Genomic DNA, 115,343 nt, shown 5'->3' on the forward strand with positions numbered 1-115,343 from the left:
CTAGACAAAATGACACCAAATGAGTTTTACTATGATCAGCTACCCCAACAAAACAAGGTGGCTTAACTAGAGCGGAATATCACTTATAAATACGCTTTTAGTTGTTCAAACAAGTGGGACCACCTCTTTAGAAGGGTTGGGGGCAACAGTGGTTTCAGCTTATATGGTTGAAAAAGAGCTCGATTTTCAAATGTTAGATATGCTTACCCCGATTGTGCAAGATGGCTCCGCTTATTATTTACTTTCCGCATCTCCTTTTGAGGATGATCCGCATAAAGTCATTTTTAAGGATTGGTTGATTGAAGAAATGAGAGCTAGCCAAACAAAGTTAATGGCACTTTCCGCTCAAAAGCACTAATCACGTGCGCATGTGATCGCTATCTATCGAGCATAAAAAACACCTCAAACGAGGTGCTTTTTTATGGCAACTTTTTAAAACAATAGTCTGCGTACCAACCATAGGCAATATGAAAAATAGCGCCATGAATCGCGACCATACACAGCATAACGACAGCGGTAAGTCCAATGCCGGCATTATCGACTGATTTCATAATGGCTTCAGCATTGGGATTCATCAGCACTAAAAACAGCACAAAGAAACTACCGACGATAATTGCGACAGCACTTGAACTCCAAACCAGTTGTATTTTTTCATGATTATTTGGAACACGGTGTTCTTTTTTTACGAAGTGTCTGACACTAATCAGTGCACAAGCCACTAAGGTCGGAATTAAGGTTAAACCGCCAAGGTTTAAACCAAAGACCAGTACGGTGATTAACAGCACCAAAGCAATGCTATATACCGCCGCAAAATGCAGTAAATAGTGTTTCATGTATTTCCCCAAAATAAATTAGCTGCGTGTTTTACGCAAATGCCTGCGATATAAAAACCAAAGGATAATCACAGCGACAATGGCAATAATGACATAACCGACTTTGCTAAAAATTTGATGCATCAGTGCTTGGTTTTCACCAAAGTAATAACCGACTGTTGCTAAAAATGTTGTCCAAATAATTGTGCCGAGTCCACTATAAAACATGAACTTCCAAAAGGGCATACGGCTCATCCCCGCAGGGATGCTAATCAGTGAACGTACCGCAGGAATCATACGACCAAAAAATACAATACGGTGACCATACTGCTCAAACCAATCTAAGGATTTTTTCACATCGGCGGATTTGATAAATAGATATTTACCATAGCGGTCGACCCATCTGAAAATGTACTCTTGTTTAAATTGATAGCCGATCCAATACAGCACTGCTGCGGCAAAGAGTGAACCAATACATCCTGCAATAATGACCCCAATTAAAACCAACTCGCCTTGTGATGCGGCATAACCTGCCGAAGGCATGATAATTTCAGAAGGAATGGGCGGAAAAACATTATCAAGAAACATGAGTAAGGCTATTCCCCAATAACCCAATTGTTCCATGACGGAGATGATCCATGCAGTGAGGTTCATATAGACCATAAAAATAAATGCGATAAGTTATCTTAAGGACTTATCGCATGTGGGTAAAGAATTGAAATGTATTGTTTTCTATTCATCGAAACGGGTATGGGTTAGCGTGTGAATATAGACTTTACGTAAGCTATAGGCCAGCGCAACTGGGATTAAGCTGAGCAATGTATAATTTAAAAGATTTGAGCTTAGATGGTAACCAATGCCGAGCGCGATACTTGAACCAATCAACATGCCCAAAACCACGATAAATAAATGCGTGCGCTGTTCAAGCTTGGCTTTGATTTGGTTGAAGCTGGTACTGTGATATTGCTCGATACGGTTTGCTGCGGCATTGCGAATCAGTGTGCGATGGCGTGGCATGATTATTTTATGCATGGCAATCATCCTATTTTCGTCGTTTAGGCATGTCATTTTTATTGTTATGTGGAGACCTTCAGGACACCACTTTAGCTTATTATTTATACAGTATGACTCAGATTGAGTTCAATGTTGTGACAAAATTGTTAAATATTTTTAAAAAATGCGAACTGCATAAAAGAATAAGCCCTCAAATGAGGGCTTATTCTTGACTTAAATCATCTGAATGATTTTAAAGGCGTTTACGTTTAGCCGCAGCAATTTGTGACTGGCGCATACGGAAGCCTTCTTTTTGTTTTTCTGTGGTGTTGTCGATACAGTATTTGCATGACACACCATGTTCATAGCTAGCTTCTTCTGCTTCAGCAGGAAGAAGTGGCCAACCACAAGCATGACACTTAATGTTAAGGCCTTCTTCAACACCATGAGTGACTGCAGTACGGCCATCAAAAACGAAACATTCACCTTCCCACATACTTTGTTCAGCAGGGGTTTCTTCTAAGTATTTTAAGATGCCGCCTTTTAAGTGATAAACCTCGTTGAAACCTTCTTGAAGGAGAAGAGAGGTCGATTTTTCACAGCGGATACCACCTGTACAGAACATCGCAATTTTTTTATCTTTGTGCTGTTCAAGGTTTTGTTTAACGTATTCTGGAAATTCGCGGAAGCTTTCTGTTTTCGGGTCAATAGCACCTTTAAATGTTCCAGCTTTGTATTCATAGTCATTACGGGTATCAATCAAAATGACGTCATCACGAGCAATCAGGTCATTCCATTCTTTCGGGTCAAGGTAGTGACCGACTAAATCACGTGGCTTTACTTCAACGCCTAAAGTCACGATCTCTTTTTTAAGTTTAATCTTCATTTTACGAAATGGTTTGTCTGCACTGTCAGACTCTTTGTATTCCATTTCGTTAAAACCTTCATTCAGAAGGAATTGATGAATCATATCGATCGCGGCACGATCGCCTGCAACCGTACCATTAATGCCTTCGCCCGCTACAATCAGAGTACCACATAGGTTGATGGTTTTTACCAAGTCTAAAAGACGTTGTTGAAGATCAGCAGGATCTTGAACTTCTTTGAATTGATAAAGTGCGGCAACAACCCAACCAGTCGTCGCTTGCTGTTCTACAGGTGCAAGCTGTTCTACAGTAGCGTTCATGGAGTACTCCAATGTATTTTGATAGATAATTTTAAGGCGCACATTTTACATGGAATTGAATCAAGATGCGAGATAAGTAAACATTTTAAATGGCTTCTCAAGTGGTAGGTGAGCGTGTATATTCAGTTGCCAAAGACAAAATCCGTTTTGTTTTGGTGCGTTTATTAACAGGAGTATGTTTTGAGTACAGATCGTCGAATTGCCTCTTTGACCCCATGTGCAGGGCGTTGTTCAACGGTATTTGGTGATTCTGTGTGTCGTGGTTGTCGTCGCTTTAATCATGAAGTGATTCAGTGGAATACCTACACGGCTGAGCAGCATAGCTCAGTCTGGCAGCGTTTAGATGCGCAACTCGATCAAATTTTAGTCCCAATGTTGCCTTTTGCAGATGTACAGCAGGTGGAAGCGTTTGTTTTGTCTAAACGAGTGCGTTTACGCTCAGATGCATCAAAAGGACGCAAGCTATACCACGCATTAAAAGTGTGTGAAAAGAATAAAAACTTGAGTGAAGAAAGTGGTTTAGGCATCCTAGCCGAACAAGTCAAACCGATTTGGCAAGAATTTGAGCATCGTGTGCTTGCACTGGCGACCGCCAGTTATGACTTGGCATTTTTACGCGCCGACGTGATTCGACAACATCTTATCCAGACTGTAGAAGATGAGTAAGCTCTCTTTGTTTTTGCGTCAAAAATAATATGCGGTTATTGCAATAGTTGCCCAGTGTAACTGGGGGAAAGGGTTTTTTAGATGGTCAATGTATTTGAGCTGATGCTGTACTGCATGGCCGTGGTGGTCATGATTGCAACACCTGGCCCAGTGATGTTGTTGGTTGCCAGTGCAGGTCTAAAAGGTGGATATAAACAAGCCTTAAAAACCATTTTTGGGACGAATTTAGCCTCTTTGGTTCTCATTGTACTATCTGTGCTCATCTTAAAAGGCTTTTTAAACATTGCAGAGCATTGGTTAAATGCGATTAAGATTTTAGGCTGCGTATATATTGCTTATCTTGGCTTTCAAATTTTAAAAGAAGCCATTGTACAAGAAACAGAAACATCACCTGTGCAACTAAAGGCGGTGCAGGGGGGCTTTAAGCAAGGTTTTTTGGTGGGTATTTCGAATCCGAAGGATATTATTTTCTTTGCTTCATTTTTCCCACAATTCATTGGGGTAACCAGTGATGTTGATGTCAGCCTTGTACTATTGACCATTCTCTGGATTATTCTAGACTTCAGCACGTTGTCTTTGGTTTATTTGGGTTTTAATAAACTATCGCAGTCCGCTTTGTACAATAAGTTATTAAGCGTTTGTGGTGCGATATTGGTCAGTATTGCGCTCTATGGTATTTATACTGTGTTTGTTTGATGCTGATGGTATTGCATAAAAAAAGCCTCCAATATGGAGGCTTTTTTGATCGGGAGCCTGAAAATTAAACTCCGTGTTTAATGCGATATTGCGCCAATTCTTCAATGGTGATCACCGTCAACTGATGCGTTTGCGCATATGCCAACACTTGAATGCCAGAGGCCATAGTCCCATCGGCATTAGTCAGTTCACACAAGACACCTGCCGGCTTCAAGCCTGCTAAACGAGCTAAATCGATGGTCCCTTCGGTATGACCGCGACGGGTGAGCACACCGCCTTGGCGTGCACGAAGAGGGAAGACATGACCAGGGCGATTTAAGTCGCTGGCAACAGCCCCATCTTTAATTGCTGCTTTGACTGTGGTGGTACGATCTTGCGCAGACACACCTGTGGTCACGCCAGTTGCAGCTTCAATGGTCACCGTGAATGCAGTTTTAAACTGACTTGAGTTATCTGACACCATAGGCACAAGCTCTAAGTGATCGGCCAGTTCATCGGTCAGACATAAACATACAATACCAGAACCATCACGAATCATACGTGCCATTGTTTCGACGGTGAGGGTTTCAGCAGCCACAATGAGGTCGGCTTCGTTTTCACGGTCAAAGTCATCCATCACCAAAACGGGTTTGCCTTGGCGGATATCTTCTAAAGCTTGTTGAATACGTTGTTCAGCTGGAGAAAGGGCTGAAAAGAAAATTTCGGGTTGAATCAAACTAGACATTGAAACGCTCGCGTAAAATTGAAGTACGGTTGAACATTTCAGGACTTTGAAAAATTGGCGTAGCAATAAATCCTCATAGGTTTGCACCTGCGATTCTATTGGTCACGTCGTCTTCTTTCATCCGGACTATACCGTCGGCTTTGGAATTGAACCAAATCTGCGAGCCAAATAGATGATTTCTGCTTGGCTGGCTCGTGGGCTGATTCAGTCTGAGTCATTCAAACTGAACTTACCACCGGTGGGGAATTGCACCCCGCCCTGAAGCGATGTAAGCCCATTATAGTGCTAAATATTTAGAAAAACAGGGGGAGTTTTAGAATGATCAGTTTTATACATAGAACAATTTTTGCTATAGCGTTGTTTATGTTATTGGTTTGCTAAAGACCAACACTCTCTATGTATGATTTCACTTAGTATGAGTTTAATGTTCAAAAATGAATATCTGAGAAAAACCATAAACATGAATAAGAAGTTTTTCTATAGTTTGAATGGTTTGAAATGATCAAGATAAAAATAAGAGTGAGGAGTTAGAATTGATCAAAATTCAACAATATGATTACCCTTGGAGTGCTGAATCCTTCATAAAGCATCTGCAAGTTTTTGGTTTTACCCTCATCGCGATCAGTATATTGTATTTGGTTGCCGCCAATTGGTTTATGTTGCCACACAATATTCAGCTGGCTATTCCCCAGTTGTTATTATTCCTCAGTGCGGTTTGCAGTTTGTGGCTGACAAAACATGATTTTCTAGTGCAGTGTTTACATAGTATCTGTGGTTTGATGATTGGTTTAATTCTGGCTGTGATTGGTCAAATTTATCAAACGGGTGCTGACAGCTATTTATTATTTTTACTTTGGTCTGTGCTGCTTTTACCGTGGTTATATCGCCCGAATATCGGGATGTTTTTCCTTTTATGTATTACCAGCCAGTTGGCGTTGTTTCTGTTTTTTATCCAAACCTTTTGGGGGGATCAATATCCAGATCTCTTTTTAATCAGTATTCATGTATTTGCGCTGATTCAATTCTATTTCTGCAATAAATATTATTCGAAACTTCGTTATTTATTCTTGCTGTGGTTTGCCGTTCTCTCGATTTGGCATATGGCGATGTATCTTTATGCGGATAAAAGCATTCTTTATTTCATCGTGTCTTTTATCTTGTTGGGCATTTCACTGGTTTACTATTATCAAAATAAAGATCAGTTGTGTAGTGCACTTTCAGCCGTTGGCTTGGGCATTAGCTTTACCTTGATCATTGTGAAGGCGGTGACGGAGTGGTTTGGTCAGAATGAAATTGTTGAATTATTTTTTATCGCACTGATTATTTTTGCGTGGTTTGCTTTCATCACTTACATGTTGATTAAATTTATTCCACATAGTCGGTTCAACGCTATTCCCCTTGCTGTGGGAGCTTGGATTGCGGGCATCGTCTTTGCTACGTTAATGCTGACCTTTTGGGGAAATTTCTCTTTGCTTATGGGCGTTGTCTTTGTGGCTTTGGCGGCTTACTTATTGAAAGCTAAACAAAGTTTGTTTTTAAGACAATTTGCTTATTGTCTCTGGGTTGCAGGACAAATTGCGGTGATTTTTCACACCGTTGATTTAATGAATCACATTCTTCCTATTCTATTTTTACAATTGGCGATGCTAGCACTCGCTTATTTTATGCGAACACATTGGTTCTTTGTTTTTGTTCAAGTTTTGGGTTTATATGCAGCAGGTGTAGCGTGTATTTGGGATATTAATGCATATCTCAGTTGGCGTAATATTGTTGAAAATTTTGTCTATTTAGCACTTTGGAATTATGTTTTTTATTTGGGAATTCTGGCCATAAAATTCATACAGCCAACTGAATATCAACGCAGTTTATTGCTTGCGGCACTTGGCATTATTCTATTTTCTATGGGTTTTTATACTTTATTTGGGAAATACGAATTAGCGAAAATTGAGCACATTCCGATATTGACTTTTGGCTTACCGATTTTATGGTTTGTACTGTTTGTCTTTTTACATATTCAAAACCAGTTTCATTTATTTGCGCATTTTATTTTGACTGCTTTTGCAACTGGGCTAATTTATTATGGTTATTTCGATATTTTTATTTGTTTGGCCATCATTTCATGGGCATTAAAAACACAAGATAAAGTGATCTATGGATTTGCGCTGGCAACTTTCGCTGTAATTTTAGGGTTTTTATATTATTCCCTCGATGTAACTTTTTTGATTAAAAGTTTAAGCATGTTACTGTCAGGTCTGATGTTGCTCTTGCTGACCTTGAGCTTGATGCTATTTAAGCAAAAAGAGGAGTTCGGCATATGAAGAAAATGACTCCTCTTGCTTTGGCATTACTCAGCATCGCGGTATTTCTAGGCTTAATTTTTAAAAATGAATGGCACTTAAATAATAGTCAAACCATGTATGTGCGTTTGCAACCTGTAGACCCGCGTTCGATTATTCAGGGGGATTATATGGCGCTGAATTATCAACTTTATTTTGCGCCTCAACATTTGAGTCCAGAAAGCACCAGCCAAGCAAACATCAATCAAGAAGATCAGATTTTTTCAGGTCATTATTTTGATGAAGTGATTAAGAACAAATCTTCGGTGCTCACTTATGTTGAACTCGATTCACAGAGGCGCGTGATACATAGCTATTTTGAGTTGCCGAAAAATGTTCGTACAGCCCGACTGATTTTACAAAACCCGAATAATCGATATAGCGAGCTTTATCCTGCGTCGAGAAGTTTTTTGTTTGCAGAAGGTTTAGCGGATTGTTATCAGCAGGCAGAATATGCTGAGTTTAAAGTCGATGAGCAGGGCAGTGCGATACTCACGGCATTGAAAGGTGATCAGCTACAAGATTTAGGCTGTGAGAGCAAACGAGATTGGTTGAGCGGGTTTCGTGCTACTCAGAATTGATACAATTGCATTATTCTGCTCATAAAAAAATCCGCACGCAGCGGATTTTTTTAATCTATTGGGCTTAAGCCACTTGGACTGGAATACAGTTTGCCATGTGACTTACAGTATTGTCTGGATTTGCATAAACTAAACGTGGTTTATGTGCATTTGCTTCAGCTTCTGTAAAATCACCAAATGTCGCAATAATCATTAAATCGCCTACATCGGCCTGATGTGCTGCACCACCATTGACTGAAATGATGCCAGAACCTTCTTCGCCACGAATTGCATAGGTACTGAAACGCTTACCATTAGTCACGTTCCACATGTGAATTTCTTCATATTCGCGGATACCGGCTAAATCCAATAAAAGACCATCGATTGCACATGAACCTTCATAATGAAGTTCAGCTTGGGTAACAACACAACGGTGGATTTTTGCTTTTAATAAACGAGATAGCATGGCTAGCGTCTCCTGAGTGGACCTAAGATCGTTATCTTATGGTTGAATCAATCTGAACTTGCTGGATAAGCAATCAGGCAAGCGCATTTTGCCTTTAAAATGACAGTATGGCAAGCAGCATGGTTCAACATTTTTTTGACTAATCAGTTTGGTTTGTAAGCATTGATTTGATTCATGGCAGGCTGAATCTCACCATTCACCAGCATTTTAGTGCGAGCCAATGCGTGATGGATTGCGTCATCCATTAAATTTTGTTCATTGCTTGGTGCTTTGCTTAAGACATGTCCTGAAACACGTTCTTTTGAACCGGGGTGACCAATACCAATGCGTAAGCGATGGAAGTTTGGACCGATATGAGGGACTATGTCACGTAAACCATTATGACCACCATGACCACCACCTGTTTTTAGGCGAATGACACCAGGGTTCATATCCAGTTCATCGTGAGCAATCAGTATTGCTTCTGGAGCAATATTGTAGAATTTTGCGAAGGGAACAACACTTTTACCAACAAGGTTCATAAAGGTTGTGGGTAATAGCAGACGGACGTCTTGACCTTCGATATTACCACGCCCACTCATTCCATTGAATTTTGGGTCTTTTTTAAGCGTAATGCCATATTGTTCTGCAAGGCGTTCAACAAACCAAAAGCCTGCATTGTGGCGGGTTTGGGCATACTCAGAACCTGGGTTGCCCAAACCAACAATCAGTGAAATATTTGACACTAATTACACCAATAACACTTATGCGCGAACGAAGTCAGCGTGCATAGGCGTGTTTTTAGCTGGGTGACGTTGTAACGCTTTGATTTTAACGCTTTCAACTTTGTCGCCAACTTTGATTTCAACAACTTCTTCGAAGAAAGCGTTGTTTTCTAAAGCTTTAACAAGCTCACGAAGTTCTAAAGTAACAGCTACAGGTTCAGCAGCACCACCGTAGATGATAGCTGGAACTTGAGCAGCGTGACGAAGGCGGCGGCTCGCACCTTTCCCTTGGTTAGCTGCTTCACGCGCTTGAGCGTTTAATACGAAGTTTGCCATGATAGACATCCTTAATTTAAGTTTTAAATAAACTAGATCTGCGACCGACCTAGTGAGACAAAGCCCTGCACTGGGCAGGGCTTTTAAAATTCAGCGCTATATTATAGATAAGAATCAAACATTGCACTAATAGATTCTTCGTTGTTAATACGACGAATTGTTTCAGCAACCATACTCGCAACTGAAACTTGGCGAATCTTACCAAGAGCTTGAGCTTCTTCAGAAAGAGGAATGGTGTCTGTAACAACCAATTCATCAATCACAGAGTTTTTCAAGTTTTCGATAGCTTTACCTGATAAAACAGGGTGAGTTGCATAAGCAACCACTTTGCGCGCACCAAATGTTTTCAATGCATCAGCAGCTTTACATAACGTACCTGCAGTATCCACCATGTCATCTACGATGACGCAGTCACGGCCTTTAACATCACCAATCAAGTGCATGACTTGTGATTCGTTTGCCTTTTGACGACGTTTGTCGATGATAGCAAGGTCAATATCGCCCATTTGTTTAGCAACAGCACGTGCACGAACGACACCGCCAACGTCAGGAGAAACCACCATGAGGTTATCATGTGATTGTTGACGAAGGTCAGCTAAAAGCGCTGGTGTACCGTAGATGTTGTCTACAGGGATATCGAAGAAACCTTGGATTTGGTCAGCGTGAAGGTCGATCATTACCACACGATCAATTCCTACAGTTGTCAGCATATCTGCGACAACTTTTGCAGTAATTGGAACACGTGATGAACGAGGACGACGGTCTTGACGCGCATAACCGAAATAAGGAATCACTGCGGTAATACGACCAGCACTTGCACGACGCAAAGCATCAGCCATAACGAGGATTTCCATCAGGTTATCATTCGTTGGGGCACAAGTAGGTTGTACGATAAATACGTCTTTACCACGAACATTTTCAGTAATTTCGACAGCAATTTCACCGTCAGAAAATTGACCAATAGATGCAGCACCTAAAGGGATGTGCAAGTGGCTTACGACTTTTTGGGCGAATTGTGGATGTGCAGATCCACTAAAAACGACAAGATTGGGCATGAAGCACCCTTGGCGGTTGGCAATTTAGGAATTAGATGGCAGGGGTAGCTGGATTCGAACCAACGGATGCCGATATCAAAAACCGGTGCCTTACCACTTGGCGATACCCCTAATGCGGCAGAACTTTAATATTTTTGCGTCATTCTGTCAAGGTAAATTAACAGTAGAACAGCAAAGTGTTGCTCTGTCTTTTTTGGAAAATGGCAGGGGTAGCTGGATTCGAACCAACGGATGCCGATATCAAAAACCGGTGCCTTACCACTTGGCGATACCCCTAAATTTGATTACTGTAAAATGGCAGGGGTAGCTGGATTCGAACCAACGGATGCCGATATCAAAAACCGGTGCCTTACCACTTGGCGATACCCCTAGTACAGTCATCTACAGGTGAAATAAAATGGCAGGGGTAGCTGGATTCGAACCAACGGATGCCGATATCAAAAACCGGTGCCTTACCACTTGGCGATACCCCTATCAGGTAACGTGGAAATGTCTTATTGGTGATTCATTCAAGCTGTTGACCAAGTAAGCTTTACATGGTGCATTTGCAAGAACATCATCAATGTTCATATCACTCGTTACTTCAGCAAAAACACAAGCACCTGTACCTGTAAGTTTTGCAACACCGAACTGGTCGAGATATTGCATCGCTTCATCTACTTCTGGATATAAACTTCTTGCCAAAGGCTCAAAATTATTTCCAAAATCAGATGGCTTTAACTGATAGGCGCAAAATTTAGAGCTCTTCGTGTTTCTTGTCAATGTTTTTTGTGAAAAAAGCAATTGAGTGCTGATAAAACAATCAGGTTTTAACACAATGTATTGTTTTTGATCTAAGTCTATGAATGTTAAGTGCTCACCTATGCCTTCAGCCCAAGCATTGCGACCATGGACAAAGATGGGAACGTCTGCGCCTAACTGAACACCCAAGTCTGCTAATTGCTCAGTATTTAGCCCGCACTGCCACAGTTGATTGACTACGATTAATGTCGTTGCAGCATCCGATGAACCACCACCTAAGCCTGCACCCATCGGAATATTTTTTTCAAGACGAATGGATAAACCGGTGGCTGTTTGTGCATACGGCTTAAGTATCTGCGTCGCCTTATAAATCAAATTTTGACTCAAATCGACACTGTTTAAGCCTTCAATATGAATTTCTTGATCTGTACGGAGCTCAAACTCTAACCAATCACACAGATCGATCAACTGGAAAATACTTTGCAGTTCGTGGTAGCCGTTTTCACGACGACCCGTAATGTGTAAAAACAAATTCAGTTTTGATGGGGCAGGGACACGGATCATAACGAGATAAACTAGCGGTTTTGAATGACCATTGTAATACGGTTTTCTGCACCATTTTCAAGTGCTTGTTTTAAAATCAACCGATTTGGCATATGGGCTTGTTCGTTATAGCTCAGCTCAACGCTCCAACCATCTTCAATGATCTTTACCGCTCGTTTGGCACTGTCACGTTGGATTTGTGCTTGAACTGTTGCAGGTTTGGCTTGAACCCAATTGACTAAATGGGTGATGGGTGCCTGCCAACCTGTTGCTGTTTTTAAAAGTTCTTCAGGAGTTTCAGCTTGGATGAGGCCAGTTTTAGCACTATTCAGGCTAACTTCACCTGGACGACCAGTAATTTGCGTTTTACCAACGCCTAAAATTCCACTGAGCTCAATATCAAACTCTTGTTGCTGTTGTACCCATGTGAAAAAAGCACTGCCTGTCTGTTCAGGCGTACGCACCCCAATTTTACCCTGTAAGCTAAATTGTTGATCAGATTCGGTTTGTATAGTGTTTGGATCAAGCTGTGGTTTAGTAAATTGTTGACAGCCTGTTAGTGCTAAGCTACTTGCAGCAAGTAAGCTTAAGCTCAGATTTGAGAAAATACGCATAAAAACTATGAGCTCTTTTTCAGTTGTTGGGGTAACAATAAAGTATTGAGTTGATCCAATTGAGGATCATTTGGGTGTTTTTGTTTGAGTTGTTGTAACACAGTGGAGAATTTTTGCAGATCACCGAGCATATAAACTGAACGCGCATAACGCACGCCAATATTGACACTACCACTGATGAGGTAGGCTTTTTCTAAGACTTTGGCTGACGTGCTAAAGTCATTTTGTAAGTAACAAATAAAGCCCAAGGTGTCTAAGATGGAGGCTTGTTCAGGGGCATATTCTAAAGCATGTTCAACAAATCTACGTGCATCATCTAAGCGTCTGTTTTGCAAGGCTAAAGTATATGCATAAGCATTGAGATAGGTTGGGCTATTGGGCTCGATACTTAACAGTTGGTTTAGCAACTTTTCAAGTTTGTCTTTATCCGTATGTGGATCCAACATTAGCACTTCAGAATAGATCAGTTCAGGATCATCCGGTAAGTTCTTAATCGCCTCATCTAACAGTCGCATGGCTGCGGCTTTGTTATTCATGCGCTTTAAAATATCGGCTTGCGCCTGATACAAAAAACTTGCATGTTGTGGATAGTTCACCCGTTCTTGGGTTAAAAAGCGCAAAGCATCATTGGGTTTGTTTTGCTGAGTATAGATACTGATGAGGCTACGACGTGATACGGTATACAGACTACCATCGACTAGACGATAGTAGGCCTTGGCTGTTTCAAAATGCTGTTTTCGTTCAGCATTCACTGCTAGATAGTAATAGGCTTCATTTTGATATTCGGCTGAATTACGTAGTTCAACCAGATATTTTTCCGCTTTTTCGTACTTTTTTAAGTCAATACTGGTTAACCCCGCAATAAACAAGGCTTCTTCTTGGTTAGGCCATTTTTTAATCAGGCTCTCAAGCTTGGTTAAGGCCTCATTCGACGCATTAATTTTAATCAGATATTTGGCTTCGGCTAAACGGACATCGACATTGTCACGGTGTTTACGACTCGATTTTGCATACCAATTACGGGTTTCTTCTTCTTGACCGAGTGCGCTGAGTAAGTTGGCTTTCATCAGGATGTAGCCTGTGACTTTTCCGCGCTTTTTTAGGGCTTTATTGATGGTGGTTAGGGCTTGGTCAAGCTGGCCATTTTGCGCCTCTAAACCTGCAATCAATGCCAAAATAGAGGGATTGTTCCGCTCCTTACTTGAACGTAGTGCTTGGATGAGAATTTCTTGATCTTCAGGTTCTTCAGGGGCAATCCCCGCAAGGATTTGCTCTAAATCAGCATTGGCATCAATGTTGAGAATTTTATCGAGTGTTTCAGCTGCAAGTTCATATTCATGTGCTTTGAGTGCAATGTGAGATAAATAAAATAAGGCTGGAACATCGGTAGGCTCTTGCACCACCCAATGCGTTGCAATGTCGAGTGCGGCATGCAAGTCATTTTGTTCAAGGGCAATATTTAAAGCGCGCTGTTTAATGGTGGTGGAATTACTTTTAATCGCCAACACAGTATAGTTATGCAGGGCAGTCGCGCTGTCTTGATAAGCCAGTGCAAATTCGGCAATCATACTTTGTTGAATTGCATCATAATTAGATAGCGAAAAATCTCCAGCTGCTCTAAGATGAGCACTAGATGCCATGCTACCGACGAGTAAGAATGTGGTAGAATATTGCTTAATTCTCGCGCCGCTCAGTCGGCAATGTGTTTGACGCAATTTTTCTTGATCCAAGTAATGCTTTTTATGACACCGTTATTGCACAATAGCATAAATTTAGCGAAATGATGATCTGATATGTCTTTCTTTGCATTGGGTGTCAACCATCAAACCGCCTCCGTAGAATTGCGTGAGCAAATTGCATTTAACCCTGAAAAGTTAACACAACTGCTTGAGCAACAAGGCCAAAACCAAGACTTAAATGAAATGGTAGTGGTCTCTACGTGTAACAGAACAGAAGTGTATGCCATGTCTGAAAACTCAGATATGGTATTAAACTGGCTCGCCCAAGCAAATGGCATAGATGTTAAACAATTGTTGAATCATGTATACCGTTATGAAAATGCGCAGGCTGTCACTCACTTAATGCGTGTTGCAAGCGGTTTAGATTCACTCATGCTTGGTGAACCGCAAATTTTGGGGCAGGTTAAATCAGCACTATCTCTAGCGAAGACGGCTCATACTGTTTCTCCTCATTTAAACCGAATTTTTGAATATGCTTTCTATGCGGCGAAACGCGTCCGCTCTGAAACGGCTGTGGGTAGTCATGCTGTATCGATGGGTTACGCGGTGGCTCAGCTTGCATTACAAGTGTTTAGTAAGCCTGAAAAGTTGACAGTCATGGTGGTCGCTGCGGGCGAAATGAATAGCTTAGTGGCGAAGCATTTGGCTGAAATGGGCGTCGCAAAAATCCTCATTTGTAACCGTACCCGTGAACGGGCTGAAACTTTGGCTCAAGAAATAGCCCATCGTGTAGATGTGGAAATCATTGAGTTTGATCAGTTGGCTAATAACTTAGCGCGTGCAGATGTCATTTCCAGTTGTACCGGTAGTTTACATCAAGTGATTCATTATCCAGATGTAAAAGCTGCCTTAAAAAAGCGTCGTTATCAACAAATGTTGATGGTCGATTTGGCTGTTCCGCGTGATATCGACCCGAAAGTGGAAAGTTTGGATGGCGTCTATTTATATGGCGTAGATGACTTGCAGTCGGTGATTGATGAAAACCTTGCTCAACGTCGTCAGGCGGCGGTTGAAGCTGAGGTGATGGTCAACCAACTAGCAACGGAGTTGGTGACCCAGCAGAAGGTTAATCTCGCAGGTGAAACCATCCATGCTTACCGTCAGCAAGGTGAACACTTAAGACAAGAAGAACTAGATCTAGCGCTGGCACGGATTGCGAAAGGAGAAAAACCGGAGCGGGTGATGCAAGAGTTTGCACATCGTTTGACGCAGAAGTTGCTACATCCGACCTCGATTATGCTGCGTGAAGCAGCCAAATCAGAAGATCCGAGTCATTTTGAACAAATGCAAACATGTTTAAATGAGACTTTTACTAAACGTCGTAAAACTAAAAAGTAAATCTAAATACAAAAATGCAATAGGTTTAAGTAATCAGTCTTAAGCCTATTTTTTTGGTCAGTTCAAAGAGTTTATGTTTTAAATTTCGTGTCTCAATTAATGAATTTGGGGCTTTAAGTTTAAGTTTTAAATATTTTTCTTCAAGCGAAAGAGCATATTCACTGGCCAGTTTATCCGCCAGTTCTGGTGTTTTAGTTAGTTCTTCAATATTGGTACGCTGCATAATATCGGCAATCGCGTTGGCATAACGGCTACATGCACCCAAAACATAATAGGTTGCCAGTTCTTGGTCGTCGGGTAAATCATCAAAGATGCCATCTAAGACTTGTAGCACATGCGCTAAAAGTTCATCTTCAGGTAAATAGGCGCGTAGAGTTTCAAAGTGAATATACAAAAACGGATGATGGATCAGAACGGCGAGGGCGAAGTCTTCATCTTTGGTGCGAATATTAAAAGACAACGAGGCATCGTTGCTGACTTGAGGTGTCCAGCGACGACCAAAACCAAGCTTTTCTTTGAAGGATTGATTTAGCAAATAACGGAAAGAGCCCGTTTTCGGCAATAAGTCCGTCAGTTGGCGCAACTCACTCATGACCTGACTTTTACCTTCAGGGCTACTAATGTCATGGTTCTGCGTCAGATGTGCAAAAACAAAATCTGACAGTAGTGGGGCCTGTTGGAGCAGTTTATTAAAGTTTTCAATACCTTCGCGACGAATCATTGAGTCAGGGTCATGATCATTTGGCAGCACAAAGAACTTCAGCTCACGACCATCATTGAGTAACGGTAATGCAATTTCTAAAGTACGGCGTGCTGCTTTTTGTCCAGCCACGTCACCATCGAAGGCAATGGTAATCCGGTTGTTTTGTTTAAACAGAATATTTAAGTGTTCGGTGTTACTGGCAGTTCCCAAGGTCGCCACAGCACCTGCAATGCCATACTGCTGTAGTGCAATCACATCCATATAGCCTTCGACCATTAGGCAGTCTTGGGCTTTTTGTTTACGACCTTCATATAAACCATAAAGCAATTGGTTTTTATGAAATACCTCAGAGTCTGGCGAGTTGATGTATTTGGGCTTAATTTCGTCATTTAGAGCACGACCACCGAATCCCACCACACGACCTTTGGCATCACGAATCGGAAATATGACGCGATCCCGTAACAAGTCAAAGTCACGACCGTTGTCGCTGGTACGAATCAATCCGAGTAGCTTTAAGCCTTCGATATCTTGCGGGAAGGCTTTTTCTAAGTGTTGCCAGTCCTCAGGTGCATAACCTAAACGCCAATATGCAATGGTATCTCGGCTGAGTCCACGTTGCTTAAAGTACTGCTGAGCAGAGCGACTATGCGGTAGTTGCTGCTCATAGTATTGCGCAATATTTTCTAACAGGTCGTATAAGTTGCCTTCTTGAACGGGGGCAGTGTTGAAGCCCTCGAAAGTATCAAAATCAGCATAACCCTCTTGGTAGTCCATGGACTGAAATTCAGCAAAAGGATCATGCTCAATTTGAAACTCAGGTTGTACCAGAGCTGGCTCAGTTTTCTTGGCTTCTGCGACATCGACCTGTGGTTTTTGGACAGGTTTAGCTTCTCGCTTATACACCAGTTTTTTCGAGTCACGGTTGTCTTTTGGAAGTTCGATGCCTGTTTGACTCGACAAATCCTTCATCACATCAATAAAGCTACGACTGTCGATGTCCATTAAAAAACGAATGGCATTACCATTGGCCTGACAACCAAAACAGTGGAAATACTGTTTGTCACGATACACGTGAAAAGATGGTGATTTTTCTTGATGGAACGGACAACAGCCTGAATAGGTGCGACCTGACTTTTTAAGTTTCACACGTTGACCAATCAGGTCGACAATGTCGGTCCGATCTAAAATTTGGTCAATGGTGTGTTGAGGAATAGCCATGTCGAATCGTCAGTCGCTGATGTTTTGAACCGTGAAAAGAAGCAGAGATGGAGGTTTTAAAATGCAAAAAACCATCGAATCTAGATTGTTTTGTATACCTTTTAAGCGTTTTGATCAAGCGGAAATCGCACAAAACAAAAGGGCAAGTATGATAACTTGCCCTTTCTAAAATAGCGAATATTTCAGAGGAATTATTCGGTTTCAGTATTGATGTTTTGCTGTGTTTCAGGACGATCGAGTAGACCGAAACTGATACGGTTGGTAAAGCTGCGCTCTGTTGTTTGTTTCGGCTGTTCGATTGTTTCTTCAGAACTGTTTTGTTCTTCGCGACCAAACACACCTAAAGTCGCGCGGTTGACCCAACTTGCTTCTTTACGTGCAGCGCGTAAGTTCACTTCACCATTCGATTTCACTAAATTTGGATAATTTAGTTTCAAGACATCGGTATATTGTTGCGCAGTTTGCTTGTCGCCCAATTGGTCATACGAATAAGCAACAGTTGCTAAAGCTTCAGGCACTTGAGGGCTTTGTGGATAATGTTCAATCACCCATTGCGCACGCTCTAGTGCTGCGACCCATGCTTTACGTTTGATATTAAAACGTGCCGCATTCATTTCGCTTTCAGCCAACTCATTGCTGATAAACTTCATGCGCTGTGCGGCATCAACCGCATAAGTGCTTGAAGGGTAACGACGAATAAAGTCTACGAAGTTTTGATATGCCACTTTAAGATAGCTCACATCGCGATGTGCTTGCTTTAAAGAAGTATAACGAATCAAACCATCATAGTTTTGTTCCATATTGGCTACGCCACGGACATAGTAGGCATAGTCCACGTTTGGATGCTGAGGGTTCAAACGAATGAAACGATCAGCCAGTGCAATCGCACCTTCATAATCTTTCTGCTGAAACTTCACATAGAGCAGCTCTAGTTGAGCTTGTTGCGCATATTCACCTGTAGGGTAATAGGTATCTAATGCTTCTAAGTGTTTTGCAGCGTCGGTATATTGACCACTTTGCAGTGCTTTTTCTGCTTTTTGAATATAAACCTGTTCACTCGATTGTGGACCGGTATCTACCACTTCTTTCTTGGGATTGCTGCTACAGCCTACCATTGCAGATGCAATGCCAATCGTTAGAGCAAGCATTGTCATTTTATAATGTGGTAGCGACATAAAAATTCCTCTGTTAATACGGGCAATGAGCTACAATTGCGCTATTAAATCACTTTTATTTGAATGATCAAATGGCTCAAGCACAATCTTCCGATCCAAATTTCCCTGAAACCGATTTCAATTTACTTGAAGATTCTGAGGATGCAGATAACCATACTTCAAGCTCTACTGCAACACGTTTATCGTTGCAATTTCAATTGGATGAAACTTATCTCGGACAACGTATAGACCAAGTTGCAGCAACGATTTGGAGCGACTTTTCGCGTGAAAAACTCAAACAGTGGCTAAAAGAAGGCCATTTGTTGGTAAATGGTAACAGTGTCAAACCCAAATATAAATGTGAAGGATTTGAACTGTTAACCCTTGAAGTTGAGTTAGAAGCCCAAACTCGTAGTCTGCCTGAAGACATTCCGCTGGATATTGTCTATGAAGATGAGGACATTATTGTCGTTAATAAACCTGTTGGGATGGTGGTTCACCCAGGTGCGGGCAATTCATCGGGTACGTTGGTAAATGCATTATTGCATCACTATCCAAAATCGGCAGAACTGACCCGTGCGGGTTTGGTACATCGTATTGATAAAGATACGTCAGGCTTGTTGGTCGTTGCGAAAAATTTAGAAGCGCAATTTTCACTGAGTAAGCAATTGGCGAAAAAAACGGTTTACCGTGTTTATGACCTGATTGTGTATGGCAATGTGATTGCGGGTGGCACGGTGGATGAACCGATTAAACGTCACCCTGTAGATCGTGTCAAAATGGCGGTATTGCCGGGCGGTAAAGATGCTGTAACACACTACAACGTGAAAGAACGCTTCCAACATTTCACCCGCATCCAAGCTCGTCTTGAAACTGGACGTACGCATCAGATTCGTGTGCATTTTAGTTATATTGGTTTTGGTTTAGTTGGCGATCCTGTGTATATGCCGCGTGTGCGCGTGCCCGCAGGTGCAACAGAACTTTTAGATGAGACTTTACGTGGTTTCAGACGCCAAGCCTTGCATGCAGCAGAGCTCGGTTTGAAACACCCTCGTACAGGTGATGAAATGTTGTTTAAAGCGCCGTGGCCAGCAGACTTGGCGACCTTGGTCGATGTACTCCGTACGGAAAACAAAGCCTACTAAGTTATAGCTGAATCATCATAAGGACAGTATATGCAATTTGTTCAAGGACTTCCGGCAGGTGTTTTTGTGGGGCAAACCCGTGTGCATCATGATCGTGCTTTAGAAACCACTCAAACTGAACTGCAAGGCTTTAATTTGGCTTTGCACGTACAGGATGATGCCGCACGTGTGCAACAGCATCGCATGATCTTGCTCGAAGAGTTTGCGGGCTATGGGGTCGATAAAATCACATGGATGACGCAAACCCACAGCACCATTTGCCGTGTAGTGAATGAGCAAATTGACTTTGATGCTCAAGAAGGGGATGGTTTGGTGACGCAGCGCCCGAAGCATGCCCTGATGATGATGACAGCCGATTGTTTGCCAGTGGTTGTAGGCAATGCAGATGGAACTGAAGTAGCCAATTTGCATGCAGGTTGGCGTGGGTTGGCGCATGGCATTATTGAAAATACCATTGCCAGCATGAACACTCAGCCGACATGGGCTTGGTTGGGTGCGGCCATTAGTCAACCTTGTTTTGAAATTGGGGCGGAAGTAAAAGAAGCTTTTTGTTCAAAGTATGCTGAGCTTGAGTCTGCATTTCAAACTGGTGCGCAAGCTGGAAAATATTATGCTGACTTATATGCGATCGCAAAATTCATTCTAAAACAGCACGGTGTTGAGGTAGTCTCTGGTGGTGATCAGTGTTCATTTAGCCAGTCGGATGAGTACTTCTCTTATCGACGTCATGCCAAAACTGGGCGTATGGGGACATTCGTGTTTATGCAATAGTTAGGCTTTTGATGAAGTGCTTGGCTGTTTTAATCCTTGCACTTACTCCCCACTCAGCGAGTGGAAGTGTTAAACTTAACTCAATTCTTTGGTCTTAAAAATTTCCATGTCTGTACCTGATCTTGTTTCTGCTACACCTGTTCATGTGTGTGTGGTTTATCATAGCGCCTATGGTCATACGGCGAAAGTCGCTCAGTATATTGCACAAGGTGCAGAGCAGGCGGGTGCTGATGTGCATTTAATTTCTGTTGCTGCAGTGCAGTGGGACTTGTTAGATCAGGCCGATATTATTGTGATGGGTTGCCCAACGTATATGGGCAGTCTTACAGCAGCGCTTAAGCAGTTTATGGAAGATTCCTCTAAGCGCTGGTTAGCACGGGCTTGGCAAGGAAAACTGGCTGCAGGCTTTACCAATGGTGGGGGCTTAAGTGGCGATAAACTGGCGGTATTACAGCAGATTAATTTATTTGCTATGCAGCATGGTATGTTGTGGGCTGGTTTACCGTTTATGCCGACGGGACGTAGCCAACACGATATTAATCGGATGTCGAGCTTTTTAGGTTTGATGACTCAGTCAGACAACGCTAGTATTGAAATAACCCCACCTGAAGGTGACTTGGAAACTGCTCGAAAGTTTGGAAAATATTTGGTTGAGCTAAAAGCTGACTATTAACAGTTCTGATAATAAAAAACCTCCACATGGGAGGTTTTTTATTATTTATGCATAATACGGGCTTTATCACGTTGCCAGTCACGGTCTTTTTCCGTGGCACGTTTGTCATGCAGCTGTTTGCCTTTCACTAAAGCGATTTCTAATTTCGCACGTGGTCCTTTCCAATAAGCAACAAGTGGAACACACGAATAACCTTTTTGATTCACTGCGCCGAGTAGCTTATCCAGTTCACGACGGTTCAACAGTAACTTACGGGTACGGGTCGCTTCAGGAACAATGTGCGTAGATGCACTGAGTAAAGGCTGAATTTGAGCACCGAACAGGAAAGCTTCACCATTTTTAAAGGTGATATAACTCTCAGACAGCGTCATACGACCTGCACGTAATGATTTCACTTCCCAGCCTTGCAGTGACAGGCCAGCTTCAAATTTTTCTTCAATAAAATAGTCGTGACGTGCACGTTTATTCTGTGCAATCGTCCCGCTGGTATTTTTTTTAACTACAGTTGCTTTCGCCATAATCAATTACTTCCAACAATGTACCTATTGTGCCTTAAAGCATGGTTAAGGTGAAGTTTTTTCAAATTTATAGAGTTTCTTCACCTATAAAACAAGTTTTTGCTAAAATATGGCTCTACAAAATCAACAGAGTAAAAATGGATGTCTAAAACTCGCGTCATTTACCCGGGGACTTTTGATCCAATTACCAATGGTCATATTGATTTGGTTACACGTGCATCACGTATGTTTGATGAAGTGGTGGTAGCCATTGCCATTGGTCATCATAAAAACCCTCTCTTTAGTTTAGAAGAGCGTGTGAGCTTGGCCAAAGCATCATTAAGCCATCTTGATAATGTTGAGTTTGTAGGTTTTGATGGTTTGTTGGTGAACTTCTTCCGTGAACAAAAAGCAACGGCTGTACTGCGAGGATTGCGTGCAGTGTCTGACTTTGAATACGAGTTCCAGTTAGCCAATATGAACCGTCAACTTGATTCACACTTTGAGGCGGTATTTTTAACGCCGTCAGAACAGTATTCATTTATTTCATCGACATTGATTCGTGAAATAGCACGTTTAAAAGGTGATGTGACGAAGTTTGTACCACAAGCGGTGGTTGCTGCTTTTGAACGTAAACATCAACAAGGTTGGTAATGTGTCTTTATATATAACCGATGAATGCATCAATTGTGATGTTTGTGAACCTGTGTGCCCCAATGAAGCCATTTTCATGGGGGAATTGATTTATGAAATCAATCCAGACTTATGCACAGAGTGTATCGGACATTATGATAAACCCCAGTGCCAATTGTTCTGTCCAGTGGATTGTATTCCGCTAGATCCTAATCATGCGGAAACTGAGGATGAGCTCATGGATAAATATAAAAAACTAATTGCTCAAAAAAGCGCAAGCAATTAAGTCTAAAATTTGATACTATGCGCCTCGAAGTGAGCCAGACGATCGCTGCTGTGGAGATCTCCGTGATTGAAGCAGGGGAGGAAAGTCCGGGCTTCATAGGGCAAGGTGCCAGGTAACGCCTGGGCGGCGTGAGCCGACGGAAAGTGCAGCAGAGAGTAGACCGCCTTCATTATGGTTTCGAGCAATCGAAATCGGAGGTAAGGGTGAAAGGGTGCGGTAAGAGCGCACCGCATGGCTGGTAACAGTTCATGGCATGGTAAACCCCACCGGAAGCAAGACCAAATAGGGATCCTTTAGGCATGGCCCATGCTGGATCCGGGTAGGTCGCTTGAGCGTATGAGTGATTGTACGCCTAGAGGAATGATCGTTCTCGACAGAACCCGGCTTATCGGCTCACTTCAACAAATTTTGATCAATTAAGCGCGCAAGGTACTTGACGTACTGGTGAGAAAACCACATAATGCGCGCACAGTTTACGGCTATGTAGCTCAGTTGGTTAGAGCACCGCACTCATAATGCGGGGGTCACAAGTTCAAGTCTCGTCATAGCCACCATTTTTATAGACCACGTTCCAAAACGTGGTCTTTTTTTGTCCTTATTTTGGGCTTAATACCCACCTCCAATTTGCGTTTGTTGTTGTGAAGAAACTTCCTGAGCAGTAATTTTCTGCTGATCATCTGTTTCAATTAAATAGGTGGAAGAACGTTTTTTTGAAATTAACCCAAATTGATAGCGAGCGGTGAGTTGAACATAATTTTCTAGATATTTTGCACGATGACGTGGTTCTAATTTGAAAATATATTGTGCAAATTCTTCAGCATAACTTGGATTATTGAGTAAATTAGGATCGGTAATCGTGGCTAAATAATAATGTTGAGTTGGATTTATACCTTCCTCATTTTTAGGAAGGATGAGATAACCATAATCAAATTGGCTTAATTCCTTAAATTTTAGATTTTGTAAAGAAATAGGAATATAGTCTTGGTCACTTGTAATACTGTTCCAAACTTGTAACCCTGAAAAAATGAAAACTAAAATAGTTACGATGTAAAAATGTACATTCCATGTTGTAGAAATAGTCTTAGGTTCAACCCCATTTTTTATGACAATTGTGTGTGCTAGATAGTCGTGAATAGAGCGGCGATTTTTCCGATTAAAAATATATAAATAAATTATAGAAATCAGTAAGCTACCTAAAAGTATCGTAAAGATGCTATTCAATACTGGGTGAAAAAGTAGCGTAAAAGACATTAAGCAGAAAGGGGCATATAAAATTGCCGAGCGTAGAAATGAGGCGGATAGGCTGAGATACTGCTGATCTAGTTTGACGACTTTAATGGATTGAAGAATTTTGCCGATTGTTTGTCCATTATTGTTAACGCTGTTGCAATAAGTAAAGTATAGAATAACGAAAAGATAACCAATTAATGTTATGAGTATAGGGTATTCATAAGGAAATTTACCTAATAGGCTAGAGATAATGTTACAGAAAGCACCGATGAGCAAAGCATCAATGATAAATGCGAAGCTCCTACGCCAAAAGCCTGCAATATAAGGTTGTGTATCAGGTGATACATCATTTTCAATTGTATTATCCAAAATAATGACTCATGCTGTTATAAAATTATTGGTTTTGATGTTAAAAGTAATCAGTGATTAAAGTTTTAAGCACTTTATTAAATAGTGAGCTGTTTTACAGAATTGTAGAGATGAAATCAATAATTCGAAGAGATTCTTTTTATTTATATTGAGTTGATACTTCTGTGATTTTAATCCTTGGAAGCTATTTTGGATCTGCATATAGGCAGTACATTATTCTGCAAAAATTTATTTTTTTAGCCTGTAATTTTATTCTTTGTTCAGTTTAGTTGCGCATAGCATTTAGCATTTAGCATTTAGCATTTAGCATTTAGCATTTAGCATTTAGCATTTAGCATTTAGCATTTAGCATTTAGCATTTAGCATTTAGCATTTAGCATTGCAATTTCAAGTTGCTTATATGGTGATCTTTTTGAACATGATATAAGCGTTGTTGGGCTTTGCTGAGCTATGCCATGCATCGTTTTTTGTTACATGTTCTATAAGTGTTGATTGATGATTCATTTGGCAACATTCATGTAAGCGTGATTATAATTGACCAAGGCTGGACTCACGAGCTGGCATGCACTTAGTGCTGTTAAGAGTGTAGTAATAAGCAAGGATTTGATCTGCTTAAGGATAGTTTCCTTTATATATTTAGCTATTGTGCCCGATGTTTTTTACTAAATATGTATTAATTTTAAACATTTAATTATCAGTTGTTTAAATGCTGATCATTGGGATGGGGTAGGGCTTGACGGGTGTTTAATATGTATAGATAATGCCCCCACAGTTTACGGCTATGTAGCTCAGTTGGTTAGAGCACCGCACTCATAATGCGGGGGTCACAAGTTCAAGTCTCGTCATAGCCACCATTTTTAAAGACCAAGCTCTCAGCTTGGTCTCTTTTTTTGTGCGTAAAAAATAGATTTGAATATGTCGATATAAAAAAGCCCAAACATCTGTTTGGGCTTTTTTATTGGAACAGCAGCTTATATGCCAGCTTTCCAGCCATTCATGATTGGGTAACGACGTTCACGGCTAAATGCGCGTGAGCTGATACGCGGACCAATTGCACCTTGGCGACGTTTGTATTCATTGAAATCGACCAAACGAATCACTTTTGCAACCACTTCAGCATCAAAGCCTTTGGCAATGATGTCATCTTGGCTCATATCTTCTTCAATATAAGCATACAAAATGGCATCCAGTACATCATATGGTGGTAAAGAGTCTTGGTCCTTTTGATCTGGACGTAACTCTGCTGAAGGTGGGCGAGTAATCACACGCTCAGGAATCACAGGCTTGTCTGAAATGCTGTTTCGGTATTTCGCAAGTTCAAACACAATGGTTTTATACACATCTTTTAGTACGGAAAAACCACCCACCATGTCACCATAGAGCGTGCAGTAGCCCACAGCCAATTCTGATTTGTTGCCTGTAGACAGGACTAAATTACCAAATTTGTTTGATAAACCCATCAGCAGTGTACCGCGGGCACGCGCTTGTAAGTTTTCTTCAGTTGCATCCGCAGGGCTGTTGCCAAAGAACGGATAAAGCGTTTGCATAAAGCTGTTCACAATCGGGTTGATTTCAGCAATCCCAAAAGTCACCCCCATACTCTTCGCTTGTTCAGCAGCATCTTCTACACTGATTTGGGCGGTATAGGTATATGGCATCATTACGGCTTGGACTTTGTCGGCGCCAATCGCGTCGGCTGCAATGGCAAGGGTTAAAGCAGAGTCGATCCCGCCTGATAAACCCAAAATCACCCCAGGGAAACCTGAGCGCTGTACATAGTCGCGAGTCGCCATCACTAAGCTTTGATAAATCTCTGCCATAGTGTCTAAAGCAGGCGGCAGCGCATTGGCCTTAAAGGCTTGTTGTTCTGCTTCGTATTCAGCGAAATACAGGGATTCTTTAAAGCTTTCAGCTTGAAGTACAACTGAACCATTTTTGGCAATCACGAAGCTTGTACCATCAAAGATCAGGTCGTCTTGACCGCCGACTTGGTTGGCATAAACCAAGTTGAGGTTCATTTGTTTTGCCAGTGCAGACATGGTTTCAACGCGGTGCTGTGGCTTACCGACTTCATATGGTGAAGCATTTAAGACTAAAGCTGTTTCTACATTGAGCTGTGCTAGTTGTTGTACCGTTGAAAGTGACCAAACATCTTCACAAATCAACACACCAAACTTATGCCCCAGATATTCAAAAACAAGGTGTTGATGCCCTTCGGTGAAGTAGCGCTTTTCATCAAACACGCTATAGTTTGGCAAGTTTTGTTTGTTATACACACCCAAAACTTGCCCATCTTTCATGACCGCAGCGGCGTTGTAGCGTTGACCGTCTTCAGTTTGATTGACAAAACCAAAGACCATCACAATGTCTTTTACTGTTTTAAGTTGTTCAAAAACTTGTTGCGTGCGTTTGGTTAGGCTAGGACGTAGAAGTAAATCTTCTGCTGGGTAACCAATGCTCGAAAGTTCTGGAAAAATAATTAAATCAGCATTTTGTTTTTTTGCTTCATTGGCCTGCTCCAACATTTTTTGGGCATTTGCTTCAAGGTTGCCAATGTGCGGAGAGAACTGTGCAAGTGCAATTTTAAAACTTTTCATTTCCAACTAAATCCTATACCTATAGGGATATACACGACGATTGAGTTTGTTATAGCTATAAGTTCTACGTGGTGTAAGTGACGATAAACAAATAGAAGTATTAATCAATAATAAGTGCGAATACTATATACGAAATGCGATTTTTTTTAAGGGATATTCTAAAAAAAATCCGTAAATGTCCTTAAAAAGAACAAATTATTCTAATGTCTTTATGGAGTGTGATTGTGTGGTTTCAAGCGCTTTTACAAAAAATACAGCAAAAGTTTGAACTTAAAAATCGGCCCTTGACTGAAGCGGAGAAAAAGCTCGCCAGCAGCATTTTTGGGAACAGTCTGAACACGGATTCAGTTCGAATTATCGCGCATCGGGCAGTGCTGCCTCATTATGCGATTAGCCCCAATGGACATGTCTATTTTAATATCAAAGACTGGTGCGAAAATTTTGCCGACCAACCGATTCATCAACAAGCTTGGTTGATTCATGAGCTAACACATGTTTGGCAAATTCAGCAGGGACTCGCTGTAGTCCGTAAGGCACTTTTTAACCGTCAATATCGTTATGCATTAAAACAAGGAAAACAGTTTTTAAGCTATGGCATTGAACAGCAGGCGCAAATGGTGCAAGACTACTTTCTCAAAAAACACTATGGCGAAGATTGCTCAGCCTATGAGCAGTGTATTCCCTTTGTGGCACACAAAGCCTCGTTCTGACCCCGATAGATAAATCTGTGGAGTGATTGTTAGACAACAGATTTTAAAGTCATAAATTGCAAATCATTTGAAGAAAAATGCCAGTGGCATAGGGGAAACGGCCTCTTATTTTGAATGCAAAGAGATGGTGAAAATCGTGAGATTGAGCCTGAAAAACGAGCTAAAAATAAGAAGGAATGTCCTATGCGTATCGCTCTTCCATTGAAAGGCAAAGCCAGCCAAATTTTTAAGGGACCCGTATTCGATGCTGAAAAACAGTCTGCGATTATTCCGATTCGGCATATGAAATTTGACTTTGAAGCTGAGAAAATTGATCCCAAATTCTACCTAAATGCGGAGTTGGCCAGTGCTTACTTTGCATCACTCTCGATCTTTCTGACCTATGGTGAAGACTTGGTGATTGATACCGCCCGTTATCACCGCGATTTCCTTAGAGACCCTGTATTAAAACAACGCGTGACGTCTTTGATTGGACAGGAGGCACTGCATTCAAAGCTACATGAAGAATTGAACGATACTTTTAAACAGGTTGATTTACCCGTTGGTATTTTTCGTTATTTAGCTGAAATCGTTTTTGACTACGGTTTTAACCGCTTACCGCAGCCGATGAAATTGTCTTTGATGGCAGGCATTGAACATTTTACCGCAGTGCTGTCTGAATACATGATGAACCATGAAGAGATTTTTTTCGATTCTCAAGACGAAAAGCAACGGGCGATTTGGATGTGGCACATGCTAGAGGAATCTGAGCACAAAGACATTGCATATGATGTGTTTCAATCACTTTCCAATAACTATGCCTTACGTATTACAGGCTTTTTTCCAGCCCTTATCACCATTTTGCTATTGATTTCAGTGGCGTCAGTTTTTGTCCCGTTTTATCGCAAACCGTCTAATTTGGTGAGTCTCAGTTATTGGAAGGATGTACCGCGCAGTTTCAGCCTCTTGTTTGGGCTGAAACGAGGTGTTTATGGCAGTAGTTGGAAGCATATTTTTGATTATTTACGCCCGAGTTTTCACCCGAATGATTATGACACTTCTGCATTTTTAGATTATTACAAAGAGCGTTTACTACATCCTGAAACAGGAGTGTTAACCCCCTATTTCACCAAAGAATTTACTCCAATACTTAAATCATAAGAAGGAGGTTATGACATGGGACTGTTGAGTAAAAAAAATAAACCAAGTCAAAAGGCCTACGCAGTTGTAACGGGCGCAGGTAGCGGAATTGGTCGTAGCTTTGCACTGGAACTGGCAAAGCGCGGTGGTGATGTCATCTGTGCAGATATTGATTTAAGCTCGGCACAGGAGACTGTAGATTTGATTCAGTCGATGACATCTACGTCAGCCTACGCCGTGCATTGTGATGTTGGATTAAAAGAATCTGTACACGCTTTGGCCGAGCAAGCGGAACAGCTTTTGGGACATCCTGTTACTTTGCTCATCAATAATGCGGGAGTGGGGCTAGGTAGTAAGTTTGATGAGGTGTCGCTGGAGGATTGGCGGTGGTGTATGCATGTCAACCTGTGGGGGGTGATTCATGGTTGCCACTACTTTGTACCCAAATTTAAACAGCAAGGCTTTGGTGCCATTATCAATGTGGCATCGGCTGCGGGCTATACCGCAGCCCCTGAGATGACAGCGTACAACGTGACCAAGTCTAGTGTTTTGGCTCTATCAGAAACCTTGGCTTCAGAGCTTCATGCTTATAACATTGCAGTCAATGTGCTGTGTCCGACCTTGGTGCCCACTAATATTATGAAGAATGGTCGCTTGCCAAGTCGCTATTCTGGACTGGCTGACAAACTGCTAATGAACCATGCGTTTACCACCAGTGATGCTGTTGTAAAAAAAACATTAAATCGCTTAGATGCAGGCAAGCTTTATACCATTCCGCAACCCGATGCCAAATTGTTTTGGTGGATGAAGCGGGCATCACCAAGCTTATACGTCAAGCTTTTAGGTTTGGGTTATCCACTGTTTAATCAAATCACAAAATAAGAATAGAGAAAAATGAATATGGAAACGCAATTAGAGACAGAGCAAGCAGATGTGCAAGCACCGTCTGATCAAATGCGAGATCAAACTACGACGCCAAAAAGTACGGAAGCTCAACCTAAGCAAACCCGTAAAAAGGCTGTGCTTCGTCCTAAAGCCGCACATACTTACGATACCATTGTTGTAGGTGCTGGGATTTCGGGCATTGCTGCGGCTTATAAAATGAAACAAGTCGGCTATCAGGACTATCTGGTTTTAGAAAAGGCAGAGAGAGTTGGTGGTACGTGGCGTGATAATAATTACCCCGGCTGTGGCTGTGATGTACCTTCGGCATTGTATTCATTTTCCTTTGCACCTAGTCATCAATGGAGCCATTTATTTGCGAAACAACCTGAAATTTTAAGTTACTTGGAACAGGTGGTTGAGCAGTTTGAATTACAAGACAAAATCCGCTTTCAGCATGAGTTGCTCAGTGCAAAGTGGAATGAAGAGGCGAATATTTGGCAACTTGAAACTTCTCAAGGGGCATATCAAGCACGAACCGTGATCTTTGGCACAGGGCCGATTACAGAACCATCTGTACCTAAGATTAAAGGGATAGAAGGATTTAAAGGAGAAATGTTCCATTCAGCCCGTTGGAAACATGATTATGACTTAACGGGAAAGCGGGTTGCAGTGATTGGAACAGGTGCGTCTGCCATTCAGTTTATTCCACAAATTCAGCCATTGGCGAAAGAGTTGATCGTATTTCAGCGGACTGCGCCGTGGGTTTTGCCCAAAGCGGATATGCAGCTCAATGCTACAGTAAAGTCGCTGGTGGCCAAATTTCCGATGATTCAGCAAGGCTGGAGGAACAGTGTTTCCAGTATTTTAAATGGGATCAACTTTGGGCTGCGTCACCCGTCACTGCTTGAACCAGTCAATATTTTAAGCCGTCAATTATTAAAATTACAAATACAGGATGACTCCTTACGTAAAGCCGTAACGCCTAACTTTTCGATCGGCTGTAAGCGACTTTTATTTGCCAACAATTATTATCCAGCACTGCAACAAGACAATGTCACGCTGTTACCCCAAGGTTTGGTCGAGATTGATGGGCAGAGTGTCATTGCGGCAAATGGGGAACGATTTGAGGTTGATGTCATTATCTGGGGAACTGGTTTTGAAGTGGCACATCCTCCAATTGGCCAACGCGTATGGAATGCCCAAGGTGAGCGACTGGCCGACCTTTGGAAGAGCGGTTCTCCAGAAGCGTACTTGGGTACAAGTTTGGAAAATGTGCCGAATGCATTTTTGGTACTGGGGCCAAATATCTTGGTCTATGACTCGTTTATTGGCATTGCTGAAGCGCAGATTCAGTACATTGTAGATGGTCTACTAAAAATGAAGCAGCAAGGCTTTAAACGTATGATGGTGAAACGAGATGTTCTACGTTATCACAATGCCAAGGTACAAACTCATTTAAAAACCACCGTATTTAACCGAGGCGGCTGCTCAAGCTATTATTTAGATCAAAATGGGCGTAACTTCGCGGCTTGGCCGTGGTCCTTGGCCGAGTTAAAGCAACGTTTATCTACGCTTGAGCTAAAACACTACGATGTTGTTGAAGCTTAAAGTAGTCACATTAAGTATTAAAAAAGCCTGAGTCTGTTCAGGCCTTTTAATACTTTAAGTGTGTCATTCATAAATGGTAGATTTAAAGTTCAACATATAAAAAACCACCCATGCGGGTGGTTTTTTTTGTCTATCAACGCAGACCGAATTAACGGTTGATGTCGCGTTGAACTTCGCCAGTGTAAAGCTGACGAGGACGACCGATCTTGTACGGACCGCTGTGCATTTCTAACCAGTGGCTGATCCAACCAACAGTACGTGCAAGCGCGAAGATCACTGTAAACATTTCTGTCGGGATACCAATCGCTTTAAGGATGATACCTGAGTAGAAGTCTACGTTCGGGTATAAGTTACGTTTGATGAAGTATTCATCAGAAAGCGCGATACGTTCAAGTTCCATAGCAAGAGCAAGCTGTGGATCGTTGATGCCAAGCGCACCAAGAACTTCGTCGCAAGTTTCTTTCATTACTTTCGCACGTGGATCGAAGTTTTTGTACACACGGTGACCGAAGCCCATGAGTTTAACTTCTTTAGTTTTCACTTTTTCCATGAAGTCAGCAACGTTCTCTACAGTGCCGATTTCATCAAGCATCTTAAGAACAGCTTCATTCGCGCCGCCGTGAGCAGGGCCCCAAAGTGCAGAGATACCCGCAGCGATACATGCATATGGGTTCGCGCCAGTAGAACCAGCTAAACGTACTGTAGACGTAGAAGCATTTTGTTCGTGGTCTGCGTGAAGCGTGAAGATACGGTCCATTGCTTTAGCAAGGATAGGATCTACTTTGTAATCACGGTCTGCTGGAGTAGCAAACATCATGTATAAGAAGTTTTCAGCGTAGCTTAAGTCATTACGTGGGTAAACGAATGGTTGACCTACAGTGTACTTGTAGCTCCACGCAGCCAAAGTAGGTACTTTAGCAATTAAGCGGATAGCTGTAATTTCACGGTGATCAACATTTTCGATGTCTAAGTTGTTGTGATAGAACGCAGAAAGCGCACCAACTACACCAACCATGATCGCCATAGGGTGAGCATCGCGACGGAAACCATTGAAGAAGCGGCTAACTTGATCGTGAACCATAGTGTGGTTACGAACTTTAGCATCAAATACTTCTTTTTGTTCAGCTGTTGGAAGCTCGCCATTGAGAAGTAAGTAGCAAGTTTCTAAGTAGTCAGCTTTAGTTGCTAACTGGTCGATTGGGTAGCCACGGTGTAAAAGCACACCTTTGTTACCGTCGATGAAAGTGATTTTAGACTCGCATGCAGCAGTAGCCATAAAACCAGGATCAAAAGTGAAGTGACCTGCGGCCAATACATCCTTAACGTCGATTACATCTGGGCCCAATGTGCCGCTGTAAATTGGTAATTCAATTTCTTTGCCATCAAGCTGTAAAACGGCTTTTTTGCCAGTTGCTTCAGACATTCAATAGATCTCCTGTCCTGGTGAATGATTTATCTGACTCGAAATACTCATCTTTTAATGCACGAATCAGACGGATTAAAAATTTGCTCTAAGAGTAGAGAGTGCTGAAATTTTGTCAATTATACTTATGGATAAAATGATGACTTCCGAAGTTATAGTTAAGATTTAATCCATTAAAATTTGCATAAAATCACAGCACTGACACACTATAATAAGTTAATTCAAGGAGCAAGTGCATAAATAAAAAATGTTGCTGGCGCAATTGTAAGCAGTTTTATATTGAAAAAAGCGCTTGAAAAGAAACAGAATTCAAGTCGTCATATATTTACATTTATTATGATTCTCGTAACTTACGCATCATTTTAAAAAGAAAATGCTGCTTTCGTAGTCATTGTTAAAAACAATAAGTGACTCAAATAAAATGATTTAATTGTATAAAAAATAGCTTATTTGGTATTTCGAAAACGATATATAAGTCACTTTTTTTATTTATACGGATGTGAAAAAATTGTTTTAATTAAAATTTATTACGAGATATTTCAATCTTGTAGGGGATTAATCTGTTGCACCAACATCATGCATATTTATGTCACTATATTAAAATAAAATAATGAACATTTTATATATAAATAAAAAATGATTAAAATAAAGCAGTGAAATTAGCTAGTTTTAAAAACAAGACTTTTTTGTGCATCTTTAGTCTAAAGTCGAATTTTACCGTTTTTGTATAAATTTTAGCGCTTGAATTTGGTGTTTATTTTATAAAAACCAACCATATAGCTGAGATTTGAAGCTAAAGTATTGTAGCGCAAGGCATTTATCTATGTGTTAATGATTCTTATTTAAAGAATTTTTATGCAAAAAGGCCAAGGGCATTGTTTGTATTTTGATAGTTCACGTCTTATAATTCAGTGTCGTTTTAAGTTCAAACGCTATTTAATTTAGAGTTTTAAAGTAGCTGCTGAACAATGCCAGCTTTCCTTCGAATTAATTCCAACAAACTCCGGATGGAGTTTTTACTTACAGGATGCCCGCTGTGAAAAGCAACAGACCTGTCAATTTGTCCATGGGTCAAGTTTTAGAAGTAAACTTAAAATCCCCTGTGGCTATTGCATCAATCTTACACCGTCTATCAGGTGTCATCGTATTTTTACTCGTACCGGTACTTCTATGGATTTTAGACAAGTCATTGTCTTCGCCTGAAGGATTTGCTCAAGTTCAGGCTATTTTTAATAGCTTCATTGTGCGTTTTGTCGTATGGGTATTTGTAGCCGGCTTAATTTTCCACTTTATTGCGGGCGTTAAGCACTTACTTGCAGATATCGGTATTGCTGAAGAACTGCAAAGTGGTCGTATCGCAGCTACTATTTCATTGATCTTGTCTGCAATCGGTATCGTTGCGGCATTTGTATGGATTGTTATCTAATGAAAAGTGCTACTGGTTTAACGGGTTCAGGTTCTCGCGATTGGTTTATCCAACGTGTAAGTGCTGTCGTATTAGCGGTTTATACAGTTGTTGTTTTAGGTTGGATCCTATGCAATGGCGGTTTTAGCTATGAACAGTGGTACGGCTTTATGATGACAGCTCCAATGAAGATTTTATCTTTATTGGCCGTCTTATCTCTTGTTGCACATGCTTGGATTGGTATGTGGCAGGTATTCACGGATTATGTGACTACTCGTCAAATGGGTCCTTCAGCTTCAGGTTTACGCCTTGTACTGACTTCAGCAGTAATTATTGCTGTATTTGCATATGCGATCTGGGCAATCCAGATTTTTTGGGCGAATTGATAGGAATAGATCATGGGCGCTATAACCCCTAAAGAAGATTACACAAATATTCCACACGAAACTTTCGATGCTGTCATCGTTGGTGGTGGTGGTTCTGGTATGCGCGCGTCTTACCAACTTGCTCAAGCTGGTTTGAAAGTTGCTGTTTTAACTAAAGTATTCCCAACTCGTTCGCACACAGTTGCAGCGCAGGGTGGTATTGGTGCATCTCTTGGTAACATGCAAGAAGATAACTGGCACTACCACTTCTATGACACTGTTAAAGGTTCTGACTGGTTAGGCGACCAAGACGCGATCGAGTTTATGACGCGTGAAGCGCCACAAGTGGTTTATGAGTTAGAACACTTGGGTATGCCATTTGACCGTAACGCAGACGGTACGATTTACCAACGTCCATTCGGTGGTCACTCTGCAAACTACGGTGAAAAAGCAGTTCCACGTGCATGTGCTGCTGCTGACCGTACAGGTCACGCACTTCTTCACACGCTTTATCAAAGCAACGTGAAAATGGGTACGCAATTTTTTGTTGAATGGATCGCACTTGACCTGATTCGTAACGAAGCAGGTGATGTACTAGGTGTAACAGCAATTGACCAAGAAACGGGTAAAATTGCAGTATTCCAAGCCAAAGCGACATTGTTTGCTACAGGTGGTGCGGGTCGTGTTTACCGTGCATCAACCAATGCTTATATCAACACTGGTGACGGCCTTGGTATGGCGGCTCGTGCAGGTATTCCATTGCAAGATATGGAATTCTGGCAGTTCCACCCAACGGGTGTTGCTGGTGCAGGCGTATTGTTAACTGAAGGTTGTCGTGGTGAAGGTGCAATCCTTCGTAATGATGCTGGTGAGCCATTCATGGAGCGCTATGCACCAACTTTAAAAGACTTGGCGCCACGTGACTTCGTATCACGTTCTATGGACCAAGAAATTAAAGAAGGTCGTGGTTGTGGTCCGAAGAAAGACTACATCTTGCTTGATATGACGCACTTGGGTGCTGAAACGATCATGAAACGTCTTCCATCTGTTTTTGAGATTGGTAAGAAATTCGCGAACGTTGACATCACCAAAGAACCAATTCCAGTTGTACCAACAATTCACTACCAAATGGGTGGTATTCCAACGAATATCCACGGTCAAGTGGTTGTGCCTGAAGGTTCTGAAACTGAAGCATTTGCAGCACATTATGACAAAGATAGCGATATCTATTCGACTAATGCGGGCGATCGTAACTTTACGAAACCTGTTAAAGGCTTCTATGCAATTGGTGAATGTTCTTGCGTGTCTGTACATGGTGCAAACCGTTTAGGTACGAACTCATTACTTGACTTGGTTGTATTTGGTAAAGCTGCGGGTGAGCACATCATTGACTACGTGACTAAACATCACGGTGATGAATACCAACCGCTTCCTACGACTGTACTTGAGCAAACTGTTGCACGTATCCGTAAATTGGATGACTCAACAACTGGTGAAAATGCTCAAGAGGTTGCAGATGCAATTCGTGACATCGTTCAAGACCATGCTGGTGTATTCCGTACAACTGCACTTCTTGAAGAAGGTGTGAAGCAGATTCTTGCGATTGAACCACGTGTACGTAACATTCACTTGAAAGACAAATCTAAAGTATTTAACACTGCGCGTGTAGAAGCTTTAGAAGTTGAAAACTTGTATGAAGTGGCTAAAGCGACATTGATCTCAGCAGCAGCTCGTAAAGAGTGCCGTGGTGCGCATACGGTTGTAGATTTTGAAGAGTCGCCTGATCACCCAGCTTACCCATATGGCCGTCGTGATGATGAGTGGATGAAGCACACATTATGGTTCTCTAGCGATAACCGTCTTGAGTACAAGCCAGTACGTTACAAGCCATTGTCTGTTGCTGCAATTCCACCTAAACCACGTACATTCTAATTGGGAGAAGTAAGATGAGTAGAGGTACTCGTACATTTAATATCTACCGCTACGATCCTGATAAGGATGCAGCGCCGTACATGCAAACTTTCAAGTTAGAATTGACTGATAAGCACCGTATGTTGCTTGATGCACTTCTTGCATTGAAAGTACAGGATGAATCATTAACATTCCGTCGTTCATGCCGTGAAGGTATTTGTGGTTCGGATGGTGTGAACATCAATGGTAAAAATGGTTTAGCATGTCTTTGGAACCTAAACGACTTACCAGAAGTGATTACAGTTCGTCCTTTACCTGGTTTGCCTGTGGTTAAAGATTTAGTTGTGGATATGAACCAGTTCTACGATCAGTACAACAAAATTCATCCATTCTTGATCAACAACCAACCTGCGCCACCAAAAGAGCGTTTACAGTCTCCTGAAGAGCGTGAACACTTAGATGGTTTATATGAATGTATTCTTTGTGCATGTTGTTCAACTTCATGCCCATCATTCTGGTGGAACCCAGACAAGTTCTTGGGTCCTTCAGCGTTGTTAAATGCATACCGTTTTATCATCGACTCTCGTGATACAGCAACTCAAGAGCGTTTGGCTCGTCTAGACGACCCATTCTCGCTATTCCGTTGTAAAGGTATTATGAACTGTGTATCAGTGTGTCCTAAAGGTTTGAATCCAACTAAAGCAATCGGTCACATCCGTAACATGCTTTTAGATGCTGCGGGTTAATCTGTAGGCTGATCTTCAGTTAGAAAAAGCACACCTTTAGGGTGTGCTTTTTTATTTTATAGCTAGATTTTTGCTGTAGAAATAAAGTTGAGTGAGAGTGTGAGGTTGGCACTATTTTTGTTTGTGATAGGTGGCTTTTTTGGAAATTGCACCAGATTGGTGAAAAGCGCGGCGATTTAAAACAAATGTCATAAATAAGTGCAAGTATGAGTCTGCAAAAAAAGTTATGAAGATGTTAATATGGATGTTGTTGATGGGGAGGGCATATTGAAAGATGATGCTCTCTTTTCGTATGTGTTTTTTGGAGTAGACTTTGGTCTACGTTGAAACTCGGTTTTATTTAAAGCACCATATATTAGATGAAATTTTGATATGTGTATTTCGCCAATTTATGAAAGGTATGTGTCAAAAAAATCAATTGAAATATGGGGAGTATGTTAAAATTTTTGCACGTTTATATTTAAAAAATGCGCGCTAAATATGTACATTAATTCAACATTTAAGCAGCATTAGAGCGAGTATAAATGAAGGGTTAGTCGCTTTAGAAAAAATAATGCATCGCCTTATTTTTTCTAAGTCGATTTGCAAAAAATTGCTCGGTTTTGGCCGGGTATGAATGAGTGATGATGCCGCTGAGGGCGTTATGATTCATTGTCACATTGGGTAATTCTAATGTAGTGATAACGCCTCATGGCATCCGCCTTATGGGGACTAATGTCATGTTACCAATTTGACATTACTAATCATGGGTTCGCTTAAAAAGCATCCTGAAATGTTTTTGCAATAGGAAATGGGTCCACAAATGCAAGAAGTTGCTGACGCATTGCGTCTTGACACTGAACTTTCCGCTGATAGTGCAGCGTATATTGAAGAACTTTATGAGCAGTACTTGGCTGCACCAGACTCAGTAGAAGCTGACTGGCGTGCATACTTCGATAAATACCCGAAAGGTGATCAACCACACAGCAATGTACGTGAGCAATTCTTATTACTAGGTCGTAATTCAAGTCGTGTTCAAGCAGTGGTACAGAGTTCTGTTAGTACAGAACATGAGCGTCGTCAAATTGGCGTACTACAACTGATCGCAGCGTACCGTAACCGCGGTCACCAAAAAGCGAAGCTTGATCCTTTAGGTTTGGCAAAACGTGAAATCGTGCCAGATCTTGACCTTGCTGCACATGGCTTAACCCAATCTGATTTAGACACTGTATTCAATACAGGTAATCTTTTGATTGGTAAAGACGAAGCAACTCTAGGTGAAATGGTTCAAGCCATGGAAGCAACGTACTGTGCTTCAATTGGTGCAGAATACATGCACATTGTTGATACCAAAGAAAAACGTTGGATTCAACAACGCCTTGAAGGTGCACGTGGTCAATTCAACTTCACTGCAGAACAGAAAAAACACGTATTAGAGCGTTTAACTGCGGCTGAAGGCCTAGAAAAATTCCTAGGTAATAAATACGTTGGTGCAAAACGTTTCGGCGTGGAAGGTGGTGAATCTTTCATTCCAATGGTTGATGCTTTAATTCAGCGTGCAGGTTCTGTAGGTTGTAAAGAAGTGGTCATTGGTATGCCACACCGTGGTCGTTTGAACCTTCTTGTAAACATCATGGGTAAAAACCCAGCAGACCTATTTGGTGAGTTCGAAGGTAAGAGCTTACATAAAAAAGGTTCTGGTGACGTTAAGTACCACCAAGGTTTCTCTTCAAACGTAATGACTCCAGGTGGCGAAGTTCACTTGGCATTGGCGTTTAACCCGTCTCACTTAGAAATCGTCGGCCCTGTGGTTGAAGGTTCAGTGCGTGCACGTCAAGTTCGTCGTAAAGACATTGGTGGCGATGACGTATTGCCAGTAATTGTTCACGGTGATGCTGCATTTGCAGGTCAAGGTGTTAACCAAGAAACCTTCCAAATGTCACAAACACGTGGCTATACAGTGGGTGGTACGGTTCATATTGTGGTGAATAACCAAGTCGGTTTCACAACGTCTGATCCACGTGATGCGCGTTCTACAGAATACTGTACGGACATCGCGAAAATGATCCAAGCACCGATCTTCCATGTGAACGGTGATGATCCTGAATCAGTATTGTTTGTTGCGCAATTGGCACATGACTTCCGTCATACTTTCCGTAAAGACGTTGTCATTGATATGTTCTGTTACCGCCGTCGTGGTCACAACGAAGCGGACGAGCCAGCTGCAACTCAGCCAATGATGTATCAAGTCATCAACAAGAAAACGACAACGCGTGCGCTGTATGCAGACCAATTGGTTCAAGAAAGCGTATTAGACCGTGCTAAAGCAGATCAAATGGTTGAAGACTACCGTGCTGATTTAGAAGCAGGTAAGCACGTTGCAAATGCATTGGTACTTGAACCAAATACAAAAATGTTTGTAGATTGGGCACCGTACTTAGGACATGACTATACAGACGTATGGGATACAACATGTTCTGAGGATCGCTTAAAAGAGCTTGGTCGCAAAATGCGCGAGCTTCCTGAAGGCTTCGTGATGCAGCGTCAAGTTGCAAAAGTGATTGATGATCGCTTAAAAATGCAAACTGGCGAAATGCCATTGAACTGGGGTGCTGCAGAAACTTTGGCTTATGCATCTATTTTAGATGATGGCTATTTGGTTCGTTTGACTGGTGAAGACGTTGGTCGTGGTACCTTCTCACACCGTCATGCAAAACTGCATAACCAAGTGGATGGTTCAACGTACATTCCACTTTGCCATATCAAAGAAAATCAACCACGTACTGCTATTTATGACTCATTGTTGTCTGAAATGGCGGTGTTAGGTTTTGAGTATGGTTATGCAACGACTCTGCCTAAGAGTTTGATCATTTGGGAAGCACAATTTGGTGACTTCGCAAACTGTGCACAGGTGGTAATCGATCAGTTCATCGCATCAGGTGAAACCAAGTGGGAGCGTGTGTGTGGTTTAACCTTACTTCTTCCTCACGGTTTTGAAGGTCAAGGTCCAGAGCACTCATCTGCACGTTTAGAGCGTTTCTTGCAGCTATGTGCTGAAGACAACATGCAAGTGATGACACCGACTACGCCTGCACAGATTTTCCATGCTTTACGTCGTCAAGCGATTCGCCCAATTCGTAAGCCAATGATCATCATGTCACCGAAGTCTTTACTTCGTCACAAGCTTGCAACGTCTACTTTAAGTGAACTTGCAAATGGTACATTCCAAACTGTGATTGATGAAATCGACAACATCAACAAAGCAGACGTAACACGTTTAGTGCTTTGTGGTGGTAAGGTTTACTATGACTTGCTTGAGAAACGTCGTGAGCAAGAGTTGAATAACACTGCAATCGTTCGTATTGAACAATTGTATCCATACCCTGAACAACGTATTGCTGAAGTTCTTGCTCAATATCCAAATGTGAAAGACATTGTTTGGACGCAAGAAGAGCCGAAGAACCAAGGTGCTTGGTTATTTATTGCCCCTCGTTTATATGATGATGTAATGAAGTCGGCTAAACCAGTACGTATCAGTTATGCAGGTCGTGAAGCTTCTGCTGCACCGGCTTGTGGTTCACCATATTTGCATGCAAAACAACAAGCTCAGCTCGTAAATGACGCTTTAGCGATCGTAGCTGAATAACAGGAGATTCTTAGTAATGGCAACCGAAATTAAAGCACCGGTATTCCCTGAGTCAGTTGCGGACGGAACAATCGCAACTTGGCACAAACAACCAGGTGAAGCAGTATCACGTGATGAAGTGATCTGTGATATTGAAACAGATAAAGTTGTTTTAGAAGTTGTTGCTCCTGCTGACGGTACAATTGCATCGATCATTAAAGGTGAAGGTGACACTGTTCTTTCAAATGAAGTGATTGCACAGTTTGAAGAAGGTGCTGTATCTGGCGCTGCGCAAACTGAAGCAGTTCAGTCTGAAGCGAAAGTAGAACAAGCGGTTGTTCAAACTGAAGCGGGTGCTGCACCAGTCGTTGAACGTGCTCAAGTTGCTGATCAAGCGCCTGCTGTGCGTAAAGCATTGACTGAGTCTGGTATTCCAGCTGCTGATGTTGCAGGTACAGGCCGTGGTGGTCGTATCACAAAAGAAGATGTGGCAAATCACCAAACTAAACCAGCAGCTCCAGCTGCAGCACCATTAAGTGTTGCTGTGGGTGAGCGTGTTGAGAAGCGTGTTCCTATGACACGTCTTCGTAAGCGTGTTGCTGAGCGTCTGCTTGCTGCAACGCAAGAAACTGCAATGTTGACGACGTTTAACGAAGTGAACATGAAGCCAATCATGGAAATGCGTGCTCAATACAAAGACGCATTTGAGAAGCGTCACGGTGCGCGTCTTGGCTTTATGTCTTTCTTTGTTAAAGCTGCAACTGAAGCGCTTAAACGCTACCCAGCAGTTAACGCTTCAATTGATGGTGATGACATTGTTTACCACGGTTATTATGACATCGGTGTAGCGGTATCTTCTGAGCGTGGTCTAGTTGTACCTGTGCTTCGTGATACAGACCGAATGAACTATGCTGAAGTTGAAAATGGTATCCGTGACTTTGCTTACAAAGCACGTGATGGCAAATTGGGCATCGAAGACATGACTGGCGGTACGTTCACAATCACCAACGGTGGTACTTTCGGTTCATTATTGTCGACTCCGATCTTGAATACACCACAAACTGCGATTTTGGGTATGCATAAAATCCAAGAGCGTCCAATGGCTGTAAACGGTCAAGTAGAAATCTTACCGATGATGTATTTAGCGCTTTCTTATGACCACCGTCTAATCGATGGTAAAGAAGCAGTTGGTTTCCTTGTAACAATCAAAGAATTGTTAGAAGAACCAGCTAAATTGATCCTTGACCTTTAATTCTAAAGAATAAAACATGGGCTTAGAGCGATCCTCTAAGCCCATTTTTGGAGATAAAAATGTCTCAACAATTTGATCTTGTTGTAATTGGCGGTGGCCCAGGTGGCTATGAAGCAGCGATTCGTGCAGCGCAGCTTGGTTTTAAAGTTGCGTGTATTGAAAAACGTATTCACAAAGGCAAACCATCATTAGGTGGGACGTGCTTAAACGTGGGTTGTATTCCGTCTAAAGCATTGCTTGATTCTTCTCACCGCTACGAAGATACAGTGCATCACTTAGCTGATCACGGTATTACAACAGGTGAAGTGAACTTTGATTTGCCTAAACTCCTTGCGCGTAAAGACAAAATCGTTGACCAATTAACTGGCGGTATCGACCAATTACTTAAAGGTAATGGTATCGAGTGGTTAAAAGGTACAGGTAAATTACTTGCAGGCAAAAAAGTCGAGTTTGTATCTCACGAAGGTGAAACTCAAATTTTAGAGCCTAAATATGTGATTCTTGCGACGGGTTCTGTGCCTGTGAACATTCCTGTAGCTCCAGTAGATCAAGACATTATTGTTGACTCTACAGGCGCACTAGAATTCCAAGAAGTACCTAAGCGTTTAGGTGTCATTGGTGCGGGCGTAATCGGTCTAGAGCTTGGTTCAGTATGGCGTCGTCTAGGTGCTGAAGTTGTTGTATTTGAAGCGATGGACGCATTCTTACCAATGGCTGATAAAGCCTTGGCGAAAGACTACCAAAAACTTTTGACGAAACAAGGTCTTGATATCCGTGTTGGTGCTAAAGTTGCTGGCACAGAAGTTAATGGTTCTGAAGTCACTGTTAAATATACTCAAGGCGGCGAAGAAAAAACTCAAGCGTTTGATAAGTTGATCGTTTGTGTAGGCCGTCGTGCATATGCTGAAGGTCTATTGGCTGATGATTGCGGCATCAAACTCACTGAACGCGGTTTAGTTGATGTGAACGATTGGTGTGCGACGTCTGTTGACGGTGTATATGCAATTGGTGACTTGGTCCGTGGCCCAATGCTTGCGCATAAAGCGATGGAAGAAGGTGTAATGGCTGTTGAGCGTATTCACGGTCATGCAGCTCAAGTGAACTATGACACGATCATTTCTGTGATCTACACACATCCAGAAGCAGCATGGGTCGGTTTAACTGAAGAGCAAGCCAAAGAAAAAGGCCATGAAGTTAAAACAGGTCAATTCGGTTTTGCTGTCAATGGTCGTGCTTTAGCAGCTGGTGAAGGTGCTGGTTTCGTGAAGTTTGTTGCTGATGCAAAAACTGATCGTTTACTGGGTATGCACGTGATTGGACCTGCTGCATCTGACATCGTACACCAAGGTATGATTGCACTTGAGTTTGTATCTTCGGTTGAAGATCTACAGTTGATGACTTTCGGTCACCCAACATTCTCAGAAGTGGTTCATGAAGCTGCACTTGCAGTGGATGGTCGAGCGATTCACGCAATCCAGCGTAAACGCAAATAAGACAACGAAAAGAGCGACTACGGTCGCTCTTTTTTGTTTCAGGTGTTGTCTTCTCATGAAGAATCATCTAAAAATAAAGACAAGAAGTTTTAAAAATCCAAAATGGTTACTGTGATAGTAAACAGTTTCGGTGCAACAAAAAGTAAATAAGCAGTAATAAAAAGGTTAGTCGATGAATTTACATGAATATCAAGCTAAAGCGCTATTAAAAAAATATGGTATGCCTGTCCAAGAGGGCGTACTTGCCACCACTCCAGAAGAAGCAGTAAAAGCCTTTGATCAAATAGGCGGAAAATTTGCTGTAATGAAAGCCCAGGTGCATGCGGGTGGTCGTGGTAAGGCGGGTGGCGTAAAAGTTGTAAAGTCAGCAATGGAAGCTGCTGAATATGCAAAAAGCATCATCGGGACCAACCTCGTTACCTATCAAACCGATAGTCATGGCCAACCTGTCAACAGCGTACTTGTCGCGGAAGATGTTTATCCTGTGGAGCGTGAGCTGTATTTAGGTGCAGTGGTTGACCGCTCAAGCCGTCGTGTGACCTTTATGGCTTCGACCGAAGGTGGCGTTGAAATTGAAAAGGTTGCTGAAGAAACCCCTGAAAAAATTATCAAAGTTGAAGTCGATCCTTTGGTTGGCTTATTGCCATTTCAAGCACGCGAAGTTGCATTTAAGTTGAACCTTAAAGATGGTCAAGTGAATCAATTTGTGAAAGTGATGTCTGCTGCGTATCAAGCATTCATCGAGAATGACTTTGCTTTATTTGAGATTAACCCACTATCTGTGCGTGAAAATGGTGACATCCTATGTGTCGATGCCAAAGTGGGGATTGACTCAAACGCGCTGTACCGTTTACCAGAAATTGCTGCGCTGCGCGATAAGTCACAGGAAAATGAACGTGAGTTAAAAGCGTCTGAATTTGACCTCAACTACGTCGCGCTTGAAGGCAACATTGGGTGTATGGTTAATGGTGCAGGCCTTGCGATGGCAACCATGGATATTATTAAACTTTATGGCGGCCAACCTGCGAACTTCCTTGATGTCGGTGGTGGTGCAACTAAAGACCGTGTAATTGAAGCGTTTAAAATTATTCTGGCAGATACCTCTGTACAAGGGGTATTGATTAATATCTTCGGTGGAATTGTACGTTGTGACATGATTGCTGAAGCAATTATTGCAGCGGTTCAAGAAGTAAATGTGACCGTACCTGTAGTTGTTCGTTTAGAAGGGAACAATGCTGAATTGGGTGCCAAATTACTTGACGAATCAGGTTTAAAACTTATTTCTGCAAATGGCTTGTCGGATGCCGCAGAAAAAATTGTTGCTGCAGTAAAAGCGTAAGGAGTATCAATATGAGCGTATTAATTAATAAAGACACCAAAGTATTGGTACAAGGTTTTACAGGTAAAAACGGTACATTCCACTCAGCACAAGCACTAGATTATGGAACTAAAGTCGTTGGCGGGGTAACTCCTGGTAAAGGTGGCACAACCCACCTAGATTTACCTGTATTTAACACCATGAAAGATGCAGTTGCAGGCACAGGCGCAGATGCGACTGTGATTTATGTGCCAGCACCGTTTGTATTAGATTCAATTATTGAAGCAGTGGACTCAGGTGTTGGACTGATTGTGGTCATCACAGAAGGCGTGCCAACTTTAGACATGCTCAAAGCCAAGCGCTATCTTGAAACCAATGGCAATGGTACACGTCTGATTGGTCCAAACTGTCCGGGTATTATTACTCCAGATGAATGTAAGATCGGGATTATGCCGGGTCATATTCACCAACCGGGTAAAATTGGTATTATCTCGCGTTCAGGCACGTTGACTTATGAGGCAGTTGCTCAAACGACGAAACTAGGCTTAGGGCAATCGACCTGTATTGGTATTGGTGGTGATCCAATTCCGGGCATGAACCAAATTGATTGTTTGAAACTGTTCCAAGACGATCCACAAACTGAAGCGATTATCATGATTGGTGAGATTGGTGGTACGGCTGAAGAAGAAGCCGCGGAATATATTCAATCGCATGTGACTAAACCTGTGGTGGGTTATATTGCCGGTGTAACAGCACCGAAAGGCAAGCGTATGGGGCATGCGGGAGCGATTATTTCTGGTGGTAAAGGTACTGCGGAAGAAAAGTTTGCAGCATTTGAAAAGGCTGGGATGGCCTATACGCGTAGCCCAGCAGAACTCGGTTCAACGATGTTCCAACTTTTAAAGGACAAAGGTTTAGTTTAAGCCTTTTATATTTTAAAGGAAAAAGCCGTATGTCTTAATTGCACATACGGCTTTTTTGTGGAGAGCATATTGGTTTGCCCTAATACATTTCTCTGTATAAAAATAATATGGGGGTTAGAGTGTTTAATCTTAGCTGAAAACTATATTTAGCCATATTGGACAAAAAACAAAATGGGTAAATTAGTGCAAGATTTGCTATGTACTTAACAATCTGAGAGTTGATAAATATTTGGTGTACACTGTTTATATAGGAGACTATGCTATATTCATAATTAAAATAATTCTTTTGAAGACATAGTATTGCAGATGTTAAAGCCTATTCATTTATTGTTTTGTCGTTGCTTATTCTTGTTCGGGCTAGCGATGAATAGCGCTTATGCTGAAAATGAAGACGTCTACTTGGCTGAGTCTTTGAGTGATGATATTTTCCACTATTATCAGCAGTTAGCGGCACAACATGATGAAGAAGAAAACGATTATACATTGATCAATAACGATTTTTATGAGAATGAATATATTCGTATATTTAACTACTCGGCCTACAACTCGGATGGTTTGAGCCATAAATTAGGGACAGGGGAATTTCACAGTTCAGACTTGGATGTACTCAGTATTTCATTCGGGTATGGTATTGAAATTAAAGTCAACAAAAGAAATAAAGTGGGATATGAGTACCTTTCAAATTTTCCTTATGATCGTGGGCAATTGATTCGTTTCTTTTGGGTGCGTTTGCACTAAATAGCTTAATTCTATTTATTCATTAAAAAGTTTTTTCCGTTACTGTTTAGAATATTTTCACTCAATTGTAGCGTCTAGGATGTTCATATTACTTTTTGGACTTTTCTGATGGTCGGCGAATCTATTATCAAGCTAAAATAACTTAAATTTTTATAATAGATGATGGGCTTACTGCGCTGGGCAAATTCTTAGGTTTATCGTTTTAACAGCTTAAATGTGTATTTTATTGAAAGTTAAATATTAAAGTAGATAAAAAACGCGACAGATCGTCGCGTTTTTTGCTTGTAAGTATAAGTGCTATTGAGTTTTGCTTTGCGGTTTTAAGCTTTGGGTTAAACCATTGATGTCGCCGCCTTGAATCCCTAGTTCATTCATCAAGCTATCAATTAGTGGTGCTTGAGTACGATAGCGTAGCGCACTATTTACCACTTGATCAGACAAAGCAACTTGTGAAGATTCCGCACCATCAACCCCAGATGCTACTGAACCGACATTGCCTAAACCATTGACCTGTAAAATTTTGATGTCATCAATATTTTCCATCGGTTTAACACTTTCACGAATGATTTCAGGTAAGTATTTTAACAAAGCTAGCCGAATTTGCATTTCGACTTGCTCAGGAGATAAGACGTTGTTGGCCTCATTCACCGCACGTGTACCATCCGCGTCGACTTGGTATTGTTTTTCCATTGCTTGAGCCAATAGTATTTTGGCATCTGCTTCACCTTTGGCTTTTAAGCGAGCTTGTTCGGCTTGAGCTTCCGCTGCAATACGAACGGCTTCGGCATCATCGGCAGCGGCTTGTTTGCCTGCTTCAGCTGCAACCGTAATCGCAATCGCATCTTTTTCTGCAGCTTGCTTCGCAGCAACCAACTCAACTGCTTTTTGACGCTCAGCACGCTGGGTTTCACGTACGGTAATCACTTCTTCTTCGGCTTTAACGGCTTCAGCACGGGCACGGTCAGCAGAAGCTTTGGCTTCAGACTCTTCACGCGACTTTTCAGCAATTGCAATGGCACGTGACTGTTCAGCCAGCTCGATGGTTTTCTTTTGTTCAACCTGCGCTTGTTCAATAATTTGTGATTTTTGAATATTTTGGCTTTCCACATCACGTGCTGCACCAATACGCTTTAACTCTACTTCACGCTCAGCTGCAATACGTGCTTCTTCTGCTTCACGTTTTTTCTCTGCTTCTTGAGAGGCAATTTCAGCCAATTGTTCTGCACGGCGAATTGCAATTTCACGCTCTTGCTGTAGTTTGGCGTATTCTTCTTCACGAATGATTTGTAGGCGCGCTTGTTCTGCTTCTAAGTTTTTGGTCTTAATGGCAAGGTCAGCGTCTTGCTCAATGTGATTACGTTTACGACGACGGTCTTCAATTGTTTCGGTCAGCTTGGTTAAACCTTCGGCATCGAATGCATTTTGAGGGTTAAAGTATTTGAAACCTGTTTGGTCTAAACCTGTTAATGACACAGTTTCTAGCTCTAGACCATTTTTATGTAAGTCTTCGGACACGACTTGTTGTACTTTTTGCACGAAATCCACGCGTTTTTCATGCAACTCTTCCATCGCCATTTCAGCTGCTACAGCACGCAAGGAATCGACAAATTTACCTTCTACAAGGTTCTTCAACTCATTTGGAGACATGGTTTTCTGTCCCAAAGTCTGCGCGGCCACTGCAATTGATTCTGCTAGTGGCTTCACACGGACATAGAACTCAGCCATGACATCGACGCGCATACGGTCCCGGGTAATGAGCGCTTGATCATCAGCACGGCGAACCTCTAAACGTAGCGTGTTCATGTTGACAGGGATAATTTCATGTAATACAGGCAGTACAATTGCACCGCCACCTAAAATGACTTTTTCGCCGCCAAAACCGGTACGTACGAAAGAGATTTCTTTGCTGGAACGACGGTACAGACGGGCAATAATAATGCCGATAATAACCAGAGCTGCAAAGATAATCCCTGCAAGAATAAGAATGTTATAGAAATTGTTGCTGAGCATAAGGGTCCCGATTTTATTTAAAGTTATAAGTACAAAATGAAAGAATTAAAGTGAAATGGCTTTAAAGCCAATCTTGGTTTTTTGAGTCAAAATGACTTCTTGACCTTGAGAAAAATGAAGGTCTGTTTCAGGTTCAACCAGCACATAATGCGTTTGCCCAAACTGATCTTGGACTCGTGCTTGAGCAGGTGAGTTGACTTTAGCTTCACCTAAAATAATCAGTGCTGTTCGTCCAATCAGCTCTTCACTGTAAATTGCTGTGGTTTCATCTTGTGGCAAAATTTTAGCAATCAGCATGGCGCTGTAACGAATCATAGGCATCGAAAGTATGAGGCAAAGTGGTGCCATGATCCATGCACTCCAATAGCTTCCCGTCCAAGTTTGAAGAATGGACTGTAGAATAAAGCCACTTAAGCTATATAGAGTGAGGAAGATAATCAGCCAAACCAAGAGAGGAACACGGCCAATAAACAACCAATCCAGCAGGGCGTTGAGCCAACCTTGATCGGCATCTAGTGCAATGTCGACGTCTTTAGTACTGCCTAAGTCATCAGGTAGGAATTGGTCAAGTAGGCCTTGTGAGCCGCCCCCTAACACCAATAGAATCAATTCGAGCAGTCCCAATAAAAACATCAGACTGAGGCAAATACTAAAAATTAAATTGGATGGGTGAGTAAATAATTCCCACATTCTAAAGGTTCTCTATTTTTATGCTGTTATCAGTTAAGTGTAAATTTTTAAAAAGAATTGTATTGAAATTGGGCTTTAGCATAGCATTCAAAAAACAGAATGTCTAAGTTTGTTGGCACGTAATGAGAAAGCGGATTTAATTGTGATTTGACAAATTTTAGGCAAAAAAATACGCAATGATTGGGGTATTCATTGCGTAGAACTACGAATCTGTTGTTACACAGTTTCGGTAAAAAGGAGAAACGTTATATCTCAGGGTTAATCTAAGCTATGGACTTATCATAAGGGCTGTGCATTCTTATTTCATGAGTATTCACGTTAATTACTGTAAATTTAGGTTAACAAACGACACTAAATGTCAGTTTTTGAGATGCATGTGGCTTATTTTTGTTTGTTTAGTGATCAAAAAAGCCTTTCTCAGTGAGAAAGGCTTAAATATGCGCTTTAGTTTAAGAACGGATTAGAAATGAAACACCCCTAAACCCGATTTAACTTCATCTAGAGTCTGTTGAGTAATATCACGACATTTGTCTGTACCAGTCTTCAAAATATCCATGATGTAATCAGGATCTTTCGCAAGTTCCATACGACGTTCACGAATTGGCGTGATCAGCTCTTTCAATACGCCTTCAAGACGTTTTTTCACCGTACCATCGCCTAAACCGCCACGGCGGTAATGTGCTTTCAGTTCTTCAACTTCTTCTTTGTTTGGATCAAACGCATCTAAATACGTAAATACGATATTACCTTCAACCTGACCTGGGTCTTCAACACGCAGGTGGTTCGGGTCGGTGTACATCGCATTAACAGCTTTTTTAATGTCTTTATCGGTTGCATCCAACACAATGGTATTGCCCAAAGATTTCGACATTTTGGCTTTACCATCAAAGCCAGGTAAACGACTCATATTAGAAAGCAGGGCCTTACATTCAGGCAGTAATTCCTGACCAATCTGACGGTTTAAGCGGCGTACGATTTCATTGGTCTGTTCGATCATTGGAATCTGGTCTTCACCCACAGGTACAACCGTTGCTTTAAATGCGGTGATATCTGCTGCTTGTGCAACTGGGTAGCATAAGAAACCCGCTGGAATATCACGTTCGAAACCACGCATCTGAATTTCAGACTTGATGGTTGGGTTACGTTCTAAACGAGACACGGTCACAAAGTTGAGATACAACATGGTGAGTTCATTTAGCGCGGGTAAGCTCGACTGCACGCAAATGGTGGTTTTGGTTGGGTCGATCCCGACTGCTAAGTAATCTGTGGCAACTTCAAGAATATTGCGGCGAACTTTTTCAAAGTTATCGGCATTGTCAGTAAAGGCTTGCGCATCGGCCAATAATAAATGCTGATGGTGTGAATCCTGCAACCCCACACGTGAACGTAAAGATCCGACAAAGTGCCCTAAATGAAGTTGTCCCGTTGGACGGTCGCCTGTCAAAATAACAGGACGGTTGTCTTGATTACTCATTATCTATTTCCAAAGTCGTCGTAGCGACATGCTATTTTCAAAGAATGCAGACATTGTACGGCATAATCTTTTTCAATGTCAGTCTTAAAAAAACTGCAGTGAAAAAATTATAAAATCAGTTAAATTTCAAAAAACAAATATTCAAAAGCTTAGATCACAGATTAAAATGTCAGAATTCTCAAGATGGATAAAAATAAATGGCGAGTAGCTTATTAATATTACTAGATGATATTGCCACGATATTAGATGACGTTGCGGTCATGAGTAAAATGGCGGCAAAAAAAACGGCGGGTGTTTTGGGCGATGATTTAGCACTCAATGCTCAACAGGTCAGCGGGGTTCGTACTGACCGTGAGCTGCCTGTGGTTTGGGCTGTGGCAAAAGGCTCTTTTGTTAATAAATTAATTTTAGTCCCTGCGGCGCTGTTGATTAGTGTGGTTGCACCGTGGCTGATCACGCCACTGTTAATGATTGGTGGTTTATTTCTATGCTATGAAGGGGTAGAAAAAGTCCTACATAGTTTGCATCACAAAAAAGCCAAAACCGAAGAAGAAGCCAGCCAAGAATTAACTGCGATTGAAACCGATATGGCGACTTTTGAAAAAGATAAAGTTAAAGGGGCGATTCGTACCGACTTTATTTTGTCGGCAGAAATTGTGGTGATTTCACTGGGGACTGTGGCTGCTGCAACTTTTTCAACCAAAGTCATGGTGTTGTCTGTAATTGCCATTTTAATGACCGTCGGTGTGTATGGTTTTGTGGCGATGATTGTTAAAATTGATGATTTAGGGCTGTATCTAGCTCAGCAAGCCTCTTCATTTAAGCAAACTATTGGCCGTGGTTTATTGGCTTTTGCACCAAAACTAATGAAGACCTTAACCATCGTGGGCACTATCGCGATGTTTTTAGTGGGTGGTGGCATTATTTCCCACGGCGTGCCTTTATTGCATCATTTCACTGAAGGTTCAGTGGATTATGCTGAACATATTCCAACTGTGGGAAGCATTGTGGGGGCATTAACCCCAACACTGATTAACTTAGTGATTGGTTTTGTGGCTGGTTTGATTGTATTGGCTATTGTGAGCTTGATTAAAAAAGTTTGGCCGAGCTCAAAAAAGGCATAAACTGGATCGGGTCAGCATGTATTAGAAGAAGGAAGAGTGCTATGCGTTGGAAGGGACGTCGTGTCAGTAGCAATGTCGAGGATCGCCGCGGTGGTGGCGGTGTCAAGGCGGGTGGCATCAGTATTTTAGGGCTGATCGTAGCCTTTGTGGCATGGAAATTTCTAGGAGTCGATCCGCAGCAAGCCTACCAAGCCACTAAACAAGTGACCGCACAAACTGGAGCGGCAGAAACTCAAGGTTTGGATAACCCAACGCCTGATCAGCAGGAAGCGATGGACTTTGTCGGTACTGTACTGGCCGATACTGAAGACACATGGAGTCAAATTTTCCAACAGCAATTGGGACAACAATATGTTCCGCCCAAGTTGGTGATGTTTTCAGGAGTGATCAATTCGGGTTGTGGTACTGCTCAGTCTGCAATGGGGCCGTTTTACTGTCCAGCAGATCAGAAGGTGTATATCGACACCGCTTTCTTTAAAGACATGCGGACTCAAATGGGTATTGGCGGTGAGCAAAACCAAACGGAGTTGGCGCGCCAAGATCAAGCGGGTGACTTTGCTCAGGCTTATGTTGTGGCACATGAGGTTGGACATCATATTCAGACCATTTTAGGGATTTCTGAACAAGTGCAAAAAGCTCGTGCACAGGGCTCAAAAGCGCAAGGCAATGCTTTATCGGTACGCCAAGAGTTACAGGCTGACTGTTTAGCAGGAGTATGGGCGCATCATAACAATCAACGAACTCAGTTCTTAGAGCAAGGCGATGTTGAAGAAGCGATGGATGCTGCACATAAGATTGGTGATGATTACCTACAAAAGCGGGCAACAGGGCAAGTGGTGCCTGATAGCTTTACCCATGGAACCAGTCAGCAGCGTATGACTTGGTTTGGCACGGGCTTTAAGTCGGGGCAAGTTGAAAGTTGTGATACTTTTAATCAAGCCATTTAAGTCATAAAAAAGAGGTGATTAATCACCTCTTTTTATTTTAACCAATTCATTTCTATCGGTTTAAGAACTGCTTAAAGTTTCGAGCAATACGGACGCTCACATATAACGCAATACAGGCAAATAACAACACCCCAAACACCACATACTTTAAGTTGCTCATATCCGCACGGTAAAACTGCTGAATTTGCTCAGGCGTATAACGCAATGTTTTAACATCTTGTGTACGTGTATCGAGATAACTGACTTGCTGAATGTAATTAAATTGCCCTGCTTTGAGTAGTTCAATTGACTGAATTTGGCGGGTATGTTGTTCGTTGTAGTCATCTACACAAATGTCGGTTAAATAATGATTACAGCTGAGTTTGGCGATATAACCATGATTGGCCACATGCAAATAAATATGATCATCGGGTGCTTTATTGTTTGAAAGTAGAACCAGAGTTTGATCGGGACGAGAGTTCATTTTAAAACTTTGTGCTGAGGCAAAAGTTTGCTCGGCTTGTAAAATTTCTTTGGTTTTTGCAAAGCAGGTCAGAAACAACGCAAAGGTGGTTAGGAAAATAATCAGTGCGAAGAACATCCGAAAGATGGTTTTAAAAGTGAATTGCATAGGAGATCAAACTTGGCCAAAGGGAACGTTCACGCATAAAAAACATGCATATGCGCTATGTTAATTCATCATCAGGAGAAATGTTAAAAAAATTATTTTTTTCGGGCGTTGATGTGAAAAATGATTAAAATATTTCGAGCATCAATGTGTATGAAATGAACTTTTATTCCATAGATAAGCACTGAAAGCCACCGTCTCCCCAACCGCCCAATTTGGAAGTTCAATGGGAAATTATTTTTTTCTACAAGTTTTTACCGTTATTTTTGCATTATCTATTGCAACGACTATTTTTAATAAACGTATTTTAGGTTTTCCTCAAGCCATTGGCGTACCCATCGTTTCTGCCATTTTTGTCTTTATTTTACAGTGGGGCGCGAGCCTGCTGAGTGGTAATCAGTTTATTACCATCAATATTCATAACATTGAAGAAGCGGTTCGTCACATTGATTTTTATGACTTTTTAATCAATGGCGTGATTTGCTTCATTTTGACCTCGTCGGCACTGAAGTTCAAAGTCTCAGATTTACGTAGTTATTGGAAGCCGATCAGCATTTTAGCCAGTATTGCGTTGGTACTGTGCGCCGTGTTCTTTGGGGTGGTGCTCTACGGTTATCAGTTCATTATTGGACAACATGTCGATTTATTGGTGCTTTTGCTGTTGGGGGCTGCATTGGGTGCAACGGACCCGATTGGGATCAAAGGCGTACTTAGTTCGGTACGTGCGCCCCATCATTTAATGGTCAAGCTTGAGGGTGAATCACTGTTTAATGATGCTATGTGTATTGCCTTGTTCATGACGCTCTTAAACGTATTACAAGGTGAAAACTTTACCGTCATGGGCGTGTTGCAAACCTTACTCTATGAAATTTTTGTCGCCGTCATTATTGGTTGGGCCTTTGGTTTAGGGATCTTGCGACTGCTGCGTGGTAAGCACGAAATGGAGTCTCTCATTTTGACCACAGCACTCTTGGCCTGCGGTTCGTACTTGGTTGCACTGTTTGCACATGCTTCAGCACCGATTGCTTGTGTCATCGGTGGTTTGATTGTGGGGAATAAATGGAAAGAAATTTTACAAGAACGCGAAATACGGGAAGTGAACCATTTTTGGCATACGGTTGAAGGAATTATTAACTCGTTCTTATTCACCTTAATTGGTTTGGAACTGTTTATTTTAGATCTCAGCTTTAGTCTAATTTTTGGCGGCATCGTCGCTTTTATTATTCTGCATGCTTCACGTTTTGCAGCGAACTATTTATCTTTTGCCTTTTTTCCCTCTTTCCGTAAGAAAAGTTATAACGGAAGTTTGGCGATTTTGTCATGGGGCGGAGTGCGTGGAGGGATCTCCTTAGCACTGATCTTAGCCGTAGCTAACGTACCTGAGCTAAGTGAATACAGCAGTATCTTGATTGGTTATACTTTTATCACCGTGTTGCTTTCAGGTATGGTCTGCGGTCTAGGATTGCCTGCTGTAATGAATGCGTTCTACTACAACCCGAATGAAGAAAAGACAGGTTTTAAAGGTTGGTATCAACGTCTGTGTAATAAAATGAACCGTAAAGGCTTCAAGTATATTATTGGTGAAGATGCACAGGGCTATGAAACCATTATCGTCTATCAACCTGAAGCATTGATTGATGTTAAAGCAGATGATGGCATTGCTGCGGTGCATAACCCTGAGCGAGTTCAGGAAGTGAAACGTCTGGAAAGTCCTGATAACTTTTAGTGATTTACTCAACTAAAAAGCCCCTGTATTGGGGCTTTTTAGAATGAATGAGCTGGTTTATTTGAATCATATAACGATGTCATTATGGAATAATTAGAACAGGATACCTTTGAAATGGCGGAATCGATAGTCAAAGAACTGGCACCGATGATTTTTCAGGTGATCGCCCAGATTCCTTATGGGCGGGTAGCTAGTTATGGACAAATTGCACGCTTAGCAGGTATTCCCAAACATGCACGTTTAGTAGGCTATGTGCTAAAACATATGGATGCAGACAGTAGTTTACCTTGGTATCGTGTAATCAACTCCCAAGGAAAAATTAGCCTAAGTAAACTGAATGATCAGGGACAAAACATTCAAGCACAGTTACTTCTGGCGGAAGGTATTTTAGTGATTGGGGACAAAGTGAAAATGAAAGAGTTTCAGTGGAATATTTAAAATAGCAAGGCTCTACCTCCGTGGAAGTAGAGCACTCGATGTATTACTGACGAACAACTAAAACAGGAATGTGCGCTTCACCTAAAACACTTTGTGCAACACTGCCTAGGAATAAACGTTTTAAACCTGTACGACCATGAGAGCCGATCACAATCAGGTCTGCTTTAGATGTTTCAGCTTCTTTGATAATTTCACGGTGCACCACCTGACCTTCAAGTAGTTTTGCTTCAACTGGAATGCCCAGATCGCTAAATTTAGCCGCTGCTTCCTCAAGTGTTTTCAAAACTGAAGTACGCGCACGTTCAATTAAGTCATTGGTTTGAGTTGCAGAAATGTATTCGGCAGCAATGTAAGGGTCAAGTGCAAGTACTTGAACGACTGTAATTTTTCCGCCAAATGCTTTAGCAAGTTCAGCCGCTTGCGCAACTGCTGCATATGATGTTTCTGAACCGTCTACAGGGACTAAAATGTTTTGGTATGCCATGGTTGTTTCTCCTTATTATCAACTGATTATACGTGCAGATTTCTGTTTTAATGTATCACGGGTTAAATACAGCTTATGCCTTGATATTAGCTGTATTTTTTAAAGAATAAAACCTAGTAAATTCATATGGATATTTGCATATGAAATGCTAATTTCTCACTTCTAAATTAGCACAAAAGCGTGTGAATAATAATCAATTTAACACTAAAGTTGAATGTATATGTAGCGTTTAAGAAACATAGGCTTTGTCTAAAAAATAGCTTATATTTATGAATGGCTTACTACTTTATAAATACGATGACAGATACGAATCAACTGAATTGGCAACGAACAAATTTAGAGAATATAGAAACAGCTTGGGAAGGTGACCTTTGGGATCGTAAGCGTTTGGGTATTCAACTAACGAATTATGTTGATCGTTTGCAGTGTGGAGCTGTACTCGCTTTAGATGCTCGTTGGGGGGAGGGTAAAACTTGGTTTGTTCGACACTGGCAAAAACATTTAGAAGATGAAAATCATAATGTGATTTATTTAGATGCATTTGCAAATGACTATTTAGATGATCCATTTTTAGTTGTGACTTCAGAAATTACAAATACTTTAAGTAAAGACAAAAAGACCAAAAGTAAGGTTAAAAAACTAATAGATCTATCAGCATCTGTAGGAACAGCATTGTTGCCATCTTTACCGAAAATTGCATTAACGCTTGGACTTCATCTTGTTGGAGCTGGATTTTTAGGTGGAATCTTGCAGCAAGGTTATGAAAATGCGCAGGATGAAATAGATAAATTATCAGATGAGACGAGTGATCGAATTAAAGAAAGTATTCAAGAGAAAATTGCAGGTCATGAAGCTGAAAAGAAAACTTTAGAAGAATTCAAAAAACATCTAGCTCAAACAGTTGAAAAGTTAGACAAACCACTAGTTTTTATTATTGATGAACTTGATCGTTGTCGTCCTGATTTTGCAATTCGTTTGATTGAGCGTATTAAACACTTTTTTGATATTCCTAAAATTGTTTTTGTTTTGGTGATGAATAAGACTCAGCTTATACAGTCTGTACACACTTTATATGGCTATACTATTGAAACGAATGGTGATTACTTCGAAAAGTTTATTGATTTCACGATTAAATTTCCTCAGTTGGATGCTATAAATAATTATGAAATGCTCTTAAAAGAGCAGCTTTTTAGAATAGGTGAAATTGAAAATAAAGAGCATTTTAGTACTTTTTATTTTTGGGTATTGATGTGTGCTGAAAAAACAGGAGGTTTTAACTTGGTAAACTAAACACACTCATCAGGAGTTTACCATGAGCAAGAAACACAAGACTTACACCACAGAATTTAAAGCTGAAGCCATCAAATTAATTGAAGCCAATCAAGGCAATGTCTCGGAAACAGCTAGACAACTTAGCATTTCAATGCAAACTCTTTCAAATTGGAATACCAAAGCAAAGGCTGGAACTTTAGCAGGTACAAAACAGTATTCACCTGATCTAAACGCTCTACTCGAAGAAAATAAAAAACTCAAACAACAGCTCAAAATAGCTGAAATGGAACGTGAATTTTTAAAAAAGGCAGCAGCGTACTTTGCCAAAGAAAGTCAGTAAGGTACGCCTATATGAAACAAAAAAGATATTCTTTTCCAATTACCTTAATGGCTCGATTACTTCATGTTTCAGTTTCATGTTTTTATGATTGGCTCAAGAGAGGCGTGAGCAAAAGAACGATTCAACGAAATCAACAGACGATATTGGTGAAAATAGCCCATGAGGAGACAAGGCAGAGCTATGGTTATATTCGATTAACCAAATACTTACAAGCTCAGGGCATAAAAATGAGTATGTACGCTGTACGTCAGATAAAAGCGCTGAACCACCTGTATTGTAAGCGACACAAGCGTTTTAAAAGGACTACGAATAGTGACCATAATCGAGCGATCTATGAAAACCTGCTGGAGCAACAATTCTCAATGACTAGACCAAATCAAGCATGGTCAAGTGATATTACGTACATATGGACTGTTGAAGGATGGCTGTACTTAGCAGCGGTAAAAGACCTTTACACGAAGCAAGTGGTTGGCTATAGCTTAAATGAGCGCATGACAGCACAGCTTGTTTGTAATGCGCTAAATATGGCTATTCACAATCAAAAACCAACCAAAGAACTGATTGTGCATTCAGACAGAGGAAGTCAATATTGCAGCCATGAATATCGAAATATACTTGAGCAATATGGTTTTCAAGGTTCAATGAGCAAGCGCGGAGACTGTTACGATAATGCACCGATTGAAAGCTTTTGGGGAATACTGAAAAATGAGTTAGTGCATCATTACAACTATCAAACCAGAGAAGAAGCCAAAGCAGATATTATAAAATACATTGAATTATTTTATAATCATCGAAGAATTCAAAAGGGTTTGGGTTTTAAGACACCAAATCAAATGGCCGAAGACTTTTATAAGTTGGCTGCCTAGAATCTCCCAAGGGAAAGTCTCCTGATAATTCAGCGTATATCATATTGGCATTGCAATTATATAAAAATTACAATTCGCGAGAGCTTATTAGAAAAGTCAATCAATATGCCCTATTAAGAACAAATAATTTAAATAAGGATATGATTGTAATAGCAATAATATTTGATAGGGATTTCCAAGTTACAGTGCAGTATTTTAGAAGAGTTCTAAAGAGATTATTAGAATATATAACTAATCATACTCATCAACGGGATAATGAAAGTTATATAGCAAGAAACTTAATAAATAATTTAAATCAAAAATATAAGTTAACTAGCTTGGGAATTCTGGAATTAGCTGATCAGTTGGAAAATTTTATGAAACACTACACAACTTCTGGACAGATGGATGAGAAGGAAAGAGCTCTTTTAGATTTATATTCAGATTATTCCGTGACGAAATTGCGTAAATCTGATGATCTTGTCACGAGTTGGAAAAATTATATTGAATCTGGTTTTATTTCAGAAACTCAAGCAGAGAGTTAATATCATCTGTCTGTAACTGCTCACGCATTTTTAAAAACTGCTTTTCATCTAAGTCATAGAGCTTCAGTGCAAGCAGTTTTTCTATATCTGCTTCGGGAAAGCGATACTTAATAATCTTGGCAGGTACTCCACCCACAACGGTATAGGGTGGAACATCCTTGGTCACGACAGCGCCCGTTGCCACCACTGCACCTTCACCGAGTGTTACACCCTGCATAATCATGGCACGTGAACCAATCCAGCATCCATCTCCAATGATGGTATCACCCGCGAGCACAAAACTACGTGTATCAAAAGGAAAGGCCGAAATCCAGTCAGTACGATGCAGTTGGTTACCACCCATCATAATGACGCATTCTGCGCCAAAACAGACGAAGTTGCCGATATAGAGTTGATCAATTGGTTTGTCTATGGTCGAGGGCTTATCATGCAAATAACGCACGACACAACGTTCAAAACCTTGATCCCAATACGCTGAATAGTAAGAGTAATTCCCTTTAATGTGAATATTCGGATTCTTCACCGTTTTAGAGATGAACTCAAACTCACACCAGTGTTTGACAGGAGAATTAATCAGTGGCTCAGACATAAAAAGACAGCGTTGAAGAGTGTGAGAAATTATAACAAATAAAAGTCTTGCTTTGATAAAGAGGGGAAATGAATACCCTAAATCTATCTCATTCTTGGGGTGAAATTTCCCACGTGCATAAGAAGAGGGCTAGGAAGAGCTATTTGGTAAAATACAAAAACAAAAAACCCCTCAATCGAGGGGTTTCTACAGCCGTAAATATCAAAGAAACTTAGATATATGCAACTTTTACAATTTCGTATTCAACTTCACCCTGAGGGGTTTGAATTTTTGCTTCGTCCCCTTCACTTTTGCCCAAAAGGCCGCGCGCGATAGGAGAGTTCACTGAAATTTTATTGATTTTAAAATCAGCTTCGTCGTCACCAACGATCATATAGGTCTTTTGTTCTTCGGTGTCTAAGTTTTCGATAGTGACTGTCACCCCAAAAACCACGCGACCGTTCTGTTCAAGTTCTTTTACATCAATCACTTGAGCCGCACCCAATTTACCTTCGATGTCTTGAACACGACCTTCACAGAAACCTTGTTGCTCACGCGCAGCATGGTATTCCGCATTTTCTTTTAAATCCCCGTGCTCACGTGCTTCAGCAATTGCCGCAATAATACGTGGACGTTCAATACTTTTTAATTGATGTAATTCTTTCTCTAAGGCTAATTTGCCTTGGGGAGTCATAGGATAACGTTGCATTGTTGTCCCTCAAGTCTGTGAGTGTAAAAAATATAGGTTTATAAATGAAAAAAGCCCGCCACCGAGAGGTGACGGGACTTCTCGGTAAACGAATTAACCTACAGTTTGTAAATCTTGCAAACGGTATACATCCATTGGCAATTGAATCGCAAAAGCTTGGCATACAGCATCAGCACCGTTCAAGGTCGTAGTGTTATACACTTTCGCTTGAAGCGCTGAACGACGAATCGAGAACGAATCTTGTTGAGCTTGTTTGCCTTCAGTTGTATTGATAATGAGGTGAACTTCGCCATTTTTCAAGCGGTCCACGATATTAGGACGGCCTTCAGTGACTTTATTTACACGTTCACACTCAATACCTGCAGCTTTAATGAACTCATAAGTACCGCCAGTCGCAAGTACTTTGAAGCCAAAGCCTACCAGTTGCTTCGCAATACCAACAGCACGAGGTTTGTCTGAATCACGCACAGAGATAAATGCATGCTTCACTTCGCCTTCTGTAGGAAGACCTGGTACGCGTTCATTCGAGCCTAACACAGCTTTGTAGAATGCTTCACCAAATGTTTTACCTACACCCATTACTTCGCCTGTAGATTTCATCTCAGGGCCAAGAATAGGGTCAACACCCGGGAACTTGTTGAACGGGAACACCGCTTCTTTTACAGAGAAGTGAGTCGGGATGATTTCTTTAGTGAATCCTTGAGATTCTAAAGACTGACCCGCCATACAACGCGCAGCCACTTTCGCTAAAGACTCACCGATACATTTAGAAACGAATGGCACAGTACGAGACGCACGTGGGTTCACTTCTAGGATGTAAACGTCTTCGCCTTTCACAGCAAACTGTACGTTCATCAAACCAACAACGCCAAGCTCTTTCGCCATAGCAACAGTTTGACGACGCATTTCGTCTTGGATTTCAACTGAGAGTGAGTATGGAGGAATCGAACATGCTGAGTCACCTGAGTGAATCCCTGCTTGTTCAATGTGCTGCATAATACCGCCAATCACAACGTCTTTACCGTCAGATACACAGTCTACGTCAACTTCGATCGCATCATCTAAGAAACGGTCAAGAAGAACTGGCGCTTCATTTGATGCTTGTACCGCATCACGTAAGTAGCGTTTAAGCTCTTCGTCGTTGTATACGATTTCCATCGCACGACCACCGAGTACATAAGAAGGACGCACCACCAGTGGGTAGCCTACTTTCGATGCTTCAGCCATACCTTCTTCAGCAGATTTTACAATGCTGTTGTTTGGCTGGCGAAGTTGAAGACGTTGAATCATTTGTTGGAAACGTTCACGGTCTTCTGCTCGGTCAATCGCATCTGGTGATGTACCGATAATTGGCGCACCTGCTTCTTCTAAAGCACGAGCCAATTTAAGCGGAGTCTGACCACCATACTGAACGATAATGCCTTTTGGCTTTTCAGTACGAACGATTTCAAGTACATCTTCCAATGTGATTGGTTCGAAGTACAAACGATCAGAAGTGTCGTAATCCGTTGAAACTGTTTCAGGGTTACAGTTCACCATGATGGTCTCGTAACCATCTTCACGCATTGCAAGCGCAGCGTGTACACAGCAGTAATCGAATTCGATCCCTTGACCAATACGGTTAGGACCACCACCGATCACCATAATCTTATCTTTATCAGATGGGTTTGATTCACACTCATCATCGTAAGTTGAATACATGTATGCAGTGTCAGATTCGAACTCTGCTGCACAGGTATCCACACGTTTGTAAACTGGCGTTACGCCCAAGTTCCAACGGTGCTTACGGAATTGTTTTTGTGAAATACCCATCAAGTTCGCGATGCGAAGGTCAGATAAACCTTTACGTTTGAACGAACGGATGTTGTCTGCGTTTAGATCACCAAAACCTAAAGTTTTGATTTCATTTTCAGTTTTGATGATGTCTTCGATTTGGATCAAGAACCATTTATCGATTTTCGTCGCTTGGAACACGTCTTCTAAGGTGAAACCATGACGGAATGCGTCAGCCACATACCAAATACGCTCTGGACCCGGAACTTTAAGTTCAACCAAGATCTTTTCTTTCGCGCCTTCAGTTCCTACTGCGATTTTTTCATCAAAACCACACGCACCCACTTCAAGACCACGAAGTGCTTTGTTTACAGACTCTTGGAAGTTACGACCAATGGCCATTACTTCACCCACAGATTTCATCTGTGTGGTCAGTGTTGCATCTGCTTGTGGGAATTTTTCGAAGTTGAAACGTGGAATTTTTGTTACCACGTAGTCAATTGCAGGTTCGAACGAAGCAGGAGTCGTTCCGCCCGTGATGTCATTTTTTAATTCATCAAGGGTATAACCGACAGCCAATTTCGCGGCGATTTTTGCAATCGGGAAACCTGTTGCTTTTGATGCAAGGGCAGATGAGCGCGATACACGCGGGTTCATCTCGATGATCACCATACGGCCAGTATCTGGGCAAATACCGAACTGAACGTTAGAACCACCTGTTTCTACACCAATTTCACGAAGAACTGCTAAAGATGCATTACGCATCAATTGATATTCTTTGTCTGTTAATGTTTGCGCAGGCGCAACAGTGATTGAGTCACCTGTGTGCACGCCCATTGGGTCAAAGTTTTCGATCGCACAAACGATAATACAGTTGTCGTTTTTGTCACGAACAACTTCCATCTCGTATTCTTTCCAGCCAATTAAAGATTCATCAATCAATAATTGTTTGGTTGGAGAAAGATCGAAACCGCGTTCACAGATTTCAAGGAATTCTTCTTTGTTATAAGCGATACCGCCACCTGAACCACCCATCGTGAATGACGGACGGATAATCACAGGGAAGCCGAAGCGCGCTTGAATCTCTAAAGCTTCTTCCATGTTTTCAGCAATCGCAGCTTTTGGACATTCAAGACCAATTTTACGCATTGCTTCATCAAACAGTTTACGGTCTTCAGCTTTTTCAATCGCTTCTTTGGTTGCACCAATCAATTCAACATTGTATTTTTCTAAAATACCGTTGGCATCCAGTGCAAGCGCACAGTTCAATGCTGTTTGACCACCCATTGTTGGAAGGACAGCATCTGGACGCTCTTTTTCAATGATTTGAGCAACAGTCTGCCAAGTGATTGGCTCGATATATGTTGCGTCTGCCATCGCAGGGTCGGTCATAATGGTAGCTGGGTTAGAGTTCACCAAAATAACACGGTAGCCTTCTTCACGAAGAGCTTTACACGCTTGCGCACCTGAGTAGTCAAACTCACATGCCTGTCCGATGACAATCGGACCTGCACCAATAATTAAGATACTTTTAATGTCTGTACGTTTAGCCATGATCGCTTCCTTAATTACTTCTTAGATGCTTCGATAAGTTCGATGAAATGATCGAACAATGGTGCGCAGTCATGCGGACCAGGGCTTGCTTCAGGGTGACCTTGGAAGCTGAACGCTGGTTTGTCTGTACGATGAATCCCTTGAAGAGTTTGATCGAACAAAGACTTGTGCGTAGCTTTCAAGTTTGCAGGAAGTGTTTCTGCATCCACTGCGAAGCCGTGGTTTTGAGAAGTAATCATCACTGTGCCTGTTTCCATGTTTTGAACAGGGTGGTTAGCACCGTGGTGACCATGCGGCATTTTCACTGTTTTTGCACCTGAGGCAAGTGCAAGAATTTGGTGACCCAAGCAAATACCAAAGACGGGTAGGTTGCGAGCGTCTTCTACAATTGTTTTTACAGCTTCAATTGCGTAGTCACATGCAGCTGGATCGCCAGGGCCGTTCGATAAGAACACGCCATCCGGATTCAATGCAAGCACGTCAGCAGCAGGAGTTTGTGCAGGCACGACAGTGAGTTTACAACCGCGGTCTGCAAGCATACGTAAGATGTTGGTTTTGACACCGTAGTCGTATGCAACAACATGGAATTTAAGTTCAGGTTGTGTGAAGCCTTTGCCTAATACCCAAGAACCTTCTGTCCATTCGAAACCAGTTGGGTCACAGCATTCTTTAGCTAGGTCTAAACCATTTAAACCACCAAATGCGCGTGCTTTTTCTAAAGCCTGCTCTTCAGTAATATTTTCACCAGCAAGGATGCAACCATTTTGCGCACCTTTGTCACGCAAAATACGGGTTAATTTACGCGTATCAATATCTGCAATTGCGACAACATTATGTTCTTTTAAGTATTCGCCTAAAGATTGCGTTGATCGGAAGTTGCTATGCAATAAAGGTAGGTCACGAATAATTAATCCGTTGGCCCATACTTTGTGAATTCGACCTGACTCAGCGTCTTCATCATTACAACCTGTGTTACCGATATGAGGGTAAGTTAAAGTCACAAGTTGCTGTGCATAACTCGGGTCAGTCAAAATTTCTTGATAGCCAGTCATGGCAGTGTTGAAAACGACTTCACCAGTCGTACTACCCGATGCACCAATAGACGTTCCTTTAAAGATCGTACCATCGGCAAGGGCTAAAATTGCTGGGGTGCTCAAACCAAAGCTCCTGAAATTTAGGCTGTAAAAAAGCGAGTAGACGAAAAAAAAGGAAGGCTATCTAAAAACCTACCCTCCCTATGTCTGCTCGCTTGAACTTAACATGGCACTATACGCAACTTCACTAACAAAGTCCATGCCAATAAGATGGAATTAGCAAGATAAAGTGCTTTTATTTTGTAGCGGAAGCTGTTTCTAAGTTTTGTAAAGAAAAATGTAACAACAAATAATTGTCTAACAAATCAAAATCTAAATTTTATCGAATCACGCTAAGCTGTCGCTGTGTATATAACAACAGGAATAACATCATGACTGAACAAGACAAAGTGACCAAACCAAAGCCAGCGTTGAAAGAAGTCGTTGCAGAAAGCACTGAAAAGCTTGAGCAAGTGGCGAAAGAAGCAACAGAGCAGGTCACGGAAGCGGTAGTTGAAAGCAAAGAAAAGCTTGAAGCTGAAGCGAAGCAGTTGAATGCCAGTGTGCAAGAGCAACTCCGACAATTTAAACAAGATCTTTTACTGCGCTTAGAAACCATTAAAGGGCAGCTATCGAACTCTCAAAAAGACTTAACTGAACTAAAAGAGTTTGTTAAAACTGAGTTTACGGCCGTTTTAGATGACTTGACCAAACTAGGTAAAGAGTTAAAAGGTGATGTCAGCGAAATTTCAGTAAAACATAAAGATCAGTTGACTGAAACGTTTAAACGTTCAAAAGAACACACCTTAGATGCGTGGAATAAGGTTTCAAGCAAGTAATCTCGCTGTACGAGACTCAAGATTAAGTGCATAAAAAAGTGAGGTCATGGCCTCACTTTTTTATTGCTCGGGTTTATTTGTCTGGATTAAAACTGATGCAACCAATCACGTTTATTGTGAAAGTCAGCTTGTTGACCACTATGCTGCATGGCATAGAACTGTTGACCTTGTGAAGTATTCAACACCGCGGATAAACCCAGATATAGGTCAGCCCATTTCAGTTTGTGTTGTAGCATAAACTCAGTCAGATCAATGCTGACATTTAAACCATAGTGGGTACGCTTCAATTGATTGAGTTCAATATCGTAAGCGACCTGTGGCGGCATATCTTCAGGATACCGATATTCCTCAAACTGATAGGCCTGCCAAGCTTGCGAAGGGGAGAGATTGATTTCGCGATAATAATCTTCGCCTTTTACCCCGATAAAGACTTCAAAACAGGTGTTTTCCCATAAAAAGTCTTGACGAGGATTTGCATTCACGACTTCGGGCCAGTGCATGTACAAATTGGGATCGCGTAACCAAAAGCCGATATTGAGAGCATATGGGCTTTGTTGTTCAATCGCACCAACAAGCGAAATAGCTTGAAAGCGACGATCAAATGCACTGAGTTCGTAACTTGCCATAAAAAACTACAATTATTTTGCTGCGTGAGCGAAACGGACTAAATTAGACAATTTGGCATTTTGTTTCGCCGCTTTTTTGTAAAGCAATGCAATTTTACCAATGGTCTGTACAATTTCTGCACCTGTAGTTGAGGCAATTTCTGCAATGATTGCAGCGCGCTCTTCACGGTCTTCACCCGCGATTTTGACTTTAATCAATTCGTGGTCGTTTAAAGCACGTAAAATTTCTTCAACGACATTTTCAGTCAGACCTGAACCGCCAAGCATTACCACAGGGTTTAAAGCATGACCGATTTGACGCAAACGCTTGCGTTCCTGAATGGATAAAGTCGCCATAAAGATAACCTAATTTTAAAAACGGCTTAGTATAACAAACTGCGAAATTAAACGCTGTATATTCTGTGGAAATAATCGATTTAGATAATAGAAAAAAACAACTAAAACCCAAGATTTGGATACAGATGTATACTGCAAGCCTAGAGAATTTAACGTACAATTAAGTTTAAGAAATTTTAATGTTTTAGAGAGATATGGCAACACGCATTACCAACCAAAAGTTATCCAAAAGTAGCCGTGCGTGGATGAGAGAGCACCTTGATGACCATTTTGTGAAAAAAGCGCAAAAAGAAGGTTATCGAGCACGTGCAGCTTATAAGTTACTTGAAATTCAAGAAAAATATAACATCATTCGTCCTGGCATGACCGTGGTTGACTTGGGTGCTGCACCTGGAAGTTGGTCACAAATTGCAGGAAAGCTGGTCGGTGATCGAGGATTGGTGGTTGCATCTGACATTTTGGAAATGGATGCACTTCCAGATGTGACCTTCTTGCAAGGTGACTTCCGTGAGCAAGAAGTATTCGATAAATTGTTAAATATTTTAGATGGACGTAAAGTAGACGTTGTAATTTCAGATATGGCCCCCAATACTTCAGGTAACAAGGCTGTAGATCAACCTCGCCAGATTTACCTCTGTGAATTGGCCATCGATTTTGCTACGAAAGTGCTCGGTCCAAATGGTCAGTTTGTTGTAAAGGTATTCCAAGGTACAGGCTTTGACGAGTTCCGTAAGCAAGTAGTCGACAACTTTGATGTGTTAAAGACAGTAAAACCTGCTGCATCACGTGCCCGATCTAAGGAAGTATTCTTAGTTGGGCAAGGCCGTAAGAAGGCTTTCAAATAAAGTTTACTTGCCAAGTCGTTAAAAATTGTGCATTTTGTACCTTTTTATTATTTTGCGAAGCTGATCTTCAGCAGAAACTTTAAGGTCACCCGATAGGGCATGATCAAATTAGATTGATATGGGAATAAAGCTTTGAGCGATCTCTTCAAGAATGCCATATTGTGGCTAGTGATACTGGGCGTACTGATCCTTATTTTCAGTAATGTCAGTAGCAATGAAAAGCCGACAGCGATGAATTATTCAGAGTTTGTTGCTGCGGTGAATGCTGGTCAAATTAAGCAAGTGACAATTGATGGCGAACGAATTCATGGCCAAAAATCAAACGGTTCAGAGTTTGAAAGTATTCGTCCTGCGGTTCAAGACCCAGAGCTTATGCCTAATCTGATTAAAAATAACGTTGTCGTTGAAGGTACTGCACCTGCACGTCAAGGTTTATTGATGCAACTTTTGATCGCAAGCTTCCCTGTACTTTTAATCATTTTGTTATTCATGTTCTTTATGCGCAACATGGGTGGCGGAGCAGGTGGTAAGAACGGTCCAATGAGTTTTGGTAAGTCAAAAGCAAAAATGTTGGCAGAAGACCAAATTAAAGTGACTTTTACCGATGTCGCTGGCTGTGATGAAGCAAAGCAAGAAGTTGTAGAAATTGTTGATTTCTTAAAAGACCCTTCAAAATTTAAACGCTTAGGTGCAACAATTCCTAAAGGCGTGCTAATGGTGGGTCCACCGGGTACAGGTAAAACTTTACTTGCAAAAGCAATTGCAGGCGAAGCGAAAGTACCATTTTTTAGTATTTCTGGTTCTGACTTTGTTGAAATGTTCGTGGGTGTGGGTGCGTCTCGTGTCCGTGACATGTTTGAACAAGCGAAACGTCATGCACCATGTATTATCTTTATTGATGAGATTGATGCTGTGGGGCGTCATCGTGGTTCAGGTACAGGTGGTGGTCACGATGAGCGTGAGCAAACCTTGAACCAAATGTTGGTGGAAATGGATGGCTTTGAAGGCAATGAAGGTATTATCGTCATTGCTGCGACAAACCGTGCCGATGTACTGGATAAAGCTTTACTCCGTCCAGGTCGTTTTGACCGCCAAGTAATGGTTGGCTTACCAGACATTAAAGGTCGTGAGCAAATCTTAAATGTTCACATGAAGAAATTGCCTTCAGTGACTGGTGTCGATGTACAAGTGCTTGCACGTGGTACGCCGGGCTTCTCGGGTGCACAATTGGCGAACCTTGTGAACGAAGCTGCATTATTTGCTGCACGTCGTAACAAGAACACTGTCGATATGCATGATTTTGAAGATGCAAAAGACAAGTTGTACATGGGCCCTGAACGTAAGTCGATGGTGATTCGTGAAGAAGAACGTCGTGCAACCGCGTACCATGAAGCTGGTCATGCGATTGTGGCTGAAATTCTACCGGGTACAGACCCTGTACATAAAGTGACCATTATGCCGCGTGGTTGGGCGCTGGGTGTAACTTGGCAGTTACCTGAACATGACCAAACCAGCCACTATAAAGACAAAATGTTGAATGAACTTTCAATTTTGTTTGGTGGTCGTATTGCTGAAGAAATCTTTATCAACCAAATGTCGACAGGTGCTTCAAACGACTTTGAACGTGCAACTAAAATGGCACGTGCGATGGTGACCAAGTACGGTATGTCTGACAAACTGGGTGTAATGGTGTATGAAGATGATTCTCAGCAATCATTCATGGGTAGCATTGGTAGTCGTACGATTTCTGAAGCAACACAGCAACAAGTAGATGCTGAAGTTCGTCGTATCATCGATGAGCAATACCATGTAGCACGCAATATCTTAGAAAACAATAAAGATATTGCTCATGCGATGGTGAAAGCTTTGATGGAATGGGAAACGATTGATCGCGAGCAAATTCGTGACATTATGGAAGGTCGTGAGCCACAACCACCAAAAGTATATGTTGCAGAAAATCCTGTGATGGATGTAACTCCAACGGATGGTCCAAGCACACCACCACCATTACCATCTGCAACTTAATTTTAAAAAGTTAAATAAAAAGCCACCTTCGGGTGGTTTTTTATTGCGCGATTTTACACTTCCGATGAAGAAAAATAAGCGCGTAAAAGTGGGGAACGCGTTAAGATAACGCGAGTTGGACTGGAGAATATCACATGCAATTGATGGCTTTGCCAAAGAAAATCCTACGTTGTGGAGAGCTATCACTGGATCTGTCTGTACCGCATGTGATGGGTATTTTAAATGTGACGCCAGACTCGTTCAGTGATGGCGGCAAACATAATGGCAAAGCACAAGCGCTTGCGCATGCTCAGCAAATGATTGCGGATGGGGCGACAGTCATCGATGTTGGGGGTGAATCTACACGTCCAGGTGCATCTGTAGTTGAGGTTGAAGAAGAGATTCGTCGTGTCGTCCCAGTGGTGGAAGCTTTGGCTGAACTTGATGTAGTCATTTCGATTGATACCTCTCAACCTGAAGTGATTCAAGCTGCAGTCGCAGCAGGCGCACATATCTGGAATGATGTGAGAGCATTAACACGCCCGAATGCTTTAGAGACGGCAGCTAAACTGAATATTCCAGTGATTATCATGCATATGCGTGGTGAACCGACTACCATGAATGGTTTAGATCAATATGATAATGTCACTCTAGATGTCATGACTGAGCTTTCCCAGCGCGTGTCGGATGCACTCAAGGCTGGTGTCAAAGCTGAAAATATCATGATTGATCCGGGTTTTGGCTTTGCTAAAAATGCAAAGCAGAACCTTAAGCTTTTAAAAGAATTCCATCAGCTAAATCAGCTCGGGTATCCTATCTTGTCCGCATTGTCACGAAAGCGCTTTATCGGAGAAGCTTTAGGCGGGGCAGAGGCAGGGCAGCGGGCCGTGGGTTCTGTAGCGGGACATTTGCTGAGTATTCAACAAGGCGCGTGTATGGTGCGCGCCCATGATGTTAAAGCCATGAGTGATGCGATCAAGGTTTGGCAAGCGATGAATATGGCTTAATGGGGCGGCGGAATGCCGAGGTAATGATTTAATTTGAAAATTTGATCTATATCAGATTGTTAGACTGGCAGCATCTTCAGATGCTGCTTTTTTATTTGGTGATTTGTTTGGTTTATGTTATACAGACTCGTTTTTTAAGTTTCTCATTTTGAGTGCCTGTATGTTTGCAGATTTACTTCTCCCTATGTTTGATGATGAATATTATCCCGATATTCTTGTTGCTGAAGTGAAGCAGCATGTCGAGACTTTTGCTAAAAAAATTGTAAAAGCAAAATCTGAGGGTGATATTTATCAATATGCCAATGCCGCAGTGGCTGAAATTAATGAAATGAAGCCGCATTTTGAAGATCTAGATTCATCATTAGATGACTCTGCTGCTGATTTTATTGCTGAAGCGATGATGATGGTGGTACAAGATGCTGGGTTTATGGATATTGAAATGGAAGAATTGGTGGTGAACAGAGAGTGGTGAGCCACTCTCTCATTTCAAGTTCTGTTGGTTTTGCTTTAGAAGCTGAGATTGCTGTTATAACTCATCTAAAAGATCGGTGAGATGACAATTTTGGTTCAAATGTTCATCTTGAATCGTATCGACTGTCATCACATATTCACCTTCGACCATTTCAGCATTTGCACTGAGATTCAGCCAAAATTTTGGATGCTTTTTCATGACCTCACGAATATGTTGCTCATCTTTAGTGTGATTAAAGCTTAATTTAAAATGAGCATCTACTGATTTACACGCATGTAAATAGAGTTGACGGTCTTTTTCAATAATTGTGCCTGCAAACAAGTCATAAAAAGTATCGCTATCTGTTTGCTGTGAGGTGGGGTTTGCATGGCTGATGTTTGAAAAAATTAGGCATAAGATGATAATGAGAGTGTTCTTTTTCATATTGTGATTGTTATGTGCTTCGATGCATAAATTATAGACATAAAAAAACCAGCATATTGCTGGATTTTTTATTGCACCATCTTAATTAGCTTAATAATGGTGCCCGAGGCCAGACTCGAACTGGCACGCTTTGTGGGCGGGGGATTTTAAATCCCCTGTGTCTACCGATTTCACCACTCGGGCATGAGCGCAATAATAGAGGACGAAATAAAAGTTGGCAAGTCTATTTGTGATTATTTGCTTTCTTTTCAAACAATTCAGCGGTTTATGTTTAAAAAATAGCAAAATTATCTGTCTGCACTTGTTCAGGCGTCATAAAAATGTCATCGACTTGAGATATGCATGTCATATTTTTCGCATAAATTTCAAGTCCATATCGTCTTTAGGCAATCCACATGACAAAAAAAATGAACCGCCGAGAACTTATTCAAAAAACTTTGGCAGGATTTGGTGCTTTATCTTTACCTATTTCACTGACCGCTTGTGGTGATGACGCCGATTCAAACACACAGCCCACTACGCAAGTGCAGTTTTTGCATGGGGTTGCCAGTGGTGATCCTTTACAAACTCAAGTTATCATTTGGACACGCGTAACACCATCGGATAGCAGTGCGCGTTTAGAGGTGCTCTGGGAAGTGGCAAAAGATGCAGACTTTAAACACATTACAGCAACAGGAAAGGTGCTGACTACAGCTGCACAAGATTTTACTGTGAAAGTGGATGTGACGGGACTTGCTGCGGGGCAAGTTTATTTCTACCGTTTTAAATCGGCGTCGACATATTCAACCACAGGGCAAACCAAAACTTTGGCAACGCAAGTACAGTCGGTACAGTTTGCCGTATGCTCATGTTCAAATTATCCAGCGGGTTATTTCCATGTTTATAAAGAAATTGCAAAACAGGATGTGGATGTTGTGATTCATTTGGGGGATTACATTTACGAATATGGTATGGGCGGATATGCAACGGAAGAGGCTGTAGAGATGGGGCGTGCACTGGCGGATGATAATAGCTTAGAAATTATTCGCTTAGATGACTATCGCAAACGTTATGCTTTATACCGACTAGATGCAGATTTGCAGGCCGCGCATCAACGTCATCCTTTTATTGTGATTTGGGATGACCATGAACTCGCAAATGATACATGGGAAAAGGGTGCTGAAAATCATCAGTCAGATACTGAAGGCGATTTCCTTGAACGTAAACTTGCGGCACTGGCGGCCTATTTTGAGTGGATGCCAATCCGTCCGCTTTCTGAAAAAGATCATTTGAATATTTATCGCCAGTTTAACTTTGGTAATTTAGTGCAGTTAAATATGTTGGATACGCGTATTCTAGCGCGGAGTAAACAGTTAGATTATGCAGATTATTTAACCGCATCGGGTTTGGATGCTGTGCGCTTTACTACAGATATGCAAGACCCAAATCGAACGTTACTGGGGTTGAATCAACGCGCATGGTTAACACAGCAACTTGCGAGCTCTAAAGCCACATGGCAAGTTTTGGGTCAGCAGGTGTTGATGAGCAAAATGCTTGTTCCAGCCGAGATGTTACAAGTGCTCAGTGCAATCAGTAGCGGCGCGGTGACTCCAGATGTTTTGGCGCAGGTGAATCAACTCATTAAAGAATTGGTGGAAATAAAACTTCGTTACTTAAATCATGATCCATCTTTAACAGTAGAGCAGTTGTCTCGTATTAAAACTGTGGTTCCTTACAATTTAGATGCATGGGATGGTTATGCGGTTGAAAGGGAGACGCTGTACGGCACACTGCAGTATTTAAATAAAAAAGTCGTGGTCTTGGCTGGTGATACACATAATGCATGGGCATCGGACTTACACGATTTAACAGGGCAATTTGTGGGTGTGGAGTTAGCGACAAGTTCAGTTTCCTCGCCAGGTATGGAAAAGTATTTGTCTATTCCAATGCAACAACTCCAAGAGTTTGAGTTTGCTTTTACAACCTTGATTGATGAGCTGAGTTATTGCAATTTAAATCAGCGCGGTTATTTGAAAGTCCGTTTTACCGCAGAGCAGGTGCAAGCGGATTGGATTTTCGTAGATAGTATTAAGCACAAAGAATACATCGTTGACGAAACTCGCTCGCATCAAGTGATATTAGACTCGACATTATTGCCAGTCAGTGCATTAAAACAAACGGCATAAAATGACCTTAGAAAAACCGAGCATCATTGCTCGGTTTTTTATAATTTTTCATCGATATAACTGTCGAGATCGATGTGCTTAATCTGCTTACAGTAAGCATGCTCATACTTCAGCAGTTGCACGTATAAATCTGCTTCACGCCCCAGCTGAAGTTTTCGTGCCTGATAATCTTCAGATTGATGGGAGCTAAAGCGTAATTGGAGTCGTGATTTGAGCGTTTGTTTATAGGCCCAAAAGCAGACACGTCTGAGTTGTTGTAACTGGTGATGTTCAACCGACTGGCTGTGGTCTCGAAATAAATTTTCTTTATAGAAGCGCACAAAACCAAAGTTCACACCAAAATAAAACAAGATCCACATCAGCAAACTGCTTTCAAGGAACATTAGATTTAGTCCACTTAAAAGAATCACCGCCGCGAGTTTGATGGGTGTATGGCGTTGCAGTTGATACAAGGAGTTTGATGAATGTTTAATTTGCTTAATGACAAAAGGTAAGACCCACATCAGCACCAATAAAATAGTGATAATGGCGTAACTATGACTTTGGAGAGGATCGATATTCTCCAAGTGAGTTAAGTAAAAATTTTTTAGAATTAAGCTGATTGGAATAAAAATCATCACCGCCAAAACCCACGGAATAACTTCACGCTGGTCATCTAAAATACCGCGTGTTTTGATTTGACTATAAAGCAAGTAATTACGTTTAAATGCGGCAGGGTAGCGGGTCTCTAATTGTTGCAGTAACAGTTGAACTTGTTTGGATTGCATCGTCAAAAAAGAGCGTATGAGAAAAATAGCCTTTACTATAGTAGATTTGGAAGGGGATGGCTCAAAAAAATACGTGAAACAGAATATTCACAGAGAAAAGCACAACAATTTCGCTTTTTCACTCTGAATTATGCGAAAATGTCGGATTCAATTTTTTTGTCTAAGGGCAGTTCATGACTGATCATTCTCCTGAATCTTTAAGTGATATCGAAATTTTAGACATTTTGCAGTCTATGAAAGACGATGAGCTTGATACAGAGGCAAAAGAAGAGATTCTTAAGGGTGGTAAAGCGGGTCGTCAAGAAGCACATAAACTTGCGATTGTGGCTTTGAACCAATCTTTTGAAAGTAAGTTTGTTGAAGCTGTAGCTTTGGCGTTGGGCCTGAATGAAGGTCAAGCCAAAAAAATTCGCTATAAGAAAGACCGCATCCGTATTTTAAAAGTACGTGGGATTGATTACATGGCGATTGATGGTGCGGAAACAGCACAAGTCTTGTCACAAGTTGCGCAAGCAATTGTACGTGAAGATGCGACCGTGACCCATGATTTGCACAACATCTTCCCATTTTGGAAAGAAGGCTGGCCAATGGTTCAGTTTGACAGCGCATATAAAATTTTATCTGAAGATATTACCATTCACTATCAAGCGACTTTAGATACATTACTTGAATTGTATGGTCGTTAAGATCGCAGTATCAAAGGCACCTTCGGGTGCTTTTTTATGGCTTCTATTTAACTATGAAAAATCCAAGCCAGTAATAAGCTGATGGGCCAAATGAACAGTCGCCACCATGTAATCAGTGGATCCCAAGAATACTGTCCAAAAGACAGAGTATCATTAAAGCTTCGTTGCCCACGTTCATAAGCATAAGGTGTAATCCGCCATGCTAAAATCAGCAAAACAATCGCACTTACGATCAGAAGTGTGTGGTTGTATTGGGCAAAATAATAGTAAATCAGATACAGCGCAGAATAAAAGAAAGTACATGCCAACACAGCGGGCAATGAAAAAGACATAATCTTGACTCTATTGTATTGTTATATCAAGGCATTATAAATGAAAATACCCGATGTATCACATCGGGTATTTATCGGTTGTTGAGCTTAAGGTTCGTTATAACTCAGTGTAGGTATTTAATTAGCCCAGCGTTGAGTAAAGTGGGAAAATACCAAAGACCATTGCTGTAACCAGCATCACTAAACAGGTAATCACTGCCCATTTGATGGTAAATTCTTGGTGTTCACCGAAGTTAATTCCTGCCAATCCACAGAGTAAGTAAGTCGATGGAACCAATGGAGACAGCAAGTGTACAGGTTGACCGACAATCGATGCACGAGCCATTTCCACAGGAGTGATACCATAGTGTCCAGCAGCTTCAGAGAGTACAGGCAGTACACCAAAGTAGAAGGCATCATTCGACATAAAGAAGGTCAGTGGCATACTAATTACAGCCGTGATAGGTGCTAAATATGGCCCCATACTTTCTGGAATAATGGCAACCAATTCTTGAGACATAGCTTCAACCATACCTGTGCCCGACAAAATACCAGTAAAAATACCTGCCGCGAAAATAATCCCGACTACAGCTAAGGCACTAGCAGAGTGGTTACCAACCAAACGCTTTTGCATGTCTAAATCAGGATAGTTCACCACCAATGCAATGCACAGCGCCACCATGAACAGAATGGCCGCAGGTAAAACACCCATCACTAAGCAGACCATCAAGACCAAAGTCAGTAGTGCGTTAAACCATCTTAAGTGGGCACGGTTAGCTTCTGGTTCTTGCGAAATTTGAATACTGTCACCATGACTAATATCTAATTCCACAATACCAATGCGCTTACGCTCCATACGGCCATACATAAAGCCGAGGAAGTATAACCAACCAATTGCAACCAGCATTGGTAAAATCATCGGAACAAAGACATCGTTTGGATCGACATGCAATGCCGTTGCAGCACGTGCTGTTGGTCCACCCCATGGGGTTAAGTTCATGATTCCGCTCGCAAGCATCATCAGACAAGCCATAATTAAAGGACTCATACCAATACGTTTATACAACGGTAGCATTGCGGCAACACAGATCATATAAGTGGTTGAACCGTCACCATCCAAGGAAACAATTAAAGTCAGCGTAATGGTGCCGAGGGTCACTTTTAAAGGATCGCCTTTAACCTGCTTTAAAATCCACTTCACTGAAGGGTCGAATAAACCCGTGTCGATCATAATTGCAAAATAAAGGATTGCGAAAAGAAGCATTACGCCCGTAGGAGCGAGCTTTTTAATGCCTTCCATCATCATATTGCCAAGTTCAGCAATATCAAATCCAGCAAGGTTGTCAACAAAGAGACTTAAAACATAAGTAAGTAATGCAAAAATGATAGGGATTAAAGTTAAAGCAACGAGAGCGCTCAGTCGTTTGGACATGATTAAGTACATGAAGCACATAATCATGCCTAAACCTAAAATGGTCAGCATGGATCAATCCTTTGAACGTGTTAAGTCTGTTTATTCATCAAGTGACAGCGATAGTATGCAATTCAGCATGATTTTTAAATGCTCTTAAACATATGTGATTTTTCATTCTATTTTTCTAATAAATAATATATATCTGTAAAGTATGGTTAAGATACTTATTTTGTATAACTTCATATGGTTAAATCTGAAGCAAAAAAAACCTTGCAGTTGCAAGGTTTTAATTTAAGGAGATGTTTCTATTCCTCGACTGTTTGGGTTGCAGGCTGTAGTGTTTCTTCAAGTAAGCGCGTCACTAAAAGTTGGTCAATCTTAAAATGATCGACATCGACCACTTCAAATTTAAAGCCTGCGTATTCTACGGTATCGGCAGGGCGTGGAATTTTGCGCAGACGGTACATCATAAAACCAGCCAAAGTTTCATAATTTTCTTCATCTGGCATTTCATCAATGGCCAGTGCATGCTTCATGTCTTCAATCGGTGTGCTGCCATCAATTAGCCATGAATTATTATCACGTTTAATAATCTGTTGTTCGGCTTCAATCGGAGTCACCCAATCGCCCATCACCGTAATCATAATGTCCGACAGGGTGATGACACCCACGACCAAAGCATATTCGTTAATCACAACGGCAAATTTTTCTTTGGTGGAGCGGAAACGGTCTAATAACTCAGACAAGGTTAATGTGTCTGGAATGGTGAGAACATTACGAATAGTGCTTTCATTGAGTTGTAGTAAAGATTGATTATTCAGAATACGGACCAGAATGTCTTTGGCATCGACATAGCCAATTACATCGTCAATATTTTCACTACACACCAAGAACTTAGAATAAGGATATTCAGCCAATTTTTGACGAATACTGGCTTCGGATTCATTTAAAGTAAAATACACCACATTTTCACGCGTAGTCATACTTGAAGGAACGTTCCGCTCTTCAAGCTCAAATACGTTTTCAATGAAATGATGTTCTTGCTTTTGTAGCACCCCAGCTTGCGCACCCGCATCCATCACTGCAGAAATGTCATCAAAGGTAATGTTGTCATCACGTGTGGTATTCACTTTAAACAGGCGGAATAACAAGTTGGCAAGGGCATTAATAATCCAAGCCAAAGGTTTGCAGACCTTAATAAACACCTGAATGGGGTTAATCACCGCAATAGAGATTTTCTCTGGGGCAATCATGGCCAAACGTTTTGGCATGAGGTCGGCAAACAAAATAAATAGCGAGGTGACTAAAGTGAAAGATAGCGCAAAGCTAATAGTTTCAGACCAGGGGCCAGTATAAAAACGAGAAACAAAGCTCATGAAGTAAGGACGAAAAGCCCCTTCACCTAAAATACCGCCCAAGATCGCCACTGCGTTTAAGCCAATTTGTGAAGCGGCAAAGAAGTCAGCAGAATTTTCTTGTAAATTCAAAACTTTCTGTGCGCGATCATCGCCCGACTCAGCCAAGATTTTCAGCTTGACCTTACGTGCTCCTGCCAGTGCAATTTCTGTCAGAGACAAGAAACCCGCCCCAGCAATCAGGACTAGAATGATAACTATGTTTTGAAAAAGGCTCACGGAATCCACCTGTGATTCATCGTTATTATGAATATTTTTAACACAAAAAAATAAAGACAGTAATCACTTACTGTCTTCTATCATACCTGAGTTATTGGTATGAAAATGAATTATTTAGAGCTTGAGTGCTTAATAATGTGAGAATTGCGAGTTATTGCCTAAAAACTCACGATTTTCTTCCTCAATCATTTGACGTGCCACATACAAAATCAGCTGTCTGAGCCAGCGATGTGCAGGATGGTGATGCAACAGTGGACACCATGCCATTTTCAACTCAAATTCTGGAATATAAAAAGGTGGGTCTTTAATCAAGAGATTTTGACTTTTGGCTTGTAAGCGTGCAATACGGGTCGGTAAAGTCGCGATCAAATCTACATTTGAAGCCAATAGTGCAGGCATTTGATAATGTCGAGTGAAGACCGAAATTTTACGTTTTTGGCCAATACGCTCTAAAGCTTGATCAATCCAACCTAGACCTGCTTGTTTTTCAGGGTTAACGCCGAAACCAACGCCCATACCTGTTTTAGAGACCCAAATATGCTGTGCATCGAGGTAACTTTTTAGGTTTAAGTTGCTGGCAGCAGGGTGTTTACCATTGAGCAAACATGAAAAACTGTCACGCCAGACCAAAACTTGGTGGAAGCTTTGTGGAATTTCATTGAATCGGTTAATGGCTAGATCAACTTTACCTTGTTCCATATCACGATATGACACATCACTTGGGGTTAAGAAGTCTAAAACCACATTGGGTGCTTCTGAACGCAGTGCTTTAACGAGGCGGGGAACTAAGGTGGCTTCGGCATAGTCCGAAGTCATAATACGAAAAACACGATTTGAGGTATAAGGACGGAACTCGGTACGAGGTTCCAAAATCATGGAGAGATCAGAAAGAGCGTCACGTATGCGGGGTTGTAATTCTAAAGCCCGTTCGGTTGGTGTCATACCTTCAGAAGAGCGAATTAGCAGGGGATCATTAAATAAGTTACGAAGACGACGTAGAATATTACTCATTGCTGGTTGGGTGACACCCAATTGTTCAGCTGCTCGGGTTACATTTTTTTCGCGTAAAAGTACGTCCAAGTAAATTAAGAGGTTTAGATCAACCCGCTCCAGATTCATAAAATAAATACCGAGAATAAAATCATGAAATTATTTGCATTATGCCATAAGCCATCGGGCTTGTGTAATAAACTGACGAAAAAAAAAGCATCGGGTTGTATAAAGAATACCCCCTTCATTTTCACAGAAAATGGGTTTTTATGCTTAAAAACGGAGGGCATATTAGTCCTAAGCAATGTTTTAATATGTGTGAATTGAGGCTTAGAGTATCGCCTAGAAAATGGCTTGAGCTGGCCTGTTGTTGGTGGAATAAAAGCGTGATAAATACTCTTTTTGCTGAATATTGAACTTTTGTCATTTGGGTCAAATTAAGTATTGATTTTCGGTTTGAACTCTTTTTTCCAACGGCCGAGACTTAAGTCTAATGAAGAAATATTCGACAAAGGATGTATTTTTCACGGTTTTCTTATTTTATTTAAGTTTAAAAATAACAATTACTTAATTATGTTTTATCGAAATATAATTAGACTTTTATCTATATATTTTTTAAATAAATACTGAAAATTAATGCAGAATATTGGATTAATTTATTCTGTCAATCTAATCTGTATTCATCGCAACGAAGCGCTCTAAATCTAAGCAAAAGCTTGAGGGTCTGATTTTAGCTTTTCGTTGAAGAAAATCCTAATATTATTACAGGAAATATCATGACTACATATCAAACAGCGATTGATGCAATCCGCGAATTAAAAGCAAAATTCGGTAGCACTTGGGCAGACATCAGTCCTGAAGATGCTGCGCGTATGCAAATCCAAAACCGTTTCAAAACTGGTTTAGATATCGCTAAATACACAGCTGCAATTATGCGTCGTGATATGGCTGCTTATGATGCTGACTCTAGCAAATACACTCAGTCTTTGGGTTGCTGGCACGGTTTCATCGCACAACAAAAAATGATTGCGAACAAAAAATACTTCGGTACGACTGAACGTCGTTACATCTACCTTTCTGGTTGGATGGTTGCTGCACTTCGTTCAGAATTCGGTCCACTTCCTGACCAATCTATGCATGAAAAAACTTCAGTACCTGCATTGATCGAAGAAATCTACACTTTCTTACGCCAAGCTGATGCTAAAGAATTAAACGACCTATTCCGTGCGCTTAAAAAAGCTCAAGAAGCTGGTGATACTGCAAAAGCTGCTGAAATCACTGCGCAAATCGACGGTTTCCAAACTCACGTTGTGCCAATTATTGCGGATATCGATGCTGGTTTCGGTAACGAAGAAGCGACTTACTTACTTGCTAAGAAAATGATCGAAGCTGGTGCTTGTGCACTACAAATCGAAAACCAAGTATCTGACGCGAAACAATGTGGTCACCAAGCTGGTAAAGTAACTGTTCCACACGAAGATTTCATCTCTAAAATCCATGCATTACGTTATGCATTCTTAGAAATGGGTCTTGATGACGGTATCATCGTTGCGCGTACTGACTCTGAAGGCGCTGACTTGACTCAAAAAATCCCAGTGGTTAAAGAGCCAGGCGACATCGCTTCTCAATACATCGGTTTCCTAGACACTGTTGAAATTGACATCGCTGATGCTCAAGAAGACGAAATCCTAATCAAGCGTGATGGTAAATTACACCGTCCTAAGCGTTTGGCTTCTGGTTTATACCAATTCCGTCCAGACACTCAAATTGACCGTGTTGTTCTTGACTGTGTATCTAGCCTTCAAAATGGTGCTGACCTTCTTTGGATCGAAACTGCGACTCCAAACGTTGACGAAATCGCGCACATGGTTAACCGTGTTAAAGAAACAGTTCCAAATGCGAAACTTGTTTACAACAACTCTCCATCATTTAACTGGACGTTGAACTTCCGTCAACAAGCTTACGACCGTTGGGTTGCTGAAGGTAAAGACGTTTCTGCTTACGACCGTGCTAAATTAATGAGCGCTGAGTACGATGCAACTGAATTAGCTGCTGATGCTGATGAGAAAGTACGTACGTTCCAAGCAGATGCTTCTCGTGAAGCGGGTGTGTTCCATCACTTGATCACACTTCCGACTTACCACACTGCTGCGCTTTCTACTCATGAGCTTGCACAAGGTTACTTCGGTTCTGAAGGTATGTTGGCTTATGTTGCTGGCGTACAACGTAAAGAAATCCGTGGTGGTATCGCTTGTGTTAAACACCAAGCAATGGCGGGTTCTGACATCGGTGATGATCACAAAGAAATCTTCTCTGGTGACAACGCTCTTAAAGCGCACGATGATGCTAAAAACACAATGAACCAATTCGCTGCTCACTAAGCACTGAACTGATTCAAAAAAAACCCTGCGAAAGCAGGGTTTTTTTTTATGACTTAATTTTGAGCTTGTTGAACAACTTGCGCGTGAAATATTGAACAAAAACATTAAGGCATCAGAATCAGTAGCCAAACAATAAAGATAATACTTAAAGAAACAAACTGTGCAGCACTGCCCATGTCTTTGGCATTTTTTGAAAGCTCATGCCGCTCCAGAGAAATACGGTCTACAATCGCCTCAATCGCTGAATTGAACAATTCAACGATAATTGCAAGTAAACAAACGGCTACCATGAGGGCTTGTTCTGAGCGACTGACATCACAGAAAAAGCTTGTTGGAATCAGAATCAGGTTAATCAACAGGACTTGTCGAAAAGCTGCTTCGTGCGCAAATGCGGCCTTAAAACCTGAAATAGAATAATGAGTTGCATTAAAAATACGTTTAAAACCTGACTTGCCTTTGAGTGGGGAATATTGGTTCATACCATCAACCATTTTAAAATTTCAGCCACAATACATGATCTATATTAAAAGTTACTTAATTATAGTATTCAAAAGGTGCTTAATCTATGTACACCTAAAATAAGAGAAAAGAGATTAAAAAGCCTGCTTTTTAATCTCTATGGTTAAAGGATGGATATGGGTTTGACGTCAACAAGATGCTTTAATGTCTTGTTTACTTTGTGTGACTTATTCTATTTTTTCAAAAAAGCATCGGCGGCTTGACGTCCCAAAGCAGGATCATCGGTAAAAACACCATCCACTCCCGCTTTAAAGAAAATTTCAAACTCTGCCAGCGTGCCTTTTTCGCACTTTTCAGAGGCAATCGCGCTACAGTCTAAATAGTCTGGTAAGAAATTGTTTTCAGGGCGTAGGGTATAAGGATGTACTTTTAAGCCCACTGCGTGTGCATCGTTCACAAAACTGGTCGGGGTCGCTGGCTGAGTATTCGGCACGATATAGGTTTTACTTGGTCCGACACCATGCGCATAGCTTGCGACGTCTTTCAGTCCTTGAGGTGTTGCCATATCACTATAGCGGAGTGTTGATTTGGCAAGCACAGCATCGGCAGGTTGTTCGGACTTGCCACCATAGAGTTGAATAATTTTGGCATGTCGAATCGATTTTAATTGATCTAACTGCTGACGCATTTGTTTTAAGTTGCTGACTTCAAACGACTGAATATAGACCGGTGCAATGTCACGACTATAGGTGTGTTTGGCCAGCGTGGATAATAGGCGTTGCTCCATGGCCAAATTGAGACCTTGGAAATAGCTGGGATGTTTGGTTTCGATATACAGGCCCACAATTTTTCCTGTCTTTTTATAGTGCGCATCTACGAGTTCAATAATTTCATCTAAAGTTGGAAGATCAAATTGATCATTATATTGGGCATTTGCTGGACGAATCTCTGGAATACGTTCTCGTGCCTTCAGTTGCTTCAGCTCGTTTAAAGTAAAGTCTTCAGTAAACCAACCTGTGTAAGTCACACCATCAACGACTTTACTGGTCTTCCGTTCTGCAAACTGCGGTAAGCTGCTGACATTGGTGGTTCCTCCGATTTCATTTTCATGGCGAGCGACTAAATAACCGTCTAGAGTTGGCACCAAATCAGGCTCAATAAAATCCGCACCATCATCAATCGCTTTTTGATAAGCGGCTAAGGTGTGTTCAGGGCGTAGTGCGCTGGCGCCGCGATGTCCAATAATAAGCAATTTAGGCTCAATGTATTCGGCGTTGTTTGATGGTGGCTGGGATGTTGCATTGTCTTTCTCATCATGATGACAGCCCAATAAGCCTAAAAAAATAAAACTCAATAATGTTCTTTTTAACATGTGTTCCTCAACATTTTATTGTGGTGTTGCGGACTCAGTGTTCAATTTTAATATCTCAGATCAATGACAAATTGCGAAAAATTACAGGATGTCATCAATTGGTCAAAAAGCTTTCTTCATAGTTTCTTCATATTTAGCTCTAATGTTCTATTTCATGTTGTTAAGTCTTGTTTTTTAATGATTCGTCATAGAAGATCAAGCATAAAGTGATGCCCAGTTTCTAGATCTAGCCTCAGACCCAAGAGTACCGCAGACCCATGCTGTCTAAATTTTTTATTCATCGTCCAATTTTTGCTGGTGTGCTGGCGATTATCGTGATGGCATTTGGTTTATTTGCCACCTTTCAGTTGCCTGTAGAGCGCTACCCAGATATTGCACCTCCGCGAATTACGGTGAGTGCAACATATACAGGCGCGTCGGCAGAGACGGCGGAGGAGAGCGTTACTCAGGTTTTGGAACAGCAAATTAAAGGGATTGATCATTTACTGTATTTTAGTTCGAGCAGTGACTCGAATGGCCGTAGTCGAATCAGCATTAGTTTTGAGAATGGAACTGACCCAGATACCGCTCAGGTGCAAGTTCAAAATGCCATCAATGGGGTGATTAACCGTTTACCAGAAGATGTACAGCGTCAAGGGGTCAATGTCTATAAATCGCTTGGTGATACGCATATGGTGATAGGCCTATATGACCAAACAGGCAAAAGCAGCAATATTGCACTCTCTGATTATATGATGACGCATTTGGAGCAAGATTTAGCCCGTATTGATGGAGTTGGTGAGGTTGATGTCTTTGGCGCGCAGTATGCCATGCGCTTATGGCTGAATCCGCACAAATTGCGTCAATATGGACTGATGCCAAGCGATATACGTGCATCGGTTGAAGCGCAAAATACGCAAGTGGCCGCAGGGGCAATTGGCGAGTTACCCAGCCTGTCAGACCAATATTTAAATGCCAAAGTCACCTCCGGTACACGTCTAAAAACCGTTGAAGAATTCGAAAACATCATTGTTAAATCGACCCGCGATGGCAGTTTTATTTATTTAAAAGACGTCGCACGGGTGGAACTAGGCGCGGAAAATTATCAGTCATTTAATACCATCAATGGCTTTCCTTCAGCGGGGATGGGTATTTCATTGTCTTCAGGAGCTAATGCATTAGCAACTTCGGCATTGATCAAACAAGAAGTCAGCCGTTTGTCCTCTAAACTTCCTGAAGGCTATCAAATTGTTTATCCACGTGATAACACGCCTTTTGTGCAAGAGTCGATTAAGGAAGTGGTCAAAACACTGTTTGAAGCAGTGCTTTTGGTGATTGTGGTCATGTTTGTCTTTTTGCAAAATTGGCGTGCAACGCTGATTCCGACCATCACAGTACCTGTTGTAATTTTAGGCACGCTGGCCATTCTGTATGTGCTCGGGATGAGTATCAACACCTTAACCTTATTTGCATTGGTCTTAGCCATTGGGCTTTTGGTGGATGATGCGATTGTGGTGGTGGAAAACGTTGAACGGCTGATGCATGAACAGCAGATGAGTGCTCAACAAGCTTCGATTGCATCAATGCAGGAAATCAGTGGGGCATTGATTGGGATTACGTTGGTGTTAACCGCAGTGTTTATTCCCATGGCATTTTTCGGTGGTTCGACAGGAGTGATCTACCGTCAGTTTTCAATGACCTTAGTTGCTGCCATGGCGCTATCGCTGCTGGTTGCACTGATTCTGACACCTGCACTATGTGCCTTAATTTTAAAACCCAATGATAAATCGGCACGATGGGCAACTTGGTTTAATCTGAAGTTAGATCAGCTAAAGCAGCGTTATTTAAAACTGAGTACGCAGACCATTCAGCACAGTAAAATCATGCTGGTGGTTTTTGTAGCGTTAATTGCCGTCTTTGCATTGTTTTATCGGGCATTACCGACCAGTTTTATTCCCAGTGAAGATCAGGGTATTTTAAGTGTTCAGTTTAAACTGGCCGATGGTGCACCAATGAGTCAAAGCCGTGTGGTGGGAGAAGAAATTCGCCAATACTTTTTAGATAAAGAGCAGGCCAATATCGATTTAGTGATGATCCGCTATGGGCGTAATTTTTCAGGAACAGGACAAAATTTAGGTCAAGGTTTTATTGCGCTGAAACATTGGGATGAACGTAAGGGGAAAGAGAACTCTGCACAGGTGATTCGAGAACGGGCAATTGCTCATTTTAGGTCACATCGAAATGCGCAAATTAATGTAAATATGCCGTCCTCAGTCAGTGGCTTAGGACAAACCGACGGCATGGAGTTTTGGATACGTGATATCAATGGCGAAGGTCGTGCCTATTTAGAAGCACAGTTTAAAACTTTGCAGGAAGCATCCAAGCAGTACTCTAGTTTTAGCAATTTAGATAAACGTTCTAACCCAGATAAAGCCGAGCTCAAAGTGGATGTAAACCAAAAACAAGCTTTGGCCAATGGACTGAGTCAGACCGCCATTAATAGCACCTTATCCAGTGCTTGGGGAGGAAGTTATATCAATGACTTTATTGACCGTGGTCGGATTAAACGGGTAATCATGCAAGGGGATGCCGAGTTTCGTTCAAAACCTGATGATCTTCAAGCATGGACCGTACGTAATGATCTGAACCAAATGATTCCTTTTACAAATTTTGCTCAAGTATCTTGGAGTGGAGGCCCTGAGGTAGTGAATCGCTTTATGGGCTATACCGCACTAGAAATGGAGGCGGATACAGTACAAAATGTTAGTTCTGGACAAGCCATGCAAGACGTACAAAACATGGTACGAGGGCATGATGGTATTGATCTAGCATGGAGCGGGTTATCGTTCGAGGAAAACAAGTCCAATAACCAAGCATTGCTGCTGTATTTGGTCTCCATAGGCTTTATCTTTTTATGCCTTGCTGCACTTTATGAAAGTTGGAGTATTCCAACAGCCGTCATGAGTGCGATTCCACTCGGTATCGGTGGCAATATTCTGTTCAGTTATTTGACGGGTTTTCCGAATGATATTTACTTTCAAATTGCCTTGCTGACCACGATTGGTTTGTCCTGTAAAAATGCGATTTTAATTGTGGAATTTGCTTCATTGGCGCAGCAAAAAGGCCAGACCGCAATTGAAGCAGCGTTGGAAGGAGCAAGCTTACGGTTACGCCCGATTTTAATGACGTCTTTGGCTTTTGGCGCGGGTGTCACACCTCTGGTCTTTGCCTTTGGGGCAGGGGCAGCAAGTCGTCAGGAAATTGGGGTGAGTGTACTCGGTGGCGTGATTTTTGGCACAGTATTGGTGTTGCTGTTTATTCCTTTAATGTATGTCTTGGTTCGCCGTGTGTTTCATGGACGAACACCTCAGGACAAAGTCTAAGATCGAATCTGAATCATTCGTGTGCAGTATGAATAAGCAAAGCGAATCTTTAAGCCATGTAGGCCGAAAGGCCTGACATTTAAAGATCCTTTGCTATACTCGGACAGATAAAGAAAAACAATATTTGAGTGGTGTATGCCAAATCCGTCATTTTCACAGCAAGATTTCCAAGAGCAATTAAATCAGCCCGATAACCATGCTTTTATCCAAAGTTTGAAACAGTACAGCACTGCGGATTTGGCTGATATTTTAATGGGCCTGCCTATAAATGATCAAATTCGGCTATTGGAACAATTACCCCAAGCCAGTTATGTCTTTGAGTTTTTAGCATTAACCGAGCAGCAGCAGCTAGCAGCGCAATTGCCTCAGGCTTTGCTGGTGAAGCTACTGGCTCATATGCATTCGGATGACCGTACTGATTTATTTCAAAGCTTGGCACAAGAGGTTCAAGGTCAGATTTTTCCGCAGCTAGATGCGCATGTTCAAGCCCAGCTGAATGATTTAATGCACTATCCAGCTGAGTCTGCGGGTGCAATTATGAGCACTGAAGTCATTACGGTACATGCCGAAATGACCATGCAACAGTCGATTCAACATATACGACAGCATGCAGCGGAAAGTGAAACTTTATATCTCATCTATGTGACCGATGCCTCGCGTTATTTACACGGGGTGATTTCGCTGCGGCAAATTATTCAGTCTCCGCCTGAGCAATTGATTGGACAGGTTATGACCAGTCATGTCATTACGGGTTTAGTCAGTGAGGATCAGGAAAGTATTGCACAGAAACTGGCTCATTATGATTTTATGGCTTTGCCCATTGTCGATGAGCAGCAGCGTCTATTGGGGATTGTGACTTATGACGATGCAATGGATGTGGTGCAACAAGAAACCACAGAAGATATTCTAAAAAGTAGTGCGGTTGCGGCCAGTCCGCAGATGAGTATTAAAACGGCTCCAATCCTATTACTGTATCAGAAGCGGGTGTTTTGGTTGGTGTTTCTGGTTTTTGGTAGTTTACTCTCGGGACTAGGAATTGCACACTTTGAAGACTTGATTGCGGCACATATCGTTTTGGTATTTTTCCTTCCTTTACTGGTGGGAAGTGGGGGAAATGCGGGGTCACAGTCCGCCACTTTAATGGTACGTGCACTGGCAACTGGCGACGTACATTTTAAAGACTGGTTTTATTTGCTAGGGCGTGAAAGTCTGGTTGCGCTGTGTCTAGGCGGAACTATGGCAACAGCTGTTTCCATTTTGGGCTATTTCCGTGGGGATATTCTGGTCGCTGTAGTATTGGCACTGAGTATGATGGGCATTGTGTTGATGGGTTGTTTGATTGGTATGAGTCTGCCGTTTATCTTAAACCGCATGAAACTCGACCCCGCCAGTGCATCCGCACCTTTGGTCACCTCAATTTGTGATGCGTCAGGCGTGGTGGTATATCTGCTGATTGCATCGCAAATTCTGACCTTGTCTTAAGCTTATAAGCTATTGTTTCAGCACAAAGTTAGCACAGAAAAAAGTCATGAAAAGCAGCATAATTCAGTGGTTTTATGATGTTAATGTGGTTGAAATGATGGAGGTCAGTAACAACATGCCTGAACCCTTAGAACAAAAAAAAATGAGCCAGCAAGATGTCATTCGTTTAGAGCGTGATTTGGCCAAATATGCCAATATGATGGATTCTGTGGTGCGTATCCCGTTCACCAAGCAGGGGGTCGGTGCAGATGCTGCGTTGAGTACTGTTCCGATTGCTGGGGATATCGCAGGTTTTGCCCTAACGTGTTATGCCATTTATAAAGCCAAGCAAATTGGTGTACCGCAAGAGAAATTGAGTCCAGTATTGAAGCTGGCTATGATTGATGCCGTCGTCGGTTTTATCCCTGTTCTAGGGACACTGTTTGATATTTTTATACGTCCGAGTCGTAAAGCACTGGATGTGGTTCATGACCATATTCGGGAAGAATACCAAATCCATTCAGAGCATCATGTGACTCATCCTTTTCTCCATGAAAAATTGGAAAAGAAACAGCAACAGTCCGCATTTTGGCGAAACCCAGTAGTGGCATGGCTTTGGCTACACATCCCCGATTTGTTTGGCCTGATCTTTTTGGTGTGTTTTATGGGCTTATTGTGGTGGGGTGGTAGTGTGATGTGGCATTGGTTACAGGGACTAAACTTAGGATAGCCACTCATGAAATTTGAAGGTCAGATTACGGCAAATTTGCCATCGATTGATTTAGCGCGCACCGCTTCATTTTACCAAGGCTTGGGCTTTAATCTGGTTTATCAGTCCGCAGAGTGGATGATTCTGCGTTTGGGCGAAATGACACTGGAATTTTTCCATCATCCGCATTTAGACCCAAATAGTTCATGGCATAGTGCCTGTATTCGCGTAGCGGAGATTCAACCCTATTATGAATACTGGTCTAAAGTGAATTGGTCGTTGTGGGAAAGAGCTCGTATGACCGATATTCAGGATTTTGACGAGATCCGCCAGTTTTGCATCATTGACCCAAATGGCAGTTTATTACGCTGTATCCAAGTGACGATTGAATAAAAATGTTCTGTTATGCCGAGTCACAAAAAAGCCTCCAAGTGGAGGCTTTTTAAAATCTTGTGAACGAATTATTTATGGACAATCGAGCTGTTGTAAAGCAGCAACACGTTGTTCAATCGTCGGGTGGGTTTGGAACAATGCGGCTAAACTAAAGCCTTGTTCTTGACCTGCCGCGATTGCAAATGCTTTCATTTCTTTAGGCATCGCATCTGGAAGTTGTGACTCCGCTTGTAAGCGTAACAAGGCTGAAATCATTGCTTGTTTGCCTGCAAGACGCGCGCCTGCTTCATCTGCACGATATTCGCGGTAGCGGGAGAACCACATCACGATTGCAGAAGCTAAAATACCAAAGACAATATCAAGTACGATGGTAATGGCAAAATAAGCTAAACCTGGTGCTTCACCGTCTTCACGACCAAAAACATTACGGTCAATAAAATCACCTGCGACACGTGCAAAGAACATCACAAAGGCGTTCACTACACCTTGAACGAGCGCCAAAGTCACCATGTCACCATTGGCGACGTGACCAATTTCGTGAGCCAAAACTGCACGAAGCTCGTCTTTATTCATACGCTCAAGTAAGCCGGTAGAAACTGCAACTAATGCATCGTTCTTGTTCCAACCTGTAGCAAAAGCATTAGATTGGTAAGACGGGAAAATACCGACTTCTGGCATTTTAATACCAGAACGTTGCGCCAATTGAGCGACTTCTTGTAACAACCATGCTTCAGCTTGGTTGCGCGGGGCATTTGGGTCAATTAACTCTGTACCAGTTGTTTTTTTCGCCATCCATTTTGACATGAATAGAGAAATCATTGAGCCAACCATACCAAAGACAAAACAGATAACCAGTAGGTTACCTAGATTTAAGCCACCCGCGCCATGGTAACTACCGACACCGAAGAGTGACAAGATAATGCCAGCTACAACCAGTACCGCGAGGTTGGTTAGCAAGAACAAACCAATCCGCATCATTGAGAAAATCCTCTTATAATAAAAAAATAATCTGATTTATAAATCGAAAATCATTGATCTCAATATGAGGTGAAACTCTTCAAAATTCAAGAAAAAATAATAAAACTGCTATAAAAATTATTCTGAAATTTGAATGCGGGCAGAGGCGGTTGCATTGGCTGTGGCATAGGAACCCGGCGCATCAGTAAAACTGCCATCGGCTGCGAGGATAATTTGACGTGAAGGTGCGCTACGACTCACACTGAGTTGCGTGCTTGGAGAAGAGTCTGCATCGTAATGTGCAGATTGTGCAATGACTTGAGCATTGGCCGGTGTGCTATTTGAGCCTGGAGAAATGTTGATCCCCCCTGCATATAAATTGCTATAACGGCTACTCACCCGGCGAACATAGTCTTGAGTTTCACGGAAGGGTGGAATACCGCCGTACTTTTGTACATTGCCTTCGCCAGCATTGTAGCCTGCAAGCGCAAGACTGGTGTTGCCGTTAAAGCGTTTCATCAGCCAAGCCAAATACTTGGCACCTGCATTTATGTTCTGCTGTGGATCATATGCATTAGAGACATTAAAGCGCCGTGCTGTCGCAGGCATGAGTTGCATAAGCCCCTGAGCCCCAACAGGTGAGCGTGCGTTGACATTAAAGCCTGATTCGGTATGCATAACCGCTTTAATTAAGCCTTCAGAAACGCCATGGGTTTGAGCCGCTTGGCGAATAATGTGGTCAAAAGCATTTTTGTTACGACTATAACTGGGCAACACGGAAGATTCAGAAGCCCCCCAGTTACTATAACTATGGATATTACTGTCTGGATAATAAGTTTTCTTTTCGACTTTTAAGTTGCTATAACGACTTTGTTTATTGGTTAACAAGGTCGTTCCGTTGGAATCTCTCAATTGGTAGATGGTTTGACCCGCGTGACAATCTAGTGCCATGAACGAAATCGTCATACACCCCAAAACGTAAAAACGACTCAAAAGCAGCTTATTTTTCATTATCTATTATTAATCGTAAAAAAATCGATTTCAGTGACTAGAAATGAGTTTAGCAAAAAAAGAACCGTCTGAAACTATTTTAAGTTCAAAAATCCATGTCTTTGTAAAAATCAAGTCAAATTGTTGAGCAAGTAATCAAAAAAAATAATTAATTTATTTTTAATGAGGATTGCTTGACTGGGTTAAGTTATTGAAATTTAATAGTAAATAAATTGATCAAAAAATGATCAATTTAAATAGAAGCCTTAAAGAGTGGGGGGAACACCCTGTCAAGTCGATTAGAATCCACAAAGTTATCCCCAGCTTTTGTGGAAAAATGTGGAAAAGTCCAAAACATAAGCAGTTCAGCTAAAATATGAACGCAATCGTTCAAAGTTAAACCGATTTCAATACATGAATATGACAGCAATGACAATTCATGAGAATTTACATTCTTTAGGTGCGAGATGGCTGTGAATCGGATAAAATTGCGCGGTATTTTTTTTTAGGTTTAACTCGTCTATGTTCTCGCCAGTTGAGTCCAATCAGGGATTTAATTTTAAACCAGAACTACCCACTAGCTCTGCGTATTATCGTTTGTTGAAAAAGTTACGCCGTCAGGTGGGTCATGCTATTCGCGATTTTAAAATGATTGAAGAAGGCGATAAAGTGATGGTCTGCATTTCCGGTGGTAAGGACAGTTATACCTTGCTCGATATTATGTTGCAGTTTAAACGCATTGCACCGATCAATTTTGATGTGGTGGCTGTGAATTTGGACCAGAAGCAACCCGGCTTCCCTGAGGACGTATTACCACGTTATTTAGAAGAGAATAATATTCCCTACTATATCTTAGAAAAAGACACCTACAGCATCACCAAACGTTTAACGCCTGAAGGCAAAACTTACTGTGCAGTTTGTTCACGCTTACGCCGTGGCTCTTTATACGGCTTTGCGCAAGAAATTGGCGCGACCAAAGTGGCGTTGGGCCATCACCGTGATGATATCTTGGCGACTTTCTTCTTGAACTTATTTCATGGCGGCAGCTTAAAGGCGATGCCTCCTAAATTGTTATCGTCAGATAAAAAGAACATCTTGATTCGCCCACTGGCTTATGTGGAAGAAAAAGACATCATTAAATATGCGGAAATGCGTCAGTTCCCGATTATTCCGTGTAACTTGTGTGGTTCTCAGGAAAATCTGCAACGTGCCATGTTAAATGACATGTTGCGTGAGTGGGATAAAGCACATCCAAAGCGTCTACACAGTATTTTTGGTGCCTTGCAAAATGTGTCACCATCGCAGCTGGCGGATCGTGAGCTATTCGACTTTGAAGCGTTAGATAGCGAACGTGAATTCGACTTTAAAGGTGAAAGTTGTTCAACAGAAGATGAACTGGAGAACAAACGTATTAACATGGTTAATCTTGGCTTTGCAGCAGACTAATTTTGTCAGTTAGGCCAATGCAAAACACCAATCAATGATTGGTGTTTTTTTTATGTGGATGATTTTGATAAACTTTGTATAAGAAATATAAAATATGAACGGTACGTACAAAAAACTTTAGGCACATGTAGGATATACATGCTATAACAATCTGCGAGCGTATTTAGCTTCACAATGATGCCGTCTGGATAGGCAGCACACAACGAACAAAGAATTGAGGAAACATCATGCCTGCTTTTTTAACTGATGATTGGTTTTCAACTGTAGAAACATTAACTGCTCAAGCGGGGAATTTGAACCTGCCGCCAGCACTTGCGAATCTTGCAATTAACTTAGTTGTTGCTGACAATGCGGGTAATACCGAATTATCTTTAGATGGTGGCGCAATTAAAAAAGGCTTGTCTTCAAACGCGAAAACAACCTTGAACATGGATGCTGAAACACTACGTAAAGTGTTCCTTGAGTTTGATATGGCTGCAGCAATGCAAGCGTTCATGACGGGTAAAATAAAAGTTCAAGGCGATATGTCACAGTTGATGGCATTGCAAACAGCGAAACCAAGCCAAGAGCAAAAAGATTTATTTAAGAAAGTGCTTGAGCAAACAGCTTAAGTGTTCTGAAATAAAAAAAAGCTTACCTTTATAGGTAAGCTTTTTTTTATGCCGATAGAGATGATCTTTTAGATATTGACCAGCTGCGGCGTGGTTTTAATGTGCTCAAGATAAGCACGGATACGTGTCACATACTGTAGTGCTTGACGGTAACGGCCATTCTTCGCTTGGTTCTGTTGTAAGTAAGCATACAAATTGAGCCAGTTATTTGGGTCTTGACCTTGTGCCTGAATGCGTTTTTGAATCTGATTCACCGCACCCGGTCCCATATTGTACGCAACCAGTGCATACCAGTTCCGGTCAGGAAAGGGGATATCATCATAGCGACTCAGCATTTGGTCGTAGTACTTGGCACCACCTTGAATGCTTTGCGCTGGATCGGTACGGTTACTCACACCCATGGCTTTGGCTGTGCTATTGGTCAACATCATCAAACCACGAACACCCGTGGGAGAAACAGAGTTCGGTTTAAGATAAGACTCTTGATAACCAATCGCTGCCAATAAGTGCCAATCTAAATCGTACTTTTGCGCTGTGCTTTTAAAACTGGCCTTATAGATTGGCATACGCTGACGCAAATCGCGTTGAATCGTATTCCAGTTTTCAGGCTTCACGACATTACGGTTGTAAAAAGAGGCCAATTGACCAATTGAACCAGATTGTTTACCACGGCAGACAAATCCGCTCGCCGTTTGCGTTAATGGATCATTCGCATGTTTAAACACCCAGTTCAGTTCAGTATTGAGGCCATTTTTACGTAAAACGTTTAAATCACCACAAGTTGCAGAAAAGGTTGCGAGACTTTTTTGTTCAATCGTTTGAACACTTGCCGTCGTCATTGCAAAATTTGCTTTGCCCTGTGCTACCCATTTCAGTGCTGTAGCGTTATCGGGGACGGTTTTGAAGTCTAGCTTTACATTTAAGCTGTCTGCATAGTTACGTGCAAGGTCATAACCAAAACCATGCAAATGCTGACCATCTTTAAAAACGGTCGTTGGGTTTTCCACTGAAACGACAGTCAATTTATTATGATTGACGACGTTATCATACTGGTAGGTCTTACTTGCATTAATACTATGAAATGGAATTAACAAAGTACTTAAAGCAAGGGCTTTCAACGGGAGAGAGAAAGTTAATGAATTAAGGCAAAGCCTCGATCCAGAAGTTGAACTACTGTGCATGTTGTCTCCGCTACAAGTAATTTATGCCCTAGAACGCAAAGGCAAAAACATGCCTTAAAACGAGTTCAAGTTGTCTAAATTCAATAAGAGGTTGGGCATTCATGACGTCATTCAAAATGACATGGGATTAAGAAGATTATGTAGAAAAACTACATAGATTAAAAAATAGGCAACTAATTTAAGATGTGCGCATAATATATAGCAATTTTAAAAGTGTCAAATTTTGTGCAGTATTTTTTAGAAAAATGTAACATAACGATTTAATTTAATTCAGGAATTTATTTTATAAACTTCTGTTGTGGAGAAATAAGGGATAAAATAATCCTTTGTTGTAAATCAATAAGCAGATTTAGACGGCATTCATCATGAAATCAAACTTAATTACACGTGCAGGTCACGACAAATTGGTGGCGGAATTAAAGCAGCTTTGGCATGAAGAACGCCCTGAAATTACCAAGAAAGTAAACTGGGCGGCGAGCCTTGGTGATCGTAGTGAAAACGCGGATTATCAGTACAACAAACAGATCTTACGTAAGATTGATCGACGGGTTCGCTACTTGGGAAAACGCCTCGAAGAACTTCGTATTATCGACTTTTCTGAAGAGCAGGCTGGCAAGATTTATTTTGGCGCTTGGGTCGAAATTGAAAATGACGCAGGGGAACAAAAAACCTTACGCATCGTCGGAGTAGATGAAATTTATGATCATCACCCGCAGCACATCTCTATCGACTCGCCGATGGCACGTGCTTTACTGTCCAAACAAGTCGATGATGAAATTGAAGTGTTGACGCCAACTGGAAAAAAACACTGGTATGTTAATTCAATTCGTTATGACAGACCTGAAAGTTCAGAGAACTAAAAGATTTTGTTTTAATTTTAGCCACTTGGTGTGATTTTTGAAGAAAAGTATTTGCCAAGTAGATTGAATGTTTATATGATGTCGCCCATGGAAGCGTGGCAGAGCGGTTTAATGCACCGGTCTTGAAAACCGACGAGGGTGTGAGTCCTCCGTGAGTTCGAATCTCACCGCTTCCGCCAAATTCAAAAAACCCTGACTAAGTCGGGGTTTTTTTATGCCTTTTTTAAATTAATTTCTAAAAGATGCCAGAGTTATCGCTCATTTTTCCGGGATATGCAGGCTGTAAAGTTAATATCTTATTGAGATTGAACATTTTTTAGCTGAATAGTGGCTTTTTGAAGGCCGTGAGATGAAAAATATTTGCCAAAAAATATTTTTATTTATATGATAGCGCCCATGGAAGCGTGGCAGAGCGGTTTAATGCACCGGTCTTGAAAACCGACGAGGGTGTGAGTCCTCCGTGAGTTCGAATCTCACCGCTTCCGCCAAATTATTTTTAAATACAAATTAAAACGAATCATTAATCGATAACCCAAGTTTAAGTTGGGCCATTACGTCAAGTAGTGTGGGGAACACCACATAAATCGGCAGTGATCAAATTCTAAAAAAAGCAGTCAGACCTTTTCTTGCTGCTTTTTTTATTTAAGGTATTGAAGTCTTCTTTTATAGTATTCAGCTATAGCTTGAGTTGTCCAACTCGATCCTTTTTTAGATTCACTATTCGTTTCAGACAAGCAATTATAGAGACTATGCAGTTGTACTGTGTAGCAGTCATTTTTGTAGATCAGTTTTTTAATTTCATCTGAGCGGTTTTGAGCACGCGTTGTTCAGCCTATATAGCAACTCATTGTATATAAGTTGGAACTACATATGCTGTGTAAAAGTATAGAGCGATTGTTCTGTTTCGCTTTTTATCCACCGCCATTGTAATGGGGTGATTGAAGGGTATTCTCCCGTATTTGATTCATCTGATATTTCCTCCATTAAATAAGCAAAGGTGACTTGTATATTTTTACAGATTCTATAGATTAGGTAGATCGGTCTACTTAGTTGAGTGTGATGAATACCAAAACTGCGAAACAGAAAATTTTAGATGCAGCCGCGATTTTGTTTTATAACGATGGCATCACCAGTACAGGGATTAATAGCATTACCGATAAGGCCAAAGTTGCTAAAATGTCCTTATATAATAATTTCGCGACTAAGGCTGACTTGATCACTTCTTATATAGAAGCACGGCATCAAGAGTGGTTAGATTTGTATGCGCTTCGAAACCAACAAGCCCATACCCCTATTGATAAAATTGTCGCGGTTTTTGAAGCCTATCAAGACCATGCCGAGTTTGCCTATGAAAAAGGCTTTCGGGGCTGTGGTTTGTTGAATGCTGCTGCTGAGTTCCCAGCGCACAGCGCCGAGCGCTTGGCTGTGAAAGCGCACAAGGATGAAATTGAAAACATTATCTCTACACAGCTTGCCCTTATCATTTCGGACGCAGACAAGGTCAAACAAATGGCTTTGTTGTTGTCTTTTATTCTAGAGGGATCGATTGCGCGAGCAGGCTTGGAAAGCTCGAGTGAAAAAGTACAAGCTGCAACAGCGATGGTGAAAATACTTTTAACACAGGAAATCAGTACGTGAATCAGTCTGTTTCTGCGGTACCGAATTATGGTTTTATCACGGTGCTGTTCGCTGCTTTTCTATGGGGAACGACGGGCACAGTGGCATCTTTTGCACCTAATTTGAGTCCTTTGGCTATTGGCGCTGCTGCGATGGGTGGTGGTGGACTGTTACAGGCACTTTTGGCGCGAAAAAGTATTATCTACCATCTGGTACATGTCAAAGCCAATGTTGTGATGCTCGGTGTAGGCGTAATTGCGGTTTTTATTTATCCTTTGGCCTTTTATTCATCGATGCACTATGCAGGCATCACCATTGGTACGGTCGTGTCGATTGGTACGGCGCCTTTATTTACCGCACTTTTAGAAAGGGTATTTGATCGAAAAGAACTTTCGATGACATGGCTGATGAGTTTTGTATTGGGGGTGACGGGCGTTGCGCTACTTTCTCTCGGGGAATCACATGCTGTAGCAACCATGGAGCATTTGTCCCAAAATCGACCAATGTTGGGTATTGCTTTAGGGGCGGTTGCGGGATTGACCTATGCTTTATATTCTTGGGCGGCAAAACGAATGATTGACCAAGGAATGGATGCAAAAGCGTCTATGGGGCTCATCTTCGGACTTGGTTCTTTATTATTACTTCCGACTTTATGGATAACGGGTTCAAACTTGTTTGAAGAAAACATCAACCTTTATGTCGTAGGTTATATGATGTTGATCCCCATGTTTTTAGGCTATGTTTTATTTGGATATGGCTTAAAAACCGTGCCTGCCAGTAAAGCTATTACTTTGACCTTGTTTGAGCCTTTGATTGCCGCTGTATTTGCAATCCTGTTGGTGGGAGAACAACTTGCACCAATCGGCTGGATTGGGATGGTTTTAATTTCAATCTGCTTAGCATTGCAGACTAAAGCAAAGTAAATTTTTTGCTTCAGACATTCGTTGGCGCATAAAGCATAATTGCTGGGTGTCGGGAAATCTGATGCCTAGTTGGACTAAGCATCAATCTTGTTTCAGTGAAATTGGCTATACACCTTAAATCCTTAGAGGTATTTAAGAATGCGAATGTGTTTGTTTTTATGTTTAAAGGCTGAGAATTTCAACATCAACGGATAGAAAGCCACAGTTAAAATAATCGAAATGAGCCAGAGGGTGGAGACATGATCGACGCCGAAGTATTCGCCATGGGTCGTGCCAAACAGTGCGACTGCAATGAGATAGAGGGCTTTCAGCACATATAAGTGTACGATATAGAAAAACATCGGCACGGAACCAAAGACAATCAAGGGCTTGATCCAAGGTTTACTTTCAACCTTTTGAAGTAACACTAACAGGATTAAACCTAGTCCGACATTCCACAAAATAAACAGCAGCGATGGCGGATACTTGGTCAGATTTAAAAAACTCATAACGGTTTCAGTGCTGGTCGGCATGACTGACCATGCTTGGTCGCCATAGAGATTGATCATTCTTAAAACGATAAATAAACTGATACTGGCAAGCCCGAAGCCTAACAAGATTTGATTTCTTTTCGCGACATCATGTGTACTGTTAAATACAGTATGACCGATGCAATAGCCGAGGGTAATCACCCCAATCCAAGGCAGTACTGGGTAGGAGGTTCTAAAGCGAATCAGATCTCCAAATTCGATCCAACCACGTTCATGCAAAATAAACCACAGATTTTGCAGGATAGGTATTTGTGAAAATGACACTTGATCCAGTGCATTATGTCCAAAAATAATGCTGAGACTGATCACCCAGAGCCATTTTTGCGATAGCCCAATCAAGCCTGCTAAAACCACCATACTGAGACCAATGGCCCAAATCACTTGTAAATAGATGACATCGGGCGGGAACTGTCCAGTCCAAGCGAAATTGATAATGATCAGTTCGAGAAAAATTAGAAATAGACCGCGCTTGAGTAAAAATTCACGGGTCATTTGAACACTGTTGTTTTTTGCTTGGTAAAGATAAGCCGATAAGCCTGTTAAAACCACAAAAACAGGGGCACATAAGTGAGCCAAGATCCGGCTAAAGAAAAGGGATTCTTCGGTTCCTGGAATCAGCATCGGGTCGGGGACTTGCTGGTGCAGATAAAAAGTTTCTCTGACATGGTCGACCATCATAATCAGAATAACCAATCCTCTGAGGGCGTCAATCGCTTGTAAACGTTGTGAAGGTGTAGACATAAGATGAATTAAAAACTAATGTTATGGTATAATGTAACATCTATTTCAATCATTTATATCTAAAATTTAATCAGTAAAATTTATATGCAATCCAATGGTTCGAGATGAAGTATCGAAAAGATGCATTATTTTATAGACGACTGGTCTATTATTAATTTATAGTGTGGATATGAAACGATCAGATAAAAGTGAAGCAACACGACTACACATTTTAAATAGCAGTTTTCAACTGGTGTTACATAAAGGTTTTGTCGGAGTGGGCTTACAGGAAATTCTAAAGAATTGTGATGTACCAAAAGGTTCATTCTATTATTACTTTGCTTCGAAAGAGGCTTTCGGCTGTGCGCTACTTCAGCAGTATCTAGCCGACTATAAGGTCAAAATCGATCAGCTGATACAGCAAGAACAGCGAAGCGCCTATGCAAGCCTCGTGGCACTTTGGCAAGCATGGATTGATAACCCATCACATATTGAAAGTGATGTTGAACATCATAGCGATGGGGGATGGGCGGAGAATTGTTTGATCGTCAAATTGGCAGCAGAAGTCTCAGATTTGTCTGAAGATATGCGTCAGATTTTGAACTTCGGGGTGCGTAAGTTAACAGAACGTATTTCGGGTCTAATCCAAGCAGGGCAGCAAGACGGTTCAATTCCAGCGCATATTGACGCTGAAAAAATGGCACAGACGATGTATCAACTGTGGTTGGGGGCAGCTTTATTGGCAAGACTGGCCCGAAATAAGCAGCCCCTTTACCTTGCTTTGGAAACCACCCAACAACTATTACAACCGATAAAGGAATAGCAAATGCAAAGTATTATTCATCACCATTTTGGTGAACCTGTTGAAGTCTTGGAAGCTGCGGATATGCCGCAACCTGAACCGAAAGCGGGTGAAGTGCGTATTAAAATGATTCTATCGCCAATGCATAACCATGATGTGTGGACAGTGCGTGGCAGTTATGGTTATAAACCGACACTGCCTGCAATTGGTGGCAGTGAAGCTGTGGGTGTAATTGATGCGCTTGGTGAGGGTGTACAAGGCATATCGGTAGGGCAGCGTGTAGCGGTTGCAGGAATTCATGGCAGTTGGGCTGAGTATTTTATTGCACCAGCGCATGGTGTCGTGCCTTTAACTGATGCGATTGATGATGAAACGGCAGCTCAGTTGATTGGGATGCCGATCAGTGCACTGATGCTTTTAGATTTTATCGACTTGCCAGCAGATTCTTGGTTGATTCAGAACACTGCCAATGGTGCAGTGGGTAAAACCGTGGCAATGATTGCAAAAGCGCGTGGTCAAAAGGTCATTCATTTGGTTCGCCGTACTGAGGCTGTAGCTGAAATGCAGGCTTTAGGCATTCAAAATGTGGTGGCAACAGACCAAGCCGATTGGAAAGAACAAGTCAAAGCGATTCATGCAGATCAGCCATTGATTGCGGGTGTAGACTCCATTGGTGGTCAGGCCAGTGGTGAAATGTTGGCTTTACTGAGTGAAAATAGTCTATTGGTTTCATTTGGTAGCATGACGGGTGAGACCATGCAGATTTCTTCGGGAGATCTGATTTTTAAACAAGCTACAGTTAAAGGTTTTTGGGCGAGTGTGGTGAATAAGCAATTATCTGCTGAACGCAAAAAGGCGTTAATTGTGGAGTTATTGACGCTTGCTGCACAGAAAAAATTACTGCTGCCTGTTGAAGGTATCTTCAGCTTTGCACAAATTAAAGATGCTGCACTGAAAGCGACGCAAGGCGCACGTCAGGGTAAAGTACTTTTGAAACCTTAACTGTTTTCGACCTAGATCAGCTGTGAAGCTGATCTAGCATCATTCATCAAAAATAAGGATAAAGCGTATGATGGGACAAATTTTGATTGCTTTAATTGCACTGTTGCATGTGTATATTTTAGTTTTAGAGATGTTTTTATGGGATAAGCCCTATGGTTTAAAAGCCTTTGGCAATACGCCTGAAAAAGCACAGCTGACCAAAGTCATGGCGAAAAATCAAGGCTTATATAATGGTTTCTTGGCTGCAGGTCTATTTTGGGCGCTATGTGCACCTGAAACTTACGCACTACCACTGGCCAATTTCTTTTTAGGCTGCGTTTTGGTTGCTGGTATTTATGGTGGCCTGACCGCCAGTAAGAAAATTATCTACATTCAAGCCTTACCTGCTGCTGTAGCATTACTTGCGGTGAATTTTCTCTAAGCCAAGGGAAAAAAGCTGCTTGAGTTTTGTATTAAAAAGCCAACGTCTAGACGCTGGCTTTTTAATATGAGTGATGACTTATTTGCCTTCAGGCAAATCAAACCAAATCACTTGTGCATCTTCCACAGCTTTAACATTGCTTGCTTCTAAGAAAGCAATTGCGTCACCTGCATGAAGAGTATGTTCTGCAATTTGGATTGAGCCTGAAATTACATGCACATAGTTAATATGCTGTGTAGCTTTAACTTCTAGCATTTGATCTTTTTCAATCACAGCTGTTTTGACTTCGGCATTTTGACGAATATGCATTGCAGCATTGTCATTTGGGCCACAAATCGCATGCCATTGATTTGGCTGCTCATGCGGATCAAGACGAATCTGTTGATAGTTTGGCGCTGCATCTCTTTGATTTGGGGTAATCCAAATTTGTAGCAAATGTACTGGCTCATCACCCTGATTCATTTCGCTGTGCTGCACACCCGTACCTGCACTCATCAGTTGCCATTCACCTGCTGAAATACCACCATGGTTGCCCATGCTGTCTTTATGGGTGATGGTGCCTTTGAGTACACAGGTTAAGATTTCCATATTGTCATGGGGGTGTTGCCCAAAACCTTGATGACCCGCGATCACGTCGTCATTGATGACACGTAAAGCACTTACGCCCATATATTTAGGGTTATACCAACTACCAAAAGAAAAGCTATGTTTCGACTCTAGCCAGCCGATATTGACATGACCACGGTCTTGACTGCGATGAATGAAAGCATCCATTTTGAACTCCAATCTTATTTTTAATCTATGGAGTAATTTTAGCGTTTTATATTTATCGCTAAAATAGTGAATTTGCAATGTTGCGTTTCAATATTGGAATGATTAAACACAACATTGCAGCCTTAGTTTAAATCACAATACCGTACGCGGAAATCTTTCCAGACGTAGTTTTTGCCTTGCGCATATTCAGCTAAAAATTGTTGATGTAGATTCGGCTGCTGTTGCATCCAGTCATTGCCCCATTTCACACCGAGTGGAGCCGCTTTGTCCTTAAAAACAAAATAGTCATCAAGGCAAGTACTGCTTTCAACGGAGAGTGGTACATCTTGATCATCGAGATAATTTTCATAATTAATCGAGTTCGGTGAATTCTTTAAGAACACTTTGTCACTGGCGGTGAGCAGAATTTTTTGTTCAAAGTGCTTCAATTGACCTTGTTTGTATTCATAACGGGTTTCAATGTTATAAGGATGCACGGTTTGGTAGTCGCCCGGGGACTTGGTGCTGTATTCAAGTATTGCATGATTATAATCTGATAAGTCTTCATCCCATTTGGGGCCAAAACTCATTCCATCTTCAATGATTGGAGCCACAAATTGCACGCGGTGGAGCTGTTTGCCCTTCGTGTCGATTTCAATAATTTCATAGCTGTATCGGTAGCGATTGTTGGCATAGGTGGCGTTCATGGCCGCATTGGCTTTTAACTCTGTAGGAGTATAGGCATAGCGAGTACGAAAAATCAGTGCGAGATGCTTCGCGACGGGCATAATCGAAAACAACTCATGATTTTTGACTGTATTGTCGAGTTGAGGCTGTAGGGTGATTTTTTCTCGATTTTCAGCATAAGCCTCGCCTATTGAAAAAACTGCCGAGTGGGGCTGGTTTAAATAAAGTAGTTTAGGCTTTGCTCCTGTTCGAATCGCGTAATAGTGAATCGGAGATTTACCTGCGATGACGTAATAGCGTGCATTCAAAAGAGGCTCTCTGAGACTGTCTTCCTCTGGAATGTATTGGGGATGGCGGATTTTTTCATGATCATTCAGACTGTCAAATGGATAGTCAGATTCCACCGCATAAGCAGAAGCATCCACGCTGGTCACGATTTCTTGATCTAATTCGGCAAAGCTATAAGGTGAGAAAAACAGTAAGCAGGCCACGGGCAGTATTATTTTTAAAGCGTTCATCGTCATTCTATGTTGTTATAATTTAAAAAAGGTGCTCTCAAGAGAGCACCTTTTATAGCGTAAATACCTTAGAAAGCCAATTATTCTAAGAATTTAACCGTAACACCTGACTTCACTTTTTTGCCAAGATCATTGGCATCCCAGTTGGTCAAACGGATACAACCGTGTGATGCTGTTTTAGAAATAGCAGAAGGGTTTGGTGTGCCATGAATACCAAATGATTTTTTGCTTAAACCAATCCAGATATTCCCTACAGGACCATTCGGACCCGGTGGTAGAGAAAGTGGTTTTAAGTTTTTGCCCTGTACAAAGTTACTTGGTGAGTAGCTATACCAAGGATTTGGCGCAACACCAGTGACTTTATAAGTACCCGTTGGAGACGGAGTATCTGAGCTACCAATAGTTGCAGGGAAAGAACCGATCATTTGGTTGCGGCTGTTAAATAAATACAGCTGTTTTGCACCTTTGTGCGCAACGATCAAATGAATGTCTTCTGGCACTTCATTGCGGATATTGGCCACAATAATTTTTTCGCCCGCTTTTTTGAAGGTTGCTTTTGGATTTAACTTCTGCAAGAAGTCTTCATCCATATGGAACTTTTCACCCAACATTTCAGTCACACGGGTGTAATACAAACCTTTCATTTTGGCTTGTAGTGCATAATCGCGTGGAATAGATGCAGCATAAGGACCTTTTAGGTCTGCTTCGGTAATGGTGTATTCAATAAATGCAGGCTTAGAACCTTGGCTTGCAAGTAGAGCATCCCAAGTTTCTTTGGTTAAGGTACCTGTTGCTTTTAAACCGCTCATTTGCTGGAACGAAGCAATGGCTTTGAGGGTATTTTTACCGCTCATGCCATCAATTGCACCTGGAGACGCATGCGCATTATTGAGCATCACGTGAGCACGTGCATAGACAGGAAATTGGCCTTTACCAATATTGTCGAACCATTCTGCACTGTTTAGACCATTTAATGTCCACGATGCTTTAGCCGCAGCAGGATTGGTCGTCGTGGTGGTCGGTGCAGTGGTGGTTTTGCTTGGTGCAGCACCAACGTCAGCGGTTTTATCTTCAGATTGTTCAAGTTGATCTAAAGTTTGCGAAGCTTGGTTTAAGTCTGCTTGTTCTTTTGCTGTAATTTGGCTGTTTGCAACCGCAGTAGAAGCTGAAGCGACATCTGTTGCTAAAGGATCAATAGGGTCTTGAACTGAAGTATCAATGATCTTTTTTGGCGTCAAGGGTTGTTCAGTAGTAGATGCAGCAAACGCTGTACCAGCAAGAATGCAACTTAAACTCATCGCGAGTATTGTGCGAACGAACATGTAATTCAACCTTAAGAATTATTCATTTACAAAGTAAAAACTAGTGAAGTATTACAGAAAAAAGATGGAGATGCAGTATTTGTTTTGTGTAAATATTCGTTTGCATCTTTGTCCTGATCGAATTTTAGTGTTATGAGAAGTTATTAAAAATTCGACCTTTTTGTTATGATGGTGAGCAAATTTAATTGAGATGGGAAAGTAAATGACGACGCTTAAAAATGATCGTTTTCTACGTGCTTTATTACGTGAACCTGTAGATACCACACCCGTCTGGATGATGCGTCAAGCAGGGCGTTATTTACCTGAATATCGTGCAACCCGTGCTCAAGCGGGTGATTTCCTTTCGCTGTGTAAAAATAACGATTTTGCTTGTGAAGTGACTTTACAGCCTTTACGTCGTTATGAACTAGACGCTGCCATTTTATTTTCAGATATTTTAACTGTGCCCGATGCTTTGGGTTTAGGGCTTTATTTTGAAGCTGGGGAAGGGCCTAAATTTCACAAAGCGGTTCGTACTGAACAAGATGTGGCGAATTTACCTCAGTTTAATGCCGCGTCTGATCTTGATTATGTGATGAATGCGGTCAAGACGATTCGTTCAGCACTTGGTGGACAAGTGCCATTAATTGGCTTTTCAGGTAGTCCTTGGACGCTGGCAACTTATATGGTTGAAGGTGGTTCGAGCAAAGATTTCCGTTTCACCAAGCAAATGATGTATGCGCAACCTGAAGTTTTACATGCACTGCTCGATCGTTTGGCTGATGCGGTGATTGACTATCTAAATGCGCAAATTGATGCAGGTGCTCAAGCCATACAGATTTTTGACAGCTGGGGCGGGGCGCTAGCACACCGTGAATATTTAGAATTTTCTTTAAAATACATGCAAAAAATTGTTGCAGGTTTACAACGTGAAAATGAAGGACGTAAAGTGCCTGTGATTTTATTCACCAAAGGTGGCGGTCAATGGTTAGAGCCAATGGTGGCAACAGGGGCGGATGCTTTTGGTCTAGATTGGACGACGCCATTAAATGTGGCTCGCCAAACGGTGGCTGGCCGTGCGGCACTGCAAGGCAACTTAGACCCTGCAACATTATATGGTTCGCATGAGACCATTGTGAAAGCCACCAAGGCCATGCTAGATGACGCTTATGCAGGCGGTGAGAAAACGGGTTATGTTGCAAACTTAGGTCATGGCATTACTCAGTGGGTTGACCCTGAAAACCCGAAAGCCTTTATTGATACTGTGCATGAATACAGTGCCAAATATCTCTAAGTTTCACAGCTTCAATTCAATTAGGGTTCATGCGTGATCACGATTTTAAAATCATGTTTTGAGTTCTCATCCAAGGCAGCTTCGGCTGCCTTATTTGGGATATTACTGTTATTGGCTTTTGCCTTCACAGCCAGTATGGGAAGTCAGGAATATTTCGGCTTTTTCCGTTATGACTATCTATTGTTTTATGCCGTGCTGATTCAAGTTTGTCTGTTGTACTTAAAACTTGAGTCTTGGGCCGAGGCCAAAGTGATTGCATTATTTCATGTGATGGCAATGGTGATGGAAATCTTTTTGACCCATCCGCAAATTGCATCTTGGCAGTATCCGCATCCCGCCGTGTTTAAAATTTTAACAGTGCCTTTGTTTGCAGGTTTTATGTATTCGGCTGTGGGCAGTTTTTTTGCGCGTTCATTACGTCTTTATCATGTTTCTTTTGAACACTTGCCCCGTTTCTCCGCCATGCTGACATTGGCGGTGTTGTCTTATATCAACTTTATGTCCAAATTTTTTGTTCCAGATATTCGTTATCTTTTGTTTGCGTGGAGCATAGTGCTGTTTTGGAAAACCAAGATTGGCTTTGAATTACAGCAACACCGTTTTCAACTGCCGATGTTACCCGTACTTTTACTGTTGGCTTTTATTATTTGGATTGCGGAAAATATCAGTACGTTTTACCAAATCTGGTTGTACCCAAGTCAAGTCGATGCATGGCATATGGTCGGTTGGGGCAAGTTGGGTTCTTGGTATTTATTGCTACTGCTCAGTCTGGTGTTGGTGCTAAAGATTTTAGGGAAACGAGATCTACGTGGCAGTTGGTCCTTATACCGCTAAAGCACATTTTTAAATATTCACTTCACTTTAGTATAAATTGTTTTGCGTTATGCGCTTGTTACCGCTATCTTACAAGGGTGTAGCTCAAAATACACACAATAGGAACAATAAAAATACTCGGAGATAATCGAGTCTGGAGAAACCTTATGTTGAAAAAAATAGCATTGGCTGCGGTTTTGGCTGTTGGTTCTACCGCTACATTTGCAGATAATGACGTCGGTTGTGGTATTGGTTCACAAATTTGGGCTGGCCAGTCTGGTAAAGTCGCTAAAATTTTAGCGGGTACAACCAATGGTCTTTTTGCTAACCAACTTTTCGGTATTACCTTTGGTACTTTAGGTTGTAGCGGTACAGGTACAGTGACTGCTCAGGCAGTAACATTTACCAACGAAAATGCGGAAGCATTGGCGCGTGATATGGCAGTTGGTGACGGCGAAAGTCTAAATGTACTGGCTGAATTACTGAACATCCAGTCTGAAGATAAAGCACGTTTCTTTGAAGTGTCTAAACAAAACTTCGCAAAAATCTATTCAGCTGAAAACCAAGATGCGCTTCAAGTATTAGCATCTTTACAAGCAGTCATGGCAACGGATAGCGTATTAAAAGCATACGTTTAATTGCACCATAAAACCCTGCCATTCAGGCAGGGTTTTTCATATCTAAAAAAGAAGAATAGCTAACACTGCATGAAATCTGTTGTCCTCCTCTTTAGTGTGCTATTCAGCACCAGCATCTTTGCTCAAGCACCTAGCTCAGCAGAGTTTTATATTGAAAAAGCACAGCAGCTTAAGCTTGCCTCAAATGTAACTTGGCAACGTTTGATGTATGCCAATACTTCATCAGGACAAAGTGAAGTCAGTTACCGTCCGTTCTTTTATAGTGCGCACGGACAAACTCAGCTCAAACAAGAGCTTGATGCCAATATTGCAGCACTCTTTATTCCAACCGAAGCTAATCAATCGATTCAATGTCGCTTTCCAGCCCGGTCAAAATGGCTCATAGGACAACTGAATATTGCATCAAACCAACTGCCTAAAGCCTCATGTCCTGAGCTGGATGAGTGGCTTGGGCAAATTAAGCCGTATAAGGCGACTTTAATTTACGCCACGGACTTTATGGGCAATCCCAGTTCGATGTTTGGGCATACCCTGTTAAGGCTCGATCCTAAAGACCAAAAACAGCTGAACTTAGTCTCTTATGCCGTGAATTACGCAGCGACAGTGGCCAATAGCGACAGCTTTTCTTTTGCATGGAAGGGCTTAACCGGGCAGTACCCAGGTGAGTACTCACTCATGCCGTACTATCGAAAAGTGAAAGAATATGGTGATTTGGAAAGCCGCGATTTGTGGGAGTACGAGTTAGCCCTGACGCCAGAAGAAACCAAAACCATGGTTGAGCATATTTGGGAACTCAAGCATGTGCAATTTCCTTACTATTTTATCAGTGATAACTGTGCCTATCGTTTACTGGGTTTAATTGATTTGGTACGGCCAGAGGTCAACCTACAAAAACAATTTAAAACCGCTGCGATTCCTGTTGAGACAATTAAGGCGGTCGATGAAAACCATCTAATTGCGGAAAGTGTTTACCGTCCAGCTTTAGAAACTCAGTTGTTGGCACAAGCCAAACAACACGGACAAGCCTTGGCAGCGGCTGCGCATCAGGTTGCGCAACTTGAACCTGCTCAAATGCAAGACTATTTGAGTCGCTATGCCTTGGTGGATCAGGCACGTATTTTAGAAATGGCCTATGACCATGTGTATTTACAGTTAATTGCACAAAAGATTGCGGCAGAAGACGCCCAACCGCGTATTCGACAACTGCTGGGTTTGCGGAGTCAGATTGACTTGGAAAAGCAACGTCAAGTGGTCGAAGCGCCAAAAGTAGATCCAGTAAAAGGCCACCATGCGCGAACCGTTCAGCTTGAAGCAGGTGAGATACAAGGTGACACTTATTTCCGACTGAGCCATCGTCAGGCCTATCATGACTTGATAGACCCGCAAGGCGGTTTCCGTTTGGGTACACAGCTTAAGTTTCTAGACGGCAGTCTCGAATACCGTGATGATCGACTAAAACTGCAAGAACTAAATGTGCTGGAGGTCAATGCCTACAGTCCATTGACTGCCTTTAAAACACCATTAAGCTGGGGTTTTAACATGGGTTGGCAACAAGAGGCACTAAATCGAGATGGTGCATTTAGTGAACAGGATCAACACGGTGTATTCAATCTATCCAGTCAGTTTGGCTATAGTGTGGCAGATCAAGAGCGTCAACATTTATGCTATGCACAATTGCAAAATCATGTTCAAGCAGGCAAAGCTTTAGACCGAGGTTGGCGCGTGGGACTTGGGCCAACGGTAGGCTGCCAGAACATCTGGAGCGAACATATCAATAGTTTGGTACAGGTCGAGCTGCCATATTGGGAAGATAGCCATCAATGGCAAGTCAGACTGAATACTCAGTTGCAATATTTATTCAATCAGCAAAATGCGTTGAGGCTTCATTGGCAGTATCAACAGCAAAAAGGCAAGGATTGGGATCAGACGGGTTTGAGTTATATCCATTTCTTTTAGTTCGGTCCTCTTTTCAAAGCTCCAATAAAGGGGCTTTTTTTATGAAAGTCATTGCTGTTAAAACAACCAAACGTGAGCCTTACTTTTTATAAAGTGCTGAAAATGAAAGCTGATGGTGAAAATAAGTATTGAAATTTGTTATATTAATCACATAAATGTCTAGTAAGTCTCAAAAATATATAAATAGGTAAGTTTTATGAATGATGAATGCATGGCTAAATTGGCCGAGCAATGGGGGAAAATTTGCCAACATTATTCAGTGAATGATCACGTTAAAGCGCAAAATTTTATTCAGCAGCATTCGTCTGTATTGGTTAATGAATTTTATAGCAATATTGTCTTGGAGCCTGAGGCTGCAGATTTTTTTAAAGATGACATCATTCAACAACGTTTAAAAAACAGTTTAAACCAATGGCTCATTGAAAGTTTCGACGTGGCTGTGAATGAAGCTTATTATGCAGCAGTTGAAAAACAACAAAAAGTTGGGCAGGTACATGCGCGGGTGGGCATTCCTTCTTGGTTGATCATGCGCGGTATTCGCGAGATTGAAAACAAGATCTTGGAACTCTTGGCTGAACTTCCGCTGGAAAATAACCACCACATGCTGAGTTATATGCTGCAAATTATGGGCTTTGCGACAGAAATCATGTGTAGATCCTATGAAGCCAATACAGAGCGAAGCCATGAAGTTAAGCATAGCTATCGTTTATTTTCTGCAATGCAAGATGTCGCAGTACAAAAAGATAAGCAGCGCAGTATTTTGCTTGACTGGGAAAATGAGTTGATGTTCAAAGTCTTCTCCGAGCATCCGCAGTTACAACACATTGCTTTGTCTAAGTCGGAATTTGGTCTATGGTTTGTGCATAAAGCAGCGTATGCCTTTACGGGTGCAGAGCAGGTTGAGACCATTATCAGGCTGATTCAACAGGTCGATACCCTCAATTTTGACGTGCTCGACTGTCAGGATCAGACTCAGAAGGTAGAACGCATTCAAGAAATTCGTGATGTGAATCGACAGATTCAGCATTTGGTCGATCAACTGTTTCAAGTGACCGAATATATAGATTCAGGCAATGACTCGCTGACTCAGCTGTTAAACCGTCGATATTTAAGTACGATTGTGTCGCGTGAAATTAATTTTTCCCGTAAAAATGATGCTGCGTTGAGCTTACTAGCAATTGATGCGGATTATTTCAAACGTATCAACGATAAATATGGGCATACCGCAGGGGACTTGGCACTGCGTTTTATTGCTGAAGTCTTGTTAGATGTTGCGAAGGGTAGTGACTATGCCTTCCGTGTCGGTGGCGAAGAGTTCTTATTGCTGTTGGTCGACAGTGATCTCACACGTGCTTTACAAATTGCTGAAACGATTCGCATGCGGATACAGGAAACCCCAATTCGTACCGCTCATGGGCAAAGTTTTAGTTTTACCGTCAGTATTGGTTGTACGGTTTATAATGGTCATCCTGACTATCAACGCTTTTTAGACACTGCCGATTCGGCACTCTATGCCGCCAAAAATAAAGGGCGTAACTGTATTCATGTGACTGAAAAAGTGCTAAGTGTTTAAATCTCAGACTTAAACACGAGCTGTTCTAAGACGTTTCCAATCGGTTGTTGAGGTACTTATACCTCAACAATCACATAGTATTTTTTAACAGCTTCAACCACTTCAAATGTGCCGATAAAACTCGGTGGAATAATTCCTGCCTGACCGGCCTTGACTTCAATGAAGTCTTGAGTGTGGGCATCATGAATACGGATGCTGCCTTCCATCACTTGAAAGAATTCTTGTTTATTGTCGGCAAATTGAATATTCCATGAACCAACCTCACAGTGCCAAATCCCGCAGCCCATGTGTGGGTGTTCATATAGACTATAGGTCTGGCGCTGTGGATTGCCTTGAACCAAACGGTCTGGACGTGGAAAATCAATACTCTGTTCGCCTTGGGTCAAACCATGACCTGCTAACCAAATTGCTGACATTGCGTATTCCTCTAAACAAAAAATGAATCGTTCAATGATATATGCATAAAAAAAGCCCCAACAGAGGTTGAGGCTTTATGTTTCAATTAATAGCTTTCAGGGACTGCACTTAAAAACTCACGACGCTCTTCTTTATTGGTTTTAAAGTCACCAATAAAGGAAACGGTACGTGTAGTCGATTCTTGCTTGCCGACGCCGCGCATCATCATACACATATGTGCTGAATCAATCATAACAGCCACGCCACGTGCACCTGTCACTTCTGCAACCGCTTCTGCAATCTGCTGCGTCAGGTTTTCTTGAATCTGTAGACGACGTGCAAACATTTCGGTGATGCGTGCAAATTTAGAGAGTCCAAGGACATTGCCTTCAGGTAAATACGCAATATGTACGCGACCATAAAAAGGCAATAAATGGTGTTCACAGAGTGAATAAAACTCGATATTTTTAACCAGTACCATTTCACGGTTGTCCGATGGGAACACCGCATTATTGGTCACTTCTTCTAAGCTTTTGCTATAACCAGACGTTAAATACGAAAAAGCTTTAGCAGCACGCATAGGCGTATCGAGGAGACCTGGACGGGTTAGGTCTTCACCAACGGCAGTTAAGATGTTAGCGTAGGATTGCTGCATAGACATAAGACGTGTTCACTTACACTGATATTGAACAAGGACGGCATTGTAGCAGAAAACTATTCCAATGCCTTATTTTGGACAAAAATCCGATTACTGTTTAAACTTTGGGTTCTTTTCAGCACGTTTTAGCAACACTAAAACTGCACCTGTGCCACCTTGCTTCTCCGGCGCACTGACAAAAGCCAGCACATCGCGGTGTTGACGCAGCCAACCATTCACATAGGTTTTTAAAATGGCTTCCGGACCTTTGCCATGTACAATTTTAATGACATTTTGATTTTCATCTTTGGCCATTTGAATGACTTGTAAAACTGCGACACGGGCTTCTTCAACGGTGCAACCATGCAAGTCGACTGCTTCAAACCAACGAATGTTACCCGCTTTTAAATCTTCAAATACTTTGTGTTGTAGTGTAGCAATGCGATAACTGAGTGCGGCTTGGCTCGCTACAGGGTTGAGCATTGCTTGAGTATCGGACAGCTCAGTTGCATCGGTATGCATTGGGCCTTCAGCCGCTGCACGTTTTGCTAAAGTTTGCGCATCGATTTTTTTCTTTGGATTTTTTTTTATTTTGGCAATGTTCGCGGTCTCCATCTTTTGGACACCTTGCATTTGTTTTTGAAACAACGCGAAATCATCTTCTGGCTCGGGCGGAGCAACTTGAGCTTGGGCCTCAGACTGTTTGATGGCAGTCGAATGCGGATTGGTGATTTGCTTTTTAAAGTCTTTCAGTAAATTAAACTGTTCTTTAGAAAGCGATGAATCATGTTTGCTCATAGTGTCAGAAAAATACGCAAAATAAGGAATTAGGCGATAATTATAGTCTGATTTTCCCTATATTTGAACTGAATTGCATCATGCATAGAGGGTTGTATAAACTGAAAGCAGTGTTGAAGCTTTGATCGGCAGTTCTGGGCTTGAGGCCTTATATAGCTGAATACTTAATTTATTATCACACCTAAAAACATAGAAAATGAGGTTTTACAGATGTTTCCATGTGCTAGTGTTTTTAGAATTTAGCTATAGAAACGTGAAATCCAAATTTTAGAAAAATTAAGCCGTGGCTGTACCGATGCTGAAATATCTGAGTCGATTTTTTTGTCCATCAATACGGTGAAATGGCATCTGCGTAAAATCTATAACAAGTTGCAGGTCCGCTCTCGAATGGAAGCGGTGAATGAAGTCAAGAAGCAGGGTTTCATTGAGTAATTTAAAATTGAACAATTTTTTATATGTTACTGTTTAAGCAGATCTTCAACAGCTTTTTGAAAGTGCAAATCATAAAGTATTCAGGGCAAGAGCATGCCTTACCCTGAATATGCGATTAAAGTGATTTAGGTGTTCCAAATAGCTCAGTAAAGGCGTGATCTGGACGGGGCTGCTTCATAAAGCTTTCACCGACCAAGAAAGCATGAATGTCATGCTCTTGCATCATCGCAACATCCGCTGGGGTCGCAATGCCGCTTTCCGTCACCAGTAGACGAGATGGTTCAAGTAGTTTTTTCAGACGAATCGAAGTGTTTAAGTCCACATCAAAGGTTTTTAAGTTGCGGTTATTGACACCCAATACGCAACGCTCGGGTAGACGCAAAGCACGTTCAAGTTCTGCTTCATCGTGTACTTCAACCAAGACATCTAAATTCTGCTCAAAAGCCGTTTTAGACATTTCTTCGAGTTGTTGATCTGACAAGCATGCCGCAATCAGAAGAATACAGTCGGCATGTAAAGCACGTGCTTCAATCACCCCATAAGGGTCAATCAAAAAGTCTTTGCGTAATGCAGGCAGGGCACAGTGAGAACGTGCAATTTGAATATTCTCATCGGCACCTTGGAAAAAATCGACATCGGTTAAAACCGATAAACATGCTGCACCTGCAGCTTCGTATTGCTGCGCGATTTCAGCAGGATCAAAGTTTTCACGAATGATGCCTTTAGATGGTGATGCTTTCTTAATTTCAGCGATCACACCCGGTTGTTTGCTCAGTAAAGACTTTGCAAAACCACGTACAGGAGTTGCCTCAAGTGCCCATTCTTCAACATCTTTATAGCTACGTTGTTTGAGGCGTGCAGCAAACTCTTCCTGCTTACGATCCACAATTTTGCCTAAAATCGTATTTGCGATATCTACCATGACAAAATCCTGTCTATCAAGCGTCGTATTGTTTAAGGGTTTTGCTGAATTCAGCAAGGATGCTCATCTTTTCTAAGGCTTGTCCGCCGTAGATGATGTCATGTGCTAAAGCCACGCCTTGCTTATAACTGGTACAAAGTCCAGAGACATATAAACCGGCACCTGCATTTAAAGCAATCATATTGGCTGCTTTTTCACCTTTATCGGATTTGTTTTTACCTAAGGCATCTTTAATTAGGCTTAAACTTTCAGCAGAATCTTGAATGATTAAACCTGTTAAAGTTTGCGATTCGATTCCGACATCTTCAGGTTGAATTTCCCACTCGGTGACGTCGCCATTTTTGAGTTCAGCCACATAGGTGCTTGATGCAAGGCTAATTTCATCTAAACCATCTTTCGAATGAACCACCATGACATGTTCTGCGCCCAGTTGTTTCATCACTTCTGCAATAGGACGGCATAATTCAGTCGAAAACACCCCAATCACTAGACGTTTTACTCCAGCCGGATTCGTAAGCGGGCCAAGTAAATTGAAAATACTGCGAATGCCTAATTCACGACGCGGGCCTACCGCATACTTCATCGCTTTATGATGATTTGGAGCAAACAAGAAACCGACACCCATTTCACGAATACAACGTTCAGTTTGTTGCATGTTTAAGTCAAGTTGGATGCCCGCTTGTTCTAACAAGTCCGAGGAACCCGATTTGGTTGAAACACCACGGTTACCATGTTTAGCAATGGTTGCACCTGCCGCTGCAATCACAAAAGCAGATGCAGTCGAGACGTTAAATAAGTTCTGACCATCACCACCTGTACCGACGATGTCGACTAAATAAGGCACATCACTGACATCAATTTTGATGGCAAACTCGCGCATGACACGAGCCGCTGCGGTAATTTCATCAATACTTTCACCTTTTAAGCGAAGACCCATCATCAGCGCACCAATTTGGGCATCTGTTGCTTCACCATTCATGATGGTGCGCATGACGTCTTCCATTTGCGGCTGCGTCAACTCAATATTTTTAGTGATGTTATTTAAAGCTTGTTGCATATTCATTTTTCACTGCACTCATTTATGCGTAAATTTCTAAAAAGTTCTTAAAGATTTGATGGCCATGCTGACTCAAGATTGATTCTGGGTGAAATTGCACGCCTTCAACGGCAAGCGTCTTATGCTTTACACCCATGATTTCTTCAATTGAGCCATCTGCTTCATTGGTCCAGCAGGTCACTTCTAAGCATTCAGGCAAGCTTTCTTGATCAATCACCAGTGAGTGATAACGCGTTGCTGAAAACGGGGAAGGGAGGTTGCTAAAAATGCCTTGATTTGAGTGATGCATGTCAGACAAACGCCCATGCATCACTTTTTTGGCACGAATGATTTCGCCACCAAATGCTTGACCAATGGCCTGATGTCCTAAGCACACCCCTAATAATGG

Annotated in this window: 106 protein-coding genes, 9 tRNA genes, 1 other RNA gene, 2 pseudogenes and 1 riboswitch (1 of these 119 running past the window's edge); of the genes and pseudogenes, 63 read left to right on the forward strand and 55 right to left on the reverse strand. The window is 41.7% G+C overall.

Features of this window, described 5'->3' with window-relative positions:
* Window positions 1-124: 124 nt before the first annotated feature.
* Window positions 125-358: pseudogene (locus tag HYI04_RS01205) on the forward strand (LysR family transcriptional regulator); the annotation flags it as partial.
* Between the two features lie 61 nt (window positions 359-419).
* Here the strand turns inward: HYI04_RS01205 and HYI04_RS01210 are convergent.
* The 4 genes from HYI04_RS01210 to HYI04_RS01225 form a co-directional block, all read right to left on the reverse strand.
* On the reverse strand, window positions 420-833 hold the full coding sequence (locus HYI04_RS01210; RefSeq protein WP_010327317.1) for an ABZJ_00895 family protein: 414 nt from the start codon (window positions 831-833) through the stop codon (window positions 420-422).
* An 18-nt stretch (window positions 834-851) separates the two neighbouring features.
* On the reverse strand, window positions 852-1,466 hold the full coding sequence (locus HYI04_RS01215) for a DedA family protein (protein ID WP_026056455.1): 615 nt from the start codon (window positions 1,464-1,466) through the stop codon (window positions 852-854).
* A gap of 78 nt (window positions 1,467-1,544) precedes the next feature.
* The gene (locus HYI04_RS01220) at window positions 1,545-1,844 is read right to left on the reverse strand and encodes a hypothetical protein (RefSeq protein ID WP_010327316.1); all 300 of its coding nucleotides are present in this window, start codon (window positions 1,842-1,844) and stop codon (window positions 1,545-1,547) included.
* 214 nt (window positions 1,845-2,058) lie between these two features.
* The gene (locus HYI04_RS01225) at window positions 2,059-2,991 is read right to left on the reverse strand and encodes a rhodanese-related sulfurtransferase (protein ID WP_010327315.1); all 933 of its coding nucleotides are present in this window, start codon (window positions 2,989-2,991) and stop codon (window positions 2,059-2,061) included.
* 180 nt (window positions 2,992-3,171) lie between these two features.
* Here HYI04_RS01225 and HYI04_RS01230 point away from each other — a divergent pair, with 180 nt between their 5' ends.
* Together HYI04_RS01230 and HYI04_RS01235 are read left to right on the forward strand one after the other, a co-directional pair.
* Entirely contained in the window at window positions 3,172-3,657 is a 486-nt protein-coding gene (locus tag HYI04_RS01230; RefSeq protein ID WP_010327314.1) for a DUF1289 domain-containing protein, read from the forward strand.
* Window positions 3,658-3,738: 81 nt separating this feature from the next.
* Window positions 3,739-4,353 (forward strand): LysE family translocator, encoded by a 615-nt coding sequence (locus HYI04_RS01235; protein WP_010327313.1) that lies wholly within the window; start codon window positions 3,739-3,741, stop codon window positions 4,351-4,353.
* A gap of 64 nt (window positions 4,354-4,417) precedes the next feature.
* On the opposite strand, the gene ribB is transcribed toward HYI04_RS01235, so the two are convergent.
* The gene (gene ribB / locus HYI04_RS01240) at window positions 4,418-5,077 is read right to left on the reverse strand and encodes a 3,4-dihydroxy-2-butanone-4-phosphate synthase (RefSeq protein ID WP_010327312.1); all 660 of its coding nucleotides are present in this window, start codon (window positions 5,075-5,077) and stop codon (window positions 4,418-4,420) included.
* A gap of 105 nt (window positions 5,078-5,182) precedes the next feature.
* Window positions 5,183-5,346: riboswitch (FMN riboswitch) on the reverse strand.
* A gap of 264 nt (window positions 5,347-5,610) precedes the next feature.
* On the opposite strand from ribB, the gene HYI04_RS01245 reads away from it, so the two are divergent.
* Window positions 5,611-7,395, forward strand: a complete 1,785-nt coding sequence (locus HYI04_RS01245) for a DUF2157 domain-containing protein (RefSeq protein WP_010327310.1) — start codon at window positions 5,611-5,613, stop codon at window positions 7,393-7,395.
* Window positions 7,392-7,994: a GDYXXLXY domain-containing protein gene (locus HYI04_RS01250; protein ID WP_010327309.1), complete on the forward strand. Its 603-nt coding sequence runs from the start codon at window positions 7,392-7,394 to the stop codon at window positions 7,992-7,994. The genes HYI04_RS01245 and HYI04_RS01250 overlap by 4 nt, the downstream gene beginning before the upstream one ends.
* Window positions 7,995-8,058: 64 nt before the next feature.
* On the opposite strand, the gene panD is transcribed toward HYI04_RS01250, so the two are convergent.
* The 11 genes from panD to HYI04_RS01305 form a co-directional block, all read right to left on the reverse strand.
* Window positions 8,059-8,439 carry an aspartate 1-decarboxylase gene (panD, locus tag HYI04_RS01255; protein ID WP_004695506.1) on the reverse strand — a complete coding sequence of 127 codons (381 nt, stop codon included), beginning with the start codon at window positions 8,437-8,439 and terminating at the stop codon, window positions 8,059-8,061.
* Between the two features lie 143 nt (window positions 8,440-8,582).
* Window positions 8,583-9,164, reverse strand: a complete 582-nt coding sequence (gene pth, locus HYI04_RS01260) for an aminoacyl-tRNA hydrolase (protein WP_004695508.1) — start codon at window positions 9,162-9,164, stop codon at window positions 8,583-8,585.
* Window positions 9,165-9,182: 18 nt separating this feature from the next.
* The gene (gene rplY, locus HYI04_RS01265; protein ID WP_004695511.1) at window positions 9,183-9,479 is read right to left on the reverse strand and encodes a 50S ribosomal protein L25; all 297 of its coding nucleotides are present in this window, start codon (window positions 9,477-9,479) and stop codon (window positions 9,183-9,185) included.
* 101 nt (window positions 9,480-9,580) lie between these two features.
* On the reverse strand, window positions 9,581-10,534 hold the full coding sequence (locus HYI04_RS01270; RefSeq protein ID WP_004695513.1) for a ribose-phosphate pyrophosphokinase: 954 nt from the start codon (window positions 10,532-10,534) through the stop codon (window positions 9,581-9,583).
* Between the two features lie 36 nt (window positions 10,535-10,570).
* Window positions 10,571-10,645: transfer RNA gene (locus HYI04_RS01275), tRNA-Gln, on the reverse strand.
* A 90-nt stretch (window positions 10,646-10,735) separates the two neighbouring features.
* A tRNA-Gln gene (locus HYI04_RS01280) sits at window positions 10,736-10,810 on the reverse strand.
* A 19-nt stretch (window positions 10,811-10,829) separates the two neighbouring features.
* Window positions 10,830-10,904 (reverse strand) — tRNA-Gln (locus tag HYI04_RS01285).
* Between the two features lie 28 nt (window positions 10,905-10,932).
* Window positions 10,933-11,007 (reverse strand) — tRNA-Gln (locus tag HYI04_RS01290).
* A 1-nt stretch (window position 11,008) separates the two neighbouring features.
* Complete coding sequence (ispE, locus tag HYI04_RS01295) at window positions 11,009-11,839, reverse strand: 4-(cytidine 5'-diphospho)-2-C-methyl-D-erythritol kinase (RefSeq protein WP_010327307.1); 831 nt, start codon at window positions 11,837-11,839, stop codon at window positions 11,009-11,011.
* A gap of 11 nt (window positions 11,840-11,850) precedes the next feature.
* Entirely contained in the window at window positions 11,851-12,432 is a 582-nt protein-coding gene (lolB, locus tag HYI04_RS01300) for a lipoprotein insertase outer membrane protein LolB (protein ID WP_010327306.1), read from the reverse strand.
* Between the two features lie 5 nt (window positions 12,433-12,437).
* Window positions 12,438-14,147 carry a hypothetical protein gene (locus tag HYI04_RS01305; RefSeq protein ID WP_029575087.1) on the reverse strand — a complete coding sequence of 570 codons (1,710 nt, stop codon included), beginning with the start codon at window positions 14,145-14,147 and terminating at the stop codon, window positions 12,438-12,440.
* Between the two features lie 78 nt (window positions 14,148-14,225).
* Here HYI04_RS01305 and hemA point away from each other — a divergent pair, with 78 nt between their 5' ends.
* The gene (gene hemA / locus HYI04_RS01310) at window positions 14,226-15,509 is read left to right on the forward strand and encodes a glutamyl-tRNA reductase (RefSeq protein WP_010327304.1); all 1,284 of its coding nucleotides are present in this window, start codon (window positions 14,226-14,228) and stop codon (window positions 15,507-15,509) included.
* A 25-nt stretch (window positions 15,510-15,534) separates the two neighbouring features.
* On the opposite strand, the gene HYI04_RS01315 is transcribed toward hemA, so the two are convergent.
* Together HYI04_RS01315 and HYI04_RS01320 are read right to left on the reverse strand one after the other, a co-directional pair.
* Window positions 15,535-17,430, reverse strand: a complete 1,896-nt coding sequence (locus tag HYI04_RS01315) for a DNA primase (RefSeq protein ID WP_010327303.1) — start codon at window positions 17,428-17,430, stop codon at window positions 15,535-15,537.
* 191 nt (window positions 17,431-17,621) lie between these two features.
* A complete protein-coding gene (locus HYI04_RS01320) occupies window positions 17,622-18,605 on the reverse strand; it encodes an outer membrane protein assembly factor BamD (RefSeq protein WP_010327302.1) in 984 nt (327 codons plus the stop codon).
* Between the two features lie 71 nt (window positions 18,606-18,676).
* On the opposite strand from HYI04_RS01320, the gene rluD reads away from it, so the two are divergent.
* The 3 genes from rluD to HYI04_RS01335 all read left to right on the forward strand — a co-directional run bounded on the left by rluD (window position 18,677) and on the right by HYI04_RS01335 (window position 21,173).
* Complete coding sequence (rluD, locus tag HYI04_RS01325; protein ID WP_010327301.1) at window positions 18,677-19,729, forward strand: 23S rRNA pseudouridine(1911/1915/1917) synthase RluD; 1,053 nt, start codon at window positions 18,677-18,679, stop codon at window positions 19,727-19,729.
* A gap of 30 nt (window positions 19,730-19,759) precedes the next feature.
* Window positions 19,760-20,500 (forward strand): peptidoglycan editing factor PgeF, encoded by a 741-nt coding sequence (gene pgeF, locus HYI04_RS01330; RefSeq protein ID WP_010327300.1) that lies wholly within the window; start codon window positions 19,760-19,762, stop codon window positions 20,498-20,500.
* Window positions 20,501-20,606: 106 nt separating this feature from the next.
* Window positions 20,607-21,173: a flavodoxin family protein gene (locus tag HYI04_RS01335; protein WP_004695530.1), complete on the forward strand. Its 567-nt coding sequence runs from the start codon at window positions 20,607-20,609 to the stop codon at window positions 21,171-21,173.
* A 41-nt stretch (window positions 21,174-21,214) separates the two neighbouring features.
* Here HYI04_RS01335 and smpB read toward each other — a convergent pair whose 3' ends face one another.
* Entirely contained in the window at window positions 21,215-21,691 is a 477-nt protein-coding gene (gene smpB, locus HYI04_RS01340) for an SsrA-binding protein SmpB (protein WP_004695532.1), read from the reverse strand.
* A gap of 141 nt (window positions 21,692-21,832) precedes the next feature.
* Between smpB and coaD the strand changes: the two genes are divergently transcribed.
* From coaD to HYI04_RS01360, 4 genes are all read left to right on the forward strand, one after another.
* Window positions 21,833-22,324 carry a pantetheine-phosphate adenylyltransferase gene (coaD, locus tag HYI04_RS01345; protein ID WP_004695534.1) on the forward strand — a complete coding sequence of 164 codons (492 nt, stop codon included), beginning with the start codon at window positions 21,833-21,835 and terminating at the stop codon, window positions 22,322-22,324.
* A 1-nt stretch (window position 22,325) separates the two neighbouring features.
* Window positions 22,326-22,589 (forward strand): YfhL family 4Fe-4S dicluster ferredoxin, encoded by a 264-nt coding sequence (locus HYI04_RS01350; RefSeq protein WP_004695536.1) that lies wholly within the window; start codon window positions 22,326-22,328, stop codon window positions 22,587-22,589.
* 26 nt (window positions 22,590-22,615) lie between these two features.
* Window positions 22,616-22,993, forward strand: an RNA gene (rnpB, locus tag HYI04_RS01355) — RNase P RNA component class A.
* A 73-nt stretch (window positions 22,994-23,066) separates the two neighbouring features.
* A tRNA-Met gene (locus tag HYI04_RS01360) sits at window positions 23,067-23,143 on the forward strand.
* 52 nt (window positions 23,144-23,195) lie between these two features.
* On the opposite strand, the gene HYI04_RS01365 is transcribed toward HYI04_RS01360, so the two are convergent.
* Entirely contained in the window at window positions 23,196-24,188 is a 993-nt protein-coding gene (locus HYI04_RS01365) for an RDD family protein (RefSeq protein WP_010327298.1), read from the reverse strand.
* Between the two features lie 777 nt (window positions 24,189-24,965).
* Between HYI04_RS01365 and HYI04_RS01370 the strand changes: the two genes are divergently transcribed.
* A tRNA-Met gene (locus HYI04_RS01370) sits at window positions 24,966-25,042 on the forward strand.
* 117 nt (window positions 25,043-25,159) lie between these two features.
* Here HYI04_RS01370 and HYI04_RS01375 read toward each other — a convergent pair.
* Entirely contained in the window at window positions 25,160-26,785 is a 1,626-nt protein-coding gene (locus tag HYI04_RS01375) for an NAD+ synthase (RefSeq protein ID WP_010327297.1), read from the reverse strand.
* A 203-nt stretch (window positions 26,786-26,988) separates the two neighbouring features.
* Here HYI04_RS01375 and HYI04_RS01380 point away from each other — a divergent pair, with 203 nt between their 5' ends.
* The 4 genes from HYI04_RS01380 to HYI04_RS01395 all read left to right on the forward strand — a co-directional run bounded on the left by HYI04_RS01380 (window position 26,989) and on the right by HYI04_RS01395 (window position 31,107).
* Window positions 26,989-27,495, forward strand: a complete 507-nt coding sequence (locus HYI04_RS01380) for a hypothetical protein (RefSeq protein ID WP_010327296.1) — start codon at window positions 26,989-26,991, stop codon at window positions 27,493-27,495.
* A gap of 183 nt (window positions 27,496-27,678) precedes the next feature.
* Window positions 27,679-28,635: a metal-dependent hydrolase gene (locus tag HYI04_RS01385; RefSeq protein WP_058952503.1), complete on the forward strand. Its 957-nt coding sequence runs from the start codon at window positions 27,679-27,681 to the stop codon at window positions 28,633-28,635.
* A gap of 15 nt (window positions 28,636-28,650) precedes the next feature.
* Window positions 28,651-29,496, forward strand: a complete 846-nt coding sequence (locus HYI04_RS01390; protein ID WP_010327294.1) for an SDR family oxidoreductase — start codon at window positions 28,651-28,653, stop codon at window positions 29,494-29,496.
* 18 nt (window positions 29,497-29,514) lie between these two features.
* Complete coding sequence (locus HYI04_RS01395) at window positions 29,515-31,107, forward strand: NAD(P)/FAD-dependent oxidoreductase (protein ID WP_010327293.1); 1,593 nt, start codon at window positions 29,515-29,517, stop codon at window positions 31,105-31,107.
* Between the two features lie 148 nt (window positions 31,108-31,255).
* Here HYI04_RS01395 and gltA read toward each other — a convergent pair whose 3' ends face one another.
* Window positions 31,256-32,530 carry a citrate synthase gene (gene gltA / locus HYI04_RS01400; protein WP_004695551.1) on the reverse strand — a complete coding sequence of 425 codons (1,275 nt, stop codon included), beginning with the start codon at window positions 32,528-32,530 and terminating at the stop codon, window positions 31,256-31,258.
* 1,027 nt (window positions 32,531-33,557) lie between these two features.
* Here gltA and sdhC point away from each other — a divergent pair.
* From sdhC to HYI04_RS01450, 10 genes are all read left to right on the forward strand, one after another.
* A complete protein-coding gene (gene sdhC, locus HYI04_RS01405; RefSeq protein WP_005400408.1) occupies window positions 33,558-33,956 on the forward strand; it encodes a succinate dehydrogenase, cytochrome b556 subunit in 399 nt (132 codons plus the stop codon).
* Window positions 33,956-34,321 carry a succinate dehydrogenase, hydrophobic membrane anchor protein gene (gene sdhD, locus HYI04_RS01410; protein ID WP_004695554.1) on the forward strand — a complete coding sequence of 122 codons (366 nt, stop codon included), beginning with the start codon at window positions 33,956-33,958 and terminating at the stop codon, window positions 34,319-34,321. The genes sdhC and sdhD overlap by 1 nt, the downstream gene beginning before the upstream one ends.
* Window positions 34,322-34,333: 12 nt before the next feature.
* Entirely contained in the window at window positions 34,334-36,232 is a 1,899-nt protein-coding gene (locus HYI04_RS01415) for an FAD-binding protein (RefSeq protein ID WP_010327291.1), read from the forward strand.
* A gap of 14 nt (window positions 36,233-36,246) precedes the next feature.
* Window positions 36,247-36,957, forward strand: a complete 711-nt coding sequence (locus tag HYI04_RS01420) for a succinate dehydrogenase iron-sulfur subunit (RefSeq protein ID WP_004982744.1) — start codon at window positions 36,247-36,249, stop codon at window positions 36,955-36,957.
* Between the two features lie 802 nt (window positions 36,958-37,759).
* On the forward strand, window positions 37,760-40,582 hold the full coding sequence (locus HYI04_RS01425; protein WP_010327290.1) for a 2-oxoglutarate dehydrogenase E1 component: 2,823 nt from the start codon (window positions 37,760-37,762) through the stop codon (window positions 40,580-40,582).
* Window positions 40,583-40,598: 16 nt separating this feature from the next.
* Complete coding sequence (odhB, locus tag HYI04_RS01430; RefSeq protein WP_004695562.1) at window positions 40,599-41,813, forward strand: 2-oxoglutarate dehydrogenase complex dihydrolipoyllysine-residue succinyltransferase; 1,215 nt, start codon at window positions 40,599-40,601, stop codon at window positions 41,811-41,813.
* A 59-nt stretch (window positions 41,814-41,872) separates the two neighbouring features.
* Window positions 41,873-43,306 (forward strand): dihydrolipoyl dehydrogenase, encoded by a 1,434-nt coding sequence (gene lpdA / locus HYI04_RS01435; RefSeq protein ID WP_010327289.1) that lies wholly within the window; start codon window positions 41,873-41,875, stop codon window positions 43,304-43,306.
* A 172-nt stretch (window positions 43,307-43,478) separates the two neighbouring features.
* Window positions 43,479-44,645 (forward strand): ADP-forming succinate--CoA ligase subunit beta, encoded by a 1,167-nt coding sequence (gene sucC, locus HYI04_RS01440; RefSeq protein WP_010327288.1) that lies wholly within the window; start codon window positions 43,479-43,481, stop codon window positions 44,643-44,645.
* A gap of 11 nt (window positions 44,646-44,656) precedes the next feature.
* On the forward strand, window positions 44,657-45,547 hold the full coding sequence (gene sucD, locus HYI04_RS01445) for a succinate--CoA ligase subunit alpha (RefSeq protein ID WP_010327286.1): 891 nt from the start codon (window positions 44,657-44,659) through the stop codon (window positions 45,545-45,547).
* Window positions 45,548-45,910: 363 nt separating this feature from the next.
* Window positions 45,911-46,285, forward strand: coding sequence for a hypothetical protein (locus HYI04_RS01450; RefSeq protein ID WP_010327283.1), 375 nt, complete (start codon window positions 45,911-45,913; stop codon window positions 46,283-46,285).
* A gap of 297 nt (window positions 46,286-46,582) precedes the next feature.
* On the opposite strand, the gene HYI04_RS01455 is transcribed toward HYI04_RS01450, so the two are convergent.
* The 3 genes from HYI04_RS01455 to trpS form a co-directional block, all read right to left on the reverse strand.
* Window positions 46,583-48,295: a flotillin family protein gene (locus HYI04_RS01455; protein ID WP_005400417.1), complete on the reverse strand. Its 1,713-nt coding sequence runs from the start codon at window positions 48,293-48,295 to the stop codon at window positions 46,583-46,585.
* A gap of 45 nt (window positions 48,296-48,340) precedes the next feature.
* Window positions 48,341-48,985 carry a YqiJ family protein gene (locus HYI04_RS01460; RefSeq protein ID WP_010327282.1) on the reverse strand — a complete coding sequence of 215 codons (645 nt, stop codon included), beginning with the start codon at window positions 48,983-48,985 and terminating at the stop codon, window positions 48,341-48,343.
* Window positions 48,986-49,445: 460 nt separating this feature from the next.
* Complete coding sequence (gene trpS / locus HYI04_RS01465; RefSeq protein WP_004695576.1) at window positions 49,446-50,459, reverse strand: tryptophan--tRNA ligase; 1,014 nt, start codon at window positions 50,457-50,459, stop codon at window positions 49,446-49,448.
* A 197-nt stretch (window positions 50,460-50,656) separates the two neighbouring features.
* Here trpS and HYI04_RS01470 point away from each other — a divergent pair, with 197 nt between their 5' ends.
* The gene (locus tag HYI04_RS01470) at window positions 50,657-51,583 is read left to right on the forward strand and encodes a DUF808 domain-containing protein (protein ID WP_010327281.1); all 927 of its coding nucleotides are present in this window, start codon (window positions 50,657-50,659) and stop codon (window positions 51,581-51,583) included.
* Window positions 51,584-51,624: 41 nt separating this feature from the next.
* A complete protein-coding gene (locus tag HYI04_RS01475; RefSeq protein ID WP_004695581.1) occupies window positions 51,625-52,530 on the forward strand; it encodes a neutral zinc metallopeptidase in 906 nt (301 codons plus the stop codon).
* 52 nt (window positions 52,531-52,582) lie between these two features.
* Here the strand turns inward: HYI04_RS01475 and HYI04_RS01480 are convergent, their stop codons facing one another.
* Entirely contained in the window at window positions 52,583-53,140 is a 558-nt protein-coding gene (locus tag HYI04_RS01480; RefSeq protein WP_010327279.1) for a hypothetical protein, read from the reverse strand.
* A 223-nt stretch (window positions 53,141-53,363) separates the two neighbouring features.
* On the opposite strand from HYI04_RS01480, the gene HYI04_RS01485 reads away from it, so the two are divergent.
* A complete protein-coding gene (locus tag HYI04_RS01485; protein ID WP_010327278.1) occupies window positions 53,364-54,863 on the forward strand; it encodes a sodium:proton antiporter in 1,500 nt (499 codons plus the stop codon).
* Window positions 54,864-54,977: 114 nt separating this feature from the next.
* On the forward strand, window positions 54,978-55,301 hold the full coding sequence (locus HYI04_RS01490; protein ID WP_010327277.1) for an MGMT family protein: 324 nt from the start codon (window positions 54,978-54,980) through the stop codon (window positions 55,299-55,301).
* Window positions 55,302-55,344: 43 nt separating this feature from the next.
* Here the strand turns inward: HYI04_RS01490 and HYI04_RS01495 are convergent, their stop codons facing one another.
* Complete coding sequence (locus HYI04_RS01495) at window positions 55,345-55,785, reverse strand: universal stress protein (protein WP_004695589.1); 441 nt, start codon at window positions 55,783-55,785, stop codon at window positions 55,345-55,347.
* A 297-nt stretch (window positions 55,786-56,082) separates the two neighbouring features.
* On the opposite strand from HYI04_RS01495, the pseudogene HYI04_RS01500 reads away from it, so the two are divergent.
* The 3 genes and pseudogenes from HYI04_RS01500 to HYI04_RS01510 all read left to right on the forward strand — a co-directional run.
* A pseudogene (locus HYI04_RS01500) lies at window positions 56,083-57,033 on the forward strand (P-loop NTPase fold protein); the annotation flags it as partial.
* Between the two features lie 64 nt (window positions 57,034-57,097).
* Window positions 57,098-58,263, forward strand: a protein-coding gene (locus tag HYI04_RS01505; RefSeq protein WP_085944217.1) for an IS3-like element ISAba22 family transposase whose coding sequence is annotated in 2 segments (ribosomal slippage) — window positions 57,098-57,356 and window positions 57,356-58,263 — 1,167 coding nt in all. Because the reading frame shifts where the segments join, the coding sequence is not laid out codon by codon here.
* A gap of 44 nt (window positions 58,264-58,307) precedes the next feature.
* The gene (locus HYI04_RS01510) at window positions 58,308-58,787 is read left to right on the forward strand and encodes a hypothetical protein (RefSeq protein ID WP_256732868.1); all 480 of its coding nucleotides are present in this window, start codon (window positions 58,308-58,310) and stop codon (window positions 58,785-58,787) included.
* On the opposite strand, the gene HYI04_RS01515 is transcribed toward HYI04_RS01510, so the two are convergent.
* The 4 genes from HYI04_RS01515 to carA all read right to left on the reverse strand — a co-directional run bounded on the left by HYI04_RS01515 (window position 58,759) and on the right by carA (window position 64,548).
* A complete protein-coding gene (locus HYI04_RS01515; protein WP_010327275.1) occupies window positions 58,759-59,376 on the reverse strand; it encodes a CatB-related O-acetyltransferase in 618 nt (205 codons plus the stop codon). The two genes, HYI04_RS01510 and HYI04_RS01515, sit on opposite strands and share 29 nt — an antisense overlap.
* A 211-nt stretch (window positions 59,377-59,587) precedes the next feature.
* Window positions 59,588-60,064, reverse strand: a complete 477-nt coding sequence (greA, locus tag HYI04_RS01520) for a transcription elongation factor GreA (RefSeq protein WP_005400425.1) — start codon at window positions 60,062-60,064, stop codon at window positions 59,588-59,590.
* A gap of 93 nt (window positions 60,065-60,157) precedes the next feature.
* A complete protein-coding gene (gene carB / locus HYI04_RS01525; protein WP_010327274.1) occupies window positions 60,158-63,391 on the reverse strand; it encodes a carbamoyl-phosphate synthase large subunit in 3,234 nt (1,077 codons plus the stop codon).
* 14 nt (window positions 63,392-63,405) lie between these two features.
* Complete coding sequence (gene carA, locus HYI04_RS01530; RefSeq protein ID WP_004695603.1) at window positions 63,406-64,548, reverse strand: glutamine-hydrolyzing carbamoyl-phosphate synthase small subunit; 1,143 nt, start codon at window positions 64,546-64,548, stop codon at window positions 63,406-63,408.
* Window positions 64,549-64,856: 308 nt separating this feature from the next.
* On the opposite strand from carA, the gene HYI04_RS01535 reads away from it, so the two are divergent.
* A complete protein-coding gene (locus HYI04_RS01535; RefSeq protein ID WP_010327273.1) occupies window positions 64,857-65,303 on the forward strand; it encodes a hypothetical protein in 447 nt (148 codons plus the stop codon).
* A gap of 86 nt (window positions 65,304-65,389) precedes the next feature.
* Here the strand turns inward: HYI04_RS01535 and HYI04_RS01540 are convergent, their stop codons facing one another.
* Entirely contained in the window at window positions 65,390-65,929 is a 540-nt protein-coding gene (locus HYI04_RS01540) for a DOMON-like domain-containing protein (RefSeq protein ID WP_004695605.1), read from the reverse strand.
* A 12-nt stretch (window positions 65,930-65,941) separates the two neighbouring features.
* Window positions 65,942-66,265 (reverse strand): ribosome assembly RNA-binding protein YhbY, encoded by a 324-nt coding sequence (gene yhbY / locus HYI04_RS01545; protein WP_004982701.1) that lies wholly within the window; start codon window positions 66,263-66,265, stop codon window positions 65,942-65,944.
* 194 nt (window positions 66,266-66,459) lie between these two features.
* On the opposite strand from yhbY, the gene rlmE reads away from it, so the two are divergent.
* From rlmE to HYI04_RS01565, 4 genes are all read left to right on the forward strand, one after another.
* Complete coding sequence (gene rlmE, locus HYI04_RS01550; RefSeq protein WP_004695608.1) at window positions 66,460-67,110, forward strand: 23S rRNA (uridine(2552)-2'-O)-methyltransferase RlmE; 651 nt, start codon at window positions 66,460-66,462, stop codon at window positions 67,108-67,110.
* Window positions 67,111-67,242: 132 nt separating this feature from the next.
* Window positions 67,243-69,135 carry an ATP-dependent zinc metalloprotease FtsH gene (gene ftsH, locus HYI04_RS01555; RefSeq protein ID WP_004695609.1) on the forward strand — a complete coding sequence of 631 codons (1,893 nt, stop codon included), beginning with the start codon at window positions 67,243-67,245 and terminating at the stop codon, window positions 69,133-69,135.
* A 134-nt stretch (window positions 69,136-69,269) separates the two neighbouring features.
* Window positions 69,270-70,121 carry a dihydropteroate synthase gene (gene folP, locus HYI04_RS01560; RefSeq protein WP_010327272.1) on the forward strand — a complete coding sequence of 284 codons (852 nt, stop codon included), beginning with the start codon at window positions 69,270-69,272 and terminating at the stop codon, window positions 70,119-70,121.
* 160 nt (window positions 70,122-70,281) lie between these two features.
* On the forward strand, window positions 70,282-70,593 hold the full coding sequence (locus tag HYI04_RS01565) for a DUF5713 family protein (RefSeq protein ID WP_010327271.1): 312 nt from the start codon (window positions 70,282-70,284) through the stop codon (window positions 70,591-70,593).
* Between the two features lie 54 nt (window positions 70,594-70,647).
* On the opposite strand, the gene HYI04_RS01570 is transcribed toward HYI04_RS01565, so the two are convergent.
* Together HYI04_RS01570 and HYI04_RS01575 are read right to left on the reverse strand one after the other, a co-directional pair.
* Complete coding sequence (locus tag HYI04_RS01570) at window positions 70,648-71,016, reverse strand: hypothetical protein (RefSeq protein ID WP_010327270.1); 369 nt, start codon at window positions 71,014-71,016, stop codon at window positions 70,648-70,650.
* Window positions 71,017-71,113: 97 nt separating this feature from the next.
* A tRNA-Leu gene (locus HYI04_RS01575) sits at window positions 71,114-71,199 on the reverse strand.
* A gap of 212 nt (window positions 71,200-71,411) precedes the next feature.
* Here HYI04_RS01575 and HYI04_RS01580 point away from each other — a divergent pair.
* A complete protein-coding gene (locus tag HYI04_RS01580) occupies window positions 71,412-73,181 on the forward strand; it encodes an alkaline phosphatase (RefSeq protein WP_010327269.1) in 1,770 nt (589 codons plus the stop codon).
* Between the two features lie 38 nt (window positions 73,182-73,219).
* Here the strand turns inward: HYI04_RS01580 and HYI04_RS01585 are convergent, their stop codons facing one another.
* Window positions 73,220-73,948 carry a hypothetical protein gene (locus HYI04_RS01585; protein WP_010327268.1) on the reverse strand — a complete coding sequence of 243 codons (729 nt, stop codon included), beginning with the start codon at window positions 73,946-73,948 and terminating at the stop codon, window positions 73,220-73,222.
* A 173-nt stretch (window positions 73,949-74,121) separates the two neighbouring features.
* On the opposite strand from HYI04_RS01585, the gene HYI04_RS01590 reads away from it, so the two are divergent.
* Complete coding sequence (locus HYI04_RS01590) at window positions 74,122-74,634, forward strand: hypothetical protein (RefSeq protein WP_010327267.1); 513 nt, start codon at window positions 74,122-74,124, stop codon at window positions 74,632-74,634.
* Window positions 74,635-74,681: 47 nt separating this feature from the next.
* Here the strand turns inward: HYI04_RS01590 and HYI04_RS01595 are convergent, their stop codons facing one another.
* The 4 genes from HYI04_RS01595 to HYI04_RS01610 form a co-directional block, all read right to left on the reverse strand.
* Window positions 74,682-74,966 (reverse strand): hypothetical protein, encoded by a 285-nt coding sequence (locus HYI04_RS01595; protein WP_010327266.1) that lies wholly within the window; start codon window positions 74,964-74,966, stop codon window positions 74,682-74,684.
* 121 nt (window positions 74,967-75,087) lie between these two features.
* Entirely contained in the window at window positions 75,088-76,428 is a 1,341-nt protein-coding gene (locus tag HYI04_RS01600) for a CitMHS family transporter (RefSeq protein ID WP_005400436.1), read from the reverse strand.
* 236 nt (window positions 76,429-76,664) lie between these two features.
* Entirely contained in the window at window positions 76,665-77,993 is a 1,329-nt protein-coding gene (locus HYI04_RS01605) for a hemolysin family protein (protein ID WP_010327265.1), read from the reverse strand.
* Window positions 77,994-78,122: 129 nt separating this feature from the next.
* On the reverse strand, window positions 78,123-79,112 hold the full coding sequence (locus HYI04_RS01610) for a LysR family transcriptional regulator (protein ID WP_004982677.1): 990 nt from the start codon (window positions 79,110-79,112) through the stop codon (window positions 78,123-78,125).
* 647 nt (window positions 79,113-79,759) lie between these two features.
* On the opposite strand from HYI04_RS01610, the gene HYI04_RS01615 reads away from it, so the two are divergent.
* Window positions 79,760-81,364, forward strand: coding sequence for an isocitrate lyase (locus tag HYI04_RS01615; protein WP_010327264.1), 1,605 nt, complete (start codon window positions 79,760-79,762; stop codon window positions 81,362-81,364).
* Window positions 81,365-81,468: 104 nt separating this feature from the next.
* Here HYI04_RS01615 and HYI04_RS01620 read toward each other — a convergent pair whose 3' ends face one another.
* Complete coding sequence (locus HYI04_RS01620) at window positions 81,469-81,843, reverse strand: diacylglycerol kinase (RefSeq protein ID WP_005400440.1); 375 nt, start codon at window positions 81,841-81,843, stop codon at window positions 81,469-81,471.
* A gap of 212 nt (window positions 81,844-82,055) precedes the next feature.
* Window positions 82,056-83,195: a glycerophosphodiester phosphodiesterase gene (locus HYI04_RS01625; RefSeq protein WP_010327263.1), complete on the reverse strand. Its 1,140-nt coding sequence runs from the start codon at window positions 83,193-83,195 to the stop codon at window positions 82,056-82,058.
* Window positions 83,196-83,452: 257 nt separating this feature from the next.
* Here HYI04_RS01625 and HYI04_RS01630 point away from each other — a divergent pair, with 257 nt between their 5' ends.
* The 4 genes from HYI04_RS01630 (at window position 83,453) to HYI04_RS01645 (ending at window position 89,120) form a co-directional block, all read left to right on the forward strand.
* Entirely contained in the window at window positions 83,453-86,557 is a 3,105-nt protein-coding gene (locus tag HYI04_RS01630; RefSeq protein ID WP_010327262.1) for a multidrug efflux RND transporter permease subunit, read from the forward strand.
* A gap of 135 nt (window positions 86,558-86,692) precedes the next feature.
* Window positions 86,693-88,039, forward strand: a complete 1,347-nt coding sequence (gene mgtE, locus HYI04_RS01635; protein ID WP_010327261.1) for a magnesium transporter — start codon at window positions 86,693-86,695, stop codon at window positions 88,037-88,039.
* Window positions 88,040-88,154: 115 nt separating this feature from the next.
* Entirely contained in the window at window positions 88,155-88,748 is a 594-nt protein-coding gene (locus HYI04_RS01640; RefSeq protein ID WP_005400444.1) for a DUF4112 domain-containing protein, read from the forward strand.
* A gap of 6 nt (window positions 88,749-88,754) precedes the next feature.
* Window positions 88,755-89,120 (forward strand): glyoxalase/bleomycin resistance/extradiol dioxygenase family protein, encoded by a 366-nt coding sequence (locus HYI04_RS01645; RefSeq protein ID WP_010327259.1) that lies wholly within the window; start codon window positions 88,755-88,757, stop codon window positions 89,118-89,120.
* Window positions 89,121-89,192: 72 nt separating this feature from the next.
* On the opposite strand, the gene htpX is transcribed toward HYI04_RS01645, so the two are convergent.
* Both htpX and HYI04_RS01655 read right to left on the reverse strand, forming a co-directional pair.
* Entirely contained in the window at window positions 89,193-90,098 is a 906-nt protein-coding gene (gene htpX, locus HYI04_RS01650; protein WP_004695643.1) for a protease HtpX, read from the reverse strand.
* Window positions 90,099-90,215: 117 nt separating this feature from the next.
* On the reverse strand, window positions 90,216-91,088 hold the full coding sequence (locus HYI04_RS01655; RefSeq protein WP_029575084.1) for a lytic transglycosylase domain-containing protein: 873 nt from the start codon (window positions 91,086-91,088) through the stop codon (window positions 90,216-90,218).
* A gap of 501 nt (window positions 91,089-91,589) precedes the next feature.
* Here HYI04_RS01655 and ttcA point away from each other — a divergent pair.
* Entirely contained in the window at window positions 91,590-92,513 is a 924-nt protein-coding gene (ttcA, locus tag HYI04_RS01660) for a tRNA 2-thiocytidine(32) synthetase TtcA (RefSeq protein ID WP_178895800.1), read from the forward strand.
* A gap of 227 nt (window positions 92,514-92,740) precedes the next feature.
* Window positions 92,741-93,124 carry an SCP2 sterol-binding domain-containing protein gene (locus HYI04_RS01665; RefSeq protein ID WP_004695646.1) on the forward strand — a complete coding sequence of 128 codons (384 nt, stop codon included), beginning with the start codon at window positions 92,741-92,743 and terminating at the stop codon, window positions 93,122-93,124.
* Window positions 93,125-93,192: 68 nt separating this feature from the next.
* Here HYI04_RS01665 and HYI04_RS01670 read toward each other — a convergent pair whose 3' ends face one another.
* A complete protein-coding gene (locus HYI04_RS01670) occupies window positions 93,193-94,305 on the reverse strand; it encodes a transglycosylase SLT domain-containing protein (RefSeq protein ID WP_029575083.1) in 1,113 nt (370 codons plus the stop codon).
* A gap of 365 nt (window positions 94,306-94,670) precedes the next feature.
* Between HYI04_RS01670 and greB the strand changes: the two genes are divergently transcribed.
* The 5 genes from greB (at window position 94,671) to HYI04_RS01695 (ending at window position 97,705) form a co-directional block, all read left to right on the forward strand.
* A complete protein-coding gene (gene greB / locus HYI04_RS01675; protein ID WP_004695648.1) occupies window positions 94,671-95,165 on the forward strand; it encodes a transcription elongation factor GreB in 495 nt (164 codons plus the stop codon).
* Between the two features lie 89 nt (window positions 95,166-95,254).
* Window positions 95,255-95,344, forward strand: a tRNA-Ser gene (locus HYI04_RS01680).
* Between the two features lie 219 nt (window positions 95,345-95,563).
* Window positions 95,564-95,653, forward strand: a tRNA-Ser gene (locus HYI04_RS01685).
* Between the two features lie 571 nt (window positions 95,654-96,224).
* Window positions 96,225-96,803 carry a TetR/AcrR family transcriptional regulator gene (locus tag HYI04_RS01690; RefSeq protein ID WP_010327255.1) on the forward strand — a complete coding sequence of 193 codons (579 nt, stop codon included), beginning with the start codon at window positions 96,225-96,227 and terminating at the stop codon, window positions 96,801-96,803.
* Window positions 96,800-97,705: a DMT family transporter gene (locus tag HYI04_RS01695; RefSeq protein WP_010327254.1), complete on the forward strand. Its 906-nt coding sequence runs from the start codon at window positions 96,800-96,802 to the stop codon at window positions 97,703-97,705. Before HYI04_RS01690 ends, HYI04_RS01695 begins: the two co-directional genes overlap by 4 nt.
* 122 nt (window positions 97,706-97,827) lie before the next feature.
* Here HYI04_RS01695 and HYI04_RS01700 read toward each other — a convergent pair whose 3' ends face one another.
* Entirely contained in the window at window positions 97,828-98,976 is a 1,149-nt protein-coding gene (locus HYI04_RS01700; RefSeq protein ID WP_058951683.1) for a DUF1624 domain-containing protein, read from the reverse strand.
* A 169-nt stretch (window positions 98,977-99,145) separates the two neighbouring features.
* Between HYI04_RS01700 and HYI04_RS01705 the strand changes: the two genes are divergently transcribed.
* From HYI04_RS01705 to HYI04_RS01715, 3 genes are all read left to right on the forward strand, one after another.
* Complete coding sequence (locus HYI04_RS01705) at window positions 99,146-99,778, forward strand: TetR/AcrR family transcriptional regulator (RefSeq protein WP_010327252.1); 633 nt, start codon at window positions 99,146-99,148, stop codon at window positions 99,776-99,778.
* Between the two features lie 3 nt (window positions 99,779-99,781).
* Window positions 99,782-100,759 carry a zinc-binding dehydrogenase gene (locus tag HYI04_RS01710; protein ID WP_010327251.1) on the forward strand — a complete coding sequence of 326 codons (978 nt, stop codon included), beginning with the start codon at window positions 99,782-99,784 and terminating at the stop codon, window positions 100,757-100,759.
* Window positions 100,760-100,826: 67 nt separating this feature from the next.
* On the forward strand, window positions 100,827-101,180 hold the full coding sequence (locus HYI04_RS01715; RefSeq protein WP_010327250.1) for a DUF1304 domain-containing protein: 354 nt from the start codon (window positions 100,827-100,829) through the stop codon (window positions 101,178-101,180).
* A gap of 78 nt (window positions 101,181-101,258) precedes the next feature.
* On the opposite strand, the gene HYI04_RS01720 is transcribed toward HYI04_RS01715, so the two are convergent.
* The 3 genes from HYI04_RS01720 to HYI04_RS01730 all read right to left on the reverse strand — a co-directional run bounded on the left by HYI04_RS01720 (window position 101,259) and on the right by HYI04_RS01730 (window position 104,460).
* A complete protein-coding gene (locus HYI04_RS01720) occupies window positions 101,259-101,954 on the reverse strand; it encodes a pirin-like bicupin family protein (protein ID WP_010327249.1) in 696 nt (231 codons plus the stop codon).
* Window positions 101,955-102,076: 122 nt separating this feature from the next.
* Complete coding sequence (locus HYI04_RS01725) at window positions 102,077-103,138, reverse strand: hypothetical protein (RefSeq protein ID WP_224216365.1); 1,062 nt, start codon at window positions 103,136-103,138, stop codon at window positions 102,077-102,079.
* An 80-nt stretch (window positions 103,139-103,218) separates the two neighbouring features.
* Complete coding sequence (locus HYI04_RS01730) at window positions 103,219-104,460, reverse strand: L,D-transpeptidase (protein WP_010327247.1); 1,242 nt, start codon at window positions 104,458-104,460, stop codon at window positions 103,219-103,221.
* Window positions 104,461-104,662: 202 nt separating this feature from the next.
* Here HYI04_RS01730 and hemE point away from each other — a divergent pair, with 202 nt between their 5' ends.
* The 5 genes from hemE (at window position 104,663) to HYI04_RS01755 (ending at window position 110,713) form a co-directional block, all read left to right on the forward strand.
* The gene (gene hemE, locus HYI04_RS01735; RefSeq protein WP_005400469.1) at window positions 104,663-105,733 is read left to right on the forward strand and encodes a uroporphyrinogen decarboxylase; all 1,071 of its coding nucleotides are present in this window, start codon (window positions 104,663-104,665) and stop codon (window positions 105,731-105,733) included.
* A gap of 36 nt (window positions 105,734-105,769) precedes the next feature.
* Window positions 105,770-106,567, forward strand: a complete 798-nt coding sequence (locus HYI04_RS01740) for a DUF817 family protein (protein ID WP_171054236.1) — start codon at window positions 105,770-105,772, stop codon at window positions 106,565-106,567.
* Window positions 106,568-106,713: 146 nt separating this feature from the next.
* Window positions 106,714-107,184: a DUF3015 family protein gene (locus tag HYI04_RS01745; RefSeq protein ID WP_005400471.1), complete on the forward strand. Its 471-nt coding sequence runs from the start codon at window positions 106,714-106,716 to the stop codon at window positions 107,182-107,184.
* Between the two features lie 69 nt (window positions 107,185-107,253).
* Window positions 107,254-109,140, forward strand: a complete 1,887-nt coding sequence (locus HYI04_RS01750; RefSeq protein ID WP_010327246.1) for a DUF4105 domain-containing protein — start codon at window positions 107,254-107,256, stop codon at window positions 109,138-109,140.
* A gap of 196 nt (window positions 109,141-109,336) precedes the next feature.
* Window positions 109,337-110,713, forward strand: a complete 1,377-nt coding sequence (locus tag HYI04_RS01755; protein WP_010327245.1) for a diguanylate cyclase — start codon at window positions 109,337-109,339, stop codon at window positions 110,711-110,713.
* A gap of 56 nt (window positions 110,714-110,769) precedes the next feature.
* On the opposite strand, the gene HYI04_RS01760 is transcribed toward HYI04_RS01755, so the two are convergent.
* From HYI04_RS01760 to HYI04_RS01770, 3 genes are all read right to left on the reverse strand, one after another.
* Entirely contained in the window at window positions 110,770-111,129 is a 360-nt protein-coding gene (locus HYI04_RS01760) for a cupin domain-containing protein (RefSeq protein ID WP_010327244.1), read from the reverse strand.
* Window positions 111,130-111,215: 86 nt separating this feature from the next.
* Window positions 111,216-111,764 carry a GTP cyclohydrolase I FolE gene (gene folE / locus HYI04_RS01765; protein WP_171054237.1) on the reverse strand — a complete coding sequence of 183 codons (549 nt, stop codon included), beginning with the start codon at window positions 111,762-111,764 and terminating at the stop codon, window positions 111,216-111,218.
* A gap of 93 nt (window positions 111,765-111,857) precedes the next feature.
* On the reverse strand, window positions 111,858-112,544 hold the full coding sequence (locus HYI04_RS01770; protein WP_010327243.1) for a Smr/MutS family protein: 687 nt from the start codon (window positions 112,542-112,544) through the stop codon (window positions 111,858-111,860).
* A gap of 258 nt (window positions 112,545-112,802) precedes the next feature.
* Between HYI04_RS01770 and HYI04_RS01775 the strand changes: the two genes are divergently transcribed.
* A complete protein-coding gene (locus HYI04_RS01775) occupies window positions 112,803-112,976 on the forward strand; it encodes a helix-turn-helix transcriptional regulator (RefSeq protein WP_224216374.1) in 174 nt (57 codons plus the stop codon).
* Window positions 112,977-113,091: 115 nt separating this feature from the next.
* On the opposite strand, the gene trpC is transcribed toward HYI04_RS01775, so the two are convergent.
* The 3 genes in view from trpC to HYI04_RS01790 are tightly spaced (at most 16 nt apart) and all read right to left on the reverse strand, a layout consistent with a single transcriptional unit that may run on beyond the window.
* Window positions 113,092-113,898, reverse strand: a complete 807-nt coding sequence (gene trpC / locus HYI04_RS01780; RefSeq protein WP_010327242.1) for an indole-3-glycerol phosphate synthase TrpC — start codon at window positions 113,896-113,898, stop codon at window positions 113,092-113,094.
* A 16-nt stretch (window positions 113,899-113,914) separates the two neighbouring features.
* Window positions 113,915-114,961, reverse strand: coding sequence for an anthranilate phosphoribosyltransferase (gene trpD, locus HYI04_RS01785; protein WP_004695696.1), 1,047 nt, complete (start codon window positions 114,959-114,961; stop codon window positions 113,915-113,917).
* A 16-nt stretch (window positions 114,962-114,977) separates the two neighbouring features.
* Window positions 114,978-115,343 carry the 3' portion of an aminodeoxychorismate/anthranilate synthase component II gene (locus HYI04_RS01790; protein WP_010327241.1) on the reverse strand. Its footprint extends 219 nt past the window's final position, so 366 of the gene's 585 nt are visible here — the last part of the coding sequence; its start codon lies off the right edge, out of view; its stop codon occupies window positions 114,978-114,980.

This window comes from Acinetobacter sp. SwsAc2 (assembly GCF_013391465.1).
In the GTDB taxonomy this organism is placed as follows: domain Bacteria; phylum Pseudomonadota; class Gammaproteobacteria; order Pseudomonadales; family Moraxellaceae; genus Acinetobacter; species Acinetobacter johnsonii.

Bases quoted from the DNA above. Each gene is read 5' to 3' on its own strand.
- HYI04_RS01210 (WP_010327317.1), bottom strand. From the start codon at position 833: ATGAAACACTATTTACTGCATTTTGCGGCGGTATATAGCATTGCTTTG.
- HYI04_RS01215 (WP_026056455.1), bottom strand. From the start codon at position 1,466: ATGAACCTCACTGCATGGATCATCTCCGTCATGGAACAATTGGGTTAT.
- HYI04_RS01220 (WP_010327316.1), bottom strand. From the start codon at position 1,844: ATGCATAAAATAATCATGCCACGCCATCGCACACTGATTCGCAATGCC.
- HYI04_RS01225 (WP_010327315.1), bottom strand. From the start codon at position 2,991: ATGAACGCTACTGTAGAACAGCTTGCACCTGTAGAACAGCAAGCGACG.
- HYI04_RS01235 (WP_010327313.1), top strand. From the start codon at position 3,739: ATGGTCAATGTATTTGAGCTGATGCTGTACTGCATGGCCGTGGTGGTC.
- ribB (WP_010327312.1), bottom strand. From the start codon at position 5,077: ATGTCTAGTTTGATTCAACCCGAAATTTTCTTTTCAGCCCTTTCTCCA.
- HYI04_RS01250 (WP_010327309.1), top strand. From the start codon at position 7,392: ATGAAGAAAATGACTCCTCTTGCTTTGGCATTACTCAGCATCGCGGTA.
- panD (WP_004695506.1), bottom strand. From the start codon at position 8,439: ATGCTATCTCGTTTATTAAAAGCAAAAATCCACCGTTGTGTTGTTACC.
- rplY (WP_004695511.1), bottom strand. From the start codon at position 9,479: ATGGCAAACTTCGTATTAAACGCTCAAGCGCGTGAAGCAGCTAACCAA.
- HYI04_RS01270 (WP_004695513.1), bottom strand. From the start codon at position 10,534: ATGCCCAATCTTGTCGTTTTTAGTGGATCTGCACATCCACAATTCGCC.
- ispE (WP_010327307.1), bottom strand. From the start codon at position 11,839: ATGATCCGTGTCCCTGCCCCATCAAAACTGAATTTGTTTTTACACATT.
- lolB (WP_010327306.1), bottom strand. From the start codon at position 12,432: ATGCGTATTTTCTCAAATCTGAGCTTAAGCTTACTTGCTGCAAGTAGC.
- hemA (WP_010327304.1), top strand. From the start codon at position 14,226: ATGTCTTTCTTTGCATTGGGTGTCAACCATCAAACCGCCTCCGTAGAA.
- HYI04_RS01315 (WP_010327303.1), bottom strand. From the start codon at position 17,430: ATGGCTATTCCTCAACACACCATTGACCAAATTTTAGATCGGACCGAC.
- HYI04_RS01320 (WP_010327302.1), bottom strand. From the start codon at position 18,605: ATGTCGCTACCACATTATAAAATGACAATGCTTGCTCTAACGATTGGC.
- rluD (WP_010327301.1), top strand. From the start codon at position 18,677: ATGGCTCAAGCACAATCTTCCGATCCAAATTTCCCTGAAACCGATTTC.
- pgeF (WP_010327300.1), top strand. From the start codon at position 19,760: ATGCAATTTGTTCAAGGACTTCCGGCAGGTGTTTTTGTGGGGCAAACC.
- HYI04_RS01335 (WP_004695530.1), top strand. From the start codon at position 20,607: ATGTCTGTACCTGATCTTGTTTCTGCTACACCTGTTCATGTGTGTGTG.
- smpB (WP_004695532.1), bottom strand. From the start codon at position 21,691: ATGGCGAAAGCAACTGTAGTTAAAAAAAATACCAGCGGGACGATTGCA.
- coaD (WP_004695534.1), top strand. From the start codon at position 21,833: ATGTCTAAAACTCGCGTCATTTACCCGGGGACTTTTGATCCAATTACC.
- HYI04_RS01375 (WP_010327297.1), bottom strand. From the start codon at position 26,785: ATGAAAAGTTTTAAAATTGCACTTGCACAGTTCTCTCCGCACATTGGC.
- HYI04_RS01380 (WP_010327296.1), top strand. From the start codon at position 26,989: ATGTCTTTATGGAGTGTGATTGTGTGGTTTCAAGCGCTTTTACAAAAA.
- HYI04_RS01385 (WP_058952503.1), top strand. From the start codon at position 27,679: ATGCGTATCGCTCTTCCATTGAAAGGCAAAGCCAGCCAAATTTTTAAG.
- HYI04_RS01390 (WP_010327294.1), top strand. From the start codon at position 28,651: ATGGGACTGTTGAGTAAAAAAAATAAACCAAGTCAAAAGGCCTACGCA.
- HYI04_RS01395 (WP_010327293.1), top strand. From the start codon at position 29,515: ATGGAAACGCAATTAGAGACAGAGCAAGCAGATGTGCAAGCACCGTCT.
- gltA (WP_004695551.1), bottom strand. From the start codon at position 32,530: ATGTCTGAAGCAACTGGCAAAAAAGCCGTTTTACAGCTTGATGGCAAA.
- sdhC (WP_005400408.1), top strand. From the start codon at position 33,558: ATGCCCGCTGTGAAAAGCAACAGACCTGTCAATTTGTCCATGGGTCAA.
- sdhD (WP_004695554.1), top strand. From the start codon at position 33,956: ATGAAAAGTGCTACTGGTTTAACGGGTTCAGGTTCTCGCGATTGGTTT.
- HYI04_RS01415 (WP_010327291.1), top strand. From the start codon at position 34,334: ATGGGCGCTATAACCCCTAAAGAAGATTACACAAATATTCCACACGAA.
- HYI04_RS01420 (WP_004982744.1), top strand. From the start codon at position 36,247: ATGAGTAGAGGTACTCGTACATTTAATATCTACCGCTACGATCCTGAT.
- HYI04_RS01425 (WP_010327290.1), top strand. From the start codon at position 37,760: ATGCAAGAAGTTGCTGACGCATTGCGTCTTGACACTGAACTTTCCGCT.
- odhB (WP_004695562.1), top strand. From the start codon at position 40,599: ATGGCAACCGAAATTAAAGCACCGGTATTCCCTGAGTCAGTTGCGGAC.
- lpdA (WP_010327289.1), top strand. From the start codon at position 41,873: ATGTCTCAACAATTTGATCTTGTTGTAATTGGCGGTGGCCCAGGTGGC.
- sucC (WP_010327288.1), top strand. From the start codon at position 43,479: ATGAATTTACATGAATATCAAGCTAAAGCGCTATTAAAAAAATATGGT.
- sucD (WP_010327286.1), top strand. From the start codon at position 44,657: ATGAGCGTATTAATTAATAAAGACACCAAAGTATTGGTACAAGGTTTT.
- HYI04_RS01450 (WP_010327283.1), top strand. From the start codon at position 45,911: ATGAATAGCGCTTATGCTGAAAATGAAGACGTCTACTTGGCTGAGTCT.
- HYI04_RS01455 (WP_005400417.1), bottom strand. From the start codon at position 48,295: ATGCTCAGCAACAATTTCTATAACATTCTTATTCTTGCAGGGATTATC.
- HYI04_RS01460 (WP_010327282.1), bottom strand. From the start codon at position 48,985: ATGTGGGAATTATTTACTCACCCATCCAATTTAATTTTTAGTATTTGC.
- trpS (WP_004695576.1), bottom strand. From the start codon at position 50,459: ATGAGTAATCAAGACAACCGTCCTGTTATTTTGACAGGCGACCGTCCA.
- HYI04_RS01470 (WP_010327281.1), top strand. From the start codon at position 50,657: ATGGCGAGTAGCTTATTAATATTACTAGATGATATTGCCACGATATTA.
- HYI04_RS01475 (WP_004695581.1), top strand. From the start codon at position 51,625: ATGCGTTGGAAGGGACGTCGTGTCAGTAGCAATGTCGAGGATCGCCGC.
- HYI04_RS01480 (WP_010327279.1), bottom strand. From the start codon at position 53,140: ATGCAATTCACTTTTAAAACCATCTTTCGGATGTTCTTCGCACTGATT.
- HYI04_RS01485 (WP_010327278.1), top strand. From the start codon at position 53,364: ATGGGAAATTATTTTTTTCTACAAGTTTTTACCGTTATTTTTGCATTA.
- HYI04_RS01490 (WP_010327277.1), top strand. From the start codon at position 54,978: ATGGCGGAATCGATAGTCAAAGAACTGGCACCGATGATTTTTCAGGTG.
- HYI04_RS01495 (WP_004695589.1), bottom strand. From the start codon at position 55,785: ATGGCATACCAAAACATTTTAGTCCCTGTAGACGGTTCAGAAACATCA.
- HYI04_RS01515 (WP_010327275.1), bottom strand. From the start codon at position 59,376: ATGTCTGAGCCACTGATTAATTCTCCTGTCAAACACTGGTGTGAGTTT.
- greA (WP_005400425.1), bottom strand. From the start codon at position 60,064: ATGCAACGTTATCCTATGACTCCCCAAGGCAAATTAGCCTTAGAGAAA.
- carB (WP_010327274.1), bottom strand. From the start codon at position 63,391: ATGGCTAAACGTACAGACATTAAAAGTATCTTAATTATTGGTGCAGGT.
- HYI04_RS01535 (WP_010327273.1), top strand. From the start codon at position 64,857: ATGACTGAACAAGACAAAGTGACCAAACCAAAGCCAGCGTTGAAAGAA.
- HYI04_RS01540 (WP_004695605.1), bottom strand. From the start codon at position 65,929: ATGGCAAGTTACGAACTCAGTGCATTTGATCGTCGCTTTCAAGCTATT.
- yhbY (WP_004982701.1), bottom strand. From the start codon at position 66,265: ATGGCGACTTTATCCATTCAGGAACGCAAGCGTTTGCGTCAAATCGGT.
- rlmE (WP_004695608.1), top strand. From the start codon at position 66,460: ATGGCAACACGCATTACCAACCAAAAGTTATCCAAAAGTAGCCGTGCG.
- folP (WP_010327272.1), top strand. From the start codon at position 69,270: ATGCAATTGATGGCTTTGCCAAAGAAAATCCTACGTTGTGGAGAGCTA.
- HYI04_RS01565 (WP_010327271.1), top strand. From the start codon at position 70,282: ATGTTTGCAGATTTACTTCTCCCTATGTTTGATGATGAATATTATCCC.
- HYI04_RS01570 (WP_010327270.1), bottom strand. From the start codon at position 71,016: ATGAAAAAGAACACTCTCATTATCATCTTATGCCTAATTTTTTCAAAC.
- HYI04_RS01580 (WP_010327269.1), top strand. From the start codon at position 71,412: ATGACAAAAAAAATGAACCGCCGAGAACTTATTCAAAAAACTTTGGCA.
- HYI04_RS01585 (WP_010327268.1), bottom strand. From the start codon at position 73,948: ATGCAATCCAAACAAGTTCAACTGTTACTGCAACAATTAGAGACCCGC.
- HYI04_RS01590 (WP_010327267.1), top strand. From the start codon at position 74,122: ATGACTGATCATTCTCCTGAATCTTTAAGTGATATCGAAATTTTAGAC.
- HYI04_RS01595 (WP_010327266.1), bottom strand. From the start codon at position 74,966: ATGTCTTTTTCATTGCCCGCTGTGTTGGCATGTACTTTCTTTTATTCT.
- HYI04_RS01600 (WP_005400436.1), bottom strand. From the start codon at position 76,428: ATGCTGACCATTTTAGGTTTAGGCATGATTATGTGCTTCATGTACTTA.
- HYI04_RS01610 (WP_004982677.1), bottom strand. From the start codon at position 79,112: ATGAATCTGGAGCGGGTTGATCTAAACCTCTTAATTTACTTGGACGTA.
- HYI04_RS01615 (WP_010327264.1), top strand. From the start codon at position 79,760: ATGACTACATATCAAACAGCGATTGATGCAATCCGCGAATTAAAAGCA.
- HYI04_RS01620 (WP_005400440.1), bottom strand. From the start codon at position 81,843: ATGAACCAATATTCCCCACTCAAAGGCAAGTCAGGTTTTAAACGTATT.
- HYI04_RS01625 (WP_010327263.1), bottom strand. From the start codon at position 83,195: ATGTTAAAAAGAACATTATTGAGTTTTATTTTTTTAGGCTTATTGGGC.
- HYI04_RS01630 (WP_010327262.1), top strand. From the start codon at position 83,453: ATGCTGTCTAAATTTTTTATTCATCGTCCAATTTTTGCTGGTGTGCTG.
- mgtE (WP_010327261.1), top strand. From the start codon at position 86,693: ATGCCAAATCCGTCATTTTCACAGCAAGATTTCCAAGAGCAATTAAAT.
- HYI04_RS01640 (WP_005400444.1), top strand. From the start codon at position 88,155: ATGCCTGAACCCTTAGAACAAAAAAAAATGAGCCAGCAAGATGTCATT.
- HYI04_RS01645 (WP_010327259.1), top strand. From the start codon at position 88,755: ATGAAATTTGAAGGTCAGATTACGGCAAATTTGCCATCGATTGATTTA.
- htpX (WP_004695643.1), bottom strand. From the start codon at position 90,098: ATGATGCGGATTGGTTTGTTCTTGCTAACCAACCTCGCGGTACTGGTT.
- HYI04_RS01655 (WP_029575084.1), bottom strand. From the start codon at position 91,088: ATGAAAAATAAGCTGCTTTTGAGTCGTTTTTACGTTTTGGGGTGTATG.
- ttcA (WP_178895800.1), top strand. From the start codon at position 91,590: ATGTTCTCGCCAGTTGAGTCCAATCAGGGATTTAATTTTAAACCAGAA.
- HYI04_RS01665 (WP_004695646.1), top strand. From the start codon at position 92,741: ATGCCTGCTTTTTTAACTGATGATTGGTTTTCAACTGTAGAAACATTA.
- HYI04_RS01670 (WP_029575083.1), bottom strand. From the start codon at position 94,305: ATGCACAGTAGTTCAACTTCTGGATCGAGGCTTTGCCTTAATTCATTA.
- greB (WP_004695648.1), top strand. From the start codon at position 94,671: ATGAAATCAAACTTAATTACACGTGCAGGTCACGACAAATTGGTGGCG.
- HYI04_RS01690 (WP_010327255.1), top strand. From the start codon at position 96,225: ATGAATACCAAAACTGCGAAACAGAAAATTTTAGATGCAGCCGCGATT.
- HYI04_RS01700 (WP_058951683.1), bottom strand. From the start codon at position 98,976: ATGTCTACACCTTCACAACGTTTACAAGCGATTGACGCCCTCAGAGGA.
- HYI04_RS01705 (WP_010327252.1), top strand. From the start codon at position 99,146: ATGAAACGATCAGATAAAAGTGAAGCAACACGACTACACATTTTAAAT.
- HYI04_RS01710 (WP_010327251.1), top strand. From the start codon at position 99,782: ATGCAAAGTATTATTCATCACCATTTTGGTGAACCTGTTGAAGTCTTG.
- HYI04_RS01715 (WP_010327250.1), top strand. From the start codon at position 100,827: ATGATGGGACAAATTTTGATTGCTTTAATTGCACTGTTGCATGTGTAT.
- HYI04_RS01720 (WP_010327249.1), bottom strand. From the start codon at position 101,954: ATGGATGCTTTCATTCATCGCAGTCAAGACCGTGGTCATGTCAATATC.
- HYI04_RS01725 (WP_224216365.1), bottom strand. From the start codon at position 103,138: ATGAACGCTTTAAAAATAATACTGCCCGTGGCCTGCTTACTGTTTTTC.
- HYI04_RS01730 (WP_010327247.1), bottom strand. From the start codon at position 104,460: ATGTTCGTTCGCACAATACTCGCGATGAGTTTAAGTTGCATTCTTGCT.
- hemE (WP_005400469.1), top strand. From the start codon at position 104,663: ATGACGACGCTTAAAAATGATCGTTTTCTACGTGCTTTATTACGTGAA.
- HYI04_RS01745 (WP_005400471.1), top strand. From the start codon at position 106,714: ATGTTGAAAAAAATAGCATTGGCTGCGGTTTTGGCTGTTGGTTCTACC.
- HYI04_RS01750 (WP_010327246.1), top strand. From the start codon at position 107,254: ATGAAATCTGTTGTCCTCCTCTTTAGTGTGCTATTCAGCACCAGCATC.
- HYI04_RS01755 (WP_010327245.1), top strand. From the start codon at position 109,337: ATGAATGATGAATGCATGGCTAAATTGGCCGAGCAATGGGGGAAAATT.
- HYI04_RS01760 (WP_010327244.1), bottom strand. From the start codon at position 111,129: ATGTCAGCAATTTGGTTAGCAGGTCATGGTTTGACCCAAGGCGAACAG.
- folE (WP_171054237.1), bottom strand. From the start codon at position 111,764: ATGCAGCAATCCTACGCTAACATCTTAACTGCCGTTGGTGAAGACCTA.
- HYI04_RS01770 (WP_010327243.1), bottom strand. From the start codon at position 112,544: ATGAGCAAACATGATTCATCGCTTTCTAAAGAACAGTTTAATTTACTG.
- trpC (WP_010327242.1), bottom strand. From the start codon at position 113,898: ATGGTAGATATCGCAAATACGATTTTAGGCAAAATTGTGGATCGTAAG.
- trpD (WP_004695696.1), bottom strand. From the start codon at position 114,961: ATGAATATGCAACAAGCTTTAAATAACATCACTAAAAATATTGAGTTG.